The following is a 115,343-nucleotide window of genomic DNA, read 5'->3' as shown; positions in this document are numbered from 1 at the left end:
GTTCCGTCGCCCGGTCCACGCAAGGTGCAGGCCGACTGGGTCGCCCCAAGCCGCGCCGATGGGCCAAGATTGCCTTCCCGGTAAAGCCGATCGTTGATTTCGAGCAGGTCGGCCATCAATGCGGCGTCCTGCTCCGGCGTCAGTGCGGTGATGGCTCCTTCCACATGGTAGGCGAGGATGGCGTAAAACATCGAGTCACCTTCTGTCGTGATTGCAAACATCCAGCGCCGGTCGCAAGGCCCGACAGCCTCACTTGCCCAGGAACGCTCCGATCCGCTCCAGTGCCCGCAAGATGTTCTCCTCGGAGTTGGCGTAGGAGAGCCTGATATAGCCTTCGCCGAGAATGCCGAAATCGGGGCCGCCAATCAATGCCACGCCGGCCTCGTCGAGCAGGGCCGAAGCAAGCTTCTTTGCTTTCCAGCCGGTCTTCGAGACGTTGGGGAAGGCGTAGAACGCTCCCTTGGGCGTGATGCAGGATATGTCAGGCAGGGCGTTCAATCCCTCGACCACGATCTTCCTGCGGCGGTCGAAGGCGCGCATCATCTTGTCGACGTCGTCCTGCGGGCCGTCGATGGCCGCGATGCCGGCAAACTGGCTCGGCGCGTTGACGCAGGACCAGCAATTGACCGCGAGCTTGCGCACCTTGTCGTAGAGGTGAGCGCCCTTGTCGCCATTCGGCCAGATCGACCAGCCCATGCGCCAGCCGGTCATAGCCCAGGTCTTCGACCAGCCATTGAGCACGATCAGCCGGTCGCGGATCTCGGGAAAGCCAAGCAGAGAGCAATGCGTCTCGCCGTCATAGGTCATGACGTCGTAGATCTCGTCGGAGAGGATGGCGACCTGGGGATGCGCCTCCAGACCCTTGACCAGTTTCTCGATCTCGGCCCGCGGCGTGACGCCGCCGGTCGGATTCGCGGGCGAATTGAGGATCAACAACCTGGTCTTGGAGGTGATCAGCGCCAGCGTTTCCTCGGCGGAGAAGGCAAAGCCGTTTTCCTCGCGCATCGGCACTGGAATAGGTGCTGCACCGGTGAACTCGATCATAGAGCGATAGATCGGAAAGCCGGGATCGGGATAGAGGATCTCGGCGCCAGGCTCGCCGAACATCAGGATCGCGGCGAACATGGTCGGCTTGCCGCCGGGCAGGATCATCACCGCTTCGGGCGACACCTCTACGCCGGTGGTGGTCAGCGTGCGCCGCACCACCGCCTCGCGCGTCGCCAAAAGGCCATTGGCCGGCGTGTAGCCGTGATGGCCGTCGCGCAGCGCCTTGATCGCCGCCTCGACGATGTGCTGCGGCGTCTTGAAGTCGGGCTGGCCGATGCCGAGATTGACGATGTCGCGGCCTTGTTGGGCCAGTGCTGTGGCCCTCGCGAGCACGGCAAAGGCGTTTTCCTCGCCGAGACGGTCGAAGGCCGAAATCGTGTGGAGCATTTTTCCCGTCCGTGTGGTTCTTACTGTTGGGTCGCGTTTTTGTGAGCCTCAGGCCGCAAAAGTCAAACGGATTGGAGCTTTCGGTGTCGGAAAATCTCAAAGACTGGCAACCGCGCCCGCGGCCCGAACGCAAGGCCATCGACGGCCGGTATGTCCGGCTTGAACCGCTGAGCGCTGCAAAGCACGGCGACGGTCTCTATGAAGCGTCGTCCGTATCCGATGTCGATGGGCGCTTCGCCTGGCTGCCCGACTATCCGCCGGAGACCCGCGCCGCCTTCCAGCCATGGCTGGACAAGGTGGAGGCCAGCGAGGATCCGCTGTTCTTCACGGTCATCGACAAGGCCAGCGGCAAGGTCGCCGGACGCCAGACGCTGATGCGCATCGATCCGGCCTACGGCGTCATCGAGATCGGCAACATCTATTGGGGGCCACTCATCTCGCGCAAGCCGGGAGCGACCGAAGCGCAGTTCCTGTTCATGAAATACATCTTCGACGAGCTTGGCTATCGCCGCTACGAATGGAAATGCAACAACCGCAACGAGCCATCGAAGCGGGCGGCAGAACGGTTCGGCTTCAAGTTCGAGGGCATTTTCCGCCAGCACCTCATCGTCAAGGGTGAAAACCGCGATACGGCATGGTATTCGATCATCGACAAGGAGTGGCCGGCCTTGCGCAAAGCCTATGAAGCGTGGCTCGATTCGGCCAATTTCGATGGCGACGGTCAGCAGAAGCGACGGCTTGAGGATTTTCGCGCGCAGTTCGGTGCGTGAGATCAGGCGCGTAACGGGAGTTTGCCATTGGCCCACACCCACGATCACAGCGGGCATGATCACACCGGGCGCGATCACACTGGGCACGATCACATTGGGCACGATCATGCGCCCGGTCATGTGCCTGGCTCGACCGACAAGAAACGCGTGCTTACCGCGGCCTGCCTGACTGGCGGCTTCATGGTCGCCGAAGCGCTCGGCGGCATCCTTACCGGCTCACTGGCATTGTTGGCCGATGCCGGCCACATGCTCGCCGATTCGATCGCGCTCGGCCTTGCCTGGTATGCGTTTCATCTTGCGGGGCGTCCGGCGACCGTGCGCCTCACCTATGGCTTCGGCCGGGTCAAGACGCTGGTGGCCTATACCAACGGCATCGCCATCTTCGTCATCGCGCTTTGGATCGTCTACGAGGCTTGGAGGCGGCTGCAGGCGCCGGCACCGGTGCTTGGCGGACCGATGCTGGTGGTGGCGACCCTCGGGCTGCTGGTCAATATCGGGTCCTTCCTGGTGCTGCATGGCGGCGATCACGAGAACCTGAACATGCGCGGCGCCATCCTGCATGTGCTGGGCGACCTGCTCGGCTCAGCCGCCGCCATCGCGGCTGCGTTGGTCATCCTGGCGACCGGCTGGACGCCGATAGACCCGATCCTGTCGGTCCTGGTCTCGCTGCTGATCCTGTATACGGCATGGTCGCTGATGCGCGCAGCCGCCCATGTCCTGCTCGAGGGGGTGCCGCCCAGCCTCGACCGCGATCTCATCGCCATGGACATCGAAGCGACGGTCCCCGGCGTCCGCGAAGTGCATCACATGCATGTCTGGTCGCTCGACGGAACCAGCAACATGGCGACGCTGCATGCCTGCCTCGACGAGGGCGTCGACGCGCACCAGGCGGTCAGCGCCGTCAAGAAGCGGCTTGCCAGCGAGCACGGCATCAGCCATGCCACCGTGGAACCGGAATTCGGACAGTGCGCCGACGATAGCCACGAGCATGGGCACGAAGCGGCTGCGCATCACGACCACCATCACTAGGACGATCGATTGGTCCTGCCTCAGGAGTTCCAAACCTTGAAAACCAGCTTGATGAACGCGCACTGCCCGGACGCGGCATGATGGATCGCGACACCAGGAATGCGGCCATCGCAGCGGTGTGGATCATGCTTCTGTTCGGCGTCGGCGCCTACTATCTGCCGACCATGATGCTGGCGCTCGGCAGCCTTTCGACCGTGCTGGCCGGCGTCTTTGCCATCGTCTTCGTGCTGGCGTTCTTCTCGGTGTTCTGGCTGCGGGCCCGCAACCAGCGCAAAAACCAGGGTAAATAGGCAAGGGATTTTCGACATGCGCATTCTGATCACCGGCGCCGCGGGTATGGTCGGCCGCAAGCTCATCGCCCGGCTGGCCAAGGACGGCACGTTGCGCGGCGGCAAGATCACCGCGCTCGAACTGCACGATATCGTGCCGCCGCAGGCACCTAGCATGGACGGGGCCAGCATCACCCTCCACACCGGCGATCTAGCCGAGGCGGGTGCCACCGAGCGCCTGGTCGCATCGCGCCCCGATGTCGTCTTCCATCTCGCCGGCATCGTCTCCGGCGAGGCGGAGGCAAATTTCGAACTCGGCTACCGCGTCAATCTCGACGGCACGCGCGCGCTGTTCGATGCCATTCGCCTGGCGGGCTTTGCACCGCGAGTCGTCTTCACCTCGTCGATCGCGGTGTTCGGCGCGCCGTTCCCGGATGTCATACCGGACGAATTCCATCCGACGCCGCTGACCTCCTACGGCACCCAGAAGCAGATGAGCGAAGCGCTGCTGGCCGACTATACCAGGCGCGGCTTCTTCGATGGCATCGGCATCCGGCTGCCGACCATCTGCGTGCGACCCGGCAAGCCGAACAAGGCGGCGTCCGGCTTCTTTTCTGGCATCATCCGCGAGCCCTTGAGCGGCCACGAGGCGATCCTGCCGGTGCCGCGCTCTGTCGTGCACACCCACGCCAGCCCGCGTTCGGCGGTCAATTTCCTGATCCATGCTGCGGAGATCGATGGCGCCGCTGTCGGGCCGCGCCGCAACCTGACGATGCCCGGCGTCGCGGTCACCGTTGGCGAGCAGATCGAGGCGCTGGAACGCATCGCCGGGCCGAAGGTGGCAAGCCTTATCCGCGAGGAGCCGGACGAGACGATCTGGGCGATCGTCAAGGGCTGGCCGACAAGGTTCGAAGCGCGGCGGTCGAGGGAGCTCGGCTTTGTCGCCGAAAAGAGTTTCGACGAGATCATCCGCGCCCATATCGAGGATGAACTCGGCGGCAAGATCGCGAGTTAAACCCGCAGCACTACGGTGGGGATATCATCCGCCTGACGCCAGGCTCGCCGACAAAAGCAACAGTCCGAACAGGAACACGAAGGCGGCGCCGCCGATCTCGACGATCGAGTGGATGCGGTTGCCCATGCGGCCGTCGCCGGCGAAATACACCGCCCAGTTCTTTGCCGTCACCGCCAGCGTCGCCAGCGCCGAGACGGTGATCGCAGTGCCCAGCGACATCGCCAGCACCGACAGCAGGCCGCCGAGCCAAAGTCCGTTGAGAAGCGCGAAGCTGAGCACGATCAGCGCGCCGGAGCAGGGGCGGATGCCGACCGCCGCCACCGCCGACCATGCGGTGCGCCAATCGAAGCGATCGCCCGACAGCAACGCCGGATCGGGTGCGTGCGAATGGCCGCAGGTGTCGCAAACCTCGCCCGCCGCGTGATCGTGATGGGCATGATCGTGGGTGGCGTGATCATGGTCATGCGTTCCGTGGTCGTGATGATCGTGGGAATGGTTGTGCACGTGGTCATGATCGTGATGCACCTGCAGCGCATGCGAATGGCCATGCGCCGAATGGCCATGGGCTGCATGCGAATGACCGGCATGCGAATGGCCACCATGAGAATGGCCGGCGTGCGCCGCCGACAGGCTGTAGGCTGGACCTTTGCCAAACAAGCGCAGAACGGCAGGGCCGAGCTTGCGCCACAGCAGCCAGGCGCCAAACAGGGTGACGAAGACAAAGCTCATGATCTCCATGAACCAGGCCGCGTCCGTCATCGTCACGGAGGTGCCGCGCAGGACGAAATAGGCTACCCCCATCACCGCGACCGCCGTGAGGCCCTGCAGCAGCGCCGAGACGAAGGACAACAGGATGCCGCGCCGCAGCGCCACTTCGTTGGCGACCATGTAGGACGAGATCACCGCCTTGCCGTGGCCCGGTCCGGCGGCGTGGAAGATGCCGTAGGCGAAGGACAGGCCGACGAGTATCCAAATCTTGCTGCCGTCCTGGCGCATCGCCTTCATTGCCGTTGCCAGCGCGCGATAGAATTCCTGCTGCCGCAGATTGATCCACATCAGTATGTGGGCGAAGGGGCCGGTGCTGGGCGCGATGCCGTCATTGACGCCGATGCCGAGCGAACTCTGGGCATGGGCGGAGTTGGCGAAATGCATCATGACGACAGTGGCGGCCAACAGGCCGAATGCCAAACGCAGGGACGGTTTCGTCACCGGCTTCATCCTTCTGGCTGACAGGTCAGTTCGAGCTTGGTGGCGAAGATCTTGCTCATGTCGGTGCCTGTCGGATCGTTGAAGAAGGCATCGGTGAGGGTCTTCTGGTTTTCTTTGATGGCCTCGTCCGGGTCCGGACGGATCACCTTACTGGTGCAGTTCGACGGCAGGCCTTCAACCGTGATGTTGGAATCGTCGGTGAAGTCGATCGCGGTGTAGAATGTCGGATCGTAGACGCCGATGTCTATCTTGCCGTTGAGCTTGATCGGCACTTTCGGCTCGGATTCGAACAGGATGATCAACTGGTCGTTGTCGAAATTGGCCATCAGATGCGGCGGCGGCGTCATCGCCACGTCCTTGCCGTCGACGGTGACGAGCTGGAAGTAATTGAATTCAGCCAGCGAGGCATGGACGGTATCGGCGACTTCCTTGAGCTCGTTGTCGTCGAGCTTCAGGTCGGAGTTCTTGTCGAACTCCATCATCACCGTGCTGGAGAAGAGATCGTCGAATCGCCAGAGATGACGCAGCGCTTTCACACTTTGGTGATCCGGGGAGAGGATCACGTCCAGGCGGGCCTCGGCGAAGACGTGCGGGTGCACCTCAGCCGGTCCGGTGGCGGCAAAGGTCGCCGCCAAGGCCGAAGCCAGCATGATTGCGTGCCGTTTCAGGTGCATTCTCAGTCGCGATTCCATGTGCCTCGGAGTGATGTCGAGAGTTATCAGAAAGGGGGCGAAATTGGGACCGGGACTCGACTGAATGGGTCAGGCAGCTTCACGCGTCCTGAACCACTGCACCAGGAAATCGACGAAAACGCGAACCTTGGCGGGCAGGTAACGGCGGTGCGGGTAGACGGCGAATATGCCGCCGCCCGGCAGGATGCGGTCATCCATCACCGACACCAGCCGGCCGCTCTCGAGGTCGGGCGCGGCGATGAAATCCGGCAGCACGGAAAACCCCAATCCGGCCACGGTCGCCGCACGCGCCGTCATCGGGCTGTTGACCTCGATGGGACCCGACACCGAAACGCTCATCGGATCACCATTGTCGCCCTTGAACGGCCAGTTGCTCAATCCGCGGCCATTGGTGTCGACGATACAGGGCATGCGGCTAAGATCCTGCGGCCGCGTCGGCATGCCATGCTTGGCGATCAGTTCGGGAGAGGCACAGAGCTTAATAGAAAATGGCGCCAGCCGCCTCGCGATCAGCGACGAGTTCTCGAGCCGCGAGATGCGTACCGCGAGGTCGAAGCCTTCCTCGACCAAATCGACGAAGCGGTCGTCGAGCTGGACGTCGAGCACGATGTCGGGATGCTGCTTGGCGAAATCGATCAGCGACTGGCCGACCGGCGCGTCGGCGAAGGTGCGCGGCGCCGACAGCTTGATCCGGCCACGCACGTCGCCGGAGGATTCGCGCACGGCGTCGGCCAGGCTGTCGACCTCGCGCACGATCTCCGAGGCGCGCCGGTAATAGGTGTGGCCGGCCTCGGTCATGGAGAACTGGCGCGTGGTGCGGTTGAGCAGCAGCGCGCCGAGTTCGTCCTCCAACTCGCGCACATATTTCGACAAGAGGGCCTTGGAGCGGCCGATCTTGCGTGCCGCCGCCGAAAAGCCCTCGGCCTCGACCACGTCGATGAAGGCTCGCATGCGGGTCAGTGTGTCCATGGTCAGGCCTTTCGTGCCGCGTCGAGAAGTTTCCGGCCGAGCCGTGTCAGGGCAATGTCGCTGCCGGAAGGGCCAAGCAGCGACAGGCCGAACGGGGCGCCGGCGACCGAGCCGATGGGCAGGGTGATCTGTGGAAAACCGGACAGGCCGGCCAGGCACAGAAGTTGAAGCGCTCGTTCGCGATAGGCCTGGAACTGCTCCGGCGTGCTGTCCACGTAGGGAGCTGGGCCCGGCACCGTCGGCAGGATAAGGAAGCCGTCCTTGCCCAGCAGGGCGCTCAGTTCGCCGCGAAAGGTCAGCCGTCGCACTTTCTCCGCCTGGGCTGTTTTGTCGTCGACGGCACGGCCGAAGCCGAAGCGCTCCTCGACGCCCGGACCGAGGTCGCGCTCGCCGCTGGTGATCCATTCGCCATGCACCGCCCAGGCCTCCCTGGCCTGCAGCCGGCGAAAGCACCAGTAGAGTTCATCGGGAGACGAGGTGAAGCGCACTGCCGACATCGCCGGCGCACCGAATACCGTACTCGCCAGTGCCTTCATTCGGGTATATTCGGCAAGCGCCGGGCGGTGGACCATCGCATCCAGCCAGTCCAGCGCCAGCGGCCGGTCGAGTGTGTGCTGGTGCGTGTCGCGGCCGAGCAGCAGCCTGCCAACTGTCTCGTAGGTCTCGATGTCGTCGGCGAACCAGCCGAACGTGTCGAAGCTCGGAGCCAGCTTCATCGTGCCATCGAGCGAAATACGGCCATGCGTGGTGCGCAGCCCGATCAGTCCGCAAAAGCTCGCCGGCGCGCGGATCGAGCCGCCGGTGTCGGAGCCGGTGGTAATATCGGCAAGCCTGCCCGCCACCGCCGCCGCGGATCCCGATGACGAGCCGCCGGTGACGCGGTCGGGCGCGGCCGCGTTCACCGGAAACGAAAAATGCGCATTCTGGCCGAACAGCGCGAAGGCAAGCTCGTCGGTCTGGGTCTTGCCGACGAAGCGCGCCCCGGCATCGAGAATCACTTGCACGGCCGGCGCCGTGCGCGAGGCGGCGGGGCTGTCTGCGAATTTCTGCAAGTTGCCGCAGCCAGTGCGGTAGCCGGCGACGTCGTAGATGTCCTTGACGGCCAGCCGCAGGCCGGCCAGAGGGCCAGTTTCGGCATGCGCCACTGGCATCTGGCAAAGGTCGAGAAAGGCGTTTAGAGGGCCGTGCGTGCCTGTCATCGTTCGCTATCCGGATACGGTTGGCGCAGCATTGTTCGATGCCAGGAATTTTACAACCTGGAATACGATTTTTATTGATTGTGAAATCGTTCAATCTTATATCGCGCTTGCCCAAAGTCGCACGTGCCTGTGGGTGTCCGCCGATCCTCGAATGGTGAGGGAAATCGGTAAGGTAACTGGAGCTAACCCCTCCAGTCGGTCTAGCGGCCAACCGCAAGCCCGAGGACACCTTGAAGCAACGACGGTGCGGGCCTTTCTGGTGTTCTGCCGGTTGTCCAAAGACCGGGGTTACTGAAGAGGCACACCTTCATTGCCGGCAGTGCGGACGGGTCTCCCATCCAAGCCAAGGCAGACAAAGCGAACCGAGGCCGGGCAAGGCCAAGGTTCACCGCCGCGAGACGGCGTTTCATGGTTCCGGGGTCTCCACCGGCTGGTTCCATGGATTTCCGTCCCGCCTTTGTCCACCGCGTGTTCGCGAGGCCAACAGCCCGCTTCCCGCAGCCTTATTGCGCGCCGAAAGGCGCTGATGGAGAGACCCCGATGGCCACCCAGCGCATCCTTGACTTCCTCGCCACCCGACGTCCGACCGGCCCCTGCCTCGTCGTCGACCTCGATGTCGTGCGCGACAATTTCCGAGCCTTCGAGAAGGCGCTGCCCGATTCGAAAATCTACTATGCGGTGAAAGCAAACCCGGCGCCGGAGATCCTGCGCCTGCTTACTGCGATGGGCTCGTCTTTCGACACCGCTTCCGTTGCCGAAGTCGAGATGGCGATGGACGCCGGTGCGCCGGCGGACCGCATCTCCTTCGGCAACACCATCAAGAAAGAACGTGACATCGCACGCGCCTACCAGCTCGGCATCCGCCTGTTCGCGGTCGACTGCGTCGAAGAGGTCGAGAAGATCGCCCGTGTCGCTCCAGGCGCGCGCGTGTTCTGCCGCGTGCTGACCGATGGCGAGGGCGCCGAGTGGCCGCTGTCGCGCAAATTCGGTTGCGTGCCTGCGATGGCCGTCGACGTGCTGCGCCATGCCAAGGGGCTCGGCCTCGATGCCTATGGCGTGTCGTTCCATGTCGGCTCGCAGCAGACCGACCTGACCGCCTGGGACCGCGCGCTGGCCGATGCCAAGGCGGTGTTCGCGACGCTCGCCGAGGAAGGCATCGTCTTGAAGATGGTCAACATGGGCGGTGGTTTCCCGACGCGTTATCTGCGTGACGTGCCGGCAGCGCAGGCCTATGGCCAGGCGATATTCTCGGCGCTGCGCAAGCATTTCGGCAATGCCATCCCGGAAACCATCATCGAGCCGGGCCGCGGCATGGTCGGCAACGCCGGCGTCATCAAGTCGGAAGTCGTCCTGATCTCGAAGAAGGCCGCCAACGACAATGTGCGCTGGGTATTCCTCGACATCGGCAAGTTCGGCGGCCTTGCCGAGACGATGGATGAGGCTATCCGCTATCCCCTCGTCACCCGCCATGACGGCACAGAGACCGCACCTTGCGTGCTCGCCGGCCCGACCTGCGATTCGGCCGACGTGATGTACGAGAAGACGCCGTACCCGCTGCCGCTGTCGCTGACGATCGGCGACGAGGTGCTGATCGAAGGCACCGGTGCCTACACGACCACCTACTCGGCGGTCGCCTTCAACGGCTTCGAGCCTCTCCGATCCTACGTGATCTGACGGTTCGAAAGAACCGGTCAGATCACTCCCGGTGGGCGTCCGTCGCCCGCCCGGGCTCGCCTGTGGAACAATCTCCGCTCGTGAAGGATCGCGGAAATGGACATTGCAAATTTCATTGTTGAAGGCGCTCCGTGCGAAATCTCCCCCTCAAGGAGGGAGAGTGCCATTGCCATCGTTGCCGAAACCGCGGCCGACACTGCCGCGCGTGAAGTGCTGTTGGATGAGGCCATGGGCTCTAAGCGGCGGAAAAAGTCATCGGAGAAGCTGCGGCGTGGCCGGCGGCCATCGGAAGGCCTGGCCTTCGTCGCCCGCGACGCGTCGGGCGACGTGGCCGGCACCGTGCGGCTGTGGGATGTCACGTTGGGCGAGGGCGGCCCGGCAGCGCTGCTGCTAGGCCCGCTCGCCGTCGATCCGTCGCTCAAGAGTGCCGGCATCGGCTCGGCGCTGATGCGCCATGCCGTCGCCGAAGCAACACGTCTTGGCCACGCGGCGATCCTGCTGGTCGGCGATGCGCCCTACTATGAACGCTTCGGCTTCTCGGCCGCCAGGACCGGTTCGCTTGCCATGCCGGGACCCTATGAGCGGCACCGCCTGCTGGCCCTGGAACTGGTGGAAGGCGCGCTCGACGGCGTGCACGGCACGCTGAAGGCGGCCGGCCGCAAGCTGAAGGCGCAGGAACTGACATCGGCGGCCTGAGACACGAAGCGCCAGCAGCTCATGCAAAAACGCCGCCCGAAAAGGCGGCGTTTTTTTCGCGATTGGTGGGCGCCGCCTTGGGCGGCTGCATGTTTTCAGCCGATCAACTGGCTGAGCGCCATGGCGACGGTCATGTCGCCTTCGACCTTTATCTTGCCGGTCATGAAGGCCATGGTCGGGTTCAGGTCGCCAGCGATCAGCGAATCCAGGTCGTCGATCGAAAGCTTGATGGTGCAATCGGCGGGCGCGTCGGTGGTTGAAATTGTCGCGCCGTCGATGACGATGACGCCGTCGCTGCCGGTGTCGAATTTCACGGAACGATCGAACCCGCTGCTTGCCACGCGCGACTTGATCTTCTCGGCAATCTCCTGAACGCTCACGCTGTTCTCCTTGTCTGGTTGCATCTGTCTCGCAACGGCGCTTCGATCCGGCCGAAGCCCATGCCGCGGTTTCGCGATCACGGTCGCTGGCGCATATAGCTTTGGGTTGACGTTTACGTCAACGCGGATTCCGGTGGCTGGTTCCTGCGCTGGCGGCAGGTGGGGCCCGATGTGATCGGAACCCGTGGGCAGGGCAACTCAGTGTTCCTTGAAAGCCTTGGTCATTTCCGCGGCCGTCTCGCTTTTCTTGCGACGCAGCCAGTTGTCACGGATTTCGTCCTTCGACAGGAAATTGACCTGATCGATCAGAACCTCATGCACCAAAGTGGCGCCCACACGCGTATTGACGGTATCGCGGATCGCGGCGCGGAAGGCATCGAGATCGATCGTCGCCTTGTTGGTGAAGTCGATCTGAGGATTGGAATAGAGGTAGGAATAGACCTGGTCGGTGATCAGCGCTTCCGCCGGAATGGACAGCTTCTTTATCTGCTCGGGTTCGACCGTATAGACGAGCTTTGTCAGGAAATAGCCGCCGATCTGCGAATCGCGGATCAATGGCACTGAAATGATATCCGTCTTGACGTAGTCGAGACCGCCCAGCATCGGCTTCGGCGTTTCGCCGACGCCCTTTTCGCCCGCAGCCTGGAACGAATAGAACACCGCGCCGAGCGTCGCGGCGCAGATCCAGACCGCGATCGCGATGACCTTGATCATCGGGCCCCGTCATTGACTTGCGATGGCAACGCGGCGCTGCCCTCCTGCATGAGCAGGGTCGCCGATGCGTTCCTTGTGTCCCGCATCATGCCTTTGCCCAGCCGAATTCGCCGGCCGAATAAGTGCCGTCGGTTTCCGCGCGCTGGATGGCGTGCCGCAGCAGGTTGGCAACCTCGTTGACCGCGCTGAGGTGCGCCAGGATCGCCGCCTCGTTCTTCGCCAGCTTATGGCGCAGCCGGGTCAGGCCCTCGCGGTGCTGTTCGAGAAATTCGGCTTCGCTGCCGCCCTTCATGGCGCGGGTCAGTTCATAGAGGTAGCGGCTCTTGCGGGCGTTCGATGCCTTGAGATCATAATCGGTGGCGTTGCGAATGCCGGCCGTCTCTTCCTCAACCACGTCCTCGATGCGGCCGATGATGGCAGCGAGGTTGCCAGGCCGCGCGAACGGGATCGGCGCTTCCGACACGGTCGTGCGTGCTGGCAGGTTGGCGGTGAATTCCGAAAAGTCGGCCATGAGAAATCCCGGTCTGGTTAGATTGAACTCGGATACGCACTATCTGCTTGGTTCAGCATGACTTTCCAAAACTGGTTCCGCTTCCGGGCATGCCTTAAATCTTGATGTCTGTCCTGATGGTGGTCTCGCCACCGGTGATTGACCGCGCCGCCTTGCGCTGCAATTCGTGGACCAGCGAGGTCGACAGGCTGCTCTGTTGATCGATCTCGGTTTTTTCCGGCCCGCCCGAAACCGGGCCGACCGGCACGATGCGCTTGCCTTCGACATAGTGGTCGGCCAGCATCGACTTGGCGATGCCGATGCCGCCGCGGTCGGCCATGACGTCGGCCACCCGCTCGGCAAGCTGCGATTTCCACATGTCGCCGGCCAGGCCCTTGCCGTAGACGCCTTCGGTGTCTTTGGGCAGCATGTTCTGGATGAAGGTCTGCAGCACCATGGCCTCGAACTTCTTGAACTTCTTGGCGGGGTCGGTTGAAGCGGCGGCCTTGTCGGCGGTGGCGCGCGACAGGATCGAGCCGGCATTCACCGAAGCGGCGTCACCGACCGAAAATGCGCCAGCAGCACCACCGGCTCGCTTTGTAAGCGCGGCGCGGGCGGCTTCAATATCCGTCGGGTCGACGGCTCGGGCCACATCCATAACGATGTCGCTGGGTGGAGAAATCGCCAAGAAAGTCCGCCTTTTGTCGGTTTTCCTTAGCCAGACCATGCCTCAACAAGCTTGTGGCAGGCTTGCGCGGCGTAAGGGAGGAAAGCGAGATGAAGGCGTGTGGGCGTCAACCGGCGGTAACCGGCATTGTCGTACTTGTGCCCTTTGGCTGCTCGCCGAGCGCAAAGACGGAACTGGCCTTGCTGACGATGGAAACATGATCCTTGGCGGCGTTTCCCGCAGTAACTCCGTCACCGCGCATGATCGCGGTGACGATGGCATCGTGCTCCTGCCAGGATTTGGCGAGCCGGCCTGGCAGCATGAACTGGGCTCGGCGGAACGGCGCCAGCCGACTGCGCGTCATCACGGTCATTTCGTAGATATGTGCGTTGTGGGCGCCGCGATAAAGCCTGCTGTGGAACTCCGTGTTGAAGTACTCGTAGTCCTCCTCGGCGCCCAGACGCACCATCCGCGCCGAGGCCTGGTGCTCGACCTCGAGCGCGCGGCGCTCGCTGCTGGTCATGCGCTCGGCCGAGAAGCGCGCGCAGATCGCTTCCAGTTCGGCCATGCTCTCGAACATCGAGGCGAGATGCTCCTGCGTCACCACGGCGACGATGGCGCCGCGGTTGGGCCGCCTTTCGACCAGGCCCATGGCGCTCAGCTGGCCGAGCGCCTCTCGCACCGGGGTGCGTGATACGTCGAAGCGCGCGGCGAGCGAAGTCTCGTCCAGCTTTTCGCCGGGACGCAAGAAGCCGGTGACGATCCGGTCACCGATCGCCCTCACCATCTGATCCACGGTCGTGCCCGACCTGATCAAGCTGCGCTTCCCCGACAAGTTTCCTCCGTTTGGTCTTCTCGTTGGGCGGCCCAGCGGACCGTCGAATCGATATTTCTTGTTTATGCCTCTATTTTAATCTGCCTGTCAAACTGGCTAGTTTCAAGGCAAAAAGTGCATGCAATTGCCTTTGACGTGAGCAGGCGCGTTTCATGTATATACTGATTTTATTCGATAAATTGCGTCGAAAGAATTGGCATGGCGATTGCATGCACTTTCTTGACGGCATGTTAACCGACCCGGAAATGGGTCTTACAGGGGAGCATTCACTATGACCGCGAAATTCACGCTTAACCGCCGCGAGTTGCTCAAGACTTCCGCCGCCGGAGCCGCACTTGGGCTCGCGTCGGCATCCTTTCCCATCGGCCGCGCCTTCGCCGCTTCGGCAACTGTCGGCTTCATCTATGTCGGCCCGAAGGACGACTATGGCTATAACCAGGCGCATGCCGAGGGTGCCGCGTCGCTGAAGGGTATCGAAGGCCTCTCCATTGTCGAGGAGGAGAACGTGCCCGAGACGGTCGATGTCCAGAAGACGATGGAATCGATGATCAACCTCGACGGCGCCTCGCTGATCTTCCCGACCTCCTTCGGCTACTTCGACCCGCATATGCTGGCCATGTGCACGAAATTCCCCGACGTGCAGTTCCGCCATTGCGGCGGCATGTGGAACAAGGACAAGCATCCGAAGAATGCCGGATCCTATTTCGGCTATATCGGCATGGGCCAGTACCTGAACGGTGTCGTCGCCGGCCACACCACGAAGACCAAGAAGCTCGGCTTTGTCGCCGCCAAGCCGATCCCGCAGGTGCTGCTCAACATCAACTCGTTCCTGCTCGGCGCGCGCTCCGTCGACCCGACCATCACCTGCCAGGTGATCTTCACCGGGGAATGGTCCCTGGCGGTCAAGGAGGCGGAGGCCACCAACGCGCTGGTCGACCAAGGCGTCGATGTCGTCACCTGCCATGTCGACAGCCCCAAGGTCGTGGTCGAGACGGCCGCCGGCCGCGGCGCCTTCGTCTGCGGCTACCACGCCAACCAGAGCCCACTGGCGCCCGAGAAATACCTGACTGGTGCCGAATGGAACTGGGCCAAGGTCTACAAGATGTTCGTCGACGATCTCGTCGCCGGCAACCCGCTGCCCAATTTCACCCGCGGCGGACTGGCCGATGGCTTCGTCAAGATGAGCCCGCTCGGCCCGGCCGTCGGCGAGCCGGCGCGCAAACAGTTCGACGCCACGCTGGCCGAAATGATGAAAGGCGGCTTCGCCGTCATCAAGGGTCCTCTGAACAGCAACAAGGGCGCTGTTGTAGCCACTGCGGGCCAGGCCTTCCCCGAGAACGCGATCGAACTCGAAAGCATGGACTATCTGGTCGCCGGGGTCGTCGGCTCGACCGCCTGATCGAAGGGGAGCGGGGCGATGGCCGAGATAGTGACAGAAGTCGGCATGCCGGTGACATTCGGCGCCAGGGGTCATCCGGCAGCGCTGGAATGGATGGCCCGGCGGGCCGAGGCCTTCGTCATTCCGCTGGCCGCGCTGGTCGTTGGCATGGCCCTGTTCAGCCTTTTCATCCTGGCTGTCGGCAAGTCGCCGGTCCAGCTCTATGAAACGATGTGGCGTGGCGGCTTCGGCTCGTGGTTCTCAATGCAGAACTCGTTGTCACGCGCCGCACCCCTGTTGCTGGCGGCGCTCTGCGTGGCGCTGCCGGCGCGGCTCGGCCTCGTCGTTATCGGCGGCGAGGGCGCCATCGTGCTCGGCGGCGTCGCCGCCGCGGCAGCAGGCACGGCGCTCGACGGCGCGCCTTCCTTCATCGTGATACTCGTCATGGGCGTGGCGGGCATGGCCGCCGGCGGCATCTGGATAGGTGCCGTCGGCGCGCTCCGCCATTACCGTGCCGTCAACGAGACCATTTCCAGCCTGCTGATGGCCTATATCGCCATCGCCCTGATGAACCAGCTCGTCGAAGGGCCGCTGCGCGATCCAGCCTCGCTCAACAAGCCCTCCACCCAGCCGCTGGCCGATATCTACCGCATCGGCGACATGCCGGGCATGGAGGTGCATTGGGGCCTTGCCGTTGGCGTCATCGCCTGCGTCGTGTCCTGGGTGCTGATCGAAAAGACCCGCTGGGGCTTCGCCGCCCGCATCGCCGGCGGCAACGTCAGGGCCGCCCAGGTGCAGGGGCTTGCCGTCGGCTCGCTGATCGTCGTTTTCACCGGGTTGGCCGGCGCCTTCGCCGGTCTTGCCGGCATGCTCGAGGTCGCGGCGGTACAGGGCAGCGCCAACGCCTCGCTTGCCGCCGGCTACGGCTATACCGGCATCCTCGTCGCCTTCCTCGCCCGCCACAATCCGCTGGCCATCATCCCGGTCGCCTTCCTGCTCGGCGGGATCGACGCCTCCGGCGGGCTGATCCAGCGCCGCATGGACCTGCCTGATGCCACCGTGCTGGTGCTGCAGGGCATGCTGTTCATCGTCATCCTGTTCAGCGAGACCTTCTACGGCCGCTTCAAGGCCTTCAACCCCGATCTGTGGCAGAGGAGCAGCTGATGGACGCCAGCGGGATCGGCCTCTGGGGCGTGCCGCTCGCCATCCTCGGCGGCGCCATCCGCGTCTCCACGCCCTTCATCTTCGTCTCGCTCGGCGAAGCCATCACCGAGCGTTCGGGCCGGATCAACCTCGGGTTGGAAGGCACGCTGGTGTTCGGCGCCATGGCCGCCTATGCGGTGGCCGTTATAACCGGCTCGCCCTGGCTCGGCCTCGCCGCCGCCGCCTTCGCCGGCCTGTGCTTCGGCCTCTTCCACGGCTGGATCTGCAAATTCCCAGGGGTTAACGACATCGCCATCGGCATCGCCTTGATGCTGTTCGGCTCGGGCCTCGCCTTCTTCTTCGGCAAGCCGTTTATCCAGCCCTCGGCGCCCGACCTGCCGGCTATCCCCCTGGGCGCATGGTCCGACATTCCGCAGGTGCAGGCAGCCCTCGACGTCAACGTGCTGTTCCTGATCGGCGCCGCTCTTGCGGTGTTCCTGTGGTGGGCCTTCCGCAACACCCGCGCCGGCCTCATCGTGCGCGTCGTCGGCGACAGTTCCGACGCCGCGCACGCCATGGGCCTCAACCCCAACACCGTGCGCTTGATCGCCACCGGCGTCGGCGGCGCGCTCGCCGGCATCGGCGGCGCCTATCTGTCGCTCTATTATCCCGGCAGCTGGACTGAGCGCATCTCGTCTGGACAAGGGCTGATGGCGGTGGCGCTGGTCATCTTCGCGCGTTGGAACCCGCTCGGCTGCTTTGCCGCCGCACTTCTGTTCGGCGGTGCCGGGGCGCTCGGGCCGGCGCTGCAGTCGGTCGGCGTCACGCAAGGCTATTACCTCTTCTACGCCGCACCTTACATCCTCACCCTGGTCATCATGATCGCCACCTCGTCGCCGAGCCGCTCGCTCGCCGGCGCTCCGGGCGAACTGTCGATAACCAAATGAGACCGGAGATTTTGCCATGAACGCCAGAGCCGGTATCACCCAGCGCTATATCGACGCCGATCCTTATCCATGGCCCTACAATGGCGAGCTTCGTCCAGACAACACGGCGCTGATGATCATCGACATGCAGACCGATTTCTGCGGGCCGGGCGGCTATGTCGATCATATGGGCTACGATCTGTCGCTAGTGCGTGCGCCGATCGAGCCGATCAAGTCGGTGCTGTCGGCGATGCGGTCCAAGGGCTACACGATCATCCACACCCGTGAGGGCCATCGGCCCGACCTCGCCGACCTGCCGGCCAACAAGCGCTGGCGCTCGCGTCGCATCAATGCCGGCATCGGCGATCCCGGCCCCTGCGGGCGCATCCTGGTGCGCGGCGAGCCGGGCTGGGACATCATCCCGGACCTCTATCCGGCCGAGGGCGAGCCGATCATCGACAAGCCGGGCAAAGGCTCCTTCTGCGCCACCGATCTGGAGCTGATCCTCAACCGGCGCCGCATCGACAACATCGTGCTCACCGGCATCACCACCGACGTCTGCGTCCACACCACCATGCGCGAGGCCAACGACCGCGGCTTCGAATGCGTGATGCTGGAGGATTGCTGCGGCGCCACCGACTACGGCAACCATCTGGCCGCCATCAAGATGATCAAGATGCAGGGCGGCGTCTTCGGCGCGGTGTCGAGCTCGGCCTCATTCGTCGCTCAATTGCCGTGAGGAACCGAGGATGAACAAGATCACCGGCCACAAGGCCGTCGGCGTCGAGACCATCGGCATGACCATGCGCTTCGGCGCCTTCACGGCGCTGGGCGATGTTTCAATCAAGGTGCCGGCGGGATCATTCCATGCGCTGCTCGGGGAAAACGGCGCCGGCAAGTCGACACTGGTCAAATGCATGATGGGTTTCTACCATCCGACCTCCGGCGAGATGCTGGTCGACGGCCGCGAGGTGGCAATCGCCAGCCCCCAGGACGCCTCGGCGCTCGGCCTTGGCATGGTCTACCAGCATTTCACCCTCGTGCCGTCGCTGACCGGCGCGGAAAACCTGGTCATCTCGCGCGAAAAGGTGCCTGCCATCATCGACTGGCGCAAGGAGCGCGACGAACTTGCCGTGTTCATGGACCGGATGCCTTTCAAGCTTCCGCTCGATGTCAAGGTGGCCGAGCTTGCCGCTGGCGAGAAGCAGAAGCTGGAGATCGTCAAGCAGCTCTATCTCGGCCGCTCCTTCATGGTGTTGGACGAGCCGACTTCGGTGCTCACCCCCGCCGAGGCGCAGGAGGTGCTCGGCCTCGTGCGCGCCATGACCAGGGCCGGCGACCTCACCGTGCTGATGATCTCGCACAAGTTCCACGAAGTGACGGCGTTCGCCGACGACGTCAGCGTGCTGCGCAAGGGCAGGCTCACCGGGACCGGCCGCGTCGCCGACCTCGACCACAGGCAGATGGCGGCGATGATGATCGGCGACCAGCCGATCGCAGCGCTCGACAGCCGGACCGAGCCAAAGCCGGACGCCGAGATCGTACTCAAGGTCAAGGCGCTGAAGGCGCCTGATCGCACCGGGCTGAAGTCGATCCGGATCGAGGATCTTGGCGTGCGCTCCGGCGAGATCGTCGGCATCGCCGGTATTTCCGGCAACGGCCAGAAGGAATTCCTCGAAGTACTGGCCGGGCAGCGCCCGCGCGACGCCGGCGAAGTGATGGTGCGCGGCACTGCCTATGCGGCGACGCGCGCCGAAGCGCGTGCGCTCAACGTCCGTCTCATTCCGGAGGAGCCGCTGAAGAACGCCTGCGCGCCGAAGATGACCGTGGCCGAAAACATCTCCTTCCGCACCTTCGATATTGACGGCAATGGCAAGCCGGTGAGTTGGATCAGCGCCGGTGCCATCAAGGCCTTCAGTGCCCACCTGGTCGAGCAGTTCAAGGTCAAGACCGCCTCGCTATCCTCGCCGATCGCCTCGCTGTCGGGCGGCAATGTGCAGCGCGCCGTGCTCGCCCGCGAACTCACCGGCGAAGTCGACCTTCTGATCGTCTCCAATCCGTGCTTCGGCCTCGACTTCTCGGCAGTGGCCGAAATCCGCGCCCGCATCATGAAGGCGCGCAATGCGGGTGCGGCCGTGCTTTTGATGTCAGAAGACCTCGACGAGTTGCTCGAACTCTCCGACCGCATCCTGGTCATGTCGGACGGCGCACTGGTCTACGAGACGCCGATCGCGCAGGCGAGCGTGCAGACGATCGGCGCGCATATGGCTGGACATCATTGATGGCCAAAATCGCAGCGCAGCCGTTTCCGTTCGCCTTCAAGCGTGAGAGCATGGTGCTGGTCGTCATCGACATGCAGCGCGATTTCGCCGAGCCCGGCGGCTTCGGCGCCAGCCTCGGCAACGACGTTAGCCGGGTCGTGGCGATCGTGCCGACGGTGAAGCGGCTGATCGAGGGATTTCGCGCCGCCGGCCTGCCGGTGATCCACACGATGGAGTGCCATCGTCCGGACCTTTCGGATCTGCCGCCAGCCAAGCGAAATCGCGGCAATCCCTCGATCCGCATCGGCGATGTAGGGCCGATGGGCCGCGTGCTGATCGTCGGCGAGCCGGGCACGGCGATCCTCGACCAGCTTGCGCCGCTGCCTGGCGAGATCGTCATCGAGAAGCCCGGCAAGGGGGCATTCTACGCCACTTCCTTCGGCGAAGACCTCAAGAGGCTCGGCGCAGGGCAGCTGGTCTTTGCTGGCGTCACCACCGAGGTCTGCGTGCAGACGACGATGCGCGAGGCCAACGACCGTGGCTATGAGTGCCTGCTCGCCGAGGACGCGACGGAAAGCTATTTCCCCGAGTTCAAGGCAGCGGCGATCGCCATGATCAGGGCGCAGGGCGCCATCGTCGGCTGGACAGCGACCACCGATCAGGTACTCGAGGGAATTGCCAATGCCTAATCTTGCCTTTGCCGGCCTGCTCGACGGCGGCTGGCGCGATCTGGCGTTCGAGCCTTTCCGAGATGGAATCAGTGTGCACTGGCTGCTGAAGGGCGGGCCGGTGGAGCCGTCGGTCGCCGTCCTCAGCTACCGGCCCGGAGCCGGCGTGCCGCGCCACCGCCACGTCGGGCTGGAGACCATCGTCGTGCTGGAGGGAACGCAGAGCGACGAGAATGGCGACTATGCCACCGGCAGCGTGGTGCTCAATCCGGTCGGCACCGAGCATTCGGTGTGGACGAAAGACGGCTGCGTCGTGCTGATCCAGTGGGACTTGCCGGTGATCATTCTGGGGGAGGCCAAATGAGCGACCTGCGATTCGACATAAGCAGCCTGCACGCCGCCTATCGGGCAGGCATCGGCGTAGACGAAGTCATCGAGACGGTGCACGCCCGCCAGAGGGCCGCCGACGATCCCGGCATCTTCATTCATCTGGCCGACAAGGCCGCGCTGCTGGCGGCCGCCGCCGCCCTCTGCCCGTTCGATCCGGTGGCCCAGCCGCTCTGGGGCGTCCCCTTCGCCGTCAAGGACAATATCGACGTCGTCGGCATGCCGACGACGGCGGCCTGCGCCGAATACACCTACTGGCCCGACAGGGACGCCACCGTGGTGGCGCGGCTGAGGGCGGCCGGCGCGCTGGTCGTCGGCAAAACTAATCTCGACCAGTTCGCCACCGGCCTTGTCGGCGTGCGCACGCCATGGCCGATCCCGCGCAACGCCATCGACGCCGAGCTGGTGCCGGGCGGCTCCTCGTCCGGGTCGGCGGTGGCGACGGCGCGCGGCATCGTCTCGTTTGCGCTCGGCACCGACACCGCCGGCTCCGGCCGCATCCCCGCCGGCCTCAACAATATAGTCGGGCTGAAGCCGACGGTCGGCGCGCTGTCGGCCGCCGGCGTCGTGCCGGCCTGCCGCACGCTCGACTGCGTGTCGGTGTTCGCATTGACCGTCGACGACGCCTATCGGGTGTTCTCGGTGGCGGCGGCGCGCGACGCCGCAGATCCATATTCGCGCGACATCGCTGTCCAGCCGCTCGCCGTACGCCCGCCCGTGCTGAGCGTCGGCATCCCGGCAAAGGCCGACCTGAAATTCTTCGGCGATGCGGCAATGCAAGCCGGCTTCGAGGCCTCGCTTGCCACGCTGTCGCGGCTCGGCTGCCGGCTGGTGGAAATCCCCTTCGGCGATTTTTACGCCACCGCCAACCTTCTCTACGAGGGCGCCTGGGTGGCCGAGCGCTATGCGGCGATCCGCGATTTCATGGAGGCCAACGAAGCGGCCCTGCATCCGGTGACGCGCAAGATCATCGGCGGCGCGCGCAAGCTTACGGCGGCGGACGCTTTCCGCGGCCTCTATGCCTTGCAGGCCTACAGGGCAAAGCTTGCTCCCGTCATCGCCTCGGTCGACCTGTTTTGCGTGCCGACCGCGCCGACGCATTACACAACCGCCGCTGTGCTCGCCGATCCGATCGAGACCAACAGCCGCCTCGGCACCTACACCAATTTCGTCAACCTGCTCGATATGTGCGGCATCGCCGTTCCGACGGGCACGCGCGACGATGGGCTGCCGATGAGCGTGACCTTGCTGGCGCCGGCCGGCCGCGATGCGCTGACAGCGGCGCTCGCCCGCGACCTGCATGCGGCGAGCGGCGCCTCGCTCGGTGCAACGGGCTGGCCCCAGCCCGGCCCGCCGTCGGCCGCCGCGCCGCCCTGCGACGGCATGATCGATCTGGTGGTGGTCGGCGCGCATCTGTCGGGCATGCCACTCAACGGCCAACTCAACCAGCTCTGCGCGCAATTCCTGCGCGCCACAAGAACCGCCGCCGCCTACAAGCTCTATGCGCTGGCCGGGCAGTCGGTGCCGAAACCCGGCCTGATCCGCGTTGCGGATGGCGGCATGCGGATCGATGTCGAGGTCTGGCGGCTTGGACCGGAGGCCTTCGGTCATTTCGTCGCCGCCATTCCGGCGCCACTCGGTGTAGGAACGATCGAACTCGAGGATGGCAGCGCGGCCAAGGGATTTCTCGTAGAGACCGCCGGCCTAGCGGACGCGTCCGATATCTCCGCCTATGGTGGTTGGCGAAATTTTATCAGCCGCGACCAAAAATATGGCTGATCGAACTGACCTCTGGTCAAAAAGGCCCGTCACTTCGAATGGACCTAAATTCGGGGGCGGCTTCGCTGGTTTGCGCAAGCGGGTAGCGGATGCCACCTACTTCTCATGTCCCCGCTTCTGCGCGATCAGGTCCAGCCGCTCGCGGTCGGAGCGTTCACGCTCGTCGCGGTTGCGCACCTCCTTGTAGGCGCGTTCGACCATGTTGGTACGCGCGGTTGCGGCGGCGATGAGGCTGGCTTCTTGCTTGGCGCTTGCCAGGTTCGCCTCCTGGCGGACGACGGCTTGGGCGATGCGACGGTGGTAGAGATCGGGAAACAGGCCGGAGAGGGAACCGGCCTGGTCGAAATGCCCGACCAGATCGCGGGCTTCGGCCTCGGCGTTGCTGGCCGCGGCAATGAAGGTGGCGTGACGGGTTTCGTGCAGCGCCTTCAACTGCTCTTGCACCTTGACCAGTTTCCTGAGGCGGTCCTTGCGCGTGGCCATGGTCATCTCGCCAGCGTCAGGTCGACAAAACCGTCGACGAACAGCGACAGCATTGTGCCTATGGCGAAATAGAAGATGATCATACCGCCGGCGATGATGAAGGGCTGGGAGATGAAATAGATCGGGATCTGCGGGGTGAGCTTGTTGACGAAGCCGATCGTCAGATTGACGAGAATGGCATAGGCGACGAACGGGCTGCCGAGGCGGATGACCAGGAAGAACGTGTCCGACACAGTGTCGGTGACATCGACCAATGCGGCCTGGGGGTTGAAGAAGATGTTGACCGGCGCGACTGTGTAGGAAGACACCAGCGCGCGCACGATCTCGTGGTCGAAATCGAAGACGAACAGCATCAGCAGCGCCGAAAAAGAGATGATGGCTGCAAGCGCCGCCTGGGGTTCGGGCTCCTCGATCGCCGGTCCGCCGCTGCCACCATAACCGATCAGCATGGCGATGGCCGACCCCATGAAGCGCAAGGCTTCCATGTAGAGCCTGGTCATCGCGCCGATCAGGCCGCCGACCAACAGTTCCGAGATGATCATCGGCACCAGGATTTGCGGGCGCGGATCGACGAAGGGAAAGATCTTGTCCCAGAGGAAAGCGAGCAGGCCACCAGTGGCGGCGACCGCCACGAACAGCCTCACCTGGACCGGAATGCGGGCGCTGGACAGGCCCGGCATCAGCATGAAGCAGGCGCCGATACGGCAGAAGGCGAGGAACGCCGCGATGACGACGCCTTGCGAGAGCACGGTCACGATATGGTTCCGAGCACCCTGATCTCGACGCCCTTGGCGATTTCGACATGGCTGAGCACCGGCAGAGTGGTGAATAGCCGCTCGATGATCATGCGCACATAGGGACGGGCGTCGGGCGCGGTGACCAGCACGAAACGTTCGCCGGCTTCCAGATATTTCTTGATCGCCTTGGTCGCGTCCTGGCCGAACTCCTCGAGTTGGCGCGGGTCGATGTCGAATTCGCGCACCTCGCCCTTGGCGTCGCGCTTGAGGCTCTGGTGGAAGGCGAGGTCCCAGCGGTTGCCGAGGCGCAGCACCTTCAAAACGCCGCCCTCGGAGAGGTCGCCACAGATCTGCTGGGCCATGCGGATGCGGACATGTTCGACGATCTGCTCGGTGCGGCGCACATGCGGTGCGATCTCGGCGATCGCCTCGATGATCAGATGCAGGTTGCGGATCGAGACCCGCTCGGCGAGCAGCAGCTTCAGCACCGCCTGCAGGCCTGGATAGGAGATGTGCGTGGTGCAGATCTCGTCGGCAAGCTTGCGGTATTCCTGGTCCTGCCGTTCGAGCAGCGCCTTCATGTCCTTGTAGGACAGAAGCTGCGGCAGGTTGTTGCGGATGACCTCCGAGAGATGGGTGAGCAGCACCGACATGTTGTCGGCGAAGGTGTAGTTTTCGCGCTTAAGGTCTTCAGAGAAGGTTTCGAGCACGGAGTAGGCCCGCATGCCGAAGGCCGGCTCGCGAATTTCCTCGCCCGGTATTTCGGGCATGTCGCGGTTGCCGAGCAGCACCATGATCTCGCCGACACGCATCTGGTATTCGGCCACCACGGTGCCGTGCACCTTGATCTGATAGCTCTTCGGCGGGATGGCGAAATCGTCGGCGACGCGCACCTCCGGGACGACAAAGCCGTATTGGGTGGCGAATTTCTTGCGCATCTTGGCCATGCGGAAAACCAGTTCCTGATGCGACGTCAGCAGCCTCGTCGACAGCTGCTTGCCGATCAGCAGCTCGATCTCGGCGGTTGCGAGCGAGGCCTTGACCGAGTTCTTCTCCTCCTCGACTTTGGTCGCCTTCTCCTGGTCCTTGATCGCTTCAGCTTCGGCGAGGGCGCGGTTGTGGCGCATCGGGATGACGTAGCCGAGGCCGGCCATGCCGGCGGCGAGCGCAAAGAACGGGAACACCGGCAGGCCGGGCATCAGACCGAGCAGCACCAGCAGCGATGCGGCGACGTAGAGGGCGCGCGGATGGGCGCCGAGCTGGCCGAACACCGCCTGGTTGGTCGAGCCGCGGGTGCCGCCCTTGGAGACGAGCAGGCCGGCGGCGAGCGAGACGATGAGCGCCGGGATCTGGGTTACGAGGCCGTCGCCGACAGACAGCTTGATGAACACGTCGGCGGCTTCGCCCATGCCCATGCCGTGCCTGATGTAGCCTATGGCAATGCCGCCGACGATATTGATGGCAGTGATGATCAGGCCGGCGATGGCATCGCCGCGGACGAATTTCGAGGCGCCGTCCATCGAGCCGAAGAAGGAGGATTCCTCTTCCAGCTCGCGGCGGCGTAGCTGCGCCGTCTTGTCGTCGATCATGCCGGCGGAGAGATCGGCATCGATCGACATCTGCTTGCCGGGAATGGCATCGAGGGTGAAGCGGGCGCCGACTTCGGCGATACGGGTGGCACCCTTGGTGATGACGATGAAGTTCACCACGATCAGGATCATGAAGACGATGAGGCCGATGACGAAGTCGCTGGCCATCACCAGCTTGGAGAAACCGGCGATGACATAGCCGGCCGCGTGCGTGCCCTCATTGCCGTGCGACAGGATCATGCGCGTGGTGGCGATGTTGAGCGATAGCCTGAGCATGGTGGCGATGAGCAGCACGGTCGGGAATGACGAGAAATCGAGCGGCCGCTGGATCCACAGCGCCACCATCAGGATCAGTACCGAAAGCGCGATCGAGAAAGCGAGGCCGATGTCGATGAGAAAGGCCGGGATCGGCAGGAACAACACGGCCAGGATGATGACGATGCCGATGGCGAAGAAGACGTCGCGGCCGTTCTTGGCTACCGCGCCGGGCTGGATGCTTTCGCTGATCGCCATGTCGTCCCCAAAACCATAGACTGCCGAGCGCGCGACAGCCTGGTGAAGGTAGCCCGCCAAGCTTGCGCGAGGGTGGGAGACTGGCTAGTTCGAACGGTCATGCGCGGGTGGCCGTGCGGGCCGGCTTGGCAAAGAAGGGAAACCCATGCTTCTGATCATCGGCACCATCCGCTTGCCGCCAAACAAATTGGAGGAAGCCAAACCCGCCATGGAGCGCATGGTTTTGGCCAGCCGTGCCGAGGCCGGCTGTGTCCAATATTCCTACGCGCGGGATGTGCTCGATGCCGGGCTCATCCGGGTCACGGAAGTCTGGAGCGGTCGGGCAGCGCTGGACGCGCATTTCGCCTCGCCGCACCTTGCGGACTGGCGTGCGAGCTGGCCGGCACTTGGCATCGGCGAGCGCAACCTCGTGCTCTATGAAGCCGGCGAGCCCATGTCGACCTGATCGGTTTGCCACAATGGCGCCTCGTCTGTCGCCATTGTGGTTGCCATGCCCTGTCGCCGGGCGTATCAGGCGGCCTTTCCACTGCCTTTTGTGATGTCGGCGAGCCGCCCCGGTGCTTTCCAGAAACCACAGCGAAGTCTACGCCCGGCGGCTGCGCGCGGTGCTGATCCGATCGGTGCCGCTGCTCGAGGCGCGCGGCATAGCGGTGGTCATCCTGGCCGGCGCCGTCGGGGTAATGGCGGGCCTACTGGTCACGGCGATGAGCCAGATCGTGCAGGACCTGCACGGGCTGTTGTTCGGCGTCCAGCCCGGTGGTCGGCTTTCAGGCATGTTCTCGCTCACCAGTCCGGTACAGGCGCTGGTACCGGCGATCGGCGGCATCCTGCTCGGGCTAACGGTGACCTGGCTCAGAATCCGGAAATTCCGCACCCCGATCGATCCGATCGAAGCCAACGCGCTCTATGGCGGACGCATGTCGCTGACCGACACCTTCATCATTGCCGGCCAGACGATGATCTCCAGCGGTTTTGGCGCCTCGGTCGGGCTGGAGGCCGGCTACACGCAGGTCGGGTCCGGCCTGGCGTCACGGCTGGCGCGCTTCTTCAGGCTGCGCCGCAACGATGTCCGCATCCTGGTTGGCTGTGGTGCGGCCGGTGCCATAGCGGCCGCCTTCGATGCACCGCTGACCGGCGCCTTCTATGGCTTCGAACTGATCATCGGCATCTATTCGGTCGCCAATGTCGCGCCGGTCATGACGGCCGCGATCTCAGCCTCGCTGACCGCCGAAATGTTCGGCGGAGTGCCGTTTCCGCTCGAGCTTTCGGGCCTGCCGCCGCTCACCGCCAGCCAGTACGTGCCGTTCCTGCTGCTTGGTCTGCTTGGCGGGGCCGCCTCGATCGCCATCATGCATCTGGTGACGCTGATCGAGCGCAGTTTTGCCAGGCTGTCGATCGATGCGTCGCTGCGCCCCGTCATCGGCGGCGTCGTCGTCGGCTTGTTGGGGCTGATCACGCCGCAGGTGCTGTCCAGCGGCCATGGCGCGCTGCATCGCGAATTCTCGATGAATTACGGACTGGCCGTGGTGGCCAGCGTCTTCGTGCTCAAGCTGGCGGCATCGGCGGTCTCGCTGGGATCGGGCTTTCGCGGCGGATTGTTCTTTGCCTCGTTGTTCCTCGGCGCGCTGCTCGGCAAGGCGTTTGCGGATGTGATGGTCGTCGTCTCCCCGGCAACCGGCATCGACCCTGCCGTCGCCGCCGTCGTCGGCATGACGTCGCTCGCCGTCGGCGTCGTCGGCGGACCGCTGACGATGACCTTCCTGGCGCTGGAATCGACCCGCGACCTGACGCTGACCGGTGTCGTGCTGGCGGCCTCGCTCATGTCGGCGATCCTGGTGCGGGAAACCTTCGGCTACTCGTTCTCGACGTGGCGCTTCCACCTGCGCGGCGAGACCATCCGCAGCGCCCACGACGTTGGCTGGATGCGCAGCCTCACCGTCGGCTCGATGATGCGCAAGGATATCAAGACCATCTCTGCCTCGACGACGCTGGCAGCCTTCCGCAGGCAAGTGCCGCTCGGCTCGGCCCAGCGCGTCATCGCCGTCGATGCGGGCGACCACTATGTCGGCGTGCTGATCGTGGCCGAACTGCATAGCGAGCTCTCTGATGGCGAGGTGCCGGTGCGCGATCTTGCCAAGTACAAGGACGCGGTGCTGGTACCCAGCATGAACGTGCAGGCCGCTGCCGAAACCTTCCAGCGCGCTGGCGCCGAAGAACTCGCCGTGGTCGAGGATTTCACCGACCATATCGTGCTGGGGCTGCTGACCGAAGGCCATTTGATGCGGCGCTACGCCGAGGAACTCGACAAGGCGCGCAGGGACCTGTCGGGCGAGGGGTAGCGTAACCCAGGGAATCCAGGAGGCCAAGCGCGGTTGCTAAGCCTAATGCTCGATCGGTCCCTTGGCCATCACGAGAGCCGTGCCGGCGGTCGTCGGGCGCTCGATCATGCGCCGCACGCGCGGCGGCTCGTCGCCGCTGTGCAGCGCCCGTACACGCTCGCCGATGACGGCGTCGGCATGGGTGATGCGTCCATTGTGGCGCACATATTCGATCCAGGTCGGCGTATGATAGTGCTCGATCCAGATCGACGGATTTTCGAGGTCGCGCGCCAGTGTCCAGTTGCGGGCGCCGTCACGGCGGCGGATACGTCGACGTTCGGCCATGATGGCGAGGAACTCGGGTACGTCCTCTTCGCGGATGACGTATTCGATCATGATGGCGATCGGCCCGCTGCGCGGCTTGAGGTCGAGCGCCAGGTGCGGTTCCCTGAAGCGGTTGAGTGGGTCGAGATTAAGCACTTGCTGTTGCGGCAGCGGCAAGAGCAGACCGATGGCGCCGCCGGCCAGCATGGCCATGCTGGCCGCGATCAGCGCGGTTTCGGCGCCATGGGCATCGGCGACGACGCCCCAGATCCAGCTGCCGAGCGCGATGCCGCCGAAGGTCGCGGTCTGATAGACCGACAGCACCCGGCCGACCACCCAGCGCGGCGTGGCCATCTGCACCGTGACATTGAAATGCGACAGCGCGATCACCCAGCAAGCACCACCGACAAGCAGACCGAGTGAGGTCTGCCAGGCATGGTGGCTGAAGGCGGCATTGAAGGCGCAGACGGCGAAGCCGGCGAAAGCACAGCGCACCATCGTCTCGCTGGACAGCAATTGCCGCAGCCTGACGCTGATCAAGGCGCCGCCGACGGCGCCGATGCCGAAAGCGCCAAGCATGATGCCGTAGGTCAGGGCATCGCCCTTGACGACATCGCGCGCCACCAGCGGCAGCAGTGCCAGCACGGCGCCGGCGCTGAAGCCGAAAGCCGCGCCCCTGACCAGCACCTTGCCGATGTTGGGCGACATGGCGACATAGCGCAGGCCGGCGCCCATGGCGGCACCCAGCGACTCGCGCGGCAAGGTCGATACCGGCACGTCCGGCTTCCAGCGCGCCAGAACGACGATCAGGCCGATATAACTCACCGCGTTTGCCGCAAACGCGGCTGCCGCACCGGCAGCGGCGACGATGATGCCGCCGATCGCCGGGCCGACGCTGCGGGTAAGATTGAAGCCCATCGAATTGAGTGCGACGGCGGCCGGCACCTTGTTGCGGGGCACGATGTCGCCGACGGAGGCCTGCCATGACGGGCTGTTGAGCGCGGTGCCGCTGTCGATCAGGAAAGTGAAGGCAAGCAGCGTCCACGGCGTGATCAGGCCGGAATAGGTGAACAGGGTCAGGAGCACCGAGACCACCAGCATGAAGGTCTGGGCGACCAGCATCACTTTGCGCCGGTCGAAACTGTCGGCAATGGCGCCGGCGACGAGCGCAAACAGCATGATCGGCAAGGTGGTCGAAGCCTGGACCAGGGCCACCTGATAGGGGGAGGTGGCAATCGTCGTCATCATCCAGGCGGCGCCGACGCCCTGAATCAGGCCGCCGAAATTGGAGACGAGACTTGCACCCCAGACGGCGCGGAAAATGCCGTGCCGGAAGGGCGCCAGTGCCGAGACGCTCTCGCTGTCCGGCTTTTCGTCAATCATCGGTGGTTCCTGCCATGTCGTGCCGATTCGTCAGACGATCCGTTTGCTCAGGCCGTTTGCCGAAAGTAGGGCATGGCGCCGCAAAGGGCGAATGTCTTTCGAAAAAGCTCATGGTCCAACAATGGGATAGAGGAGGTCCACGCCTTATCTGCCGCCAGACCTGAGGAGATGCATCGGGTCGGCAACCGACCTGCGCGAATGCAAAGGACAATCTAGCCGCAGCCGTCTGCAAGCCTTGGCACTCGTTCCAAGACAGTGGGATAGCTGCCGCTCAGAAGCCGTTCTGGATGCGCTCGAAGATGACGTTGGTGAAGGCTGATATCTGGCTGCCGATGAAAGGGCCGGTCAGCGCCACCACCAGCATGATGGCGACGATCTTCGGCACGAAGGTCAAGGTGATTTCCTGGACCTGCGTCAGCGCCTGGATGAGCGCGATGCCGATGCCGACCACCATGGCGACAAGCACCACCGGGGCGGACGCGGTGAGCACCGTCCACACCGCGTACTGGACGATATCGAGAGCGTCGGCCTCGTTCATGGGACTGGCTCTCTGTCGAAAGCGTCAGCTCGCTGCCTTGACCGAGACTCCCGGGCCGACCGCGACTTCGGTGCCGTTCTGCAGCACGGCGATGAGGCCGCTGCTGGCGAGGCGTACCGACGCCACCGTGCCTGTCGTGTTGCCGTCGGCGGAGGTTATCGATCGCCCGATCAGCGCGTCGGCCTGCGACAGCGCCGAGGACTGCATGATCTGGTCGAGCTTGGTGTTGCTTTGCACCGATTGCTCGACCTGCGAGAACGTGGCGAGCTGGGCGACGTACTGCGTCGAGTCCATCGGCTTGGTCGGATCCTGGTTCTTCATCTCGGCGATCAGAAGCTTCAGGAAGGACTGATAGTCGACCGCTGTCTTCGACGTCGACGCGGTGGCCTGGTTGGCGCCGGTCGGTATCTTCGTCGTCATGTCCACGTTCATCAGTATCGTGCTCCCACAGCCAGCGGGCGCTCGGCACCCGGAACGTCGTCATTGCCGCCCAGCGCGCGGCGTTCAAGCGGATAGAGCGCGCGAATTGCTTTCAGCGCCTCGTAAATATAATCCTCGCCGACCATGCGGTCGATCTGTTTCAACGCGCCGCAGATCTGGGTGTCTTCGAAGCTTACGAGCAGCAACGGCAGCGAGCGGCGGAACATGTCGCGCGCGGCGGCCGCGCCGGCCGGGTTCATCAGCATGACCTGCAAGATGAAATACAGCTGCTTGAGCGGCGTCGAGGCGTCTTCGGCCTGGATCACGTGGCTCTCCAGCAGGAACTGCACGTCGTTCATCAATTCGACGGTGACCTTGCGGTCGACACGGATAACGGCGCCGTTAATGTAGAGCTTTTCATTCGGCTTGAGCGATATCTTCAGCGTGTTGGTCATTGAATGCCGTCCCTGATGATCTGGGACACTTCGATCAGCCCTTCGAAATTATTGGTGCGGCCCTGGCGAATGTCCTCCGCCTCGCGCAGCAGCCACAGACCGATGGAAATGAGGTTGGCGCGCAGTTCCTTGGGCAGGGCGTTGTCGCTGGAGCCGAGATCCTCGACGAAGGCGGTCCAGACACGGTTGGTGAAATTCAGTGCCTCGATCGCCTCCATCGAGCCGTGGCCGGCCGCCGCCGCTGCCGCCAGCATGTCGATCGAGCGGGTCAGCAGTTCCCGCTCGCGGTCCTTCGCATCGGCTACGGAGGTGCTCTGGATGTCGGCGTAGGAGAATTGGTACATCGTTGGGGCTCTACCGTTCCGTTAAGCGTTGTCAGGTCAGGTAATTCAGCAGGCTGAGCTGCTGCAGGCGTGCGGTCAGCGCGAAAGACGTTTCGATATGCTGCGTCAGGTCGGCGACGCGGGTCGCGGCTTCGGCTGGATCGACGCCAACCAGATCGACAATGTGCCGTTCGAATAGATCGGTCTGTGTTTTCATACGGTCATTTGCGTCGGACAGCCGCTTCTGGACGATGCCGGTCTCGGACTGAACCTGGGCAATGCCGCTCAGCGCTTCGCCGACCAGCAACGTGGAGCGGCTGACGACCGTGTTCTTCGCAGCCTGGCTGATGTTGCTTGACATCAGGCTGGCAACCATGGTTGCCGCCATGGCGAGCTTCTGGATGCCGTCGCTGTTGGCACTGGTCGAAGTCGGTGTGGTTTCGTTGAGTGCGATGCGGCTGACGATCTGCTGGTCGGTGGCGTTCGACCAGTTGCCTTGCCAGCCGGGACCCGTGAACTGCGGTGCGACGTCGTTGGTTATGAAATCGTCCATCTGCGCGGCAGTGATGTTGGCTGCTGCCGGGTCATCCGGGGTGAAACCGAAATTGGTGACGAAGGAAGCATCGAATGCCGCCTTTGCCGGCGAGCCGGCGGCGCTGAAGTCGTTGATCGGCTTGACGTCGGTGTTGGTGCCGGCGAACAGGTACTCGCCGTTGACGCTGGTGTTGAGGATCGAGGTCAGCTGCTGGATGGTCGCTTTGCCGGAATCCCGGGTGAGACTGTTGGAAGAATCGCTTGATGAGGCGGTGGTCAGGGCAGACAGGAATGTCTGAGCGGCGCCGGAGAGCTGGCCAAGCGAGGTCTGCGTCGAGGAAAGCCGGGCGCCGACCAGGCCGTTGGAGTCGATGATGACATTGAGCCGGTCGAGATCGCGCTGGAAGGTGACGGACTGGGCGGTGCGCCCTCCGAGAGCTAGACCGACGTCGGCGACCTTGCCACTCGAGGACTCTTTCGTAGCTTTGACGAGATCGGCCTGCATGCGCATCTGCTGGGAGCGCATGGCGTTCGATATGGCGGCTGACGAGACAGAAGTCATGGATTATCCCACCGCGTTGAGCAAGGCCGCCATCATGTCGTCGACGGTTTTCATCATCCGGGCCGACGCCTGATAGGTGTGCTCGAGGTCGAGGAGCAGCGACATTTCCTGGTCGACATTGACGCCGGTTGCGTTGGACAGCGCCTCGGCGCTGCGCGAGGCCAGTGCTTCCTTGGCGTCGGAAGCGGTCGATGCCTGCTGGCGCACGCCCTCGAACCAGCCGATCGAGTTGGCTGCGTAGTCGGAAACGCTGGACATTGCCGAAACCCCGGCGGCGGGATCGAAGGTCATCGGTTGGTCGAGCCGATCGCCATAGGCAATCAGCAGGGTGGAATAGGATGCGCCGCCGGTGTTGGCGACATAGGCCGCACCGTTGGCACCGCCGTCGCGCAGCAGCGTCGGATTGCCGCCGCTGCTCGGGTCCATCGCCGCATTGACGCTGATGGATGCGGCAAGCCCGTTGACCAGCGTGCCCGCTGCCGGCACCGCCGGCGTGCCCGACCATGTGAACAGGCCGGTTTTGTTAGGTAGCGATGGCGCCGTTTCGGCAAAGGCCGTGATCAGGCCGCGCGCGGTCTCGTCGAGCTGGCTCTGCATGGTCGAGGCGACGCCGTCGCGCAGTTGCAGCAGGCCGGCAAGCGTGCCGCTGGCGCTGGTGTTGCCGCCGGCTCCCGCCGAGATCGGCACATTGTCGATATAGACTGCATTGCCGGCGGCGCCCGCGGTATAGCCAGCCGACGCCGCGAAACTGACCGTGCGCGGTATCGTCTCGAACAATGTCGTGCCGTCACCGGTGGTGATGACCATGTCATTGTCGCCTCGCGTGAAAGTCGACACCGGGACATAGTTCGAAATCTTCTTCAAAAGCGCGTCGCGCTGGTCGAGCGCATCGGAAACATCGTTGCCGGAGCGGGTTCCGGTCATGACGGCCGTGTTGGCATCCTGGAACTGGCTGAGCAGCGAGTTCAGGTCGTCGACCGCCGTGGCGATCTGGTCATCGGTCTGGGTGCGGAAATCCTGGACGGCCTTGGAGCCCTCGTTCAGCGAACGCACAACCTGCTTGGCGGCGTCGATGACGCTGGCTCCGAGGTTCTGGTTGGACGGGGAAGTGGCGTAGAGCTGCAGCGCCTGCTGCAGGTTGGCGATCGCGGACGAGGGCGAGGACGCATTGTCGACGCCGTTGACCGCAACTCCCAGCTGATCCATGCCGCTGAAGAGCGCGTTCTGGCCGCTCCAGGCCGACAGTGCGCTGAGATTCTGGCGGAACAAGAGGTCGTTGGTGACGCGTTGAATATCAACCGAACGCGCGCCCGGCGCCGTGCTGGTGACGATGGCCTGGCGGCGCGAATAGTCCGGATTGGAGGCGTCGGCAACGTTGCGCGAGACAACGCTGGTCTGTCGCGCGGTGTTCATAAGCGCGGACTGGGCGATACTCAATGCGGTAGACAGTGACATGCGGTCTTTCGCGGGGCGGTGCCCGTTTTATCTCTTCAGGTTGACAAGGACGTCCATCAGATCGGAGCCGGTCTGGAAGACTTTCGAATTGGCGGTGTAGCTGCGCTGCGCTGCGATCATGTTGGTCAGCTCCTCGGCGATGTCGACGTTGGAGTTCTCGATCGCACCGGAGATGATGGAGCCAAGCTTGCCTTCATTGGCGAAGCCGACACGGACCGCGCCCGACTCGGTGCCCTGCGAGTAGACGTTGCCGGGCAGTGCGGTGAGTTGATCCGGGCTCTGCACGTCGGCCAGCGGGATCTTGTAGAGCGGTTTGGTGGAACCGTCCTTGTACTGGGCGTAGATGGTTCCGTCCTTGCTGATCTGGACCTTGTCGATGGTGCTCGGCGCGTTGCCGTTGACCTCGGCATCGGAAACGGTGAAGCCGGTGCCAAGCTGGGTCAGCGCCGACAGGTCGAGCGAAAAGGCAGAGCCGTTCGGCACGGTGAATGAAACGCTGGTGGGCGTGCCGGTGAGCTTGCCGGTAGTGGTGTCGAAGGTCAGATTGGCCGAACCGAGCGCGCCGCCGGTGTAGGGAAACGAGGTTCCGGCAGTGGCCTTCGACTGATCGAAGACCGCGACCTGCCAGGTGCCGGCGCCGGTGTTGGTGAAATAGACGTCGAGCAGCTTCTTGTTGCCGAGGTTGTCATAGGCGACCATCGAGGATTTCGACGTGTATTGTGCGCCCGCAGCGTTGGCGGCGGGCAGGTTGGCGGTCGCGACCGGTGTCGCGCCTGCCGGCAGGTTGCCGGCATAGCTACCGTCGGTGCTCGGCGTCGCGGTCATTCCCTGGTCGGAAATCACAACCGGGACCAATCCCTCGAAGCCGTTGACCGTCGCTGCCGGCACGCCGTTGTCGTAGCTATAGGCCATCAGCTGGAAACCGGCCGAGTTGACCAGCCTGCCCTGCCCATCGGGCACGAAGGCGCCGGCTCGGGTCAGGTAGGGTGTGCCGCTCGGATCCTGAACGACAAAGAAGCCATCGCCGCTGACAGCGAGATCCGAGACCGAGGTCGTGTATTGAAGCACACCCGGATCGCTGACCGCCTGACGGATCGTCGTGGTAATGCCGCCGGAATTATAAGCGCCGCCAGTAGATGGCATGACCAGCGTCGAGAACTCTGCGGAGGACCGCTTGTAACCGGTGGTATCGGAATTGGCGATGTTGTCGGCGACCGTCGACAGGCGGTTTGCTTGCGCGTTCATGCCGGAAACGCCGGTCCGCATCATTCCGTAGAGGCTCATCGAAACGTCTCCCCAATGTGCATGCCGCTGGCTCCAAAGTGGATGCCACTGGCAACGAGGCTACGCGTGTTTTCTTGCGCGAGGCTGGCGCGAAGCTGCATCAGAAGACCAGCCGGTAGCCAAGAAAGCGCTTGGAATCGATCGGGTCGCTGCCCAGCTTTTCGCGCAGCTTCTTGCGCAGTTTGCTGATGTGGCTTTCGACCACGTTCTCCTCGACCTCTTCGTCGAAGATGCCGTAGATGGCGTTGAAAACCTGGGTCTTGGTGACGCGACGCCCGCGATTGCTAGCCAGATATTCGAGGATGCGGCGCTCACGGCGCGGCAGAGGCAGGGGCTGGCCGTCGATTTCTGGGTCGCGGCCGTCCATGAAGATGCGCATGGCGCCGATCTCGGTGTAGGCGACATCTTCCTGGGCGCGACGGCGGATTGCGGTGATGCGGGCCAGTATTTCCCTGATGTGGACGGGCTTGCGAATGACGTCGTCGACGCCGCTCTCAAACAACCGCAGCGTGTTCTCCAGGGAGTGCTGTTCGCTGAGCGCGATGACCGGAGCGCCGGTGCGATCGCGGATCTGGCGGGGAGAGATGGAGCCATCGCGGCAGTCGCCGATGAGGAAGGCCCTGACCGAGCGAAGATCGGTGTCGGCGGCCGAGTTCACCCACTCGCCAAACTCGCCGGATGCAAAGCCTGCGCAGGCGATGCCCTCACGATCGAAAAGTGAATTGTATCCCTCTGTTACGAGCTCGCGCTCGTCAACGATAACAATCATCGGCCCGCCTCCGAATCAACTCATTTGCCCCGTGAAGAAAGGCGTATCCGCTGGCGAGAATCCTGAACAACCGTCATTTCTTGTAGCTAGTTTCTTGGGAGTCCGGAATCGTATCGGTTGCATTAGCATGCAGCCAAATATGCTTTCGAGGGTAAGAGCCGACTTGGTCCAAGCGACGAGTCAGGGTTGCGGGATCGACTCGCTGAACCGGGAAATACGCTTATGGGTTGCAAAAGCCGCGAGCGTTCGCGGTCCATTTTCCAAAGCCTGTGGCGACCATGTTGGCAATGACGCGGCAGACATAGATCTTCTGTGCCGGATCGTTGTCGGGACCGGCATGATAGCGGGCGACAGCCATCGACCAGGTCTCGTGACGGGCATGGAGGCCGGCCAGGAAGCGCGCCGCGTAATCGACGTTCTGGCGTGGGTCGAGCATGTCCTCGACGCTGCGAAAATGCGAGGCGTGGTAGTGATGGTTGATCTGCATGCAGCCCAGATCGATCAGCGTCTTGCCCTCGCGGCGGGCATTGGCAAAGGCGGCAAGGGCTTCGGCCCGGCTTCGCGGAAAGACCGCTTTTCCCTCTATATTCAAGGCGTTGGGTTGAAGGCTGCCCTTGTTTCCAGTCTCCGTCAGGCCAACGGCATAAAGGATTCCGGCGGGTACGCCATAGCGATCGGCGGCGCGCAGGATCTCCGGCTCGCAAGGGTTGGCCACAGCAGCGGCAGCGCTTACCGCGCTAGATAATGATATCGCCGCCAGCGCGCTCGCGAGAAGGCGAAGTGCCGCGGCCGTAATCCTGCGCATCATCGTTGCGTTTCCCCGAGGGTTGCTGACCCGATTTCTGGCCGCCGGCTCCACCATTGCCGCCGCCCGAATTCCCCGGTTGAAAGGACGACGGATCGCGGCCCGTTGCCGCCGGCAGGGGTGCGGTTGCATCGGAGCGGGTTGTGGCGGGGACTGCTACCGAAGGTTGCAGGATTGTGACCTTGTCGACCTCGAAGCCAAGCCCGCGCAGCGATTTGACGATGGCCTCGCTGTCGGCGGACAGCCGACGATAGGCGTCATGTGTTTCAGGCTTCAGCTCAATCGAAAGTTGTTCTCCGGAGAGGCGAAGATGGGCCGTAACCATACCGAGTTCGGCTGGGTGCAGCTCGATCTTCAACACATGTGTCGGAACGGCAACAGAGCTGGCCAGCAGGGCGGTCGTGGATGAGGCTGAAACTGCCTTTTGCGGGCCGCTATCGGCGGCTATGGCGTTGATCACATTGAGAGCTGCCTGGCTGATGGGACTTTGCGGCGGTGCTGGGTAGCTCTGTTCGGACACCACGTCGATGCGTGTGGCGGACAGGGACTGTTTTCCCGCTTCGGGCCGCATCGCGGACTGGACGTCCTCAATGCTCTTCATCGCCGGCGCGGCGTGCCTCGACCGTACGCCGGGCGCCTCGGCAGCCTGCGCCTCCGGCAGCTTCTGGGTCGCCACCGTGTTGTCGCGTTTCGACGTACTCGATGCAGCACCGGCAGCACTCGGCGGCTTGGCGTCAAGCTCCGTCAGAGACCCCTCGACGATCGAGGCCTGCTCCGGCTTCGATACGGTTTCGAGGGCTTCGCGTCCGGTCGTCAATTTCGAGCGATAGGTCTTCGGCAGTGGAGCTTGCCCGTCGAGCGTCGGGGCCGGCGGGCTCTCGCCAGTGGTTGCGTCGCGCTCGGCTGCTTTGGACGATGTGGAGAAATGGCGCAGGTCATGAAACGCGATCAGCAGCGGCAGGTCGTCTTGAAGCGGCGCGGCATCGGCTTCCGGAGCCGCCTTTTCGGCGTCGGCATCGTTCCTGTGTGACTTTGGTCCCAGGTCGTCCTTGCCGGCCTTCACGGCCGGCCCTTTGGCGGGGGCGATCGGTCCTGGATCGGCCGACGACGGCTCGGCCTTGCCGACATGGCCGGCGAGGCCGGCAGTGAGCTTGCTCCAGCGCGGGTTTCGTGTTCCCGCTTCGGTCGTCGGCTGCCGTTGCGGGTGGGCAGGATCGGTGTCGCCGCGCAGCACCTTGCCGAAGCCATCGTCATCGTTCCTGCCATTCGCTGCCGGTCGCTCCGACGTCGCACGCGTAGAGGCAGATCCTGGCAGGGCCGGGCCGAGTCTGGTGGTCATTTTGGGGCGGCTCCAAGCATCTGGTCGATCACGTCGAGCTGTCGACGTGTTCTGGTCATGGCGGCATCGGTCGGATCGGTGGGCTGGGGACTGGCAGCAGGCGACGGTGCCGACGCCGGCATGACAGCCGCCGCATCGGCAGGCGCGGACGGAACTGCGGGCGTGTCCGGCGCACTGGCTGCTGGTCCGCCGGAGGCCGCGGCGGCGGCAGGTTGCTCCGGGATCGCACCTTCGACCGGTGGCAGTCCGCTGACATCGACGCCTTGCGGTGTGACAGTCTCGGGCACCGGTGGTTGCCCGACCGCAACAGGGGCAGGCTTTTCCTCGGGAAGGGCGGTGGGCGGCGCCACGACTTCGCCCGCAATGGCCTGCGCGGCGTCGAGCAAGGCGCGGTCGCCATCCGACAACCGGCTGCGGTCGATCTTGCCAAGCTTGCCGCGAACATCCTCGATAGTGCCCGAGGTGACGGTGGAAAGGCTGGCATAGAGCAGGGCGCGGGGATCATCCTGGTTGGTGTTGCCGTCGCGGCCCTGCTCGGCCCGCGCCGAGGCGAAGGCCGACAGGTCGTTCAGACCGTCGATCGCGGCGCGGCGGGCGATGCGTAGATAGATCACCTTCTCGCGCTCGGAATCCATCATCGAGGTAATATCGGCCAGCTTGTCCTGGCTGATCGACATATGCAGTGCGATGACGCCGGAGACGAAAGAGTCGGCGAACTGGCTGGCATAGGGTGAATAAAGATAGCGCTCGACATATTGGGTGGAGGCAAGCGCGAAGCGTGCCGCGTCACCTTGCGTGGCTGCAATGCCGACCGAACGGCGCAGTGCCGCTTCCTCGACCAGCGTGCCGGGGCTGAGCAACCTCGCCTCGTCGAGCAGACCAAGTGCGGCCGCCGGCTGGTCGCCGGCAAGCAACGAGCCTTTGACCAGCGCCAGGAAGGCGCCGAGATCTGGAGGCAGCGCCATGGGATCGATCGGCTTCAAGGCTTCGATCGCCTCGCCGGGCCGGCCGGTCAGGTAGTCGATCACGCCTTTGGCTATGGCAAGGTTTTGCGGGTCCGTCGTGGCGCGCGACGCGGCGGCCTCGACGGTCACCGGATTGCCGCCGCTCATGCCGTAGACAAGCAGGGCGCGAAAGTTCTTGGGATCCTTGTAGTCCTCGGCATCCGCCGTGCGCAGGCGCGCATCCGCCATCTCCAGCAGCTTGGCCTGCATCGGCAGCGCGGCATGATCGCCGGTGGCTATGCGATCCTGCACCAGCTGCAGCGAGCGCACCAGCTGATATGGCTGCAGCGCTTCCTGAGCGAAGCCGGCCGACGGGTGTCCGCCGGCCAGCAGCAACAGGCCAATCAATCGGCTGGTGGCGGCCGTTCGCCTCATCCGTCGGTCGCCATCAGGATTTCGATGCGGCGGTTCACGGCCGCCAATGGATTTGCGGGGTCCTTCGGCTGGCGGTCGGCGAAGCCTGCGACCTCGGTGATGCGGCGTTCGTCGACGCCACCGCGCACGAGCATGTAGTAGGCGGAATGCGCGCGCGCCGTCGACAGTCGCCAATTATCATAGCTGTCGCTACGGAACGGTCGTGCGTCGGTGTGGCCGTTGATGCTGATGGTGCCCTTTTGGCTGTTGACGATGCGGCCGATCTTCTCCATCGCCAGCACAAGTTCGCGTCTCGGCAGCGCCGAGCCAACCTCGAACATGCCGAAGTCGAACTGGTCGGTGATCGAGATGACGACACCCTTGTCGGTGGCTTCGACCGAGACGCCGTCGTGCAGCTTGTCGCCGGATTTGAAGGCATCGGCCAACTGCCGCTTGACGTCGGCCGCGGCCTTGACAGCGGCCGCGGTCGGCGCCTTCTCGCTGGTTTCGGGCTTGGCAGCCTTTTGCGCCTCGGCGTCGGCCTTGGCTGGGTCCGCGGCCTTGATGTCGTTCGGTTTGGTCTCGCCTGGTTTGGTCTCGCTTGGTTTGGTTTCGCTTGATTTCGTGTCGCCGACCTTCGCCATTTCCGGATTCGTGGCCTGCTTACCGATCGCATCCTTGGCCAGCGGTTCGAGCGGTGCGGCAGCGACAGGCGGTACGGCTTTGACTTTCGGCACTTGCGTTTCGGCGGCCTTGTCGCCGGGCTTGACCGGATCGCCCTCGATCCTGGTGCGCTCGGCACTGGCCTCCGCGGCGGGCGCCGCCATTTGTTGCGACCAGAAATCCGGCTCGAAGGGATCGCGATAGGAGGCGCCGCCAGAGGCGCCTGTCGCCGGGCCGGCAGCCTGCGCGCCGCCGTCGCCCTTCTGACTGACGTTCTGCATGACGCCGGTGTCGGTGGCGATTTCCGAAAGCACCGCATAAGGATCGGCGAACAGATGCTCGTCGGAGTGCTCCGCCTGTGGGAGTTCCTGCTTCTCCTGCTTGCGGTCCGCGGAGCCATCGCCGTCCTGGCCGGCCTTGTTGGTCGCCTTCTGCGGATTGTCGGCCGTCGTGCCGATCGCGCGCGGACCGTCGCCGAGATCCTCCAGGCCCTTGCGGCTCGAATTGCGGTCGACCAGCTTGACTGGGTTGAAGTAGCTGGCGACGGCCGCCTTGGTCTGCTCGTTGGCGGCGTTGATCAGCCACATGACCAGGAAGAAGCACATCATGGCCGTCATGAAGTCGGCGAAGGCGATCTTCCAGACGCCGCCATGGTGGGCGTCGTCGTGGTCGCCATGCGCATGCCGCACGATGATGATTTCGTGGGGGGCGTGTCCGGCCTCTGCGACGCTCATGCCAGAACCTCTGACAGGGTCGTCGACCATTCGGCCATGCGCGTTTCGAACACCGCCTCGTCGATGGCGACAGTGAGGTCGAAGCCCGGTGTCTCGACGAAGTCGAGATTGGCGGCGCGTGGCCCGAGCGATGCCTTCAGCGTTTCGAATAGTGAGAGCGGCCCGCGGACGGCGATGCGCACCGCTTCAGCATCGCCGACCGCCTCGCGTATCGCACTGGCGAGCACCTCGATCGAGCGTTTCTGCAGATCGTCGCTAATGATGCCGCCAATGATGCGAGCGACCGTGGCGGCGACAAGTCCGGTCACACGCGCCTCCATGGCATCGATACGCTGCGAGACCGCCTTGCCGATATCGTCGCCAAGGCTTTCGAGAAATACCCTTGCTTCTTCTGCATTGGCCTGGCGTTCGGCTTCGAGCGCTGCTTCATGCGCAACCGAAAGGCGCGCCTCAAGCGCAACCTCGGCCTGGACAACCGCTTCCGCGATCAGCGTGCCGATATCGGCTTGCGGGGCAGGGGTCTCCTGATTGTGTTGGGGATCGACCGTGGCCCGGCTGGCACGTTGCGTGCGTGTGCCGAAATCAGGCAGAAGGTCGAAGAGGGCTGCGGAGGGCATGGTCTACACCGCAACTTCCTGGGCTGCCCATTTGCGCAGGATCTGCGCGGTACGCTCCTCGTTGAGGTCGACCATTCGGGCAAGCCGATCCTGCGGCGCCGGCCTGATCTTCTGGCGAAGATCATCGAGCGGTGTCGGACCTGGTCGCGAACCGGGCAAGGCGCCAACCGCGACATTGTCGGCGACCGCCGTGGCTTCCGGCATTGGCAGCGAGCGCTGGACGTCATCGAAGCTGGGGCCCGACAGGGCCGGTGTTGCCTTAGCCGTCAGCGCCGACGCCATTGGCCTCAGGCCGAAGAAGGCGACCAGGAACACCACGACGATGAAGGCGCCGGCGTTGATCAGCGTGCCGGCATGCTGGCCGATGGAATCGAGCATTCCGGCCTGCGGGATCGCCTCGCCCTCCAGCCCGTCGATGAACTCGACAGCCGAGACATCGATGACGTCGCCGCGCTTTTCGTCCAGGCCGGTGGCCGAGGTCACCATCTTCTGGATGTCGGCGACGCGCTTGGCAATCTGCTCCGGCGTGGCGTCCTTGCCGAGTATGGTCATCAGCCGCTGCTGGTTGACGACGACGGCAATCGACATCTTGGTGACGCTGTAGCCGTTGGAGACGGTGGCGATCTTCTTTGAATTGATCTCGTAGTTGGTGATCTCTTCTCTGCGATCGTTCTGCGAAGAGGACTGCGGACCATCGGTGGCGGTTGCCTGGGTCTCGGGCAGGTTCTGTTCGACGCTGGCCGGGGTCGAGGCCTGCTTCTGATTGTTGTTCTCGTTGGCGCGCACCGATTGCACCGAGCGTTCGACGCGGGAGTTCGGATCGAAGATGGTTTCTTCGGTCTGGCGGGTGTCGGTGTTGACCTCGGCCTTGACGCTGGCGCGGAAATTATCGGGGCCGAGATAGGCAGTCAGCGCACGGCGGATGTTGTCGCCGATCTGAGCCTCGACGGTCTGCTCGACGCCGAGCGTGCGGGCGGCGCTGGTGTTGGAAGGGTCATCGCCCGCGGCCAGCAGATTGCCGCTGGAATCGAGCACCGTCACCTTGTCGGCCGACAGGCCGGGGACGGCGGCGGCAACGAGATGGCGGATCGACATGGCGCTCTTCTCGGCGTCGATACCGGCGTAGCGGATGACCACCGAGGCGGAAGGCTGCTGCTCGTCGCGGCGGAAATTGGCGCGTTCGGACATGACGATATGGACGCGCGCCGCCTTGATGCCCGATATCGACTGGATGGTGCGGGCGATCTCGCCTTCCAGCGCACGCACGCGGGTGATCTGCTGCATGAAGGAGGTGAGGCCGAGCGAGCCGACATTGTCGAACAGTTCGTAGCCGGCATTGGCGCTTGTCGGCAGCCCCTTTTCGGCCAGCAGCATGCGCGCCTGCGCGGTGGTGCCGGCCGGCACCAGCACCGAGGTTCCGTCGGCACCGACGTCGAAGCCGATGCCGGCTTCGCCCAGCACCAGGCCGATCTGGTTCACGTCGGCGCGGTCGAGGCCGACATAGAGCGTGTCGTAGGCGGGGCGGTTGAGATAGACCGAGGCGATGCCGATGACACCCATCACCAGAACCGCGATGCCCGCCAGCACGGCGAGGCGCTTCACGCCAAACCCGCGGAGATTCGAGATGATGCTCTGGATCTGTTCCGGCACGGTTCAACGACTCCCAGCATGATTGTCCGCCGGAACAGTAGTCTTCGAAGCTTGTGCGAAAATGAAATCGGGCCGCGCTTGCGACGCGGCCCGTCAATCGGGATGAGTGGGGATCGCGCTAGTGGCGCCTGTGATCAGTTCTTGAACAGCGACAGGATCGACTGCGAGGCGCTGTTGGCGATCGACAGCGCCTGGATGCCGAGCTGCTGCTGCACCTGCAATGCCTGCAAGCGGGTCGATTCCTTGTTCATGTCGGCATCGACGAGCTGGCCGACGCCGCGGTCGATGGAGTCCATCAAGCTCTGGGTGAAGGTCTTCTGTAGGTCGATGCTGCTCTTGGCGGCGCCGAGGATGGTGGCGGAGTCGGTCAGCTGAGCCATGACCTTGTCGATCCTATTCACCATCTGCGTGATGATATCGTCGGTCACCCCGGCCGCCGTGATATCGAGGTTGTAGGCCGAGATGTTGTCAATCTTGGCGGGGGTGCCGGTAACAGCGGCCTGGCCCGCGGTGTTCGCGGCGATATCAGTCCCTCCGCCGGCGATCGCGGCAGCATAGGCTGTGTCATACTCCGTCTGGGCGGCTCCTGTGGAATAGATGGAAGTCTGGCGATCGAGGGTGCCATAGTTCTTCACGTCGCTGGCAAGGCCGTAGTCAAAGAGCTTAGTGCTCTCGACATCGATGTCGATCGTTCCGATCGAGATGGCGCCGGATGAGGAGCGATTGAATGAAGAAACAATCTGGGAGTCGGGCTGGACGCCGTCATTGGCGGCCGCGACCTGCTTGGAGGTCACCGCAAGGAAATTAGATCCCGAGAAGGTGGCTGCATCTGCAAAGGACTTCATCTGCGCCTGAAGGGCCTTGATCTCGGTCTGGGTCTTCGCCTTGGCGGCATCCGTCTGGCCGACGGTCGAGAGCACCTTTGTCTTGATCTGACCGATCGTCGTCAGCACATTGTTCAAGCCGGTGTAGGCGGTATCGACTTTCGAGGCGCCGAGGCCGAGTGCGTCCTGGACCGTCGACAGGGCCTGATTGTCCGAACGCATCGTGGTGGCGATCGACCAATAGGCGGCGTTGTCGGAGGCCTGCGAGACCCGATAGCCCGTCGATATACGAGCCTGCGTCTGTTCGAGCGACTTGCTTGTGGCGCTGAGGCTTTGGAGTGCGGTTAACGCCGAAGCGTTTGTCATGATGCTCGCCAAGAAAGTCGCTCCTTCTCAAAAGCCGACATGCTCAGACACGCCGGATAGGACTGTTCAACGCTGCTATCGTGCCGGTAGGGCCGATTCGCCAACTGTTGTAAGCTATTGGTTAACCATAATGAGCGCGACATGGTTAACAGCCTGTTAAACGCTGGCTTCCAGAGTTAAGGAGCGACGGTTGCGCGGGGCTGGAGAAAAACGCAAATCGGGCCGCGCTTTTGGCGCGGCCCGATTTCTTGGTGCGAAATGTGGTGGAGCGGAGGCGATTAGCCGCGGAAGAGCGACAGGATCGACTGCGAGGAACCGTTGGCGATCGACAGCGCCTGGATGCCAAGCTGCTGCTGGACCTGCAGGGCCTGCAGACGGGTCGATTCCTTGTTCATGTCGGCGTCAACGAGCTGGCCAATACCGCGATCGATGGAGTCCATCAGGTTCGAGGTGAAGGTCTTCTGCAGGTCGATAGAGCTCTTGGCGGCGCCGAGCTTGGTGGCGGCGTTGGTCATGTCCTTGAGCGCCGCGTCGACGACGGTCATCTGCTGCGCGATCTGACTATCGCTGGCAGCAACGCCACCCGAGAAGATGGTCAGCGAGGCGACCGAATAGGTATCGGTGACCAGTGCAGCCGCGCCCAGGGCTGACTGCGAGCCCGAGGCTGCGGCCGCAGCGCCGGTGGTGCCGAGGCGGGCCGTGTCGAGGATGCCCTTGGCGGTCGGCGCGGCGCCGGCGTCATAGAGCTTGATGCTTTCCACTTTGACGTCGATGGTCGAGATCGAAACCGCACCGGTGGAGCTGCGATTGAAGGCCGAAACGATCTTGACGTCTGCCGCCGTGCCCGAAGCCGTGGACACCGACAGCATGTTGGTGCCGGAGAAGGTGGCGCCGTCAGCGTAGGCTTTCAACTGGTTCTGAAGAGCGGCGATTTCGACCTGGGTTTTTTCCTTGGCCGCATCAGTCTGACCGTAGGATGCGGTCAGCTTCTGCTGGATCTGGTTGATCGTGCTGATCGCGCTGTTCATGCCGGTGTAAGCGGTGTCGACCTTCGAAGCGCCGAGGCCGAGCGAGTCCGAAACGGTGGACATTGCCTGGTTGTCGGAACGCATCGTGGTGGCGATCGACCAGTAAGCGGCGTTGTCGGAGGCCTGCGAGACCTTGTAGCCGGTCGAGATGCGGGACTGGGTGGCTTCGAGGTTCTTGTTGGTGGAGTTCAGGCTCTGCAGTGCCGTCAACGCGGCAGTGTTCGTCATGATGCTGGACATGGCTACTCGTACCCTGATTTTACACGTGTTTTTTTGACATACCGGCTCTACCGGTATGACGGTGCGGCATCATGCCAATGATCTCTGGAAATCGATCACCCGCCATCTGCGAGCGAATATGCGGGCAAGTCCCTACCAAAGGGCTAAACCGGACGGTTAATCGAAAATATATTGCGTGAATTCTGCGCCGGAGTAGCGCGCCAGAGCGGCGCTGGAGGATTCAGTCGCCCGGGATCAGTTGAAGGAGCGCACCAGACTGCCGACGAGCAGATTCCAGCCGTCGATCAGGACGAAGAACAAGATCTTGAACGGCAGCGACACCACTGTCGGCGGCAGCATCATCATACCCATCGCCATGGTGATCGTCGCGACGATCATGTCGATGACCAGGAATGGCAGCACGATCAGGAAGCCGATCTCGAAGCCGCGCCGGATCTCCGAGATCATGAAGGCGGGCACGAGAATGCGGAGGTCGACGGTGTCGCGCGAAACTGTCTGGCCGCGCTCGCGGGCGAGATCGGCGAACAGGTCGAAGTCCTTGTCGCGCACGTTGTGCAGCATGAAGGTGCGGAACGGATCCGAAATCCTCTCGAACGCCTCGGTCTGGGTGATCTGGTTGTCCATCAGCGGCTTGACGCCGGTGTTCCAGGCCTGATCGAAGGTCGGCGCCATGACATAGAAGGTCATGAACAGCGACAGCGAGATGAGAATGAGGTTTGCCGGCGTCGACTGCAGGCCGATGCCGGCGCGCAGAATCGAGAAGGCGATTACGAAGCGGGTGAAGCTGGTCACCATGATCATCAGGCCCGGCGCCACCGACAGCACGGTCAGCAGGCCGAACATCTGGATGATGTAGCCGACGGTGGTGCCATCGGCCTTACCGATGCCGCCGAGATCCAGCTGCTGGGCCGCCGCGACGGACGTGGCGGCGGCGATCAACGCCATGGCGAGAAGGAACTTTCTCATTCGAGCAGCAATGTCCTGATGAGAACCTGTTTGGCGTGACCCTGGCTGCGGATCGAGGCGCGTTCCTCGAGATCGGCCTTCAGGTGCTGGTAGCCGCTGGCGCCCTCGATCTGATGCATCTTCAAGGTGCGCACCAAGGCCAGAAGATCCTGGTGGATGTCGTCCGACATTGCCTGTGGCTGCGGCCCATCATAGACGACGGAGACCTCCATCCTGATCCAGGTATCGGCAGGCGAAGCGATGTTGGTGGTGATCGGCGCCAGCACGACGAGCGTTGGCCCCACGCCTGGCTGCTCGGCCGCAGCCTGCTGCTCGGTCTTGCCTTGGTTCTCAGGCGCCGCCGGTACCGTCGGAGGTGCGCCGACGCCCTTCAGGTAGCCGCCGGACATCCAGCCCATGCCGATGGCGGCCGCCGTCACAACCAGCAGCATGCCGCCCTGGACGGCGAGCGAAGGACCCTTGCGGGGCTGAACCTGTTCGATATTTGCCACGGCTCGGTGTTCCCCAATCCTAGAACGGAAGAACCTGGTCGAGCACCTGCTGGCCGTAGGCAGGTTGCTGGATCTCGGTGATGCGGCCGCGTCCGCCATAGGAGATGCGCGCTTCGGCGATGCGTTCGTAGGGGATGGTGTTTTCGGCGCCGATATCGGCCGGCCGCACGATGCCGGCGATGGTGAGCACCCTGAGTTCGGCGTTGACGCGCACTTCCTGCGATCCCTTGATCATCAAATTGCCGTTCGGCAGGACATCGATGACGATGGCAGCGACATTGAGATCCAGGGTTTCCGATCGCTTGATCTCGCCATCAGCCGTCGTGTCCGTGGTGGAGTTCAGAGCGCCAGCACCCTTGCCGGCGGTGCTGCCGATCTTGTCCCATTGCGCGCTGATATCGAAACCGAGCTTGCGGTTGGCAGTGCGGCTCCTGTCGTTCTGGTTCTTGAAGTTGGCGCGGTCATTGATCCTGATCTTGACGGTCAGGATGTCGCCCTGGGACAGCGCCCGCGGATCGGTGAACAACCGGCTCTGGCGGTCATCCCACAGCGAGAATTTCCTGGGCGGCGCAGGCGGCGTTTCCGGATAGCGATAGAGGGAGGAGTCGGTGCTGCCACCGTCGATGCCGGAGCCGACCGGTGACAGAGCCGGTTCCCTGCCGACCTCCTTCAGGTTGGTTCCACAGCCGGACAACATGACGACCGCGCACAGGACGAGCATTTTGCGGATCATGACGGGTCTGCCCTTCGGGCTGCGCTGGCCATGATGCCGGTGAGCGTCGCCGCCGCCTTCTGGTCCATTTCGTTGAGGATGACGCTCGCTTTGCGGGGGTCGAGCTTCATCAATACGGCCGCCGCCAGATCGGCGTTGACGATGGCCAGCCGCTCGGCGGCGGCGTCAGGCTTCATGCCGGCATAGATCTGGACCACGCCATCCTCGGCCCGGGCCAGGAAAACCTCGCGTCGCTTCAGCCACGTCTCGTATTCGGCCTTTTTTTCCTCCAGCGCCTTCATACGCTGGTCGATGCCGGCCTGGAGCTGTTTCAGTTCCTCCGCCTGCAAGACATAGCGGCGGTCGCGGGCGGCGTCTGCGATGTTGGAGCAAAAACGCTCGATCTCGCTTTGGTCGGGTGCCTTCTCTCGCGCCAATAGCTGCGGCGCCGCTGCGACCGGCGCTCCCGGCAGGACCTGACGGACCGCCTCCTCACCGCGTGCGGTATCGCCGGCAAAGGGCAGAGCCGCGAGAACGGCGGTCACGAGCAGGATAGCGACGGGGCGATATCTTTCATGGCGTGGGAAGGAGCGTGTCATCGGCATAGCCTATTGCAGAACCAGGTCGGCCTGCAGGGCTCCGGCCGATTTAATGCCCTGCAGAATGGCAATGATGCCGTCCGGCTTGACGCCGAGCCGGTTGAGACCGGAAACGAGGGTCTGAAGATCGGGACCGTCGAGCACGGCAACGCGGGCGTCGGGCCGGCTGGCTTCGATGGCGGTGAACGGTTCGACGGCGGTCTCGCCCTTGGAGAAGGGCTCGGGCTGCACGATGCGCGGTGCTTCGGTGATGCGCACGGTGAGCGTGCCGTGACTGATGGCGACCCGCGAGATCTTGACGTCGTTGCCGATGACGATGGTGCCGGTGCGCTCGTCGATGACGACACGGGCCGGCGTGTCCGATTCCACAACCAGGTTCTCGATCTCGGCATAGAAGCGAGCCGCCGAAACACCCTTTGGCCTTCTGATCTGCACGGTGCGCGAATCGTGCTCGGCCGCTACGCGCGCACCGAAACGCTGGCTGGTGTAGTCGTTGATGGCATCGGCGATACGGATGGCGGTCGAGAAGTCGGGATTGCGCAGTTGCAGCGTCAGTGTTGCCTGATCGTCGAACTCGGCCTGGACGGCACGCTCGACGATGGCACCGTTGGGCACGCGGCCGGACGTCGGCACGCCTTGCGTCAGCTGCTCGGCCTGTCCCTTGGCGGTAAAGCCGGAAACGATCACCGAGCCCTGGCCGACGGCATAGATCTCGCCGTCCGCCGCCTTAAGCGGCGTCATGATCAGCGTTCCGCCGGCGAGCGAAGTCGCGTCGCCCATCGAGGAGACGTCGATGTCGATGCGAGCGCCCGACTGCACGTAGGGGGGCATGTTAGCGGTGACGATGACGGCGGCGACGTTCTTGGCGCGCGCGCTGCCGCCTTCGGTGGCGATGCCGAGATTTTCGAGCATGGCGCGGATCGACTGTTCGGTGAACGGCGAGTTGCGCAAGCTGTCGCCCGATCCGGCAAGGCCGATGACCAGACCGTAGCCGACCAGCTGGTTGTCGCGCGAGCTCTGCAGTTGGGCGATGTCCTTGATGCGCGAGGCGACCTGGCCCGGCGGCAGCGAACTCGGCCCGGACGAGACCCGAAACATGCGGCTGGTGGTGGCCGGATCATATTCGGGATCGTTATAGACGCCGCCATTCTTGGCGGCGAGATCGCGTTTGGCCTTCGGTGTCAGGCCGTCGGCCAGAGCCGGTTGCAGGCCAAGTAGGGCTGCCAATATCAGGGTAAGTCCGCGCATCATGAAGCGCTGACCTGGATGGTTCCATCCGTCATCACCGTGCCGGACAGGATCTTGCCGCTGTCGACGTTGCGGACCTTGACGAGGTCGCCCGCGGCACCTGGCTGCAGTGTCACCGCGGTTGCCGAGATCGTCAGTCCGCCGGCGATGAAGAAGACCTGCACGGACGCACCCTGTTCGACCAGCCAGGCTTCGCGGATGGCGGTAGAAGGGATGTAGCGGCCGGGCAGCAGGGTGCGCTTGGCGACCTTGCCGTCGAGTTCCTCGGCCCTCGTGACGACTCCGTCCGGCTTGTGCTTGCCGGCGATGAGGGTCACCTGTTTCAACGCCGCAAGTTCGATGGTCTGGCCGGGATAGATGACCCGGTTGGGTATCAGCACGACGTCGCCGACAGGTTGATTGCTGGCGATCTGGGTGGCTGACTGGTCGGCCGACTGGTTTGTCGATTCCTGGGCAAAAGCCGGCATGCCTCCCGCTACCAGCGCAAGGACGAGCGCGGTGCGGCGGAATGCGGACAGGAGGCCGGGCGTCGACATCATGCGTTACCGGATGTTCTTGGAGACGACGGAGGCCATGTCGTCGGCGGCCTGGATAACCTTGGAGTTCATCTCATAGGCGCGCTGTGCCGAGATCAGCTCGGTGATTTCCTTGACCGGATCGACGTTCGAGGCTTCGAGATAGCCCTGCTGGATGGTGGCAAACCCTGGATCGCCCGGGACACCGACATTCGCCGGACCGGAGGCCGTGGTTTCCTGGAACAAATTGTCGCCGAGCGGCGCCAGGCCCGCCTCGTTGGCGAAGTTGGCGATCTGAAGCTGGCCGAGATTCTGGAGGTCGGTCTGGCCGTCGATGCGAGCGAAGACCTGTCCCGTCTTGTTGACGATAACCTCGACGGCATCGACGGGGACGTTGATGGCCGGAATGACGGCAGCGCCGTCGACTGTCACCAATTGGCCTGTCGCGTTGGTGTTGAGGGCGCCGGCGCGGCTGTAGAGCGTGCCGCCGTCGGCGCCTTCGATCTGGAACCAGCCCCTGCCGGTCAGCGCCAGGTCGAAACTGTTGCCGGTGCTGGTCAGTTCGCCCTGGGTGTGAACGTTGCGCACGGCCGTCGTCTTGACGCCGAGGCCGATCGAGACGCCCTCCGGCACCAGCGAGGCATTGGAGCGGTTGGGCACACCCTGCGTGCGATCGACCTGGTAGAGGAGGTCGGAGAATTCGGCACGGGCGCGCTTGTAGCCGGTGGTGTTGATGTTGGCGATGTTGTTGGCGATGACTTCCAGATTTGTCTGCTGGGCATTCATGCCGGTGGCGGCGATGGCGAGTGCTTTCATGGCGGAATTCCTCAGATGCCCATTCGACTGACTTCGAGATAGGCGGAAACCACCTTGTCGCGGATGGCGACGGCGGTCTGCAGCGCCTGCTGCGCGCTCATCACGGCGTCGACCACCTGCCGGGTGTCGGCGTCGCCCTTGAGCGCCTGTATCGACACCTGTTCGGCGTTCTGCATCGTGTTGACCGTCTTGGAGGCGGCCTGGCTCAACGCTTCGGCGAAGGAGGTGCCGACATTGCCACCGGCCGAAGACGTCGCACTGCCCTGGAGCAGGCTTGTCACCGCATCGTCGCCGCCGATCGGCGACTTGAACTGAAGGGCTGCGAGGCCGCTGATCATTACTGGTTCCTCATCAGGTCGATGGTCATCGAAATAAGGTCGCGGGCCTGCTTGACGACCTGAAGATTGGCTTCATAAGAGCGGTTGGCCTCGGTCATGTCAGCCATCTCGATCAGCACGTTGACGTTGGGCATCTTGACGTAGCCCTTCTCATTGGCGGCCTCGTTGCCGGGCTGGAACTCGACCGGAAAGTCACTGGGATCACGATCGATCGAGTTCACTGCAACCGTCGAGCTGCCGGAGGTCCGGTCGAGCTCGGAGACGAAGCTGATGGTCTTGCGGCGATACGGATCGGAGCCGGGAGCAGTTCCCGTCGACTGGGCGTTGGCTAGGTTTTCGGAAACGACGCGCAGCCGCTCCGATTGGGCGCCGAGGCCGGATGCTGCGACTTTGAGGGCTGCGGTCAGCGCGTCCATGGTCAGCTCTTCACCGCCATCATCATCATGGAATGGAACGCCTTGACGATCGCCGTGTTGAGCTCGAAGGAGCGGCGCACCTCGCCGGCCTTCATCAACTGGTCTTCCAACACGACCGAGTTCTTGGACGGCATGATGACGCCGTCATCTTCCTGCGGCTTGATGGTGAAGCCGGCATTGGTCGCTGCGTTACCGAGATGACCGGCCTGTGTGGCCTGAAGCGACACGGCTGTGCGGTCGAGCACCTTTTCGAACGGTTCGACATCGTTTGCCGTGTAGCCCGGCGTGTTGGCGTTGGCGATGTTGCCGGCGACGGCCGACTGGCGCACGGCCAGCCACTGGGCTTGCTTGGCGGCGAGGTCGAAAAGGGAAACGGGCTCCATGGGAATCTCCGGGCGGGTTCCCGAAGACTAGGCCGCCAGTCTTGCGCGGACCTTGCGGATAGCAGCAGGCTTCAGACGGGGCGCCTATCGGGAGAGTTGGATCACCTGGTTGGTGCTGGTGACCATCACCCATTTGCCGTTGCGCTGCTCGATGGATGACACCTGGCTGGTATCCGGCAGTATCGAGCCAGGCTGGACGATCCAGAGGCCGGCGTCGTCCTCAATCATGGCGCGGCCATTGGCGACATGGACCATGCGGAATTTCGCCGCGTCGGCCGGAAAGGGCTGATCGTCGGGTGCCGGTGAGGGATTGGCGTCATCCTGCACGGTTCCCGTGGCGAGCAGATCGAGATTGGTGGCCGGAACGTCTTTGGCCGTCAGCGGCGCGCTGCGTTGGGCGACCACGCCGCCGCCCGCCCGTCCCGAATTGGTGCCGGTGCCGCCGAACTTGATCGCCTGTACGCCGAATTGGTCCTGATTGAAGAATATGTACCACGGAAACAGGGCGCAAATCAGCCCGAGCGTGATGCCGAGCGCGGCAATGACGAAGTCGCTGCGCCGGTCCGATTTCTTTTTCAGCCTGGGAAACTGCGCCTTTGGCGGCTGCGGCCATTCGGTGCGCGGGAACAGCCCGTCGATCAGCGATTCGCGGCTGGCTTGAGTCATCTCGGCGGCCCCGGCCCGGGGAACCCTGGGCAGGGCGGGCTCGGCGACCTTGGTCAGAACGGAATCGGCTTTGGCAACCCGTGGCAGGGCTGGCTTTACGGCTCTGGCCAGAACGGCCTCGGCTTTGGCAGCGATCGCACGGGCAACCTTTGCCTTGGCGGTTCTGGCTTCGTCAGCTCGGGCTTTCTCCGCCGCGTTGGCCTCGGCGATCATGTCGCGCAGGATGCGCTCGGTATATTCGCGTTCAGTCTCCGGCATCGGCATTCAGCTTGCTCTTGAGGTGGCGGGCGAGATCGGAGAACGGATCGGTTGACGGGCGGTCCTTCGGCGTTTGCGTCAGCGCTTCGTAGATCAGCGGCACCTGGCGCACGGCAATATCGAGCTCGGCATCGACGCCGCCCTGGTAAGCACCCAGCAAGCGGATGTCGCGCGTATCCTCGAACCGCGAGATCATCGACTTCAGTCTTGTCACCAGCGCGCGCTGTTCGGTGCTCCACGCCTTGTCGGCCAGCCGCGATATGGACGACAGCGGATTGACCGGCGGGTAGCGGCCCTGTTCGGCAATCGTGCGGTCGAGCACGACGTGACCGTCGAGAATGCCGCGCACGGAATCAGCGACCGGGTCGTTGTGGTCGTCGCCGTCGACCAGCACGGAGATGATGGCGGTGATCGATCCTTTGCCTTCCGTGCCTGGCCCGGCACGTTCGAGCAGCTTGGGCAGTTCGGTGAACACCGAAGCCGGGTAGCCGCGCGCGACCGGTGGCTCGCCGGTTCCCGTCGCCACCTCGCGCAGCGCGTGGGCAAAGCGGGTGATCGAGTCCAGCACCAGGAGCACGCGGTGGCCCTGATCGCGAAAATGTTCGGCGATGCGCATGGCGGTGTCCGGCGCGCGCCGGCGCATCATGGCGCTCTCGTCACTGGTGGCGACGACGGCGACGGTCTTGGCCATGCTGTCGCCGATCGTGTCCTCGAGGAATTCGCGGACTTCGCGGCCGCGTTCGCCGATGAGCGCCACGACGACGGTGTCGAACGCGTCGGCGCCGGCAAGCATGGCGAGCAGCGTCGACTTGCCGACGCCGGAGCCGGCGAAGATGCCAAGGCGCTGGCCGAAGCAGAGCGGCGTGAAGATGTCGATGACCTTGACCCCGGTCATGAAGGCGGTGCCGACACGCTGCCGCGCCATTGCGCCGGGCGTCGTCTGGGCGCCGCTCGACGCGTCGTCACCCCTGACGAGCGGCGCGCCGCCATCGATTGCCCTGGTGAGCGCGTCGATGGTACGGCCGCGCCACGAGGCATGCGGCGCCACCGCGAGCGGACCGCGGCGGAACACGGCATCGCCGATGCCGGCATCTGCACTGCGTTCGAAGGGCGCCACGACGACTTCGTCGCGGCTGATCTTGACGATCTCGCCATGGCGCGTGCCGCCATGGCCGCGCTGCTCGACGATGTCACCGAGCCTGGCGAAATCGGATAGGCCGTGCACCTTGTAATGCGTGGGCGTGACTTCGGTGACGCGGCCTCCGCGCTTGAGTAGCGTCTCGGCGTCGGCGAAACGCTGCCATACCCGTTCCAGCGCGGCAAGCCGGTCTTTCGGGGCTGGCTGGAGCTGCCTTTCGGATGCGCGCAGGGATGGCTGGTCAAGTGACATGGACTATTTCGAGCCGAGCGTCTTGATCGCCTCGTCAGTGGAGGAATCGGTCTGCCGCATAAGGGCAGCGGTGTTCTCGAAGGCGCGCTGGACCATGATCAGCCGGGTGATCTCCAGCACCGGATTGACGTTGGATTCTTCGAGAAACCCCTGGGCGATGCCTATATCGGAGCGATCGGTAACAGGCTCAGGCGTGCGTGCCGGAACGATGCCGGAATTGCCGTAGCGGACAAAATTCTCGCCCGGATCGAAATTGTAGAGACCGATCGAGCCGACAAGCTGACCGTTCTGGCGCAGCGAACCGTCGGCCCCGGCCTTGGGCGGACCGTTGCGCGGATCGAGTTGGATCGGCGAGCCGCCGGCATCGAGCACTGCGTGGCCTTCCATCGACATGAGTTCGCCGTTCTCGTTCATCGAAAAGCGCCCGTCGCGGGTCATGACGGTGCCGACAGGTGTATCGATGGCGAACCAGGCGTCGCCCTGGACGGCGAAATCGAAGGGATTTCCGGTCTCGCTCAAGGCACCGTGAGCGCCGGAAAGATAGGTCTTGCCAGAGGATGCGAAGGACACCGATTTCGACCCGGTGCCGGAGACGACGTCCTCGAACTTCACGCCGGTGGCGCGAAAACCGATCGTCGAGGCGTTGGCGACATTGTCGGCGATCGTATCGAGGCGGCGCTCGAGCGCGATCTGCGAGGAAAGGGCGACGTACAGACTGTCCCGCATGATGCTCTCAGAACCTCAGCTTCTGCATGGCCATCATCAGGTCGGTGGAGATGCCGACCGTGATCGGCTGCGCAAAGAGCACGCCGACCGAGGTGACCGCCGATGACGTCGGGTTGTTGATCTCGTACATGCTGGTGAAGCGTGTCAGAAACTTACCGAGCTTCTCGGGGTCGGAGAAATCCGAGATGTCGAGTTTCTGCTCGAACAGCTGCGCCTGCTTGTCGACATCGGCGGTGGCGAAGGAGTCGGGCAGCCCGAGCACGGTGCGCACGACGCTGGCAAGCGCGGTGTCGGCCAGCACGTCGAACCAGCTGGTGATATCAGGCGCCTTGCGGTCGAAATAAAGCGCCAGCCGCACACCCTGGTTGGTGTTGCCGGCATCCTCTTCGAGGGTCTGGCGCATATATTTGTCGACGGTGGGCTGCTGTGCCGGATTGATGGTGGTGGTGTTCGCACCATAGGCTTCGAAGTTGAAAGCGGAGGCAAGTGCGGCGTAGGTCTTGTCCGTCATCTTGTTGGCGACGCTGTCAGGATCGCGGACGCCACCTTGCAGGACCCGCTTGATGAGGTCCTTGTCCTCCGTCGCCGAATCGAGACCGAAAGAAGCCAGGGCATATGTGTAGAGCCGGTCGTTCGACATCAGATCGTCGATCGACTTCACCTTTGTGATGTTGGCGAGATAGTATGTGGTCTCGCCCTTCACATAGGCCGAAGCCGGATCGAGGCCGGCGATTTCCGCCTGCGTGGCGTAGTTCTTGGTCACCATCTGCTGCGTCTTGTTGTAGATGGTCGCATTGGCGCCGTTGGCGGCGAAATTGAAGGCGCTGACGAATTCGGCATAGCGCTTATCGGTCAGCTTGTTGGCGAAACTGTCGGGATTGGAGATACCTTCCTTCAGGGCCTTGACCATGAAGGCCTTGGCGTAGTCCATGTCCTCGAGCCCGTAGGCCTTCATGGCGTATTTGAAGAGACGGTCATTCTTGACGAAATCGTCGATCGATTTCACCTTGGTTATGTTGGCAAGATAATATTTGGTGTCGCGATCAACCACCGGCTGCTGCTCGATCCTGTCGATCGACTTCGAGATGTCCTTGGTGATGAGCTGGTAGCTGGTAAAGGTATTCAGCAAAAACGTGCCTCCGGCCGAAGCTATGTCAGGACAATATCCCCACTTCCTTGCGCGAAACTGAATCGGATCCGGCGGCTTCGATTCAAGCCTCACACAAGGCACGAGGGCTATTCCTTGCTCCTGATGTGAAATGCGGAAGGACCTTTCGTGGGCATTCTGATTGGACTTGTGGTGACGCTCGGCTGCGTCCTTGGCGGCTTCATGGCCATGGGCGGCCATCTTCATGTGCTGGTACAGCCGTGGGAAGCCGTGGTCATCTGCGGTGCGGCGCTCGGCACCTTCCTCGTTGCCAACCCGATGAAGACGGTCAAGGACACCGGCAAGGCCATCCTCGAAGCGTTCAAGCAGGCTGTGCCGAAGGAGCGGGACTATCTCGAAACGCTGGGCGTGCTGCACTCACTGATGCGCGAGCTGCGCTCGAAGTCGCGCAGTGAGGTCGAAGCCCATATCGACAATGCCGAGGAGTCGGCGATCTTCCAGGCATTCCCGACCGTGCTCAAGAACCATGATCTGACGCATTTCATCTGCGACTACTGTCGCATCATCATAATCGGCAATGCTCGCTCGCATGAGATCGAGGCGCTGATGGACGAGGAAATCCAGACCATCAAATCCGACAAGATGAAGGCCTATCACGCGCTGATCGCGGTTGGCGATGGCTTGCCGGCGCTCGGCATCGTCGCTGCCGTCCTTGGCGTGGTCAAGGCGATGGGCGCGCTCGACCAGTCGCCGGAAATCCTAGGCGGCCTGATCGGCGCGGCCCTGGTCGGCACCTTCCTCGGCATCTTCCTGTCCTACGCGGTGGTCGGGCCTGTCGCCACCAAGATCAAGACTGTGCGCGAGAAGAAGAATCGCCTCTATATCATCGTCAAGCAGACGCTGCTGGCCTACATGAACGGCGCGCTGCCGCAGGTGGCAATCGAGTTCGGCCGCAAGACCATTTCGTCCTACGAACGACCGACGATCGACGCCGTCGAGCAGAGCACGATGAACACCGGCGCCGTCGAAAAGAAGGCCGCCTGAACGATGCGCGACAGATCGGTCCCAGCACCGTCATGACCAGTCCAGGCAGCCCATCGGAAGCGCGCTCGCTGATCATCGAGCGCCTCGTCGGTGACAGCGGCGAGGCCGCGCAGGTCATCGATGCGGGTCGCGCCATGGCCGAGCGCGCTGTGCCGCTGCTGCAGAAAAGCCTGACCGGCGAGCTTGGCGTTCCGGTCATTGTCGATCTCAAAGCGATCGAGATCAGTCGTGTTCCCGAGGCGCGTTCCCGCGCCGGTGAGAATTTCGCGATGACCGTCGTTGCCTCGCCGGCGTCTTCCGATGCCGTGACCCTCGTCATCGATGGCGCCGCGATCGCCATCATGGTCTCGACGCTGTTTGGGGGTGACCCGGACATGCCAGTGTCGCCGATCGAGCGTGACCTGTCGCCGATCGAGACCGACGTTTCGACGATGGTGTTTCAACAGGTCGCGCAGGCGCTGAACGGATCCGGTCGGCGCTCGCTTGAGCTACGGCTTCCGGCGCCGCGGGCGATGTCTGGCATGGAAGCCAAGCGACACGTGCTGCGCGACGGCGCCGCACTGCGCATCGTCCTCGGCGTCTCGACGCCGGCCGACAGCGGCAGCATCACCGTGACGATGCCGCAGCGTATCGTGCTGGCCGGTCGGGACGGCGTTGCCGCGGTCAGCGAGAAGGATCAAAACGCCAACTGGCGCGCGCGCTTTTCGGAAGAGGTGATGCGTTCAGCGGTAGCGCTCGAAGCCACCATGCCGCTGGCCCGGCTAACGCTCGGCGACCTCGCCAACTTCGACATCGGCCAGATCATCGAATTCGAGGAGACGGCGCAATCCCAGGCGCGTCTCAGTGCCCGCGGCCAGACGCTGTTCGTCTGCGAATTCGGCAAACTGGGACAGAATTATACCGTCCGAATCAAGCATCCCTACGATGCCGGGCAGGATTTTATCGACGGGCTGATGCCGGCTGCCGCCGGACGCGCCTGAGCACTGGAGACATTCATGGCCAAGACCAAGGTGGAAGCCGACCTCGACCAGCCGGACGAACAACTCGACCGTGCCATCGAAGAATTGCGCGGGGTTCTGCACGAAGAGGAACAACGCCCGGATGCGGCGTTCAGGGCCGCCTCCGGCGCCAATTCAAGTGTCATCATGAACATCCCCGTCGATGTTCAGATCATTCTCGGCAGCACCGAGATGCCGGTCTCTGACCTGATGGCGCTCCAGAAGGGCTCGACGGTGGCGCTTAATCGTCGTATCGGCGAACCTGTCGACGTTGTGGTCAACGGCCGCAAGATCGCGCGCGGCGAGATCACCGTGCTGGAAAGCGATCCGTCGCGCTTCGGCATCAGGCTGACCGAAATCATCGCTGGCACGAAGGGCGCCTAGACATGGGTTGCGGAGCTTGCCGGTGGCAGCGAAGGCGAGTGGCATGACGACGCCGGCCACCTTGACCCGCGCGCAGAAGGCAGCCGCCATACTGGTGGCGATGGGCAAGCCGTCGGCCAGCCGCCTGTTGAAATTCTTCAAGCAGGAAGAACTGAAGGCGCTGATCGAGGGCGCCCGACTGCTGCGGACGATTCCGCAAAGCGATCTCGAGCGCATCGTCGCCGAGTTCGAGGCCGAGTTCACCGAAGGGGCGGGATTGCTCGATTCCGCCGACAGGATGGACACCATCCTCAACGAGTCGCTGTCGCCCGAAGAGATGAGCGCGATCATGGGCGACAAGAGATTCGAAGTCGCCCCGGAAGGCCCGCCGCCCATCTGGCCCGAGCTCGAAAAGCTCGAGCCGGCGCGGCTTGGCGCCTTCCTGGCGGGCGAGCACCCGCAGACTGCGGCCATGGTGCTGTCGAAGCTGGCGCCGCAGGTTGCGGCGAGCGTGCTGCTGACGTTGACCAAGCCGATGCGTGGCGAAATCATCAAGCGCATGGTGACGATGGCCAATGTTCCGGACGCCGCCAGCAAGATCGTCGAAAACCGGCTGCGCACCAGCGTGTTGGCGGAAACCTCGACCAAAGACACTTCTGCCGGGCAGGCGCGTGTCGCCAGCGTTCTCAACGAACTGGACAAGCCGCTGCTCGAGGAGGTCATGCAGGATCTGGAGGCCGCCGGCACGCCCGACCTCGATGGTGTGCGGGCCCGCCTGTTCGCCTTCGATGACCTGCCGCTGCTCACCCAGAAAGCGCGGGTGCTGCTGTTCGACGGGCTATCGACCGAACTGGTCACACTGGCCTTGCGCGGCGCGCAGGCGGGACTTGCCGAATCCGTGCTGTCGGCGATCGGCGCGCGGTCGCGGCGCATGATCGAAGCCGAACTCGGACAAGGTTCGGAAGGAGTTCTTCTTGCCGATATCACAGCAGCACGCAAGACGATCGTGACGACGACGATCCGGCTGTCGCGCGAAGGCGCCTTCGAACTTCCGTCGACCCAAGACGCCGCCTAAGATCGCGCCATGGCTGACGCGGTCGACAAGGACTCGAAAACCGAAGAGGCGACGGAAAAGAAGATCCGCGACACTGTCGAACAGGGCAAACTGCCCCATTCGCGGGAAACGGCGCTCCTTGCATCGTTCGTTGCCATACTGGTGTTCACCGTCTTCTACGCCAAGGACGCGGTCATCGATCTCGGCATGTTCCTGTCGATGTTCCTGGAGAAGCCGGAAGCGTGGCCGATGGACACCGAGACGGACGTCATCGCGCTCTACAGGACTGTCATTTTCGAGGTGGGCCGGGCCGTCATCAGCCTGTTCGTGCTGCTGACTGTCGCCGGTGTCGGCGCCTCGGTGTTCCAAAACATGCCGCAGTTCGTCGGCGAGCGGGTGCGGCCGCAATTCTCGCGCATCTCGATCCCCAAGGGGTGGAACAGGCTGTTCGGCATTCAGGGTTGGGTCGAGTTCCTGAAGTCACTCGGCAAGGTCGGCTTTGCCATCGTCGTGCTGAGCTTCACTCTGTCGGAAGACCACCGCAAGCTGCTCGCCGGCATGATCACCAATCCGGTCGCTTTCGGACTCGTCATCCGCGGCATTGCCGTCGACATCCTGGTGGCGATCGTCTTCGTCATGGGGTTGATCGCGGCAGTCGACATCGTCTGGTCGCGCTTCCACTGGAAGCAGGATCTGCGCATGAGCAAGCAGGAGGTCAAGGACGAGTTCAAGCAGTCCGAGGGCGATCCGATCGTCAAGTCGCGACTGCGCTCGCTGGCGCGCGACCGGGCGCGCAAGCGGATGATGACGGCGGTGCCGCGCGCGACGCTGATCATCGCCAACCCGACGCACTTTTCGATCGCGCTAAGATACGTGCGCGACGAGGACTCGGCACCAATGGTGTTGGCCAAGGGGCAGGATCTGGTGGCGCTGAAAATCCGCGAGATCGCACGCGAAAACAACATCCCGATCTTCGAGGACGTGGCGCTCGCCCGCTCCATGTACAAGCAAGTTTCGGTCGATAGTGTGATCCCATCGCAATTCTACCAGGCCGTCGCCGAACTGGTGCGGATCGTCTACTCGAAAAAGGCTGAGCGCAGACAGATTTCATGAACCGTCAACCGCATGCAAAATCCCGCGAGATCATCGTCGCCAGTGCCATCGAGCAGGTGGTGGGTGAACTGAGGCTGATCGATGTCGCCGACTATATAGCGTTCATCCGGCTGGAACATTTCGCATGCCTGTCGGATCTCGTCGATTCAGCGGTGGAGCTGTTCTTCATGCCTGGCACACTGCGGCTCGGCCATGGCGGCGAGGCGCATGTCGACTGGACCGGCAGCCCGCGCATCGTGCTTGATCTGGAGTTGAGGCCGCCTGGGGTCACCGTCTATTTCCAGCTGACGCTGAGCGAGAACGGCGCGTCGGTGGTGGTCAACTACGTGTCGTTCGAGAAGCCGGGCGAAGACCCGGAGCACAACACGGCCCTGCTCGAGGTGGTCATCGAACAGGCGCGTATCCGCAAGGTCGAGCCGCGGGCCTTTCGCGGAACATCGATCGCTTCCGACAGAAGCGGGCCAATCCTATAGTTGCCTTATTCGATCAGGCCAAGCCGCAGCGCCTTGGCAACGGCCTGGTTGCGGTTGACGGCGTTGAGTTTCTGGGTCGACTGGGTCAGATACTGGTTGGCTGTGTGCACCGACAGTTTCAGCAGCCGCGCGATCTCCTCGCTGGTGTTGCCATTGGCGGTCAGCTTCAGGCATTCGAGTTCGCGCTTGGAGATAGAGCGCATGCGGCCCGCATCGCCGGGACGGATGCGCGCCACGGCGGCGAACAACGAGAAGCAGCGGGCGTGGATCTCGTAGAGCGCGTCCTGCGGCAAGGCTATCTCAGAGCCCATGAAAACGACGAGTCCGCACTGCCCACGATCGGCGTGGACAGGAAACGCGATGCCACTGGTGCCGGGCGCCAGCGGGGCCATCTGCTCGGTCCAGGCGAGGTTGCCGAACATCGCCGCCATGGCGGCGCCGCCGTCATCCGTCCACCAGCGCGGTTCCGTCGAGATGCGGGTGTGGCGCACGATCTCCTCGCCATTGGCGCCTGAAATGAATTTCGTCGCCACCGAAATGCCGGGGTAGTCGGAATCAAGGCAAGGGACGAGCCGTGCGCGTTCGGGCGAGGGGCTGACAAAGAACAGGCCGAAGGCGGAGGCGTTGATGTCGACTGATATCCAGCGGCAGCGCCGCACGGCATCGGGAATGGTGACGGCGTGATGGGTCTCGGAGCCGAGAGAAAAGGCGCCGAACGGATTGCGCTGTTCGTTGAAAAGGGCCTCGGCAGCTTCTTTGATATCGGCGTGTTTCAAATGATGCCGCTCCTGATCGCCGTGGCGATGGCCATCGCACGGTTGCTGGCCGCGAACTTCTGGATGGCGTGGGTGATGTAGCTGTTGACGGTGTTGGAGGAGACGCCAAGAATGACGGCGACCTCGTCCGTGGTCTTGCCTTCGGAGACCCAGAACAGGCATTCGCGCTCGCGATCCGACAGCGGATCCTGCATCGCGGCGGCGGCAATCAGCTGCGGGATGTGTGACAGGGCATAGCAGCATTTCAGCTGCGCCCGCATCAGCGCCGGCTGGTCGATGTTGCCGGCAGTCGCCGCGGAGAACAGGGCGAACAGACGCTGGCGGCCGACATTGAGGCGCAGCGAATAGATCTCCGCATGGCCAAGCACGTCGAGAAGGCGCGCTTCCTCACCGGTGATCAACCCGTCAGCCTCGGGCGCCTGGGATGCCACCAGAGCGATCGGGCGGATACCCGGCCCCACCGTGAGCGCTCCTTGCGCAAGCCCGGCGATCAGCCGCTTGCCGGTCAGTTCGATGGCGTCGAAAATCCAGTTGGACGAGACGATGCGCGCATCGTTGCGGTCCTGATCGTGGACGATGGCGACCAGCATATAGCTGTCGGCACCGATCTCGGCGGTCAGCTGCATGAAAAAGCTGGTGAGGTCGCCGCGCGACGTCAGGCGCGAGCCCAATGTGTCGGATTGAAGTGGCGCTGCGGGACTGCTCATTCTGTTGCTTTTGGCCGGAATCGTTTCTGCCGCCCGGTTGCTGGAAGCCAGCCGCCGAACCCGAATACGCATCACTTTGACGAAGACACACGCGTGGCGCAGGGCTGCGCCAACCAGTTTCGAATCCATTCAGGGAACGCGAAGCCGTCCGCGTCTGGTGCCGGAAAAGCTCCGGAACAAGAGACTTTGGGTGGTCGCCGCGCCCCCCGAGGACCGGCTGATTCGGGTCTAATCTACCCGCAGTTGAATCCGACATCAAACGCGATTTGACAAAATCGAATCCGGCGGACTCGCGTGCGACTCAGAGGCGGACTCCGACCCCTTTCGCCGCCCTTACGCACCTGAAAAGTCGACACGAAAAGACGAACCGTGTTGCAAAGCTGCCGTATCGAAGACGGATCGGTTCCGATAGGTTCTCGGTGATCGGCAGGGATGGCGTCCTTTGGATCGGACCGGGCGGGATGACTGGCGCTTCTGGGCCATAGGCATTGGGGCGGAGCATAGATTCACGCCAACTGATCGGTTCAATGCGCGGCCAACGGCCGAGCTCAAATTCTGGCATCAATGGTTTCGGGGGAAATAATGAGCGATTCATTTCAGGAAGTTGCGTCGGTCTCGTGGTTCGGGCGGATCAAGCGCGCGGTCGGTGGGGTCATCTTCGGCCTGCTTCTGGTCGTGTTGATGGTGATCGGGCTGTTCTGGAACGAGGGCCGCGCGGTACAGACGGCGCGCTCGCTGGCCGAAGGGGCGGGTGCCGTGGTTTCGACCAGCGCCGACAGCGTCGATGCCGCCAATGACGGAAAGCTGGTGCATGTCAGCGGGCAGGTGACGGCGGACAGTGGTCTCGCCGATCCGGATTTCGGCATTGCGGCGCAAGGGCTGCGGCTGTCGCGCAGCGTCGAGATGTACCAGTGGAAGGAAGAATCCAAATCCGAGACCACCAAGAAGCTGGGTGGCGACGAAGAGACGGTGACCACCTACAGCTATTCGAAGGTGTGGGACGACAGCCAGATCGACTCGTCGGATTTCAAGAAACCGGACGGCCACCAGAATCCGCCGATGGCGATCCACAGCCGCACCTTCCAAATTCCGCAAGGCAAGCTCGTCGCCTTCGATCTCGACACGCCGGTGCTCGATCGCATCGAGGGCGACAAGGACTATCCGCTATCGTCCGACCAGTCTGCCGCGATCAAAGCCGCGTATACCGGCAGCCGGCCGCTCAGCATCGTCGACGGCGAGGTCTATCTCGGCGCAGACACGACAACGCCGGCGCTGGGTGACTACCGCATCAGCTACGACCTGGCGCCGCTCGGCGTGGTCAGCATCGTCGCACGGCAGGCCGGCAGCCGGTTCGAGCCCTACCAGACCGAGGCGGGCGACGCGTTGCTGATGGTCGACACCGGCACTGTCCCCGCCGACAAGATGTTCGCCGAGGCGGTCAGTGCAAACACCCTCATCACCTGGCTGCTGCGCGCTGCCGGCCTTTTGCTGCTGACCATCGGCTTTGCCCTGTTCCTCAGCCCGATCGGCGTGATCCTCGACGTCATCCCGTTCCTCGGCAGCATGGCGCGGATGGGAACCGGCATCATTGCCTTTTTCCTGGCGATCCTGGTCGGCACGACGACAATTGCGATTGCCTGGTTCTGGTATCGGCCGGTCCTGGCGGCGGGTATCCTGGTGACCGGCGTCATCGCGGCGGCGGGGGTCTACTACCTCGGCCGCTCGCGCAAACCGGCCGAGCCAGTTGTCGCGCCTAGCATCGGCGCCGCGACCTGAGCGAAATCCGGGCGGCATCGCCGCCCGTTCCTGGTGGTCTTCTACCTATGCCTGTCGTTGTCCCAGAACCGCTACACACTTTTGGGCGACAGGCATTACCGATCCTCGAAGCTGGTCAGCACGCCGACGGCGTTGATGCCGATCTCCTCCACGGCATAGCCGCCTTCCATGACGAACAGCGTCGGCAGGCCGAGCCTGGCGACGCGGCGGCCGATCTTGGGATAATCTGTCGTCGTCAGCCTGAACTGGCTGATCGGGTCCTTCTCGAACGTGTCGACACCCAGCGAGACGATGACGACATCCGGGGCGTAAGCGGCAAGCTTGGCGCAGGCGTGCTCGAGCGAGGCGTTCCAGGCGTCCCAGTCGGTGCCGAAGGGCATCGGGTAATTGACGTTGAAGCCTTCGCCTTCGCCGGCGCCAATTTCGTCGGCATGGCCGAGGAAGAACGGGTACTCGACCATCGGATCGCCGTGCAGGTTGAGGACCTGCACGTCGGCGCGGTCGTAGAAGATCTCCTGCGTGCCGTTTCCGTGGTGGTAGTCGACGTCGAGGATGGAGACACGGGCAGCGCCCTGGTCGCGGAACCATTGAGCGGCGACAGCGGCGTTGTTGATGTAGCAATAGCCGCCCATGAAGCCTGCACCGGCATGGTGGCCGGGCGGACGGCAGAGCGCGAAGGCGGAAGCGTCGCCATCCTTGACCAGGCCGGCAGCGGTCAGCGCCACGTCATAGGACGACTTGATCGCGGCCCATGTGCCTTCGACGAAGGTGGCGCCGGCATCGAAGGAATAGTAGCCAAGCAGGGCGTCGATGCGCTTCGGCGGCACGTCGCCGCGCAAGCCGCGCGTCGGCCAGGTGAAGGGCATCGCCGTGCCCTTCAGACCGGCTTCCACCCATTGCGGCCAGACCGTCGGCAGGAAGTCGACATAGTCTGATTTGTGGATGCGCTTGGCGGCGGCAAGATCATGCTCGAGCGGCAGGACGATCGGTCCCAGTCTCACGCTTTCGACCCGCGCCTTGATGAATTCGGCCCGCGAGGGCTTCTCGAAACCCGGCACGATCGCACTCGTAACCAGTTCCATCTGGCCGGCATGGCCAGCGTGTAGCGGCGAATAGACAGTCTTCATCAAATTCCTCTCGAAATGCGAAATCATTCAAGGTTGAGATAGGGGGTCACCAGAGCGAGCCACATGGTTTCAACATCGTCCTCGATGAGGTCGTATGTCCTGCGGTCCTTTTTCAGCCCTACAAGCCGGCAGGCATGGCCGACCTCCATCATCAGCACGCCAAGCCGGCTGGCGACCTTGTCTTCAAGAGCCGGGTTCACATGCTGCAGCCATGCGGCATAGAGGGCGATGATCTGCTCGTCATATTCGTTTTGGATCGGCCGGAGATCGGCATTGCCTGAAATAGCCTCGATCACCGGCATCAAGGTGGCATTATCGAGATAGAGCCTCGACGTGTCTTTGAAGAGCTTGCGCACTTCACGCCGGAACTCTTCGCGGTTGGTGGGCGGGGCGACCTTGATGCGCCTCGCGATCACCTCGGGAAAGGATGACAGCCAGCGCCGGGCGAGGTCCAGAAGAATGGCTTCCTTGTTGGGAAAGTACTGGTAGACCGAACCGACCGACAGGCCCGCGCGCTGCGCAATGGCGAGCGTCGTCGGCGTCCTGGTTCCTTGCTCCCGTGTCAAGACCAGCGCGGCGTCGAGGATCCTGTCGACCACCTTGCTCGACCGTTGTTGCCGCGGCTGCTTGCGCGGTTCGAGCGCTATCCTGGTTTTGCGATCAAGACTGCGCTTCACGGCTTGCTGTCCTCGTTGCCCGCCCGGTCTCAACACAGGCGGAGCATGCTGTCCACAATACATTCGATATTCCGCATGTTGACAAACGCGAATAATCAGTCGCATTCTTTTATCCACGCTGTCTCTTGGCATAACAAGGGAAATCTCGAAGACGGCAAGTTGACATCACTTCTGTCCGGTAGCGCCGCTCCAGTGGAGCGGCAGGTTGTGGACGCCGGGGTTGTCGGTCTCAGTCGGTCGTCAAAAACGCGGAGTCGCGATGTCAGTCACGGGTGCGGGTCAAAACGCGGATCTGATCGTCATCAACGGTCGCGTGCTGACCATGGACGATGACAATCCCGCCGCCGAGGCAGTTGCCGTCAAGGACGGCGCCATCGTCGCCATCGGCAGCCGCGCCTCCATCGAACAGCTCAAGGGACCAGCCACCAAGGTCATCGACGCCAAGGGCGGTTCGGTCTTGCCGGGTTTCATCGAGGCCCACATGCATCTGTTCGGCGGCGCTGCCGAACTCGATAATCTGCATCTGGCTGGCGTGCACGGCTTCGACGCCTTGCGCGATGCGATCCAGACCTTTGCGGCGGCACGGCCCAACGCCAGGCTTCTGATCGGCGCCGGCGTCGACTATGCGATCCTTTCCGAGCCGGTTACGCGACATCATCTCGACCGCATGATCCCCGACCGCCCCTTTGCCATGTCGGCTTCCGACCACCATACGATGTGGGCGAACACCATGGCGCTGGAGCAAGCAGGGCTTCTGCACGGCCGCCAATTGGGACCGGGTAACGAAATCGTCATGGGCGCCGACGGGCTCGCCGCAGGCGAATTGCGCGAAGGCGAGGCATTCGGCCCGATCCTGGAATTCTTCGGCCAGAACCGCACGCGGCTTGGCCTGACCGGCGGCGAGCCCGAGCCTTACCCCTTGGCCGAGGAACTGGCGGCCGACCGCGATCTGATGCATCGCGGTCTCGAATGGTGCGCCAGGCACGGCATCACGTCGATCCAGAATATGGACGGAAACCTCTACCAGCTTGAGCTGCTTGCCGGCCTGGAACAGGAGGGGCGATTGCTATGCCGCACAAAAATTCCTTTCCACTTCAAGAACGTCATGGACATAGACATGCTTGAAAAGGCATCGACGATGGCCTCGACCTACAAGTCGGAATGGCTGTCGTCGGGCATGGTCAAGGTTTTTTACGACGGTGTGCTCGATTCATGGACGGCGGTGATGGTCGAGCCATATGCGGATCGTCCGGACTGGGTCGGCGAGCCGCTGTTTACGCCAGAACATTTCGCGCAAGTCGCGGTGGAGGCCGATCGGCGCGGCCTGCAGATCGCGGTGCATTCCATCGGCGACGGAGCGGTACGCGCGGTTCTCGACGGCTACGAGGCGGCGCAAAAGGCCAATGGCAAGCGCGACAGCCGGCATCGGGTCGAGCACATTGAGGTCATTACCGAAGCCGACGTGCCGCGCTTCGCCGAATTGGGCGTCATTGCATCCATGCAGCCGCCACATCCGCCCGGCGCGCTGAACTTCCCGCTGGAACCGACACTCTCGCGCATCGGCCGCGAGAGGTGGCCGCTGAGCTATGCCTGGCGCACGCTCAAGGATGCTGGCGCTCGCGTTGTGTTCGCTTCCGACTGGCCGGTGTCGCCGATCGATCCGATCCTGGGCATACAAGCGGCGGTGATGCGCAAACCTTGGGCAGAAGGCCTGCCGGACCAGAGTTTCTCGCTGCGTGAAGCGGTTGCCGGCTATACGGTCGAGGGCGCCTATGCCGAATTCGCCGAGCACCGCAAAGGCACGCTGAAACCCGGTTACATGGCCGATTTGGTGGTTTTGTCGGCGGATATCGAGAAGACGGCTCCGGCCGATCTGGACAAGGTGCGACCGGTGACGACGATCTGCGGCGGAAAGGTAACCTATCAGGCCTGACAATGGCATGAGGCTTGCTGGTGCATGGCTTGCTAGCCGAGATAATGAACTGAACTGTGATTCAATGCCGGACTTGCCAACCTACCGGCCATGTGGTCACATCGAACAGGGGAAGAGCTCCGCCAGCAAGAGCGGGGTCAACAGTGAGGCGTAATCGTGCCGGACAAACCGGGTCGGAATGCGATTGAAGTAGTAAACGTCAGCAAAATTTTCGGATCAGGTGAGGGGCAGGTCGCTGCCCTCGACACGGTCTCGGTATCCATCCGCGAGAACGAGTTCTTCACGCTGCTTGGCCCATCCGGCTGCGGCAAGACGACGTTGCTCAGGCTGATCGCCGGCTTCGACTTTCCAACGGCCGGTGAAATCCTGCTCTATGGCCAGGACATCGCGCCGTTGCCGCCCTTCAAGCGGCCGGTCAATACCGTTTTCCAGTCCTATGCGCTGTTCCCGCACATGACGGTGGCCGACAATATCGGCTTTGGCCTGGAGATGCTGGGCAAGCCGAAGGCCCGGATCAAGGTGCGCGTGGCCGAGATGCTGAAGCTGGTCAAGATGGAAGCACTCGCCGGTCGTCGCACCAGCCAGATCTCCGGCGGCCAACAGCAGCGCGTGGCGCTGGCCCGGGCGCTCGCGCCCCAACCCAAGGTATTGTTGCTCGACGAGCCCTTGTCGGCGCTCGACTACAAGCTCCGCAAGGAGATGCAGATCGAATTGAAGCGGCTGCAGCACGAGACCGGCATCACTTTCATCTTCGTCACCCACGACCAGGAGGAAGCCCTAACGATGTCGGACCGCATCGCGGTGATGTCATCGGGTAAGATCCTGCAGGTCGGCTCGCCCTGGGATATTTACGACAAGCCGGCGGAACGCTTCGTCGCCGATTTCATCGGCGAAACCAACTTCCTGACTGCCGCAATTGCCGGCGTCAGCGATGGAAAGGCTCAAGCGACACTCAAATCCGGCGCGACGATCAATGCCACGGTCGCGGAAGGCTTCCAGCCGAAAGACAAAGCCACCATAGTGGTGCGGCCTGAGCACGCCAAGCTGACCGCCGCCAAGGGCGACCTTTCCGGGACGGTGGAAAACATCGTCTATTTCGGCACTGATACACACATTCAGGTCCGTCTCGATAGTGGCGAGGCCTTCACCGTTCGCCAGCAGAACACCCGCAGTGCAGGCTGCGGTTTCGAGCAGGGTGACAAGGTCGGCATTGCCATCGGCAACGACGCCGCACAGGTGTTGAGGGACTGATGGTAGCCACCACACTCTCAAAAGCCGCTTTGTTCGAGACAGGGGCTGCCAAGGCCACCGCGCGGCGCAACCGACTGCTCTCCGTTCCGGCGCTGGTCATCATCGGCATTTTCGGAGTGCTGCCGCTAATCATCATCTGCGTCTATTCGTTCCTCGTCGCGGCACCCTATGGCGGCGTACAATGGCAATTCTCGACCGACGCCTATCTGAACTTCTTGTTCCAGCGCGATATTTTCGACGACACGCTGCAGTTCACGCCGGACTTCCTGATCATCTATTTGCGCTCCTTTCTGTTTGCGGTGGTGACGACGGTCATCTGCCTGCTGCTCGGCTTTCCCACCGCTTACTTCATGGCGACGCGGGCGCCAGCGCAGCGCAATTGGTGGGTGCTTTTGATCACCATCCCGTTCTGGTCGAACCTTTTGGTCCGCACGTTGGCGATCATGTTCATCATCCGCGACGAAGGCCTGATCAACAATGCGCTGATGGCATTGGGTGTGATCGATAAACCGATCACGATGCTCTACACCAATTTCGCCATCCAACTCGGATTGCTCTACGCCTTTCTGCCGTTCATGGTGCTGCCGCTCTATTCGAGCCTGGAGAAGCTGGACTTCCGGCTGATAGAGGCCGCGTACGATCTCTACGCGACACGACGGCAAGTCCTATGGCGTGTGATCATCCCGCTGTCGCGGCCTGGCATCATTGCCGGTTGCCTGCTGGTCTTCATTCCCGCCCTTGGCGCCTATGTGACCCCGCTTATCCTCGGCGGTGGCATACATCTGATGATCGGCGATCTCATTGCCCAGCAATTCGGATCCGGGCGCAACTGGCCGTTGGGCTGTGCCCAGGCGTTGATCCTGATGGCTGCCGTGCTGGTGGCCCTTTTCTTCTACGTCCGCAACACGTCGGGGAGGATACAACATGGCTGATCCCCGCAATATCGACATCAAGGACCAGCCGGGCTTCCGCTCTATCGCCATCATCTGCCTATGCGTGCTCTACGTGCCTGTCCTGATCCTGATGATCTTCTCGCTGAATAGTGGTTCGCTGGTCACGCAGTGGGAAGGTCTTACGCTCGGCTGGTACGACAGTGCGCTGCTCAACGAGGAATTCCACAGCGCTGCCAAGAACACGATGATCATTTCGGTGACCGCAACGATCATCTCGACGATCACAGCCACTCTGGCTGCGATCGGCATGACCCGGGTCAAGCCGTGGCGGGGCTTGTCTACAGCCTTTATGATCATCAACCTGCCGCTGATGGTCCCGGAAATCATCACGGCGGTGGCGACGCTGTCCTTCTTTGCCCTGATCGCCGGAATGTTCGGGCTGAACTTCGGCATCGGCAACCTCATCCTCGCCCACACTGTTTTCTGCATTCCTTTTGCCTACATGCCGATTCGGGCGCGGTTGGAGGATATGGACCTGACGCTCGAATACGCGGCCGCGGATCTCTATGCGACGCCTTGGAATGCATTCAAGCGTGTGACGCTGCCCTTACTTGTTCCCGGCATAATGTCGGGTGCCGCACTCGCCTTCATCGTGTCCTTCGACGATTTCACCATCACACAACTCGTCGCGGGGCCAGGGCAGACGACACTGCCGCTCTATATCTGGAACCAGATCAGGCGGCCGATGACGCCGGAGATCAACGCCATCTCCACCATTCTGCTGCTGGTCTCGATCCTCTTCGTCTCGATATCGTTCCTGATCGCGCGCCGACGCGCCAATTGAATTAATGGGAAGGCAAAGGAGAACAAAAATGTCTAGGAAGATGATGGCTGCCGTTTCGACGGCAGCGCTTTTGTGGGCGCTGCCTGCGCTCGCAGATGGCGAATTGCATATCTACAATTGGGGCGACTACACCAATCCCAAGCTGATCGAGAAGTTCGAGAAACAATACAATGTGAAGGTTACGCTGGACGACTACGATTCCAACGAAACCATGTTGTCGAAGGTGCGCGCCGGCAATTCCGGTTACGACATCGTGGTGCCCTCCGACTACACCGTGAAGATCATGGTGGACGAGGGCCTGCTCGAAAAGACCGAGCCCAACGCGATGCCGAACGGCAAGAATATCGATCCGCGTTTTGTCGACATCTATTGGGACAAGGGCCGCCACTACACCGCGCCGTGGCAGTTCGGCACCACGACTTTCGCGGTCAACATGGACAAGTTCAAGGGCGACATCGACACGCTCAGCATCCTCTTCGACCCGCCGGCAGAGCTCAAGGGCCAGATCAACGTGCTCGACGACGTCAACACCGTCATGCATGCGGCCGAGCGTTATGCCGGCGTGCCGCGCTGCGGTGCCGACAAGGCCAATCTGAAAAAGGTCAACGACATCCTGATGGCCGCCAAGCCGTCGTGGAAGACCTTCAGCTACGACACCATCACCAAGATCACCTCCGGCGACGTAATCGTGACGGAACAGTGGAACGGCGCGACCTACCGCTCGAGGCAGAAAATCCCCGCCATCAAGTATGCCTATCCGAAGGAAGGCATCGAAGGCTGGATGGACAATGTGGCGGTGCTGAAAGGCGCCAAGAACCTCGATAATGCCAAGCTGTTCCAGGATTTCGTCATGGCCCCGGAAAACGCGGCGCTGATCTCGGAATTCGCTGGCTATGACAACGGCATTGCCGGCAGCCACAAGTTCCTGCAAGCGGATTTCGCCAATTCGCCGGAACTCAACCCTCCGGCAGGTGCGCCGGCAGCCGAATTCGTTCCACCGTGCCCGCCTGAGGTGGTCGAGATCTACAACAAGATCTGGACCAACCTGCGCAAATAAGGCTCGGTTCAAAATCCTACGGAAGGGGGGCATCGGCCTCCCTTCTTCGCGCTTACGAGAGGCTCAATGTTATCCTACCGCAACAGCGACCCGCGGCCGCCGATCATGCAGGGCTCGCCACCCGCCATGGTGGTTCCCAAGCTCGACTGGGACCGGCCGCCGTGGAACCGCTGGGCGTTCCAGCACATCCGCGAATTCCTGCCGACCGCCGAAGTCTGGCGCGGCAATGGCCATCGCCACCGTTTCGAGCGCGCCGAGGTCGATCTCGACGGGTTGGCGGTCGAAGACAGCACAGGCGCGCCGACGACGCTCGCCGGGCTGCTCGACGAAACCTATACGGATGGCTTCCTGGTGCTCAAGGACGGCAAGGTTGCCTATGAGCGCTATTTCAACGGCATGGGCGAACGCACGCTGCACCTGTCGCAGTCGATGGCGAAGTCCATCACCGGTTCGGTGTTCGGCATACTGGTCGGGCGCGGCCTGATCGATCCGGCCAAGCCGGTGACCGACTACCTGCCGGAACTCAGCGCGACAGGCTGGGCCGGCGCCAGCGTCCAGCATGTGTTGGACATGACCAGCGGGGTGCGTTTCTCCGAGGAATATAGCGACCGCTATTCGGACATCGGCCAGGTCGATGTCGCCACCGGCTGGAAACCCGTGCCGCCTGACAGCGACCCGGATTTCCGCTGGCCCTCGCATATGTTCGAACTGATCCTGGGCTTGAAGGAAACGATCCGCCCGCATGGTGCTGCCTTCGAATACCGCTCGATCGAGACCGACGTGCTTGCCTTCATCATGGAGCGCGTGACGGGCAAGCGGCTGCCGCAGCTGGTTTCGGAAGAACTCTGGCAAAAGCTCGGCGCCGATGAAAGTGCCTGCTTCACGGTCGACGGCGCCGGCTATGCGCTGGCCAATGGCGGCTTCAACGCTACGCTGCGCGACTACGGCCGCTTCGGCCAGTTGATCCTCGACAATGGCGGCGGCATCGTGCCGGCCGATTGGATCGAGGCAACGCGCAACGGCAGACACGGGCCGGACTTCAACGCCAGCCTGTCGGAGGGCAGCTATCGCAACCAATTCTGGATCGAGGACCCGCGCTCGCGCGCGCTGATGTGCCGGGGCGTGTTCGGGCAGATGATCCATATCGACTGGAACACCGGAATGGTCGTGGTGAAGCTTTCGACCTATCCGGATTTCAGCAATGTCGCCTATTCCATAGCGACGCTGAAGGCCGTGCACGCCATCGCTGCTGCACTGAGCTGAGAGCCTGTTTGGAAACTCGCTCCAGCGGCCATCTGACGGCGTTTTCTGCGCTTCCGGTGCTCTCGGGCCTGAATGTCCGCTCCGCTCCGGTTCTCGAAACCACCACCATATGACTCGCCGGACCGACTTTCGAAACAGCCTCCAAAAACACATGGGAAGAAACGCCATGACCGGCAAGACCGCGTTCGAGACTCGATACGGCTTCCGCCGCAACGAGGTAGTGCTCGCCAACTGGCGCGAAAACCCGTTCAATCGATGGTCGTTCCAGAATCTCGGCGAACTGGTGCCTACCGCCTGCGTCGCAGCAGCGCCGGCTGGTGTCGAGATGCCCGTCCGGGACATGAGCGGCCTGCTCGGCGAGAAGGTCACGGTCGCCAGCACACCGGAGACGGTGGCTGAATTTCTCGTACGTTCGAGCACCGATGCACTGACGGTGATGAAAGGCGGCAAGATCGTCGGCGACTGGTTCGCGCCGCATATGGATTTCGGCGCCCGCCACATCATCTTTTCGATCAGCAAGTCGCTGACGGCGATCGTCGCCGGCATACTGGAAGGCGAGGGGGTGTTCGATCCGGATGCGCCGGTGACGCAGTATATTCCTGAGGCCGCCGGCTCCGCCTATGGCGATGCGAGCGTGCGGCATGTGCTCGACATGAGCGTCAGCCTCGATTTCGAGGAAGCCTATCTCGACCCGGAGAGCGCATTCGCCCGCTACCGCCGCGCCACGCTGTGGAATCCTGGCGGCGGCAGGGAGAGCCTGCGGGAATTCATCCTGACCCTGCAGCATCTTGCCGAGCCGCATGGCCAGACCTTCCGCTACCGCTCGCCCAATTCCGACCTGCTGGGTCTGTTGCTCGAGAGCGCGTCCGGCCAGCGTTTTGCCGACCTGATGCGTGAGAAATTATGGCTGCCGCTTGGCACCGTCAGCGACGCTTCGATCAGCGTCGACATGGAAGGCACGGCCCGCACCGCCGGCGGCATTTCGGTGACGCCGCGCGACCTGGCGCGCGTTGGCGAGATGATGCGGCAAGGCGGGGTGGCCAATGGCCGACGCATCGTGCCGGAAGCCTGGGTGCGAGACACGGTTGCTACCGGCGGCAGTGCCGCCGCCTGGCAGCGCGGCACGATGCGGCCATTGTTTCCCAAAGGCCGTTACCGCAACAAATGGTACCAGACTGGACACGAAAACGGCGTCTATTGCGGCATCGGCATTCATGGCCAGTGGCTCTATGTCGATCCGAAGACCGAAGTGGTGATCGCCAAGATGTCGTCGCAGTCGGAACCGGTCGACGATCGGCTCGATGCCGAGATCGTCGCCTTTTTTGGGGCGCTGAGCCGCATGGTCTGAGCGCCGCATTAGCATGCGCATTCCTGTGGACCCGCCGGGCTGATCAAAGCGCGGCGGTTGGCGGACCGAGCATCTGCGCCTATGGTCCCCGCTCTTTCGACGAGAGCAGGAACGACATGGCATCCGACATCAAGCGCATCGCAGCCATCATCGCGGCCGAGATCAGTGCCCGGCCCGAACAGGCGGTCGCTGCGATCGAATTGCTCGACGAGGGCGCGACGGTGCCGTTCGTGGCGCGCTACCGCAAGGAGGTCACCGGCGGGCTGGACGACACGCAATTGCGCGACCTTGCCGAACGGCTTGCCTACCTGCGCGAGCTCGATGCCCGCCGCGACACCATCCTTGGCTCCATCCGCGAGCAGGGCAAGCTGACCGCAGAGCTTGAGGGCAAGATCGTCGCCGCCACCACCAAGGCGGAACTGGAAGATATCTATCTGCCCTACAAGCCCAAGCGCCGCACCAAAGCCGAGATCGCTCGGGAGCGCGGGCTGGGGCCGCTGGCGGAAGCCATTCTCGCCGACCGCTCGCTCGTTCCGGCCGAACTGGCGCTAGCTTATGTCAGCGAAGATGTTGCCGACGCCAAGGCGGCGCTCGACGGCGCGCGCGACATCCTGTCGGAACAGTTCGCCGAGAATGCCGACCTGATCGGCAAGTTGCGCACCCACATGAAGGAACGTGCTTTCATGCGGGCCAGGGTGGTCGACGGCAAACAAGAGGCCGGCGCGAAATTCTCCGATTATTTCGACCATGTCGAGCGCTGGGCGAATGTGCCGAGCCATCGCGCGCTGGCGATGCTGCGCGGCCGCAACGAGGAAGTGCTGTCGCTCGACATCGAGGTCGATGCCGACGACGCTTCGCCGGTGAAGCCGGTCGAGCGGATGATCGCCAATGCCTATGCCATCGGCGGCAGCCTGCCGGGCGACCGCTGGCTGATGGAGGTGGCGGGCTGGACCTGGCGCATAAAACTGTCGCTGCACCTGACGCTCGATTTGATGCGCGATCTGCGCGAACGAGCGGAAGAGGAAGCGATCCACGTCTTTGCCCGCAATCTAAAGGATTTGCTGCTCGCGGCTCCCGCCGGTTCTCGTGCCACGATGGGGCTCGACCCCGGCATCCGCACCGGCGTCAAGGTGGCGGTGGTCGACGGAACCGGCAAGGTGCTGACCACGACGACGGTCTATCCGTTTCCGCCGAGGAACGATGTGCGTGGCACACAGGCGGAACTCGCCAAGCTTATCCGCCTGCACAAGGTCGAACTGATCTCGATCGGCAACGGCACCGGCAGCCGCGAGACGGAAAAGCTGGTGGCGGACATGCTGTCCGACATGCCGGCGGACGGTGGCCCGAAGCCATTGAAGGTGATCGTTAGCGAGGCGGGCGCCTCGGTCTATTCGGCATCGGCGACGGCGGCGGCGGAATTCCCCGGCCTCGACGTATCCTTGCGAGGCGCCGTGTCGATCGCACGGCGGCTGCAGGATCCGCTGGCCGAGCTGGTCAAGATCGAGCCAAAATCGATCGGCGTCGGCCAATATCAGCACGATGTCGACCAGTACCGGCTGGGACGTTCGCTGGAAGCGGTGGTGGAGGATGCCGTCAACGCCGTCGGCGTCGATCTCAACACCGCCTCGGCGCCACTCCTGGCGCGCGTTTCAGGTCTCGGTGCGTCACTCGCGGACGCCATTGTCGCGCATCGCGATGCGACCGGCCCTTTCGCCAGCCGGAAGGATCTGCTGAAGGTCGCCCGCCTTGGACCTCGGGCGTTCGAGCAAAGCGCCGGCTTCCTGCGCATTGCCAATGGCAGCGAGCCGCTCGATGCCTCGTCGGTGCACCCCGAAGCCTATGGCGTGGCGAAGAAGATCGTTGCCGCCTGTGGGCGCGATGTCCGTTCGCTGATGGGGGACAGTGCAACACTGAAGGCGCTCGACCCGCGCGTCTTCGTCGATGAGCGTTTCGGCTTGCCAACGGTGCGCGATATCCTGGCGGAGCTGGAAAAGCCCGGCCGCGACCCGCGCCCCGGTTTCAAGACGGCGACCTTCGCCGACGGCATCGACGACATCAAGGATCTGAAGCCCGGCATGCTGCTGGAAGGCACCGTCACCAATGTCGCTGCCTTCGGCGCCTTCGTCGATATCGGCGTCCACCAGGACGGGCTGGTGCACGTCTCGCAGCTGGCTGACCGGTTCATCAAGGACGCACATGAGGTGGTCAAGGCTGGCGATGTGGTCAAGGTGCGCGTCGTCGATGTCGACATCAAGCGAAAGCGTATCGCGCTTTCGATGCGCAAGGACGGGGGCGAAGGCGGGGCACCGCGCGGTGGGCCGCGCGACAATGGCGGCGGCAGGCCAGCGCCACGTGCACCGGCGCCGCAGCGCCAACCGGAGCGGCCCGCACAGCAAGGCGCGTTCGGCGCGGCGCTGGCCGATGCGCTGAAGCGGAAGTAGCTACCAAGCCAGAACTGCCGGCTCCTTCTCAACCTGACCCAGCAACCAGTCGCGAAAGCTGGCGACGGGGGGATGGCCGCGCTTGTCGTGCGGGACGACGAGATAGTAGGCGCTGCGGCTTTGCATCGGCTGGCCGGGCGCCAGCACGAGCTGGCCGCGATGCAATTCGCCTGCGATGAGGATCAGCGGCAACAGCGCCACGCCGAGGCCAGCCATGCAGGCCTGGGCAGCGGTGCCGAACTGTTCGAACTGCATGCCGGGTCCGCTCGGCGCGCTCAGCCCCTGGTGCTCGAACCATTCGGTCCAGGCGCCGGGCCGCGTCGCCATATGCAGCAGCGGCAAGCGGCCGATATCGGCCGGTGAGGCGATGGCGCGGCCGGCGAGGAATTCTGGCGAGACGACCGGGGCCACCGTTTCGCGAACCAGAAGCGTCGAGTCGGCCTCCGGCCAGTCCGGCAGGCCGTAGTGGATTGCCGCATCCAGCCGCTCGCGTGCGAAGTCGAAGCGGCCGACGCGGGTGACGAAGTTGATGGTGATATCGGGATTGTTTTCGACGAAATCGGGGATCATCGGCATCAGCCAGCGCGTGCCGAAGGTCGGCAATATGGCAAGGTTCAGGATGCCGCTATGGCGATTGCTCATCAATCCAAGGGCTGCGTCACGCAACTGGCCAAGCGCTGAACGCACCGCGTCGGCGTAGATTTCGCCTGATGTCGACAGCCTGACATTGCGGCTGTCGCGCTCGAACAATCGGCGGCCGAACTGATCTTCCAGCAACCTGATTTGCCGGCTGACCGCCCCCTGGGTCAGATCGAGCTCCTGGGCGGCGGCGGTGAAGCTGCCGAGCCGGGCCACAGCCTCGAAGGCGGCAAGGGCGCTGATGTTGGGCAAAAGTCGGCGCTGGACACTCATGATCCATTACTAACGCTCATTGATCGGTGAAGCAATTTCGTTTGATTTTTTCAAGGCGCAGGCCGATAAGCCGGGCCAAGATTTTGCTTCATGCATGTCGTCATCCAAAACTGCTGAACATGTTTGGGCGACATGCATTGGTTTGGGAGAATGCCATGGCTGCCAACAAGAATGCATTCGTCTGGGAAGACCCGTTCCTGATCGAGGACCAGCTTTCGGAAGACGAGCGCATGGTGCGCGATGGTGCGGCAGCCTTTGCCGCCGACAGACTGGCGCCTCGAATCGAGGACGCCTATCTCAACGAGACCTTCGACACCGCGATCTTCCGCGAAATGGGCGAGGCCGGCCTGCTCGGCATCAATATTCCCGAGGAGTTTGGCGGCCTCGGCGCGAACTATGTGACCTACGGGTTGGTCGCGCGCGAAGTCGAACGTGTTGACTCCGGCTATCGCTCGATGATGTCAGTGCAGTCGTCGCTGGTGATGTACCCGATCTATGCCTATGGCTCGGACGAACAGCGCAGAAAATACCTGCCCAAGCTCGCCAGCGGCGAGTGGATCGGCTGTTTCGGCCTGACCGAGCCGGATGCCGGCTCCGACCCCGGCGGCATGAAGACGCGCGCCGACAAGACCGCGAACGGCTACAGGCTGTCCGGCTCCAAGATGTGGATTTCCAACGCGCCGGTCGCCGACGTGTTCGTCGTCTGGGCGAAGTTGAAGGGCGAGAACGGCAAGGACGAGATCCGCGGCTTTGTGCTGGAAAAGGGCATGAAGGGGCTTTCGGCTCCGACGATCGGCGGCAAGCTGTCGCTGCGGGCATCGATCACCGGCGAAGTGGTGATGGAAGGCGTCGAAGTCGGCGAAGACGCGCTGTTGCCCAACGCCAAGGGGCTTGGCGGTCCATTCGGCTGCCTCAACCGGGCCCGCTACGGCATTTCCTGGGGCTCGATGGGGGCTGCGGAAGATTGCTGGCACCGCGCCCGCCAATACGGTCTTGATCGCAAGCAGTTCGGCAAGCCGTTGGCCGGCACGCAGCTTTACCAGAAGAAGCTCGCCGACATGCAGACCGAGATAGCGCTTGGGCTGCAGGCATCGTTGCGCGTCGGACGGTTGCTCGATGAAGGCAAGATGGCGCCGGAAATGATCTCGATCGTCAAGCGCAACAATTGCGGCAAGGCGCTCGATATCGCCCGCCAGGCCCGCGACATGCATGGCGGCAACGGCATCCAGATCGGCTACCACGTCATGCGCCATGCGCAGAACCTGGAGACGGTCAACACCTATGAGGGCACGCATGACGTGCACGCGCTGATCCTGGGACGGGCGCAGACGGGGATACAGGCGTTCTTCTGAGCGTTCGGCAGCTGCTTAAATTAGGTGCACCGCAACATCTCTGCTTGGAGAATGGCCGCCTGATGTGTCAGGGTTCAGCGAAATCGTTTGAAACGCTGAATTCCGGGGCTTCATGGCAATTCTGGCAGCTGTCTATCACCTGACCCATTACAAGTACGACCGGCCGGTGGTTCTCGGTCCCCAGATCATCAGGCTGCAGCCGGCGCCGCATTCCCGCACCAAGGTGCTCAGCCATTCGCTCAAAGTCGAGCCGGCGAACCACTTCGTCAATCTGCAGCAGGATCCCTACGGCAACTTCCTTGCCCGCTTCGTCTTCCCGGAGCCGGTGACGGAGCTGAAGATCGAGGTCGACCTTGTCGCTGACATGACGGTCTACAATCCGTTCGACTTCTTCGTCGAACCATCGGCCGAGACCTTCCCGTTCGAGTACCCGGAAGAGATACGCGACGATCTCGCCATCTACCGGACGCCGGAGCCGGCCGGCCCGTTGCTTTCGGCCTTGCTCGGAACAATCGACCGCAGCGCGCCGAATACTGTCAATTTCCTCGTCGATCTCAATGCGCGGCTGCAGCGCGAAATTGCCTATATCGTTCGCATGGAGACCGGTGTGTTCTCGCCGGAGGAGACGCTTGCGGCGAAAAAGGGTTCGTGCCGGGATTCGAGCTGGCTGCTGGTGCAGATCCTGCGCAATCTCGGCATCGCCGCGCGCTTCGTTTCCGGCTACCTGATCCAGTTGAAGCCGGATCTGGTGGCGCTCGACGGGCCAGCCGGAACCGCCGTCGACTTCACCGACCTGCATGCCTGGTGCGAGGTCTATCTTCCCGGCGCGGGCTGGATCGGCTTCGACCCGACCTCGGGCCTGCTCACCGGCGAAAGTCATGTGCCGCTGGCGGCGACGCCGCATTTCCGCAACGCTGCCCCGATTTCCGGCATGGCGAGCTTCGCCAATGTCGAATTCGGCTTCGACATGCGGGTAGACCGCATCGCAGAGCACCCGCGCATCACCAAGCCGTTTTCGGACGAAAGCTGGCAGGCGCTCGACGCGCTGGGCAACAAGGTCGATGCCGCACTGTCGGCCGGGGACGTGCGGCTGACGATGGGCGGCGAGCCGACTTTCGTGTCGATCGACGATTTCGAGTCGGCCGAATGGAATACCGCCGCCGTCGGCCCGACCAAGCGCGAAAAGGCCGATGAACTGATCCGAAAACTGCGCGAACGTTTCGCGCCGGGTGGTTTCCTCCACTATGGCCAGGGCAAATGGTATCCGGGCGAGAGCCTGCCGCGCTGGACCTTCTCGCTCTACTGGCGGGCCGATGGCGAGCCGGTGTGGAGCGACCCGTCGCTGATCGCGCGCGAAAAGAGCGAGGCCGATGTCGGCCCGAAACAGGCCGAAAGCCTACTGACCGCGATTGCCGGCGAACTCGGCATCGACAAAAGCATGGTCAGCGAAGCCTATGAGGATCCGGCCGAGTGGCTGCTCAAGGAGGGCAAGCTGCCGGACAATGTCGATCCGTCCAACTCCAAGCTTGAGGACCCGGAAGAGCGCAGCCGCATGGCGAAAGTGTTCGAACGCGGGCTGACCAAGCCGTCGGGTTACGTGTTGCCCGTGCAGCGCTGGAACAGCCAGGCGTCAGGGCCGCGCTGGCGCTCGGAAAGATGGCATACGCGGCGCGGCCGGCTGTTCCTGGTGCCGGGCGATTCACCCGTCGGCTACCGCTTGCCGCTCGGCACGTTGCCCTATGTGCCGCCGGCGCAGTTCCCCTACATCGTGCCGGTCGATCCATCGCTGCCGCGCGGACCGTTGCCCGCGCGCGAAGCCATATTGCCCGGGACGGCTCCGGCCGAACAGGAAGGCGCCGACGAGATGGCGCGCCGCCAGCAGGCGGCGTCCTTCACGGCGGCGACCGGCCAGCAGGATCGGGTGGAACAGGAGATCACCGAGATCGGCGGCGCGGTGCGCACCGCACTTTCGGTCGAACCGCGCGACGGCCGGCTCTGCGTGTTCATGCCGCCAGTCGAAGCGCTGGAGGATTATCTCGAACTGGTCGCGGCGGCCGAAAACGCGGCAAAGGCGATCGGCCTTCCCGTGCATATCGAAGGCTATGGCCCGCCGCATGATCCGCGCCTCAACGTCATCCGCGTGGCGCCCGATCCCGGCGTCATCGAGGTCAACATCCATCCGGCTTCGAACTGGCAGGATTGCGTGGCGACGACGACGGCGATCTACGAGGAAGCGCGGCAGACACGACTTGGCGCCGATAAATTCATGATCGACGGCCGCCATACCGGCACCGGCGGCGGCAACCATGTCGTCGTCGGCGGCGCGACGCCCAATGACAGCCCATTCCTGCGCCGGCCGGACCTGTTGAAGAGCCTGGTGCTGCAATGGCAGCGGCGTCCGTCGCTGTCCTATCTGTTCTCCGGTCTGTTCATCGGCCCGACAAGCCAGGCGCCGCGCTTCGACGAGGCGCGTCACGACTCGCTCTACGAGCTCGAAATCGCGATGGCGCAGGTGCCGCATCCAGATCAGGGCGCGGCACCCTTGCCTTGGCTGGTCGACCGACTGTTCCGCAATTTGTTGACCGACGTCACCGGAAATACGCACCGTTCGGAAATCTGCATCGACAAGCTGTTCTCGCCGGACGGGCCGACCGGCCGGCTGGGTCTTGTCGAGTTCCGCGGCTTCGAGATGCCGCCCAATGCGCGCATGAGCCTGGCGCAGCAACTGCTTGTCAGGGCGATCATTGCCCGCGCGTGGAAGAGCCCGCTCGACGGCCGCTTCGTGCGCTGGGGTACGTCGCTGCACGATCGCTTCATGCTGCCGCACTATGTCTGGGCCGATTTTCTCGACGTGCTTGACGACCTCAAGCTCAACGGTTTCGAGTTCAGGCCCGAATGGTTCGACGCCCAGCTCGAGTTCCGCTTCCCGTTCTGCGGCGAGGTTCAGCACGCGGGCGTCAAGCTGGAACTGCGCCAGGCGCTGGAGCCGTGGCATGTCATGGGCGAGCAAGGAGCGATCGGTGGTACCGTGCGCTTCGTCGATTCCTCGGTCGAGCGGCTGCAGGTCAAGACCGAAGGTCTCAATCCGGAGCGGCACGCGATCGTTTGCAACGGCCGCATCGTGCCCATGAAGGTCACGGACAATCGCGAAGTCGCCGTGGCGGGCGTCCGTTTCAAGGCCTGGCAACCGGCCTCCGGTCTGCATCCGGCACTGCCGGTCAACACGCCGCTGGTGTTCGATATCTATGACCGCTGGTCGGGCCGGGCGGTCGGCGGCTGCGTCTACCATGTCGCGCATCCGGGCGGGCGCAACTACGATACATTCCCGGTCAACGGCAATGAGGCGGAGGCACGGCGCCTCGCCCGCTTCGAACCGCGCGGGCATACGCCGTCCGCCTATGTGCTGCGTGAAGAACAACCGGCGGAAGATTTCCCGATGACCCTTGACCTTCGGCGGCCGGCAAGACTCTGATCAGCGATGGCGAAGGGGAATCACAGACGAGTACGCGGCAAGCCGCAGATCCACAGCCTGCTGGAGCACTACCAGCCGATCGACGGCGTCGTCGACGAGATGGTCGATGCGTCAGGAAACCCCCGTCCGACCTGGAAACACTTCATCGAGGCGCTCGACGAGCTGGGGCCTGAAAAGCTTGGCCAGCGCTTTGCCCGCGCCGACCAGTATCTGCGCGATGCCGGTGTTTATTACCGCGTCTACGACAAGGCTGGCGCCAATGAGCGCGAATGGCCGCTGGCGCACGTCCCGGTTCTTATCGAAGAGAGCGAGTGGGCGGCGATCAGCGCCGGCCTCGTGCAGCGCGCCGAACTGTTCGAGGAAACAATCGCCGATATTTACGGGCCGAACCGGCTGGTCGAGAAAGGCATCCTGCCGGCGGGACTGATCGCGGCGAGCCCGGAGTATTTGCGTCCCGTCGTCGGCACCAAGCCGGCCGGTGGCCATTTCCTGCATTTCTGCGCCTTCGAACTCGGCCGTGGGCCTGACGGCCAATGGTGGGTGCTTGGCGACCGCACCCAGGCGCCGTCGGGCGCCGGCTTCGCACTGGAGAACCGTGTCGCCACCACGCGCGCGCTGTCCGATATCTATGGCGAGATGCATGTGCACCGCCTTGCCGGCTTCTTTCGCCGCTTTCGCGATGCACTGATCGGCATGGCCAAGGAGACCGACGGCCGCGTTGCCATCCTGACGCCTGGGCCGCTCAACGAAACCTATTACGAACACGCCTATATCGCTCGCTATCTCGGCATCATGCTGCTCGAAGGCGAGGATTTGACTGTTTCCGGCGGCAGGCTGATGGTGCGCACGGTTTCCGGGCTGATGCCGATCAGCGTGTTGTGGCGGCGGCTCGATGCTGCTTTTGCAGATCCGCTCGAACTGCGCGCGGACTCGCAGATCGGCACGCCGGGCCTGGTCGAGGCGATCCGCCAGGCTGCGGTTGCGACGGTCAATGCGCTGGGCTCCGGCCTGATGGAGACGCGGGCGCTGCTTGCCTTCCTGCCCAAGATCTCGCGCGCCTTGCGGGGCGAGGAATTGCTGCTGCCAAGTGTCGCGACATGGTGGTGCGGGCAAGCAACCGAACGCGCGCATGTGCTGGCCAATATCGACCGCATGGTGATCGGGCCAGCGCTGTCGACGAGACTTGCCTTCGAGGATGACGATCAGACGAAGCTCGGCTCGGCGCTGTCGGCCGGGGAGCGGGCGGAGCTGGTGTCGCGCATCGAGCGCGATGGCGGCAACTTCGTCGGCCAGGAAGCGGTGACGCTTTCGACGACGCCCGTCTATGTCGGGGGCTGGCTGGAGCCCCGGCCGGCGAGCCTGCGGGTCTATCTGGCGCGAACGCCCGCAGGCTGGACGGTGATGCCGGGTGGCTTTGCCCGCGTCGGCCTGTCGCTCGACCCGACGGCGATCGCGATGCAGCGCGGAGGCCAGGCGGCGGACGTCTGGGTGGTCAGCGAGCGACCGGTGGAGCGCGAGACGCTGCTGCCGCAAGAGGGCGACAGTTTCACGCGCACCAAGCCCGGTAGCCTGCCCAGCCGCGCGGCGGAGAACCTGACCTGGCTCGGACGTTACATCGAACGCTCGGAAGACACGGTGCGCATCCTGCGCGCCTATCATGTGCGGCTGGCCGAAACCTCCGACCCGGATATGCCGCTGCTCGCCGACATCAGGGAGTATCTCCAACCTTTCGGCATCGACATCGAGACGGCGATCCCGTCAGGGCTGATCGGTACGCTGGATAGCGCGGTCTACAGCGCCGGTCAGATTCGCGACCGCTTCTCGCCCGATGGCTGGCTGGCGCTGAAGGACCTGTCGAAGACCATCCATCAGTTCGCAACGACGGTAGCGCCAGGCGACGACGCGACCCGGGCGATGACGGTCATCCTGCGCAAGCTCGCTGGCTTTTCCGGCCTGCTGCACGAGAACATGTACCGCTTCGCCGGCTGGCGCTTCCTCGAGATCGGCCGGAGGCTGGAGCGCGGCATCCAGATCGCCCGTACGCTATCGCGGCTGACCAGCGCCAAGGCGCCGGACGGCGCGCTCGACATGATGCTGGAGATCGGCGACAGCGTGATGACCCACCGTCGGCAATATCCGGTGCAGGCCGGCCGGCGCACGGTAGTCGATCTCTTGGCGCTCGACCCGCTCAATCCTCGCTCCATCCTGTTCCAGCTCGAAAGGCTGAAGGCCGAGATCGGCCTGTTGCCATCGCTCGGCCGGCAAGGGCACATGTCGCCGGCGGCGAAGGAAATCCTGCAGCTCAACACTGCCATCGCCATCAAGGAGCCTTCGGACATGACAGCGAAGGCGCTGGATGATCTCGCCCACGAAATCGGCGGCCTCTACAACAGCCTCGCCAAAGCCTATTTCGGCTAAGCCGGTTCCGAAACGAGAAAAGTAGAGCATGCTTTACGACATCAGGCTTCATCTCCATTACGACTATGCCGCGGCGGCCGGTGGCGGCCGCCATCAGATCCGCGTGCTGCCGTCGACGATATCGGACGTTCAGCGCGTCATCGCGGCATCCTTGTCCTTTGCGCCGGCGCCCAATGAGCGTTCGGATTTTCCCGATTTCTTCGGCAACAACGTCACGTCGATCGCCTTTCGCGACGCGCATGACACACTCGACATAAGGATGAGCGCACGCGTATCGGTGTCGCGGCCCGAGCCCGGCCTCGACGTGTCGCCCGATATCGGCAGGCTCAGGCAGGAGCTTGCCGCCGTGCGGTCGCTGGCGCCTGATACACCCCACCATTTCCTGGCGGCCAGCATTCATGCCGGCATCGATGGTGCGATCACCGGCTACGCTCGGGATAGTGTCGCCGGCTCTGCCGCCGGCACGGCGATGAACCTGTGCAATCGCATCCATCGCGATTTCACCTATGACGGCGAGGCGACCACGGTGCGAACCAGGGCCAGCGACGCCTTCAAGTTGAAGCGCGGTGTATGCCAGGATTTTTCGCATATCATGATCGCCGGCCTGCGCGGGCTCGGTATTCCGGCCGGCTACGTCAGCGGCTTCCTGCGCACCATCCCGCCGAAGGGCAAACCCCGGCTTGAAGGCGCCGATGCCATGCATGCCTGGGTCAAGGTCTGGTGCGGGCGCGACGCCGGCTGGCAGGAATTCGATCCGACCAACGGCATGCGGGCCAGCAACGACCACATCACCGTCGGTTACGGCCGCGACTACTCGGACGTGGCACCGATCGTGGGCGTTCTCAAGACCACGGGGGGACAGGTCGGCGAGCAAGCTGTCGACGTCATTCCGGTCGTGCTCGAAAAGGCCTGAGCTTCGGGCCGGCGCTCTCGCCCGCCCCCGGCTTTTCCGACCATACGTGGAACCAGCAATCGGCCAATGGCTTATCTACGGATATTTGCGCGGAGCTGACATGCTGCAGAAATCCGGATTGTCGCACAGCCGATCGGCTGACGGAGACACTGTGCCGAAAAATGGCACGCCGAAGAACGGGTCGCAAAGCTCGGCCGATCATGCGTCGCTTACCTATGTCAGTGATGCCGAGCCGGGTATCCGGCGGCTGAAGACAGGCAAGGGATTTACCTACAAGGGGCCGGATGGACGGCCGGTTTCGGATGCTACCAAGGCGCGTATCGAGGCAATTGTCATTCCGCCAGCCTGGACGGATGTGTGGATTTCGCCCGACGCCGACGGCCATATCCAGGCAACGGGCAGGGACCTGCGCGGACGCAAGCAATACCGCTACCATCCGCAATGGGCCGAAGAACGCGACGGCGCCAAATATTCAAGCCTCGTCGCCTTTGCCGAAAGCCTGCCGACCCTGCGGCGCAGGATCGACAGCGATCTGCGCCGTCCCGGTTTGCCGTTCGAGCGTGTCGTCGCCGCGGTCGTCTGGCTACTCGACAACACGATGATCCGGGTCGGCAATGCCGCTTATGCCCGCGACAACAAGAGTTTCGGGCTGACCACGTTGCGTGACCGCCATGTCGATATCGTCGGTTCAAGCCTGCGCTTTGCCTTCAACGGCAAGTCCGGCAAGGAGTGGAAGCTGAAGCTGGTCGACCGCCGGATCGCCAGGATTGTCCGCGGCGCGCAGGATCTGCCGGGCCAGAAGCTGTTTCAGTACCTCGATGACGGCGGCAACAGGCGGCCGGTCCACTCGGAGGACGTCAACCGCTATATCCGTGAGGCGGCTGGCGATGCCTTCAGCTCGAAGCATTTCCGCACCTGGGGCGGCACCATCCACGCCGCGTCGCTGTTTGCACAGACGGAAATGCCGGAAAGCCAGGCACAGCAAAAGCGGGTGATGAACAGCGTCGTCGACAAGGTCGCCGAGCGGCTGGGCAACACGCGTGCCGTCTGCCGCAAATGCTACATCCACCCGCAGGTCTTCGAGGCGTGGTCAAAGGGGCGATTGCTGGACGAAATGGCACAGGCCAACAAGCATAAGCGCTCGATCGATGGTCTGGACGATGAGGAAGCGCTCGTGCTGCGATGGCTGAAGCTGCACGAAAGCTGACCGGCAGCGACGGAGCGACGCCAAATCCGCCGCCTCGGGATTTTTTTATCGACGCCGTGTCGGGATCGGTCTTACTGTTTCGTCCTTTGACAGAGAAAAGGACCCGCCATGCTCTACGCAATCCTCTGCTATGCTTCCGAAGATGTCGTCTGCTCCTGGAGCAAGGCACAGGACGACGAGGTCATGGCCAATCTCCGCGACGTCCAGGACAAATATGTCAAAGCTGGCAGGCTTGGCCCGGTGGCAAGGCTCTTGCCGACCACGGCCGCGACGACGCTGAGGAGGGTCAAGGGCGAAGCGGTCGTCATCGACGGTCCGTTTGCCGAGACCAAGGAACAATTCCTCGGCTTCTACACGCTCGAATGCGGCGATCTCGACGAGGCCGTGGAGTTCGCCCGCGAACTTTCCGAGGTCAATCCGAGTGGCGGCTCTTACGAGATCCGGCCGGTCTCGGTCTTCAACCGCAACAAGGTCCCGGCATGACCGAACTTGCCTGGATCAGCTCCGCGATCAGCGCCGCCCGTCCGCAGGCGATGGGCGCGCTGCTGCGTTATTTCCGCGATCTCGATACGGCGGAAGAAGCTTTCCAGGACGCGTGCCTCAGGGCCATCAAGAACTGGCCGCAGAACGGTCCGCCGCGTGATCCGGCGGCATGGCTGATCTTTGTCGGCCGCAACAGCGGCATCGACGCGGTGCGCAAGCGGGCCAAACAGGCGCCGATGCCGGAGGAAGACCAGATCTCGGATCTGGAAGACGCCGAAAGCGATATCGCCGAGCGGCTGGACGGGGCGCATTACCGCGACGACATATTGCGGCTGCTGTTCATCTGCTGCCATCCCGACCTGCCGGCAACGCAGCAGATCGCGGTGGCGCTGCGGATTGTCTCGGGCCTCACCGTCAAGCAGATCGCGCGGGCCTTCCTGGTTGGCGAAAGCGCCATGGAGCAGCGCATCACCCGCGCCAAGGCGCGCATTGCGGACGCCGGCGTGCCATTCGAGACGCCGGGCGCAGTCGAGCGGTCGGAACGGCTCGCCGCCGTCGCCGCGATGGTCTACCTGATCTTCAACGAAGGCTATTCGACCAACAGCGGCGAGGCGCCTGCTCGTGCGCCGCTGTGCGAGGAGGCGATCCGGCTGGCACGGCTGTTGCTGCGGCTGTTCCAGACCGAGCCCGAGATCATGGGGCTGACGGCGCTGCTGCTTCTGCAGCATGCGCGCGCACCGGCCCGTTTCGACGAAGACGGCGAGATCGTGCTGCTCGAGGATCAGGATCGCAGCCTGTGGAGCCGCAAGATGATCGATGAGGGGCTGGCACTGGTCGACAAGGCGCTGCGCCATCGCAAGCCCGGCCCCTACCAGGTTCAGGCGGCCATTGCCGCGCTGCATGCGCGGGCTGAAAAGGCCGAGGACACCGACTGGAACGAGATCGACCTGCTCTATCGCGTGCTCGAGCAGATGCAGCCATCACCGGTGATCACGCTCAACCGGGCCGTCGCCGTCTCGAAGGTGCGTGGTCCGGCAGAGGCGCTCGCCATGATCGAGCCGCTGGAAGAACGGCTTTCCGGCTATTTCCACTTCTTCGGCCTCAAGGGTGGGCTTCTGATGCAGCTTGAGCGGGGCGAGGAGGCGCGTGTCGCCTTCGACCGCGCGATTGCGCTGGCGAACACGGCGGCGGAAGCGGCTCATATCCGCATGCATATCGACCGGCTGATGAAGGACGGGGCCACCCGCGCGCCGACGCAAAAGGCAAACTGAGCGCCGTCCGCATGTCTGGCTCAATCGTGTCGCCTGGGCTTGGACCATGCCGGGGTGGCGATTCTTCCCCGAAACGAGTAATGCCACGCCATGACTGTGCCCGAAGTGCTGACCGGCATGCGGGCGACATTGCGCAAGCATTGGTTCAACGCCATCTGATGGCGATGGATCCGAAAGGGACAAAATGACGATAGCGAAGGAAACGACCGAGCTTCTGGCGAAACTGGGTGTGGCGAAGGATGCGCTTGTCGGCGGTGACCTGATGGTGCGCAGCCCGGTGACGGGCGAGCAGATCGCGGCGCTTAAGACGATCTCGCCCGCCGATGCGGCCAAGACCATCGATGCCGCGCACAAGGCCTTCCAGGCATGGCGGCTGGTGCCGGGTCCGAGGCGCGGCGAACTGGTGCGGCTGCTCGGCGAGGAGCTGCGCGCGCACAAGGCCGAGCTTGGCCGGCTGGTCTCGATCGAGGTCGGCAAGATCCCGTCCGAGGGCCTCGGCGAAGTGCAGGAGATGATCGACATCTGCGATTTCGCCGTCGGCCTCTCCAGGCAATTGTACGGCCTGACCATCGCCACCGAGCGTCCGGGCCATCGCATGATGGAAACCTGGCATCCGCTCGGCGTCGTCGGTGTCATCTCCGCCTTCAATTTCCCGGTTGCGGTGTGGTCGTGGAACGCGGCACTGGCGCTGGTCTGCGGCGACGCGGTGGTGTGGAAGCCGTCGGAGAAGACGCCGCTGACGGCGCTTGCCTGCGAAGCTATCTTCAACCGTGCTGTCAAGCGCTTCGGCGCGGATGCACCTGAGGGACTGGCGCCGGTGCTGATCGGTGACCGCGCCGTTGGCGAGATCCTGGTCGATCACCCAAAGGTGCCGCTGGTCTCGGCCACCGGCTCGACCCGCATGGGCCGCGACGTCGGCCCGCGGCTGGCCAGGCGCTTTGCGCGCGCGGTGCTGGAGCTTGGCGGCAACAATGCCGGCATCGTCTGCCCGACAGCCGATCTCGACATGGCGTTGCGCGCGATTGCCTTTGGAGCGATGGGCACGGCAGGCCAGCGCTGCACGACGCTGCGGCGCCTGTTCGTGCATGACAGCGTCTACGACGCCCTGGTTCCACGTCTCAAGAAGGCCTACGAGAGCGTCTCGGTCGGCAATCCGCTGGAGACCACCTCGCTGGTCGGGCCGCTGATCGACAAGGCAGCCTACGAGAACATGCAGAAGGCGTTGAAGGAAGCCGCCGCCCAGGGTGGCAAGATTACCGGCGGCGCGCGCGTCGAGAATGGTCATCCGGATGCCTATTACGTGCATCCGGCGCTGGTCGAAATGTCCAAGCAGGTGGCCCCGGTCACGGAAGAGACCTTCGCGCCGATCCTCTATGTGATGAAATATTCGGATTTCGACGCCGTGCTCGACGAGCACAATGCGGTGGGCGCCGGCCTGTCGTCGTCGATCTTCACCCGCGACCTGCAGGAGTCCGAGCGCTTCCTCGGTGTCGATGGGTCGGACTGCGGCATTGCCAATGTCAACATCGGCACTTCGGGCGCCGAGATCGGAGGTGCCTTTGGCGGCGAAAAGGAAACCGGCGGCGGCCGCGAGAGCGGCTCCGATGCGTGGAAGGCCTATATGCGGCGCGCCACCAACACGGTGAACTACTCAAAGGCACTGCCGCTCGCCCAGGGCGTCTCGTTCGATATCGACTGACGAGGGCCGGGTTGGGCATTGGCAGCTTTTGTGCCGGTAGCTTTTAACGATAGGAATTTTTTCTTGACCTCGTGCCCTCAGCTATGGTACATATTCGCCCATGGTGCTGATTTGCGCCAGTGACCCGCCGTGCAGGCGGGTTTTTCGTTTGATGCTTCGTCAGCCAACGCCGGCGAAGGCTGCGAAGGATAACCCGAGTTCGTTGCCATGGGCGTCTCCCGCAGGGTTGCCCAACCGATCAGCTGCCTGCCGGCTGGCCAAAAGTCGCGACGAAAGCGGCATCGACTATGGCCAGCTTGGCGGCCTGGACGGTCATGTATTCCTGGTAGAAGGTGTTCGACACCCACATCACCGAATGGCCGCGCTGGCCGAGCCAGCCGATGCTGCCGAGGTTCTCGGCGGCGCGCAGTTTGCGGGCAAGGTGGGTACGCGACAGCTTGAGCCATTTGGCGAAATCGCCGATCGAAACCACGCTGGTCGCAATCCGCTCCAGGCCGGCATGATCGGGGTCAATGCCCGACATCAGCCAGTCCATGACGATGCCGCCATTGTTGAGCCAGATGAACAGGGAAAAGGTCTGGTTGGGTTCGCGCACCGGCGCGGAGGCTAGCAGGCCGTCCGCCACCAGAGGCTGCAGCCTGGCAACCATTTCGGGATGCTCCAGGAATCTGGCCAGGCGGTCAGCGCCGTCGAGGTGATCCAGCGTGCGCAAATGGGCAAGGACCCAGCCGGTAAAAGTCTGCACAGTTGCCGCTGTCGGCTGCAAGGGATGGGTACGGCCGTCGCCACCCGACACGTATTCGGCAATGTGGTAGTGCAGCATCTCCTTGATGAAAGCGTCCGCCGTGTTGCGGCTAGCCACCGCGTGCTGGTGCACGAACTCGATGAAACGCGATACCGTCAGCTCCTTGCGACGGTCGTGCGGGTCGCGCCTGAAATGCATGGCAAGGCCGACATGGCCCATCAGCCAACGCTGCTGCGTGGCGAAAATCGAAGCCAGCCGAGGGCTGTCCTGATAAATCTGGATCAGCGCCAGCGACTGCTCCTGAACGCAGCGATGCAACGCCGGATGGCCGGCAATGTCTTCCAGTCTCAGCGCCATCTCCTGGTGTTCCGGCTCGACTCCAAAGCGAGTTGCGCTCCAAATTTTTCAGCCTTCGGCAGCTGTGTCCAGAGGGTATCAAATAGTGAGGTCGGGCCCTGTCCGGGCAGGGTCGCCAAGCTGGCCTGCTTTGTCGCCAGCCGGTTGGCACGGCCGAAGATCAGCCGCAGACGCGGACCTCCTCGATCACCCTGTGGTGGTGGCGCCAGTGCTTGATCAGTTCGATGTGGCAGCGGTGGTGCCGGTGGTGGCGGCGATATTCGCCGTCGTTGTAGTCGCCATATTGTGCGTTCTGGTCGTCATCATATTGGTTGTCGTAAATACGCCGGTCGTGATGGCGGCGAACGATGATTTCGCCATTGTCGAATTGATCATCCGGTGAGTACTGGTCATCCGGTAAATACTGGTCGTCCGGTGAATATTCATCGTCGCCGGACTGGATAATCACGCTTGCGGCTTGCGACGGTGCCACGACTGCGGCCGTTGCGGCAAATGCCAACACGGAAGCTAAAATCAATTTCTTCATTCGGTCCTCCTGCAAGACCTATCAACTCGTGGAAGAACCGGGCGTTCCACGGGACATCTACACGCTTTGCGACGCCCGGGACATCAAACCGTTATCGGCGCCGGCCATGCGCTCCAGTTGGACAAAAGCCGTCAACGGCAGGTGGTCCGATGCAACCCGCGAAAGCGGCGTGTCATGCGCGTCGACGGCGGCAATCATGCCATGCCTGTTGGCCATGATGCGGTCGAGCGCCAGCAGCGGCAGGTTCGAGGGGAAGGTGGGGACCGCCGGCGGCTGCGGGCCGAACGACGCATGCAGCGTATTGAGCGCGGAGCGGTTGCCGAGGCGCCATTCGTTGAGGTCGCCGAGCAGCAAGGTCGGCTTTTCGTCCGGGCTGTTCATCAGGTCGAGTACGACACGTGCCTGCTGGGAGCGCGAGCGGCGCAGCAGGCCGAGATGGGCGGCGATGATGCGCAGCGTCTGGCTTCCATCGAGGTCGATCTCCGCCACCAACGCGCCGCGCGGCTCCAGTCCCGGAAGTCTGATCTGGTGCACGTCACGAACGACGCCCTTCTTGAACAGCAAGACATTGCCATGCCAGCCATGGCCCTTGCCGGTCGCGGAAATCGGCACCGGAACAAGGCCGGTTTCGCGCTCGAGCCGGGCCAGGTCGAGAAGCCCGACACGGTCGCCGAAGCGGTTGTCGACTTCCTGCAACGCAATGACATCCGGATCGATTTCGCGGATGACGCGGACGGTCCGCTCCGGGTCGAATTTCCTGTCGACGCCGATGCATTTGTGGACATTGTAGGAGGCAACCAGCGTGCCGGTGATGGCCGTGGTCTTGAGTGCGGCAACGTTTGCCTTCCGCATCCGGCGGTCACGAATGGATAACAGCATACTTGCCGGGAGGCTGCGTCCGGTCACGCGCATCGTGTGCCTTCCATGGCCGCTGCTTTCACCATGCACCTCAGATATAGTCTTTCAGTCCATATTCCATGATCGGCATCAAACTATCCGCCCAACACGTCGTTTTGGTAAAGATGGGTTCACTCTCATCCAGAGACAGGGTGAACCATCTAGAGATAGGGCGAACCGAGCCAGAGGGCCCGGTCGAACAGTCTGATGAGGAACGGCCGGGCCTTCAATGCTTCCAGCGTGACCGGTACGGCCGTCTCGAGCGCCGACCGGATGCGCGCTTCGATCTCGTTGGCAAAGCCGGCGTCGAGGATTTCGAGGTCGATCTCGAAATTCAGCCGCAGCGACCGGGCGTCAAGATTGGAAGAGCCGACATAGGCCCACACGCCGTCGATCGAAACCAGTTTCGAATGGTCGAAAGGTCCTTCCGTGCGCCAGACGCGGCAATAATGTTTCAGCACCTGGTCGAATTGCGCCGTCATCGCACGGTCGACCAGGAAAAGGTTGTTCACCGCCGGCACGACGATGTCGATTTCGACACCTCGCCTGCCCGCTGTTATCAGCGCACTGATCAGTTCGCGATCCGGCAGAAAATAGGGCGACATCAGGCGGATCGATTTGCGGGCGACGGAGAACGCACCGATCAGCAGCTTGTGGTTGGTCTCGTTGCTGGCGTCCGGGCCGGAAGCGACGGCCCGGACCAGCATCGGCACACCGGGCGACGGTGAGAGCGGGGCAATTCGCCAGTCATCGCCCTTCAGCGCCTCCTTGGTAGCGAAACGCCAGTCCTCGGCGGCGACCGAAAATAGGTCGGCGACGACCGGACCGGTCACCCGGAAATGTGTGTCCCTGGCGCTGTTGGAGCCGGCGAATTCGGCTGAGAAGCCCTTGCGGATGTTCATGCCGCCGGTGAAGGCGACCATGCCGTCGACCACGAGGATCTTCCGGTGGGTCCTGAGATTGGCATAGGGCAGGCGCAGACCCATGACGATGTTGCCGTTGAAGAGATCGGTGGTGATGTTGGCCTCGCGCAAATGACCAAGGATGCTCGGCACGGAGTAGCGGGCGCCGACGGCATCGATCAGCACGCGCACGGCGACGCCGCGCCGGACGGCGCCGGCCAGCGCTTCGACGAAGAGCCGGCCGACGGCGTCATTGTCGAAAATGTAGGTTTCGAGCAGGATGCTGCGTTCGGCGCCGTCGATCGCCGCACACATGGCCGCATAGGCCTGGTCGCCGGTCTCCAGCACCTCTATTGCATTTCCAGGCGTCAGTGCGCGCCGCGCCACCCTGTCGCCCAGTGTTCTCAAGCCGGTGAACCGCTGCCCGTATCGCTCGACGATAAGGGCCTCTTCGGCGGCGACGTCACGCTCAAGCTTGGCGGATACCGCGTTGCCGGCAAGCGGACGCTGTGCGGTGATCGTGGCGCGACGGATGCGGTTGATGCCGGCGACGGCATAGATCAGCACGCCGAGGATCGGCGACAGCACCATCACGCCGACCCAGCCGGTGGCGGCGCGGACATCCTCCTTGGTCATGACGGCGTGAACGATGCCGACGGTCGCCATCCCCACGGAGATGACCGCGAGAATTTGAGGCCAATGAGTCGCCAGCGTCTCCAACATGGCCGAGACTATCCAGCGAGCGATTGCAGAAGGCAATGCGGCCGATCATGTGCTGGAACTGATCTTGCCAGGCATCGTGCGATGGCAAGCGTTCGATGTTGCGAAGAGATACTCAGTGCCGGCGACAGGCTGCCCGGCCGAAGAATTGTAACCTTGGGCAGAGCGGCGAAGCATAGAGACGAGCTGACGCGACGTCATTCTCTGCAGCCACCGGTTGTCGAAGGCTTCCTATGCTTGGCGGCGGACTTGTTGTATGCAAGCGGGAATAAAAAACAAGGACGTACGTTTCGGTCGAGGGCGAGGGGGGCCGCGAATGATGGAGTTCAACTTCGGCGGACCTCCTATGGGTGACGACGACGTCGAATTATCGGCCGAATGCCGGCGCCAGTTGTTGCCGCTCGTGCGCGAAATCGTTCAGGCGGCGGTCGCGGTCGGTTGGAACGAGGAGGATGTTCTTCTCGGCCTTGTCGAACTTGCATGGAATCTGTACGAGGAGCGTCGCGAGGATCAGCAATAGCTGGCGATATTCAGCAGGCCCGCAAGATCTTCGACTGCGTCCAGTATCGGACCTCCCTTATCCCGGACAAAACGCTTTCTTTGCGCATGGAAGTTCTTCCATAGCCTTAGCATGTGCGTTAGTTTGATTCCCGGGTTGGTGGGCTAAAGGGGATTTCGAGCGGCGAGGCGGCTGAGGCGAGGCCCATGAAACATGCGGAGACCTGGGAAGGCGGCGCTTTCCGGGGCGGCGGTCGGGGACGAGTATCCCGACCTGTGTTCGGCGTTATTGCGGAAAGTGCAAGCCCGGGAAGGGCAGCCCAGCGCCGGAGCGCGATGTCTCCGCGCGACTGGATCGCGGAAGCTTCTGGCGACCAGCATTCCTCAGGGATATTGCCGGCTCGCATAACTGTCCGTGTTCGGCAAAGCCGGACCGTGGCCTCTCGATACCGTCCGCCGCTGCCGAGCCGCCCGGGATCGCCGGCGCCGGGACCGATCGTCCGTTCATCGCTTGTCCCGCCGGCATACGATGCGTGAGAGCCGGTATAGGTTCAGTTCGATCAATCACGAATTGTTTTCGAGGGAACGACGTATGCCGCATCAGGTTGAGTTCCATTCGGGAAAGATCCGGAGGCCGAGCCATGCGGCGCCACGATGATCCCCGGGAACCGACTTCCGGGACCGATGCGACGCGACAGCCGACGCTGAACGTGAAAGGCGGGCTTTCGGTGCGCGGTGCGCGCCGCGTGCAGGAATTCCTGAACGAGAACTTTTCGCGCAAGCTGGCACTTTCCGAAATGGCCGCGGTTTGCGGGCTTTCGCCCTATCACTTCATGCGGGCTTTCTCGAAGACGTTCGGGGCGCCGCCGCACCAGTATGTTCTCGATCTGCGGCTGGACTTCGCGGAAAGACTGCTTCTCGACAGGCGCATGACCATCGCGGAGATCGCTCATCTCTGCGGATTTTCAAGCCAGAGCCATTTTACCACGATGATGAAGAAGTATCGCGGTGTCACGCCATTGCAAGCGCGGTCCGGAAAGCTTAGGCGGGAAGCTTAGGCGGACCGGTAGATTGCGCAAGTACTTTGACGCTGGCGGATGATCTCTTATTAAAGCGATTACTAAAGTAACGAGCCGTTAACCTCTACGGTCCTGCGCCGATGTTTTGTCACGAGACAGCAATTTCGTGAAATACCGCAAGCCAGAATCATGGCTTCTTAGCATCAGTTCGTATTGTCAGACATTTTCACGCCGACAGGCGGGCGGAGAGGGACCATGACCGACAATCACATTTCCAATGGCTCGTTTGCGCGGGCGGTGAATTTCGCCGGGCACTGGATCGCGGGCGCCGGTCATGGCTCTCGCTCGACGCGCCGCCGCCTGATGGCGGTGCTGCGCATGGCGCACCGCGTGCTCGGCCTCGGCCGCAAGAATATGGGTCTGGGAACGCTGGGCGTCGGCGGCAGTGTGCGTTCGGCCGGCGCGATCGGCGGCCTTGCCGCGCTCGCCGCGCTCGGCCTCTCCGCGCCGGCCCAGGCGCAATACCAGGCTGGCGGCGGTTCGGCGACAGGCGGCAACGCCGTCGCCATCGGTAACGGTGCCACGACGAATGGCAATAACGCCGTGGCGTTGGGCACCTCCAACAGTGCAACGGGCGACGCTACGATCGCCATCGGCTATTCAATGAGTGTCAATGGCCTCAACTCCATAGGCATAGGTGTCTTCGCAGGCGCAACCGGCGTCAATGCCCTCGCCCTGGGCGGGAATGCCAAGGCCAACGGGGACGCGGCAAGCGCCATTGGCGTCAATTCGGTTGCAGCCGCCGGCGCGGCCGCCTTTGGCCTGAACGCGCGTGCCGACGGAACGAACTCGACGGCGATAGGCTATGTTACCCGGGCGACCGGACTGCGCGCCACCGCGCTCGGGTTTGGTGCAACAGCGTCCGGGCTGGATTCGATTGCTCAAGGTAATAGCGCCGTCGCAAGCAACCAGAATGCCATCGCCATCGGCTTCCAGTCGACCGCGACCGCGGTCAACGCCATCAATCTTGGCAACCGAACTATTGCGGGAGGTGGCGCCCTTCAAGACAGCGCCATCGCCCTCGGCACGGACGTACTGGCGTCTCAGGTCGACGCCACTGCGATCGGACGCCAAAGCAAGGCAACGGGCACGGGCGCCACGGCGATGGGCCGGAACGCCAGCGCCTGGGGTAACCAGTCGATCGCGCTCGGCCTGGGCGCGCAGGCAGGCGTTCAGGCCAACACGGCCTTGCCCAATAGCATCGCCATCGGCACCAATTCGCTATCGTCTGGCGCTTTCGCCACCGCGATGGGCGCCGCCTCGACTGCGAGTGGCGCCAATTCGGCAGCCGTGGGCTTCCAGGCCCAGGCCGCCGGCGCCAATGCCGCAGCCGTTGGTCCCCAGGCAAATGCATCGGCATTAGACTCGGCAGCGTTCGGCAACGTTGCCACCGCTTCGGGCAATTTCGCGCTGGCCCTGGGCAATTCGGCCGTATCGAGCGGAGTGGGCTCGGTCGCGGCGGGCTCTGGAGCCCAGGCCACGGACGTCTCCACCACAGCTTTGGGTAACAACGCCGCGGCGACCGCCGCAAATGCCAGCGCACTGGGCTTGGGCGCCACGGCCAGCGGAACATACGCCACTTCGCTGGGTTCCACCTCCAAGGCCACCGGTGCCCGTGCGTTCGCGGGTGGCCGTTCGACCACTGCCCAAGGCGACGATTCCATCGCCATCGGCACGACATCCATCGCGACAGCGGCGGCCTCGACAGCAATCGGAGCGGGCGCGGTGACACAAGACGTAAATGCGATCGCCATCGGCACCGCCGCCGGCGCGCTCTCCGCCGACTCCGTCGCCATCGGCACGGGAGCGATTACCGACGGCGGCAAGGCGGTCGCCATCGGCTACGGCAACCAAGCCTATGGCGACGGCGCGGTCGCCATCGGCGATCCGAGCTACGCCAGCGGCACCGGCGCCTTCACCGGCGGTGCCAACAACATCGCCAACAGCGACGGTACGGCGACCGCCACCGCGGCCAACCAGGCGGCGGGCGCCGTCGCCATCGGCAACAACAACAAGGCGATCGGGCAAGGCTCCGTGGCACTGGGCAACGGCTCGACCGCCGGTGCCGCTGGCCTCGCCGGCAATGTCGCGCTCGGCGACGGCGCCACGGCGGCGGCGAGCTCCGGCGACGTGGCGCTCGGCTCCGGCTCTGTCACCGCCACGGCCGTCGGCACCGCGAGCGGGGTGGTCAACGGCACGACCTATGCGTTCCAGGGCACCAACCCGCTCTCGACCGTCAGCATCGGCGCTCCTGGCGCCGAGCGTACGCTGACCAACCTGGCGGCGGGGCGCGTCAGCGCGCTGTCGACCGATGCGATCAACGGCTCGCAGCTCTTCGCCACCAACCAGGCGGTCGACGCCATCGGTGCTGCCATCACCAACATCAATATCGGCGGCATCAAGTATTTCCATGCCAACTCGACGGCGGCGGATTCCTTGGCATCGGGTACGGACTCCGTCGCGATTGGACCTGTTGCGACCGCGACAGGGACGAACGCCATCGCGGCCGGTACCAATTCGAGCGCTACCGACGCCAACGCCTCGGCTTTCGGCAGCGGCGCCGTCGCATCGGCCCTCGATGCAACGGCGATGGGGTACATATCCAAGGCCTCGGGCCAATACAGCACCGCCGTTGGCGCAAACGCCAATGCGACAGCCCTGTCAAGCACGGCGGTCGGCCAGAACGCGTTCGCAACCGACGTTCAAGCGACCGCTCTCGGCAAACAAGCCAACGCCAGCGCCGCCGATGCGCTCGCGCTGGGCGCCAACGCCACCGCCAGCAACGCGGGCGCCGTCGCGCTCGGCTCGGGCTCGGTCACGGCCGTGGCGGTCGGCACGCCCAGCACCGTGATCAACGGCACGACCTATGCGTTCCAGGGCACCAACCCAACCTCGACGGTCAGCGTCGGCGCGGTCGGCGCCGAGCGCACCATCACCAACGTCGCGGCAGGGCGGATCAGCGGGTCCTCGACGGATGCGATCAATGGTTCGCAGTTGTTCGCCACCAACCAGGCCGTCGACGCTATCGGCACCACGCTCAGCACCATCGGCGGTTCCGTGACCAATCTCGGCAACACGATCGCCAACATCGCCGGCGACACCTCGACTGCTTATACCGACGCCAATGGCATCGGTATCCGCTATGCCCGCACCAACGAGGCTGGACTGGCGCCAACCGATTCCTTCGCGCAAGGGATCGGCTCCACCGCCGTCGGCTACCAGGCAACCGCTACCGGCGCCAGCGCGCTGGCCCTCGGGCGCGACAGCAATGTCAGCATCGACGGCGGCGTTGCGCTCGGTTCCGGTTCGGTCTCGGATCGCGTGGTAGCGCCCGCATCGGGATCGATCCTCGCCGGCACCGGCCTCATTCCCTACAACACCACCGACCTGACACTGCTCGGCGCCGTTTCGGTGGGCACCTCCACCTCTTATCGCCAGATCACCAATGTAGCCGACGGCACGGAGGACCAGGACGCGGTCTCGCTTCGCCAGTTGAAGGGCGCGCTGAGCTCCTTCGCGGTGACAGGGACCAAGTATTTCCACGCCAATTCGACGGCATCGGACTCGCTTGCGGTCGGCGTCGATTCGGTTGCGGTTGGTCCGCGCACGACCGTCAACGGCGACAACGGCATTGGCATGGGCAACGGGGCCATCGTGCAGCAGACGGCGCCGGGAGGCATCGCGATCGGCCAGAACGCGACGGTCAATCAGGCCGACAGCATTGCTTTCGGCACGAACTCGACCGCCAACGGCGCCCAGGCAATGGCGCTTGGCGCCGGCGCCACGGCCAACGAGCCGGGCAGCGTCGCTCTCGGCGCGGGCTCGACGACGACGGCGGCGGTCGCCACCACCGGCACCACGATCAACGGCGTCAACTACACGTTTGCCGGAACCGCTCCGACGAGCACGGTGAGCGTCGGCAGCGCCGGCAATGAGCGCACCATCACCAATGTGGCGGCGGGCCGGATCAGTTCCACCTCCACCGACGCCATCAACGGCAGCCAGCTCTATGCGACCAACCAGGCAGTCGAGGCAGTGCAGGGGAGTGTCGGCGATCTCGCTGAGTTCTCCGTCCAGTACGACAAGGACGTGGACGGCAACAAATCCAACTCGCTGACGCTTGCTGGCGGCGATCCGAACGCTCCGGTGGTCATCCACAATGTCGGGGCGGGCGTCGCGAACAATGATGCGGTCAACGTCAAGCAACTCAACGACGGGCTGTCGCTCACGCTGGCAGATTCGAAGACCTATACCGATCAGGTAGCAGGCACGACGCTCCAGCAAGCCAACAACTACACCGACCAGAAACTCGGCCAGCTCAATTCGGACATCAGCGGCATCCGGGACGAAGCACGGCAAGCGGCGGCCATCGGCCTTGCCGCAGCCTCGCTGCGCTACGACGACCGTCCCGGAAAGTTGAGCGTGGCGGCCGGCGGCGGCTTCTGGCGGGACGAGAGTGCGTTCGCCTTCGGCGCGGGCTACACCAGCGAAGACGGCCGTATCCGCGGTAATGTCTCGGGCACGGCGGCGGGCGGAGATGTCGGGGTCGGCGCCGGCCTCAGCTTCACCTTGAACTGAGGCGGGGATGAACAGACTGACCAGACATGCCGGCCTCGGGCTTGCCGCACTGACTTGTCTGGTGCTGTCGGGTAGCCTCGTGCAGGCTGCCGGGCAGGCAGGCTCGACATACAGGATCAAGCCCTCGGACGTGGTGGTACCCCCCGAGGCGAAACTCGGGGAATACCAGCGCACCATCCGTCCCTTCGAAAATTGGACGCTGATCTGCGACGAGAACCTCAAGGCCCGCAAGAAGGTCTGCAATGTCTCGCAGGTGATCGAGGACACATCCGGCAAGATGGCCTTCAGCTGGTCGCTTGCGGCCACGCAGGACGGCAAGCCGTACATGATCCTGCGCACCGCGCCGAACGCCAGGAGCGACGGCCTTGTGTCGCTGAAATTCGACGGACAGGCGAAGCCGATCGACGTTCACTTGAACGGCTGCAACGACGTGGTCTGTGTCGGCATGTTGCCGGTCGGGCCCGTGATGCGCCAGCAGATATCGCAGAGCGCGACGCCGGCGATCTCCTATTCGACCGTCGATGGCCAGACGATCACCGTGACCGCAACACTCAAGGGGCTGACGCAAGCCCTTTCGCCAATCAAATGACCGGGGAAGCATCATGAGCCAGCAGGACCAGTTCATGTCCGCAAAACGCAGCCCGACCGTCGAGCCGGATCGGCAGAGGCTCGCCGAGCCGCCGCGGCGGCGGTGGCCGCGCGTCCTCGCACTTTCGCTGATGGGGCTGACGATGGCTGGCCTGGGCTTCGCCGCCGCGAACTACGTCGCGATGACCAACCTGATCGGCGGCGCGACGGCCGCACAGGCGCAGGCAGCCGCGCCAGCACTTCCGGACACGCCTTTCCTCGAGCACGTCAAGCAAGCCGGTGTGCAGGCCTGTTCGACGATCTACCCGGTGCTCGGGCAGATCTTGACGACCGGCGCCAAATACAGCGTCAAATCGCTGTGGAACGACCAGGCCGCCGACAAACATGCCGTTCAGGCCTTTGTCGGCATGGACTATTCGACCGAGCGCTATAGCGGACCGGCCGCCGGCGTCGTTTTCGCATCGCCCACCGCTTCGGGTTGCGAGGGAGCGATGGTACGGGTGGCGCCGTTCGCCAGTCCGTGTTCCGAGATTCCCTCCGTTCTTCCGCAGGGCAGCAAGATCACCGACCATCTTGGCAAGGTCGAGGTGTACGAGCTTGGCGGGAACGCGGGTGAAGCCCTTCTCCTGCCGACAGGCAACAGCTGTGTGGTGATCTCCGTCGCTTCGGCGTCGAAGTGAGGACGCGAAGCTGATGGCGACGGCTCCTGCAGAGGATTGCTGACTATGAGATACGGACCTTTGGCTGCTGTTCTTGGCTTTGCCTTGCTCTGGGCCGGGCAAGTCATCTCGGCCGATCTGCCGGAAGCGCCACCCGAACCGCCGGCGCCACCACCGCAGGAGGAAAAAGGCATCTGGGCGGCGATCGCCTACTCCAGCACCGACGTCAAATACGGCTTCTTCTGGGGCGCCGACAAGCGGCAGGAGGCGTCGGATATCGCGCTCAAGCATTGCAAGAACGCGGGCGGAGATAATTGCACCGTCGTAACGGTGTTCCGCAATCATCGCCATTGGAACGACGACGACGATACCGGCTTTCCCTACAAGCATTGCGGTGCCCTGGCCCTGGCCGAGAAGGCGAATGACCGGCAGTTCACGCCCTGGGGCGTGGATTCCGCCGAAACGCGTCGTGAAGCGGAAGACCTCGCTTTGCAGGCCTGCGAGGCGGCGGGAAGCAAATGCAAGATCCGCGAGTGGGTTTGTACATGAAGCGTGGCCTCAAGGCCGTCTCCGCGTTTGGGGCAATCGTATTCTCATTGATGTCGCCGGCCTTGGCCCAGCAACAGGTGGCGGCGGTCCTCGACGGACCGTCGTCGCTGCGCGAAGTCTATCAGGACTGGAGCGTGGCCTGTTCCGTCCGCGAGAAGGCAAGGGTGTGTTCACTTTCGCAGGACCAGGTCCAGCAGAACGGCCAGAGGCTTCTTGCGGTGGAAATCGCGGGACGCGCGGACGGTTCGACGACGGCTACCCTGCTTCTACCCTTCGGCATACTGCTCGATTCAGGCGTGACGCTCCAGATCGACGATCGGCCGCCATTGTCCCAGCAGCGCTTCAGGACCTGCCTGCCAACGGGTTGCCTCGCGGTCTTTGCCATCGAACGGTCGGTGCTTGCAAAACTGCGGGAAGGCTCGGTGCTGAAGCTCAATGTCACGACAGATGCCGAGACCCCGCTGACATTCCCGGTGTCGCTGCACGGGCTGACCGCGGCGCTCGACCGCATGGCTGCGTTAAGCGCACGTTGAGGGGAACGGCGTCAGCCTGCACCTCGTGGAACTGTCCGAAATAGCGATCCAGCCCCGGCTTCGGCCGCTAATAGCCGGTATGATTCTGGCTGCATCGGCCAGCGAGCTTTCGTTTTCTTGTGCTTTCCCACACGTGGCGGCGTCCGGATACAACCCCAGCGGGCCGATATCTATGTGCCATTTTTGTTACATCCCGCCGCTCTTCTGATCTGAATCGCCGTTTTAGTGGCGGCTAAACCAATAATCGCTCACAAATTTCATGAATCTGTGAATAATCCCCCGACAGGTAGGCCTTGGCTTGGCCATAGCGCTCAAGTAATAGGGGCGCTGGGGAAACGAGGGTGGGTTTCATATGAATACGACAAGCATGTCGACCGTGGGCAAGCGCCTTGGTCTTTTGATGGCGGCCACCATGCTGACCTGCGGGGGCGCTCATGCGCTCACGCTCAAGGAGGCGATGGCCGTTGCGGTGGAATCCAATCCCGAGATTGGACAGGCAATCGAAAACCGCGAAGCCATCGAATTCGAGCTGCGGCAGGCCAAGGGGCTTTATCTTCCCAGCGTCGACGTCGAGGCATCGGCTGGCGCTCGCCGGCTCGACAATCCGTCCCGGCGGTCGCTTTCCATCGAAGACGACGCGCTCTATCCGGCTGAAACCGATCTTACGGTTTCGCAGACGCTTTATGACAGCGGCGCAAGGCGGGCCGAGTTGAACCGCCAGGCATCGCGCGTCGATGGCGCTTCGTTCCGGGTGCTGGAACGCTCCGAATTCATCGGGCTGTCCGTTGTCCAGGACTACCTGGAGTACATGCTGCAGGCTTCGATCGTTGCCGAAGCGAAGAAGAATCTCGGCTTCCACCAGGCGATTCTCGGCGACATCCGGCAAGGCATTTCGGGCGGCGCGCTGAACGAGGCCGACCGGCAGCAGGCCGAGGAACGGCTGTTCGCAGCCAAGGCGCGCATGCAGGAGGCGACCGAGGAACTGGAAGCGGCCAAGATCCGCTTCTTCAAGACCGTCGGAAAGCCACTGACCAGCCCTTCGAGGCCGGGCGATGTCTCGGCCGCGCTCCCACGCTCGCTTGACGAGGCAATAGGGTTGGCGCGGGAAAGCAATCCGCGCGTGCACATGGCCAACAGCGACATCGATGCCGCGGCCTCCCTCGTGGATGCTGCACGGGCAAAATTTGGCCCTTCCATCATCGCTGAAGGTCGTGCCCGGGCAGGAACCGACATTGACGGCGACGATGGCGACACCAGCGACCTGCAGGCGCGCGTGGTCCTGCGCTGGAACCTCTACCGCGGCGGTATCGACAAGGCCAACGAGCAGGAGCAGATCCGCCGCACCAGCGAACAGCGTCTGGCGCTGCATCAGGTCCAGCGCGAAATCGAGGAAGCCGTTCGCACCTCATGGGATCGCCGTTTCCGGCAAGCCGATCTGGCAAAGACCCTGAGGCAACAAGCCGCCTCCAGTGAGAAGCTGGTCGCTTCCTATCGCGAGCAGTTCAAAGTCGGACAGCGTTCGCTGCTCGACGTGCTCGATGCACAGAATACGCGGTTCAACACCGCAACGCTGGCTGATACCTCGTCCTATGCATCGCTGTTTGCCGAGTACCGGCTGCTGGCCGCGACCGGACAGTTGCTGAAAACGATGAACCTCAAGCCGGCGAAACAAGCGACGGCCTATGCGCGAACCGAGTTTGCGGCACCGGAAACCGCAGACACCGAGACCTATGCGCGGACGCCGTCGGAGCAGAAGAACGACCTGCCTTTCGACATTCTCGCCCCGGTGAGGAAGAAGTAAGACGGCGCAAAGTCCAGCGAGAGTTCCGACGGGCAGATCGTGAACCAGCAACCCCATATCCTGTCTCCCAAGGAGGCGTTCAAGGCCTGCTTCTCAGCCGTTGCCGGATATCTCGGCCGGCCGAGCGCGGAGACGGTGCTGTTCGCCGGCGTACCGCTGTCGGACACCCGAATTGAAGTCGACGACATCAGGCACCTTGCCGAGCGCATCGGCATGGAAGTCACCGAGTTCAGCCACCGCGATTTTCTCAGGGGCCGCATCGACCTGCCCGCCATCGTCTTTCGCGTCAGCCAGTTGCCCATCGCCCTGCTCGCGCAAACCGAAGACGGTGCGTATATCACCGCGCCCCAGGAGGACGGCCGCACCGCGATCGGCAGGTCGGAACTCGCCGCCAGCTACATCAGCGGTGGAGCGTCCTTCTCGATCACCTATGCCAACGCGGCAGAGGGGATGACGATCGGCTCGGCAGCCAAGATCGAGCGAAGACATTGGCTTACCGGAACGATGGGGGCTTTCTGGCGCACCTATTCGAAGGTCGTCCTGGCGGCGGTGTTCATCAACATGCTGGCCATAGCCTCGCCCATCTTCACGATGAACGTCTACGACAGGATCCTGCCGAACAAGGCCATATCGACACTGTGGGTTCTGGCAATCGGCATTGGCGCCGTCATCCTGTTCGACCTGCTTTTGAAGACGGCCAGGGCTTCCCTCATCGACTATGCAGGGCGCAAAGCCGATCTTCGGATATCGTATCTTCTGTTCGAGAAAGTGCTGAACTCGTCGCTGTCGGCGCGTCCCGGTTCGACCGGTGAATACGCGAACAGGGTCACGCAATACGAGTTCGTCAGGGAGTTCTTCACCTCGAACACCATCAGCGTATTCATCGACACGGCATTCGTCTTCGTCTTTCTGCTTGTCATCTATGCGATCGGCGGCTGGCTGGTGATCATACCGGCGCTGGCCTTCGTGATGTCGGTTGTCGTCGGCCTGATCACGCAGCGTCGCATCGGCAAGCGCGTCGCCGCCTCGATGAACGAAGCTTCGCAACGCCAGTCCCTGCTGGTCGAATCCATCTCCACGCTGGAGACGATCAAGTCGCTGCGCGCCGAGGCGTATCTGCTGCGCAAATGGGGGGAGCACTCCAAGAACGCCGCCAACACCTCCGAGAAGATCAAGCAGCTTTCGGCGGCCGCGGGCAACATCACCCAGTCCATACAACAGCTGGTGACCGTCGCTCTGGTCGTGGCCGGTGCTTATGCCTTCTCTGAAGGGCATGTTTCGACAGGAGCGATCATAGGAACGGTGATGCTGGCGAGCCGGGCCGTGGCTCCGCTCGGCCAGATCGCCATCACGCTGTCCCGGTTCCGCCAGGCCATGCTCTCGTTGAGGATGGTGAACTCGATCATGGCTCAGCCGGAAGACCGACCAGACACTGTGGGTTTCGTCAACCGCCCCATTCGCAGCGGGGCGATGGTGTTCAGAAACGTCGGGTTCGTCTATCCCGGCACGGAAAACGAGGTTTTGAGCGGCCTGAATTTCTCGGTGAAGCCGGGTGAGCGGGTCGGCATCATCGGCCGCATAGGATCGGGCAAGACGACGATGGGTCGTCTTATCGGCCGGCTTTTCCTGCCGACTTCCGGCGAGCTGCTGCTGGATGGGATCGACATTCGCCAGTATCACCCGTCCGAGGTTCGCGCCGCGGTCGGCATCGTTGCGCAGGCTGGCGACCTGTTCTCGGGCACCATCAAGGAAAACCTCCTGATGGCATGCCCCGAGGCTACCGACGAGCAGATCATCGAAGCGGCGAAGGCCGCCGGCGTCGACGATTTCGTCTCACGCCACCCGCGCGGCTACGACATGAATGTCGGCGAGCGCGGCACCAATCTTTCCGGCGGTCAGAGGCAGACGGTGGCGATCGCACGCCTGCTTTTGACCAAACCGAAAATCGTCTTTCTGGATGAACCATCGGGCTCGATGGACCTCGCATCGGAACGCCAGTTGATAAAGCAGCTGAAAGTCGCCTTTGACCGCGACACGACGCTGATCGTCTCCACACACCGGTTCAGCATGCTTGAACTGGCCGACCGCCTGATCGTCATCGAGCGGGGCAAGATCGTTGCCGACGGTCCGAAAGACCAAGTCATACAGGCGTTGCAGAAAACAAGCGCCTGATAGAACAAATAGTAATGCATCCAATGCGTTGGGGCGTGGGAAATGCTTGCCAGGGAAGATCGACCGCCGCTTTTCGCGTCGGCCTCCATATTCATCATAGGAGCGCTCTTCGTCGCTTTTGTCGCCTGGGCGTCCTTTGCCGAAGTCGATGAGATCGCACGCGGCGACGGCAAGGTCATACCCGCTTCCAAGACCCAGGTCATTCAGGCGAGTGAAGCCGGTGTCGTTCAGGAGATCGCCGTGACGATCGGCCAGATCGTCAAGAAGAACGATCTCATCATCCGCCTGGACAACACGCTCAACACGTCCAGCCTCGGCGAGCAGCAGGCCAAGGCGCGCGCGCTGGAAGTGCGCATAGCAAGGCTGAAATACGAACAGGCCGGCAATCTGTCGGGTGCATTTCCGTGCCCGCAAGACATTCAGTCCATCGCTCCGCAAATCTGCGACAATGAACAGAAGCTGCTCATCGCCCGACGCGAGAATTTCGACAACAAGCTATCCGTGCTCAAGTCGCGCCTCGACCAGCGCGAAAAGGAACTGGCCGAGGCGATCGCCAATTCCGACCGTCTGACCAAGAACCTGGCCGTCAGCGACCAGGAGGCAACGCTGGTCGACGCGATGGTCAAGAAAGGCCTGATGGCAAGGACCGAGCAGCTCCGGGTGGAACGCGAGCAGACCGAACTCAACGGTCAGCTGAACCTGGCGGGCGAGACCATCAAGAAGGGCAAGGCGGCGATCACGGAAGCACAGCTTCAGGTCGAGGAACTCGGCCTGCAACTGCAGCAGGAGGCGTTGGACGACCTCACCCAGGCGCTGGCGGACCTCTCGGTGGTGGATGAAACCATAAGGGGGGCGACCGACAAGGTGGCCCGCACCGATATCCGGTCTCCGGTGGACGGCATCGTCAACACGCTGGAGCTGAACACGGTCGGCGCCTTCGTCCAGCCTGGCGCCGTGGTGGCCGGCATCGTGCCGACCTCCGAGACCTTGCTGGTGGAGGCACGGGTTTCGCCACGAGATGTCGCGTTCATCCGCCCCGACCAGGAAGCGCTTATCAAAGTCACCGCCTATGATTTCTCGATCTTCGGCGGCATCGAGGGCAAGGTCTCGAACATCACGGCAGACAGCCTGGTCGATCAGAAGACAGGGGAACCCTACTATCAGGTGCGCGTGTCGACGGACAAATCGACACTTCTGAGAGACGGCAAAGCCTATTCGATCATCCCCGGCATGATCTGTTCAGTCGACATCAAGACCGGGCGCAAGACGATCCTGCACTACCTCCTGAAGCCGATCAACAAGGCGCGTGAGGAGGCGATGAGTGAGCGGTAGCGCCAGCCTCCATCAGCCTGATCGCGAGCGGCTGCTGCCGTCGGTCACAGCCGAGGATTTTGGGCTGGAATTTCGGGTGGTGGCGCGCGGCGGCATACGACGCGGCATCCGTCTGGAGCGGGCATTCTGGATGGCGCTGAAGCACATGGCCGAAGTCCGCAAATGCACGATCGGCATGCTCATCGACGAGATCGCCGAAAGCCAGGCGCAGACAGGCAACCTGACATCCGCGATCCGGGTGGCCTGCATGCGTGGATTGGGGGACGAGAACCTGACGTTGCGAAGGCTTGCGTCGATCAACACCATCAACGCCATACTGGTCGCTTGTCCATCGCCGGCCTTTGCGCTGGCATCGTCGAAGAAGATCCTGACGTTCAACGCGCCGTTCCAGCAACTGGTCAAGCGTCAACTGCCGATCGCCCCAAGCGATGATGCGCGCAACGACCTCAAGCTGGCGCTGGACCTCAATGTGGCTGATATCTTCGCGCGGCTCGATGCCAATGGCGAAACGCCGGTGGCCACCGGCTTTGTCATAGGCGCCGGCGAACGTCGATACCGTGGGCAGTTGAATGCGGTGCGCGCGCCGGTGGTCGAGCCGGAGTTGCTGATGGCGTTCGTCTTCGCCGGCTAGACCGGTCCGCTCACCCGACGTGTACTGCCAATCCCGGCGTAGACCTACGGCTGAAAACCTTCGCCCGGCGCGACGGTCGCGAAGCCGCCCTTGATGTCGGCCATCTGGGCTTCGCCCGGTCTAGAGCCATGGATCCAGGCGCGGTCCGTGCTGAACGAATAGAGCGGAACGTAGTCCGGCAGATCGCTGTCGCGCATAACGGTGTTGCTCAGGCTGTCGAGAATGAAGGTGCCGCTACCCGTGCTCACCGACAGCACTGCGTGAAAGAAGCCTCTCTTGCGGTCCTGGAGAACGACCAGCGCCATGCTTTGCGTTGGGATGCCGGCCCGCAGCAGAGCCGTCATCTTGAGGATGGCGAAATCCTCGCAGTCGCCGGCCCGCCGTTCGAGGATTTCCGACGGCTTCGCCCAATAGTCGAGCTTGCCGTAGACGACGCTGTCTTTCCTGTAGGCGATCAGGTGATTTACCGCGCTGTTGACGAAGGACAGTTTCTCGCTGAACCCCTTGCCTTGAGCGGCGGCGACCATGCCGGCGAAAGCCGCGCTCTTGCGCTCGCAGTCGCTGCCAGCCGAACAGGCGATGATTGCCCGGTAGACGGGCGCCCAGCGAGCCGAGACGGGAAAATTGCGCATCGACAACGCAACCGACCCGAACACGCCCGGAATGATCGACGCGGTCTGCACCGGGTCTATCCCGGCTCGCGTCATTGACGGGCTGTCGCCGCGATCGGCAATCGCCGGGCCATAGCTGCCGAACACCATGCCGATGCGATAGGGGGCAGCAGGCTGCCAGGGCTGAGGCCTCGCCAGCGACACACCGCCGAGCCAGGGCGGCGTCTGAACCCTTTCCAGAGGCGCGCCCTGTGCGGCTGCATCGCTGGAAATTGCGTTCGCGAATGATGGCCCTGCCAGGCCGACAAGCCCGATTGCCAGCAGGAGCACCTTGAGCCCGGTTTTCCCCAGAGCTGAGTTTTCTTTTTTCATGACGCCCACCTTTGACTGTGGACGCTACCAATCTTGTCTCAAATTATTGGAAAGGAAGGTAGGTAACTTTCCCCCAAATCACTTCGACTATTTTGCGTAAAATTTTATACAAATTTATACTTCCATTTACCAAAGAATCGCGGCTCACCTCCGGCTCACCTCCATCCTTTCGGCTTCCATGGGCGTCAATGTATATCATGTTATATTGTTGTAGTTTACCACGTGTAAAAAATGCCGAACCATGCATATCGGAGTATATGAAATAGATTGCAGGACGGTTGCAAAGCAGAGGTCGCCACTGTCTCTTTCCGGGAAATGACGGAGGGGTTTCAGCAATGACCACCAATATCGATTTGGACAGCTTTTCGGGTTCCATGGACGACCATTCGGCGTCCGGCGAACACAACAGTCAGATTTCGCCGGCAGAGATGCAGGTCGCACAGGCAACGGCGGCACAGCAGCCCGCCCCGGCAGCGTCCGAACCGGTGCCGGTCGATGTCGGCGCAGCGCCGGCCAAGCCGGAGGCACCGGTTACGGCAAACGCACCCGCGGCGACGGCACCGCACGAATATGTGGCTGACGCTGGCAACATCGTAAAACTTCCGTCCAACGTTTCCATCGACAACATCAAGGTCGACGGCAACAACCTTGTGCTCGAACAGGCCGACGGCTCGGTGATCGTGATCAAGGACGGCGCCTTGCACGTGCCGACCTTCATCATCGGCGACGTCGAGGTGCCGCGCGTTGCCTTGCTGGCAGCGCTGGAAGCCAGCCATGTCGATGTTGCATTCGGCGCCGACGGTTCCATATCGGCCGGCCCGGGCGGTTCGAATTCCAGTGCAGGCGGAGACTTCTCGGTCCCCCCCGGCGGCATCGGCGACGGGTTCGACCTGTCGGCCTTGCTGCCGCCGACAGCCTTGCAGTTTGGTCAATTGGACCGGCGCGAACTGTTCCCCTCGATCGTCGACAGGCAGGTTACAGTGACGGCCACGTCATTGCTTGCTCCCAGCGAAGCGGCCAGCGAAACCGGCCTTGATGGCGGCCCGACACAATCGCCGGGTAGCGATGCACCGAGCCATTCGGAAACGTCCAGCAAGGGAACCATCAGCATCGATGCGCCGGATGGAATCGGGTCGATCGTCATCAATGGCGTCACCGTCACCGGTGTCGGCCAGCACATCCCGGGGGATTTCGGTTTCCTGACGATCGTCTCCTTCAATCCGAGCACCGGTGCCATCGAATACAATTACACGGTGACCGAATCGGTCACGCATCCCTTGCAGGGGGATGGATTCAATCCCAACGACACGGTCCCGGACAATTTCAGCATCACCGTCACGGATGTCGATGGCGATACCGCCAGCACCACCTTTGCCGTCGCCATCGTCGACGACGTACCGACGGCGGTTGCCGATATCGACAGCATCGCCGCCGGCCAGTTCGGCCCCGCCACGGGCAATGTGCTTGTCGGCGGTACGGATGCGGGTGATGGCAATACCACGGACGGCGTTGCCGACACCCAGGGCGCCGACGGGGCGACGGTGGTGGGCGTTGCGGCCGGCAACACCAATACAGATGTCAATGACGCGGCTACGCTCGACGTGCCGTTCCAGGGCGCCTACGGCAAGCTGACGCTGCACAGTGACGGCTCCTATACCTATGTTCGCGACGCCGGCACGCCCGGCGGCGTCAACGACGTCTTCACCTACACGATCAAGGACGGCGACGGCGATACCTCGCACACCACGCTGACGATCTCGATCGGCAACTCGACGCCTGTCATCACCGACCTGACGCCGGAGGCCAATGGCGGCGATGTCGTCGTCAACGAGGCTGCATTGAATGTCGGCACGCCGGGCGGGCCTGGGTCGGATCCGGCCAGCACGGCCGAGACCGGCGCCGGCACTTTCACCATCTCCTCGCCCGACGGCATCCATTCGCTGGCGATCGACGGCAATGCCTTCATCACCAATGGCGCGTTCACCGCAGGCTCCTTCACCACCGCGCTCGGCAACACACTCAATGTGACGGCTTACAATGCCGCCACCGGCCAGGTGAGCTACACCTACACGCTGGTCGACAACGAGGCGCATGACCCCATCCAGGGCACGAACAACCTGTTTGAGAACTTCACCGTCACGCTGACGGACCAGGATCTGCAGAGCACCGACGCCACGCTCTCGGTTAAGATCGTCGACGATGTGCCGACGGCGCATGATGAAGCCTCGCAGTCAATTGCGGAAGGTGCTCCGGCGCTGACCGGGACACTGGACTTCGTCGCGGGCGCAGATGGCGCGACGGTGACGCATGTCAACGGCACGCTGCTGATCTTCGATGCCGGTACGGGCTACTCGCAGTCGGTCGACATCGGCGCGGGCACCATCCAGGTGAAGGCGGACGGGTCATACTCGTTCACGCCGGATGCCTCGGTCGATAACAACTCCGGTCCGGTGGCGGTCAACGCGACCTACACGGTGACGGACGGCGACCTCGACACTTCGACGGCCAACATTGCCTTCACGATCACGGACGGCGCAGGCCCGGCTGCGGGCGCTCCGATCACGCTGGCGCTTGACGACCAGAACCTGAGCGACGGCTCGACGCCGGCCGGCCCGGACTTCGCCGCGAACTCGATCACCTTCACGCCGGGTTCGGACGCGATTGCCTCGATCGCCTTCGGCACCGATTTGAGCGGGCTGAACACCGCCAACCTGACCTGGACCAGGGTGTCGGACACCCAGGTCGTCGGCAAGGACGGCGCCGTGACGGTGGTGACGCTGGATCTGTCGGTTGCCAACAATGTGGCGACGGTGACGGCGACGCTGAACAACAATTACGACGCCCATCCTGGCATCAACGCCGACGATCTGGTCAATCTGGGCCATCTCGGCGTGGTTGCCACCGATATCGACGGCACCCAGGCGACCGGCACGGTCAACGTGACGGTGTCCGACGACGTGCCGACGGCGCATGATGAAGCCTCGCAGAACGTCGCCGAAGGTGCGACGATCACCGGCACGCTGGACTTCGTCGCCGGCGCCGACGGCGCCACGGTGACGCATATCGGCGCCACCGCGCTGGTCTTCGGCGGCGACGGCTACTCGCAGTCGATCAACATCGGCGACGGTTCGATCAAGGTCATGGCTGACGGCCATTACTCTTTCACCGCCGACAATTCGGTTGTCGGCACCGGCGCGGCTTCTGCAATTTACACGGCGACGGACGGCGACGGTGACACATCAACGGCCGGCATCAGCTTTGCGGTGACGGACGCCAATGTTCCGACCGGCGGCACAGCTGCGGCCTCGGTTGACGATGACGGCCTCGCCGGCGGCAATCCAGCGAGCACGATAGGGGACATCGACGCCAATGCGGGCGAGTCCCCAGCGAGCCTCAGCGAAGCAGTCTACAACGGCACACTGGGTGGTAGCGTCGGCGGTGATGGAGCCGGCTCCAACGGCTTCTCGTTCGCGACGCTGGACGGTACCGGGGGCACTGTCGGCCAGGAGAGCGTGACCTATAGTTGGGACGCCGCCACCGACACGCTGACAGCGACGGGTCCGCGCGGCGAACTGTTCACGGTGCATGTGACCGACCCGGCAACTGGCGCCTATACCGTGACGCTGCTCGACAACGTGCTGCAGGCCCAGGGCCCGAACGACGAGGACAATGCGACGGTCGACCTGGGCTATGTGATCACCGATGCCGACGGCTCGACGGCACCGGGCACGCTGACCATCACCTTTAACGATGATGCGCCGACGGTGGCGTTGGCTGATGTGAAGCTGCCGACGCTGAACGTGGATGAGAGCTATCTGACGGCGGCGACCAATGGCGGCATCAACGGCTCGGGCCAGGCGCCTGCCGGCTCGACGCATGCGGAAGCAACCTTCAGTGACGCCTTCACGGTGGCGACGGGCGCCGATGGCGGCACGACCAGCTATGCGCTGAGCGTGGCGGGCGGGTCCTCCGGCCTGGTCGACACGGCGAGCGGACTGGCGGTGATCCTGTCGGTCAACGCCAGCGGCGTGGTCGAAGGCCATGCCGGCGCCGGCGGCGCGCTGGTGTTCACGGTGAGCGTGGACGCCAACGGCAAGGTGTCGTTCGATCTCGACCGGGCGGTGCATGAGGACGGCGCCAGCAACACGCCGAACGACGGCACCAGCCTGTCGAACCTGATCACGCTGACGGCGACGGTGACGGACGGCGACGGCGACAAGGCCTCGCAGGCGCTCAACCTCGGCAGCCTGCTGACCATCAACGACGACGGCCCGACGATCGGGCTGAGCGGGACGACGCACGCGCTGACGGTTGACGAGAGCTATCTGACGGCGGCGACCAATGGCGGCATCAACGGCTCGGGCCAGGCGCCTGCCGGCTCGACGCATGCGGAAGCAACCT

At 63.4% G+C, this 115,343-nt stretch carries 106 protein-coding genes (1 of these 106 running past the window's edge); 51 read left to right on the top strand and 55 right to left on the bottom strand.

The genetic code is table 11. From position 1 onward, the window contains the following. Positions 1 to 191, bottom strand: partial view of a YciI family protein gene (locus tag NKI20_RS06275; protein WP_352829165.1) — the 5' portion only. It extends 184 nt beyond the left edge of the window; the window shows 191 of its 375 coding nt (coding positions 1-191); it begins with the start codon at positions 189 to 191; its stop codon lies beyond the left edge, outside the window. Between the two features lie 58 nt (positions 192 to 249). Further along, the gene (locus NKI20_RS06270; protein ID WP_352829163.1) at positions 250 to 1,434 is read right to left on the bottom strand and encodes a pyridoxal phosphate-dependent aminotransferase; all 1,185 of its coding nucleotides are present in this window, start codon (positions 1,432 to 1,434) and stop codon (positions 250 to 252) included. An 83-nt stretch (positions 1,435 to 1,517) separates the two neighbouring features. Here NKI20_RS06270 and NKI20_RS06265 point away from each other — a divergent pair, with 83 nt between their 5' ends. From NKI20_RS06265 to denD, 4 genes are all read left to right on the top strand, one after another. Then, positions 1,518 to 2,204: a GNAT family N-acetyltransferase gene (locus NKI20_RS06265; RefSeq protein WP_352829161.1), complete on the top strand. Its 687-nt coding sequence runs from the start codon at positions 1,518 to 1,520 to the stop codon at positions 2,202 to 2,204. 27 nt (positions 2,205 to 2,231) lie between these two features. Further along, positions 2,232 to 3,233 carry a cation diffusion facilitator family transporter gene (locus tag NKI20_RS06260; RefSeq protein WP_352829159.1) on the top strand — a complete coding sequence of 334 codons (1,002 nt, stop codon included), beginning with the start codon at positions 2,232 to 2,234 and terminating at the stop codon, positions 3,231 to 3,233. A gap of 77 nt (positions 3,234 to 3,310) precedes the next feature. After that, positions 3,311 to 3,523 carry a hypothetical protein gene (locus NKI20_RS06255; RefSeq protein WP_352829157.1) on the top strand — a complete coding sequence of 71 codons (213 nt, stop codon included), beginning with the start codon at positions 3,311 to 3,313 and terminating at the stop codon, positions 3,521 to 3,523. Positions 3,524 to 3,539: 16 nt separating this feature from the next. Continuing rightward, a complete protein-coding gene (gene denD / locus NKI20_RS06250) occupies positions 3,540 to 4,517 on the top strand; it encodes a D-erythronate dehydrogenase (RefSeq protein WP_352829155.1) in 978 nt (325 codons plus the stop codon). 24 nt (positions 4,518 to 4,541) lie between these two features. Here the strand turns inward: denD and NKI20_RS06245 are convergent, their stop codons facing one another. The 4 genes from NKI20_RS06245 to NKI20_RS06230 all read right to left on the bottom strand — a co-directional run bounded on the left by NKI20_RS06245 (position 4,542) and on the right by NKI20_RS06230 (position 8,586). After that, positions 4,542 to 5,735, bottom strand: a complete 1,194-nt coding sequence (locus NKI20_RS06245; protein WP_352829153.1) for a nickel/cobalt transporter — start codon at positions 5,733 to 5,735, stop codon at positions 4,542 to 4,544. Beyond that, positions 5,732 to 6,400, bottom strand: a complete 669-nt coding sequence (locus tag NKI20_RS06240; protein ID WP_023759767.1) for a DUF1007 family protein — start codon at positions 6,398 to 6,400, stop codon at positions 5,732 to 5,734. Before NKI20_RS06240 ends, NKI20_RS06245 begins: the two co-directional genes overlap by 4 nt. 87 nt (positions 6,401 to 6,487) lie before the next feature. Then, positions 6,488 to 7,387 (bottom strand): LysR family transcriptional regulator, encoded by a 900-nt coding sequence (locus NKI20_RS06235; protein WP_023759768.1) that lies wholly within the window; start codon positions 7,385 to 7,387, stop codon positions 6,488 to 6,490. 2 nt (positions 7,388 to 7,389) lie between these two features. Next, complete coding sequence (locus NKI20_RS06230) at positions 7,390 to 8,586, bottom strand: amidase (RefSeq protein ID WP_352829150.1); 1,197 nt, start codon at positions 8,584 to 8,586, stop codon at positions 7,390 to 7,392. Between the two features lie 540 nt (positions 8,587 to 9,126). Between NKI20_RS06230 and odc2 the strand changes: the two genes are divergently transcribed. Both odc2 and NKI20_RS06220 read left to right on the top strand, forming a co-directional pair. Further along, a complete protein-coding gene (gene odc2, locus NKI20_RS06225; protein WP_352829148.1) occupies positions 9,127 to 10,260 on the top strand; it encodes an ornithine/lysine decarboxylase in 1,134 nt (377 codons plus the stop codon). A 96-nt stretch (positions 10,261 to 10,356) separates the two neighbouring features. Beyond that, positions 10,357 to 10,956 (top strand): GNAT family N-acetyltransferase, encoded by a 600-nt coding sequence (locus NKI20_RS06220; RefSeq protein ID WP_352829146.1) that lies wholly within the window; start codon positions 10,357 to 10,359, stop codon positions 10,954 to 10,956. A 95-nt stretch (positions 10,957 to 11,051) separates the two neighbouring features. Here the strand turns inward: NKI20_RS06220 and NKI20_RS06215 are convergent, their stop codons facing one another. The 5 genes from NKI20_RS06215 to NKI20_RS06195 all read right to left on the bottom strand — a co-directional run bounded on the left by NKI20_RS06215 (position 11,052) and on the right by NKI20_RS06195 (position 14,024). Next, a complete protein-coding gene (locus NKI20_RS06215; RefSeq protein WP_023759773.1) occupies positions 11,052 to 11,336 on the bottom strand; it encodes an SCP2 sterol-binding domain-containing protein in 285 nt (94 codons plus the stop codon). A 198-nt stretch (positions 11,337 to 11,534) separates the two neighbouring features. Next, the gene (locus tag NKI20_RS06210; RefSeq protein WP_023759774.1) at positions 11,535 to 12,050 is read right to left on the bottom strand and encodes a hypothetical protein; all 516 of its coding nucleotides are present in this window, start codon (positions 12,048 to 12,050) and stop codon (positions 11,535 to 11,537) included. Positions 12,051 to 12,135: 85 nt separating this feature from the next. Further along, positions 12,136 to 12,561 (bottom strand): hypothetical protein, encoded by a 426-nt coding sequence (locus NKI20_RS06205; RefSeq protein WP_023759775.1) that lies wholly within the window; start codon positions 12,559 to 12,561, stop codon positions 12,136 to 12,138. A gap of 94 nt (positions 12,562 to 12,655) precedes the next feature. Next, complete coding sequence (locus tag NKI20_RS06200) at positions 12,656 to 13,267, bottom strand: rod-binding protein (RefSeq protein WP_031260324.1); 612 nt, start codon at positions 13,265 to 13,267, stop codon at positions 12,656 to 12,658. Between the two features lie 67 nt (positions 13,268 to 13,334). After that, complete coding sequence (locus NKI20_RS06195; RefSeq protein ID WP_352599689.1) at positions 13,335 to 14,024, bottom strand: GntR family transcriptional regulator; 690 nt, start codon at positions 14,022 to 14,024, stop codon at positions 13,335 to 13,337. Between the two features lie 289 nt (positions 14,025 to 14,313). Here NKI20_RS06195 and NKI20_RS06190 point away from each other — a divergent pair, with 289 nt between their 5' ends. The 8 genes from NKI20_RS06190 to atzF are packed head-to-tail and all read left to right on the top strand — an operon-like array spanning position 14,314 to position 22,584. Beyond that, positions 14,314 to 15,441 carry a BMP family ABC transporter substrate-binding protein gene (locus NKI20_RS06190; RefSeq protein WP_352829142.1) on the top strand — a complete coding sequence of 376 codons (1,128 nt, stop codon included), beginning with the start codon at positions 14,314 to 14,316 and terminating at the stop codon, positions 15,439 to 15,441. 45 nt (positions 15,442 to 15,486) lie between these two features. After that, the gene (locus tag NKI20_RS06185) at positions 15,487 to 16,584 is read left to right on the top strand and encodes an ABC transporter permease (protein WP_352725493.1); all 1,098 of its coding nucleotides are present in this window, start codon (positions 15,487 to 15,489) and stop codon (positions 16,582 to 16,584) included. Then, the gene (locus NKI20_RS06180; RefSeq protein ID WP_352829140.1) at positions 16,584 to 17,510 is read left to right on the top strand and encodes an ABC transporter permease; all 927 of its coding nucleotides are present in this window, start codon (positions 16,584 to 16,586) and stop codon (positions 17,508 to 17,510) included. Before NKI20_RS06185 ends, NKI20_RS06180 begins: the two co-directional genes overlap by 1 nt. Positions 17,511 to 17,526: 16 nt before the next feature. Further along, entirely contained in the window at positions 17,527 to 18,228 is a 702-nt protein-coding gene (biuH, locus tag NKI20_RS06175) for a biuret amidohydrolase (RefSeq protein WP_352829138.1), read from the top strand. A 10-nt stretch (positions 18,229 to 18,238) separates the two neighbouring features. Continuing rightward, the gene (locus NKI20_RS06170; protein ID WP_352829137.1) at positions 18,239 to 19,771 is read left to right on the top strand and encodes an ABC transporter ATP-binding protein; all 1,533 of its coding nucleotides are present in this window, start codon (positions 18,239 to 18,241) and stop codon (positions 19,769 to 19,771) included. Next, positions 19,771 to 20,439: a cysteine hydrolase family protein gene (locus NKI20_RS06165; protein WP_352829135.1), complete on the top strand. Its 669-nt coding sequence runs from the start codon at positions 19,771 to 19,773 to the stop codon at positions 20,437 to 20,439. Before NKI20_RS06170 ends, NKI20_RS06165 begins: the two co-directional genes overlap by 1 nt. Further along, positions 20,432 to 20,782: a cupin domain-containing protein gene (locus tag NKI20_RS06160; protein ID WP_023759784.1), complete on the top strand. Its 351-nt coding sequence runs from the start codon at positions 20,432 to 20,434 to the stop codon at positions 20,780 to 20,782. Before NKI20_RS06165 ends, NKI20_RS06160 begins: the two co-directional genes overlap by 8 nt. Next, on the top strand, positions 20,779 to 22,584 hold the full coding sequence (atzF, locus tag NKI20_RS06155) for an allophanate hydrolase (RefSeq protein WP_352829134.1): 1,806 nt from the start codon (positions 20,779 to 20,781) through the stop codon (positions 22,582 to 22,584). The genes NKI20_RS06160 and atzF overlap by 4 nt, the downstream gene beginning before the upstream one ends. A 96-nt stretch (positions 22,585 to 22,680) precedes the next feature. On the opposite strand, the gene NKI20_RS06150 is transcribed toward atzF, so the two are convergent. Genes NKI20_RS06150 through flhA form a run of 3 tightly spaced genes read right to left on the bottom strand, consistent with a single transcriptional unit; the run spans position 22,681 to position 25,906 of the window. Then, positions 22,681 to 23,067 carry a hypothetical protein gene (locus tag NKI20_RS06150; protein WP_352829132.1) on the bottom strand — a complete coding sequence of 129 codons (387 nt, stop codon included), beginning with the start codon at positions 23,065 to 23,067 and terminating at the stop codon, positions 22,681 to 22,683. 2 nt (positions 23,068 to 23,069) lie between these two features. Continuing rightward, a complete protein-coding gene (fliR, locus tag NKI20_RS06145) occupies positions 23,070 to 23,822 on the bottom strand; it encodes a flagellar biosynthetic protein FliR (RefSeq protein WP_352829130.1) in 753 nt (250 codons plus the stop codon). Beyond that, complete coding sequence (gene flhA, locus NKI20_RS06140) at positions 23,819 to 25,906, bottom strand: flagellar biosynthesis protein FlhA (RefSeq protein WP_031260872.1); 2,088 nt, start codon at positions 25,904 to 25,906, stop codon at positions 23,819 to 23,821. The genes fliR and flhA overlap by 4 nt, the downstream gene beginning before the upstream one ends. 145 nt (positions 25,907 to 26,051) lie before the next feature. Here flhA and NKI20_RS06135 point away from each other — a divergent pair, with 145 nt between their 5' ends. Together NKI20_RS06135 and NKI20_RS06130 are read left to right on the top strand one after the other, a co-directional pair. Continuing rightward, complete coding sequence (locus tag NKI20_RS06135; RefSeq protein ID WP_352829127.1) at positions 26,052 to 26,351, top strand: putative quinol monooxygenase; 300 nt, start codon at positions 26,052 to 26,054, stop codon at positions 26,349 to 26,351. 112 nt (positions 26,352 to 26,463) lie between these two features. Beyond that, the gene (locus NKI20_RS06130) at positions 26,464 to 28,245 is read left to right on the top strand and encodes a chloride channel protein (RefSeq protein ID WP_352829125.1); all 1,782 of its coding nucleotides are present in this window, start codon (positions 26,464 to 26,466) and stop codon (positions 28,243 to 28,245) included. Positions 28,246 to 28,287: 42 nt separating this feature from the next. Here NKI20_RS06130 and NKI20_RS06125 read toward each other — a convergent pair whose 3' ends face one another. The 31 genes from NKI20_RS06125 to NKI20_RS05975 form a co-directional block, all read right to left on the bottom strand. Beyond that, positions 28,288 to 29,931, bottom strand: a complete 1,644-nt coding sequence (locus NKI20_RS06125; RefSeq protein ID WP_352829123.1) for an MFS transporter — start codon at positions 29,929 to 29,931, stop codon at positions 28,288 to 28,290. Between the two features lie 271 nt (positions 29,932 to 30,202). Beyond that, the gene (fliQ, locus tag NKI20_RS06120; RefSeq protein WP_023761707.1) at positions 30,203 to 30,469 is read right to left on the bottom strand and encodes a flagellar biosynthesis protein FliQ; all 267 of its coding nucleotides are present in this window, start codon (positions 30,467 to 30,469) and stop codon (positions 30,203 to 30,205) included. 24 nt (positions 30,470 to 30,493) lie between these two features. Continuing rightward, positions 30,494 to 30,901, bottom strand: coding sequence for a flagellar hook assembly protein FlgD (flgD, locus tag NKI20_RS06115; protein WP_352725359.1), 408 nt, complete (start codon positions 30,899 to 30,901; stop codon positions 30,494 to 30,496). Next, entirely contained in the window at positions 30,901 to 31,344 is a 444-nt protein-coding gene (gene flbT, locus NKI20_RS06110; protein ID WP_352829121.1) for a flagellar biosynthesis repressor FlbT, read from the bottom strand. The genes flgD and flbT overlap by 1 nt, the downstream gene beginning before the upstream one ends. Further along, complete coding sequence (gene flaF / locus NKI20_RS06105; RefSeq protein ID WP_352829119.1) at positions 31,341 to 31,688, bottom strand: flagellar biosynthesis regulator FlaF; 348 nt, start codon at positions 31,686 to 31,688, stop codon at positions 31,341 to 31,343. Before flaF ends, flbT begins: the two co-directional genes overlap by 4 nt. A gap of 31 nt (positions 31,689 to 31,719) precedes the next feature. Further along, positions 31,720 to 32,763: a flagellar hook-associated family protein gene (locus tag NKI20_RS06100; protein ID WP_352829117.1), complete on the bottom strand. Its 1,044-nt coding sequence runs from the start codon at positions 32,761 to 32,763 to the stop codon at positions 31,720 to 31,722. 3 nt (positions 32,764 to 32,766) lie between these two features. After that, positions 32,767 to 34,218, bottom strand: a complete 1,452-nt coding sequence (flgK, locus tag NKI20_RS06095; protein WP_352829115.1) for a flagellar hook-associated protein FlgK — start codon at positions 34,216 to 34,218, stop codon at positions 32,767 to 32,769. A 27-nt stretch (positions 34,219 to 34,245) separates the two neighbouring features. Then, positions 34,246 to 35,502, bottom strand: a complete 1,257-nt coding sequence (locus tag NKI20_RS06090) for a flagellar hook protein FlgE (RefSeq protein WP_352829114.1) — start codon at positions 35,500 to 35,502, stop codon at positions 34,246 to 34,248. Between the two features lie 100 nt (positions 35,503 to 35,602). Beyond that, positions 35,603 to 36,271, bottom strand: coding sequence for a response regulator transcription factor (locus NKI20_RS06085; protein ID WP_023761699.1), 669 nt, complete (start codon positions 36,269 to 36,271; stop codon positions 35,603 to 35,605). Positions 36,272 to 36,491: 220 nt separating this feature from the next. Beyond that, positions 36,492 to 37,079 carry a transglycosylase SLT domain-containing protein gene (locus tag NKI20_RS06080; protein WP_352829112.1) on the bottom strand — a complete coding sequence of 196 codons (588 nt, stop codon included), beginning with the start codon at positions 37,077 to 37,079 and terminating at the stop codon, positions 36,492 to 36,494. Then, complete coding sequence (gene fliK, locus NKI20_RS06075; RefSeq protein WP_352829111.1) at positions 37,009 to 38,415, bottom strand: flagellar hook-length control protein FliK; 1,407 nt, start codon at positions 38,413 to 38,415, stop codon at positions 37,009 to 37,011. Before fliK ends, NKI20_RS06080 begins: the two co-directional genes overlap by 71 nt. After that, positions 38,412 to 39,794 carry a MotC family chemotaxis protein gene (locus tag NKI20_RS06070; protein WP_352829109.1) on the bottom strand — a complete coding sequence of 461 codons (1,383 nt, stop codon included), beginning with the start codon at positions 39,792 to 39,794 and terminating at the stop codon, positions 38,412 to 38,414. The genes fliK and NKI20_RS06070 overlap by 4 nt, the downstream gene beginning before the upstream one ends. Continuing rightward, the gene (locus tag NKI20_RS06065; RefSeq protein ID WP_352829107.1) at positions 39,791 to 41,170 is read right to left on the bottom strand and encodes a MotB family protein; all 1,380 of its coding nucleotides are present in this window, start codon (positions 41,168 to 41,170) and stop codon (positions 39,791 to 39,793) included. Before NKI20_RS06065 ends, NKI20_RS06070 begins: the two co-directional genes overlap by 4 nt. Beyond that, positions 41,167 to 41,787, bottom strand: a complete 621-nt coding sequence (locus NKI20_RS06060) for a hypothetical protein (protein ID WP_023761694.1) — start codon at positions 41,785 to 41,787, stop codon at positions 41,167 to 41,169. The genes NKI20_RS06065 and NKI20_RS06060 overlap by 4 nt, the downstream gene beginning before the upstream one ends. Positions 41,788 to 41,790: 3 nt before the next feature. Then, entirely contained in the window at positions 41,791 to 43,437 is a 1,647-nt protein-coding gene (gene fliF / locus NKI20_RS06055; RefSeq protein WP_352829105.1) for a flagellar basal-body MS-ring/collar protein FliF, read from the bottom strand. A 134-nt stretch (positions 43,438 to 43,571) separates the two neighbouring features. Then, positions 43,572 to 44,639, bottom strand: coding sequence for a flagellin N-terminal helical domain-containing protein (locus tag NKI20_RS06050; RefSeq protein WP_031260865.1), 1,068 nt, complete (start codon positions 44,637 to 44,639; stop codon positions 43,572 to 43,574). Positions 44,640 to 44,905: 266 nt separating this feature from the next. After that, positions 44,906 to 45,895, bottom strand: coding sequence for a flagellin N-terminal helical domain-containing protein (locus tag NKI20_RS06045; RefSeq protein ID WP_023761691.1), 990 nt, complete (start codon positions 45,893 to 45,895; stop codon positions 44,906 to 44,908). 234 nt (positions 45,896 to 46,129) lie between these two features. Next, entirely contained in the window at positions 46,130 to 46,861 is a 732-nt protein-coding gene (gene fliP, locus NKI20_RS06040) for a flagellar type III secretion system pore protein FliP (RefSeq protein WP_023761690.1), read from the bottom strand. Further along, positions 46,858 to 47,352 carry a flagellar basal body-associated FliL family protein gene (locus NKI20_RS06035; RefSeq protein WP_023761689.1) on the bottom strand — a complete coding sequence of 165 codons (495 nt, stop codon included), beginning with the start codon at positions 47,350 to 47,352 and terminating at the stop codon, positions 46,858 to 46,860. The genes fliP and NKI20_RS06035 overlap by 4 nt, the downstream gene beginning before the upstream one ends. A 19-nt stretch (positions 47,353 to 47,371) precedes the next feature. Next, the gene (flgH, locus tag NKI20_RS06030) at positions 47,372 to 48,085 is read right to left on the bottom strand and encodes a flagellar basal body L-ring protein FlgH (protein WP_352599727.1); all 714 of its coding nucleotides are present in this window, start codon (positions 48,083 to 48,085) and stop codon (positions 47,372 to 47,374) included. Then, the gene (locus NKI20_RS06025) at positions 48,082 to 48,669 is read right to left on the bottom strand and encodes a MotE family protein (protein ID WP_352599729.1); all 588 of its coding nucleotides are present in this window, start codon (positions 48,667 to 48,669) and stop codon (positions 48,082 to 48,084) included. Before NKI20_RS06025 ends, flgH begins: the two co-directional genes overlap by 4 nt. 3 nt (positions 48,670 to 48,672) lie before the next feature. Further along, a complete protein-coding gene (locus NKI20_RS06020; RefSeq protein WP_352829200.1) occupies positions 48,673 to 49,761 on the bottom strand; it encodes a flagellar basal body P-ring protein FlgI in 1,089 nt (362 codons plus the stop codon). Positions 49,762 to 49,910: 149 nt separating this feature from the next. Then, positions 49,911 to 50,450, bottom strand: a complete 540-nt coding sequence (flgA, locus tag NKI20_RS06015; RefSeq protein WP_352829101.1) for a flagellar basal body P-ring formation chaperone FlgA — start codon at positions 50,448 to 50,450, stop codon at positions 49,911 to 49,913. 3 nt (positions 50,451 to 50,453) lie between these two features. Further along, a complete protein-coding gene (gene flgG / locus NKI20_RS06010) occupies positions 50,454 to 51,242 on the bottom strand; it encodes a flagellar basal-body rod protein FlgG (protein WP_013529795.1) in 789 nt (262 codons plus the stop codon). A gap of 11 nt (positions 51,243 to 51,253) precedes the next feature. Continuing rightward, positions 51,254 to 51,580: a flagellar hook-basal body complex protein FliE gene (fliE, locus tag NKI20_RS06005; protein ID WP_023761684.1), complete on the bottom strand. Its 327-nt coding sequence runs from the start codon at positions 51,578 to 51,580 to the stop codon at positions 51,254 to 51,256. Further along, on the bottom strand, positions 51,580 to 51,996 hold the full coding sequence (gene flgC / locus NKI20_RS06000; RefSeq protein ID WP_023761683.1) for a flagellar basal body rod protein FlgC: 417 nt from the start codon (positions 51,994 to 51,996) through the stop codon (positions 51,580 to 51,582). Before flgC ends, fliE begins: the two co-directional genes overlap by 1 nt. 2 nt (positions 51,997 to 51,998) lie before the next feature. Beyond that, positions 51,999 to 52,379, bottom strand: coding sequence for a flagellar basal body rod protein FlgB (gene flgB, locus NKI20_RS05995; RefSeq protein WP_023761682.1), 381 nt, complete (start codon positions 52,377 to 52,379; stop codon positions 51,999 to 52,001). An 84-nt stretch (positions 52,380 to 52,463) separates the two neighbouring features. Further along, on the bottom strand, positions 52,464 to 53,309 hold the full coding sequence (locus NKI20_RS05990) for a hypothetical protein (protein ID WP_023761681.1): 846 nt from the start codon (positions 53,307 to 53,309) through the stop codon (positions 52,464 to 52,466). After that, positions 53,290 to 54,693 (bottom strand): flagellar protein export ATPase FliI, encoded by a 1,404-nt coding sequence (gene fliI, locus NKI20_RS05985; protein ID WP_352599736.1) that lies wholly within the window; start codon positions 54,691 to 54,693, stop codon positions 53,290 to 53,292. Before fliI ends, NKI20_RS05990 begins: the two co-directional genes overlap by 20 nt. A gap of 3 nt (positions 54,694 to 54,696) precedes the next feature. Continuing rightward, the gene (flgF, locus tag NKI20_RS05980) at positions 54,697 to 55,419 is read right to left on the bottom strand and encodes a flagellar basal-body rod protein FlgF (protein WP_352599738.1); all 723 of its coding nucleotides are present in this window, start codon (positions 55,417 to 55,419) and stop codon (positions 54,697 to 54,699) included. A 7-nt stretch (positions 55,420 to 55,426) separates the two neighbouring features. Then, positions 55,427 to 56,548 (bottom strand): DUF1217 domain-containing protein, encoded by a 1,122-nt coding sequence (locus tag NKI20_RS05975; RefSeq protein WP_352829097.1) that lies wholly within the window; start codon positions 56,546 to 56,548, stop codon positions 55,427 to 55,429. 147 nt (positions 56,549 to 56,695) lie between these two features. On the opposite strand from NKI20_RS05975, the gene motA reads away from it, so the two are divergent. Genes motA through NKI20_RS05945 form a run of 6 tightly spaced genes read left to right on the top strand, consistent with a single transcriptional unit; the run spans position 56,696 to position 61,572 of the window. Further along, the gene (gene motA, locus NKI20_RS05970) at positions 56,696 to 57,571 is read left to right on the top strand and encodes a flagellar motor stator protein MotA (protein WP_023761677.1); all 876 of its coding nucleotides are present in this window, start codon (positions 56,696 to 56,698) and stop codon (positions 57,569 to 57,571) included. 32 nt (positions 57,572 to 57,603) lie between these two features. Then, complete coding sequence (locus tag NKI20_RS05965; RefSeq protein WP_352725392.1) at positions 57,604 to 58,551, top strand: FliM/FliN family flagellar motor switch protein; 948 nt, start codon at positions 57,604 to 57,606, stop codon at positions 58,549 to 58,551. 15 nt (positions 58,552 to 58,566) lie between these two features. Further along, on the top strand, positions 58,567 to 58,953 hold the full coding sequence (gene fliN / locus NKI20_RS05960) for a flagellar motor switch protein FliN (RefSeq protein WP_023761675.1): 387 nt from the start codon (positions 58,567 to 58,569) through the stop codon (positions 58,951 to 58,953). Between the two features lie 43 nt (positions 58,954 to 58,996). After that, entirely contained in the window at positions 58,997 to 60,007 is a 1,011-nt protein-coding gene (locus NKI20_RS05955) for a flagellar motor switch protein FliG (protein ID WP_352829095.1), read from the top strand. A gap of 9 nt (positions 60,008 to 60,016) precedes the next feature. Beyond that, positions 60,017 to 61,099, top strand: coding sequence for a flagellar biosynthesis protein FlhB (gene flhB, locus NKI20_RS05950; RefSeq protein WP_023761673.1), 1,083 nt, complete (start codon positions 60,017 to 60,019; stop codon positions 61,097 to 61,099). After that, positions 61,096 to 61,572 carry a BspJ family T4SS effector nucleomodulin gene (locus tag NKI20_RS05945; protein ID WP_352829093.1) on the top strand — a complete coding sequence of 159 codons (477 nt, stop codon included), beginning with the start codon at positions 61,096 to 61,098 and terminating at the stop codon, positions 61,570 to 61,572. Before flhB ends, NKI20_RS05945 begins: the two co-directional genes overlap by 4 nt. Positions 61,573 to 61,577: 5 nt before the next feature. Here the strand turns inward: NKI20_RS05945 and NKI20_RS05940 are convergent, their stop codons facing one another. Both NKI20_RS05940 and NKI20_RS05935 read right to left on the bottom strand, forming a co-directional pair. Next, a complete protein-coding gene (locus NKI20_RS05940; protein WP_352829091.1) occupies positions 61,578 to 62,348 on the bottom strand; it encodes a helix-turn-helix transcriptional regulator in 771 nt (256 codons plus the stop codon). Next, positions 62,345 to 63,055, bottom strand: coding sequence for a helix-turn-helix transcriptional regulator (locus tag NKI20_RS05935; RefSeq protein ID WP_352599750.1), 711 nt, complete (start codon positions 63,053 to 63,055; stop codon positions 62,345 to 62,347). Before NKI20_RS05935 ends, NKI20_RS05940 begins: the two co-directional genes overlap by 4 nt. A gap of 582 nt (positions 63,056 to 63,637) precedes the next feature. Here NKI20_RS05935 and NKI20_RS05930 point away from each other — a divergent pair. Then, a complete protein-coding gene (locus tag NKI20_RS05930; protein ID WP_352829090.1) occupies positions 63,638 to 64,831 on the top strand; it encodes a TMEM43 family protein in 1,194 nt (397 codons plus the stop codon). A gap of 95 nt (positions 64,832 to 64,926) precedes the next feature. Here the strand turns inward: NKI20_RS05930 and NKI20_RS05925 are convergent, their stop codons facing one another. Together NKI20_RS05925 and NKI20_RS05920 are read right to left on the bottom strand one after the other, a co-directional pair. Continuing rightward, positions 64,927 to 65,958 (bottom strand): histone deacetylase family protein, encoded by a 1,032-nt coding sequence (locus NKI20_RS05925; RefSeq protein WP_352829089.1) that lies wholly within the window; start codon positions 65,956 to 65,958, stop codon positions 64,927 to 64,929. Positions 65,959 to 65,981: 23 nt separating this feature from the next. Continuing rightward, positions 65,982 to 66,635 (bottom strand): TetR/AcrR family transcriptional regulator, encoded by a 654-nt coding sequence (locus NKI20_RS05920; protein ID WP_352829088.1) that lies wholly within the window; start codon positions 66,633 to 66,635, stop codon positions 65,982 to 65,984. A 259-nt stretch (positions 66,636 to 66,894) separates the two neighbouring features. Between NKI20_RS05920 and NKI20_RS05915 the strand changes: the two genes are divergently transcribed. From NKI20_RS05915 to NKI20_RS05880, 8 genes are all read left to right on the top strand, one after another. Then, positions 66,895 to 68,568 carry an amidohydrolase gene (locus tag NKI20_RS05915; protein WP_352829087.1) on the top strand — a complete coding sequence of 558 codons (1,674 nt, stop codon included), beginning with the start codon at positions 66,895 to 66,897 and terminating at the stop codon, positions 68,566 to 68,568. A gap of 156 nt (positions 68,569 to 68,724) precedes the next feature. Then, positions 68,725 to 69,819 (top strand): ABC transporter ATP-binding protein, encoded by a 1,095-nt coding sequence (locus NKI20_RS05910; RefSeq protein WP_352829086.1) that lies wholly within the window; start codon positions 68,725 to 68,727, stop codon positions 69,817 to 69,819. After that, the gene (locus tag NKI20_RS05905) at positions 69,819 to 70,751 is read left to right on the top strand and encodes an ABC transporter permease (protein ID WP_023761661.1); all 933 of its coding nucleotides are present in this window, start codon (positions 69,819 to 69,821) and stop codon (positions 70,749 to 70,751) included. Before NKI20_RS05910 ends, NKI20_RS05905 begins: the two co-directional genes overlap by 1 nt. Continuing rightward, positions 70,744 to 71,556 (top strand): ABC transporter permease, encoded by an 813-nt coding sequence (locus NKI20_RS05900; RefSeq protein ID WP_352829084.1) that lies wholly within the window; start codon positions 70,744 to 70,746, stop codon positions 71,554 to 71,556. The genes NKI20_RS05905 and NKI20_RS05900 overlap by 8 nt, the downstream gene beginning before the upstream one ends. A gap of 28 nt (positions 71,557 to 71,584) precedes the next feature. Beyond that, positions 71,585 to 72,613 (top strand): extracellular solute-binding protein, encoded by a 1,029-nt coding sequence (locus tag NKI20_RS05895; protein ID WP_031260861.1) that lies wholly within the window; start codon positions 71,585 to 71,587, stop codon positions 72,611 to 72,613. Between the two features lie 66 nt (positions 72,614 to 72,679). After that, on the top strand, positions 72,680 to 73,876 hold the full coding sequence (locus tag NKI20_RS05890; protein WP_352829082.1) for a serine hydrolase domain-containing protein: 1,197 nt from the start codon (positions 72,680 to 72,682) through the stop codon (positions 73,874 to 73,876). A 166-nt stretch (positions 73,877 to 74,042) separates the two neighbouring features. After that, entirely contained in the window at positions 74,043 to 75,224 is a 1,182-nt protein-coding gene (locus NKI20_RS05885) for a serine hydrolase domain-containing protein (RefSeq protein ID WP_352829080.1), read from the top strand. Positions 75,225 to 75,340: 116 nt separating this feature from the next. Continuing rightward, positions 75,341 to 77,665, top strand: coding sequence for a Tex family protein (locus NKI20_RS05880; protein WP_352599768.1), 2,325 nt, complete (start codon positions 75,341 to 75,343; stop codon positions 77,663 to 77,665). Here the strand turns inward: NKI20_RS05880 and NKI20_RS05875 are convergent, their stop codons facing one another. Further along, complete coding sequence (locus NKI20_RS05875) at positions 77,666 to 78,577, bottom strand: LysR family transcriptional regulator (protein WP_352829077.1); 912 nt, start codon at positions 78,575 to 78,577, stop codon at positions 77,666 to 77,668. It lies immediately after the preceding gene. A gap of 155 nt (positions 78,578 to 78,732) precedes the next feature. Here NKI20_RS05875 and NKI20_RS05870 point away from each other — a divergent pair, with 155 nt between their 5' ends. The 8 genes from NKI20_RS05870 to amaB all read left to right on the top strand — a co-directional run bounded on the left by NKI20_RS05870 (position 78,733) and on the right by amaB (position 91,392). Continuing rightward, positions 78,733 to 79,929 carry an acyl-CoA dehydrogenase gene (locus tag NKI20_RS05870; RefSeq protein ID WP_352829075.1) on the top strand — a complete coding sequence of 399 codons (1,197 nt, stop codon included), beginning with the start codon at positions 78,733 to 78,735 and terminating at the stop codon, positions 79,927 to 79,929. Between the two features lie 112 nt (positions 79,930 to 80,041). Further along, the gene (locus tag NKI20_RS05865; protein ID WP_352829073.1) at positions 80,042 to 83,401 is read left to right on the top strand and encodes a transglutaminase family protein; all 3,360 of its coding nucleotides are present in this window, start codon (positions 80,042 to 80,044) and stop codon (positions 83,399 to 83,401) included. A gap of 6 nt (positions 83,402 to 83,407) precedes the next feature. Continuing rightward, on the top strand, positions 83,408 to 85,819 hold the full coding sequence (locus tag NKI20_RS05860) for a circularly permuted type 2 ATP-grasp protein (protein ID WP_352829071.1): 2,412 nt from the start codon (positions 83,408 to 83,410) through the stop codon (positions 85,817 to 85,819). Between the two features lie 28 nt (positions 85,820 to 85,847). Beyond that, the gene (locus tag NKI20_RS05855) at positions 85,848 to 86,732 is read left to right on the top strand and encodes a transglutaminase family protein (protein WP_023761648.1); all 885 of its coding nucleotides are present in this window, start codon (positions 85,848 to 85,850) and stop codon (positions 86,730 to 86,732) included. 100 nt (positions 86,733 to 86,832) lie between these two features. Further along, the gene (locus tag NKI20_RS05850; RefSeq protein ID WP_352829069.1) at positions 86,833 to 87,939 is read left to right on the top strand and encodes a DNA topoisomerase IB; all 1,107 of its coding nucleotides are present in this window, start codon (positions 86,833 to 86,835) and stop codon (positions 87,937 to 87,939) included. Between the two features lie 108 nt (positions 87,940 to 88,047). Further along, positions 88,048 to 88,422: a YciI family protein gene (locus NKI20_RS05845; RefSeq protein WP_352599780.1), complete on the top strand. Its 375-nt coding sequence runs from the start codon at positions 88,048 to 88,050 to the stop codon at positions 88,420 to 88,422. Beyond that, positions 88,419 to 89,693, top strand: a complete 1,275-nt coding sequence (locus tag NKI20_RS05840) for an RNA polymerase sigma factor (protein WP_352829068.1) — start codon at positions 88,419 to 88,421, stop codon at positions 89,691 to 89,693. Before NKI20_RS05845 ends, NKI20_RS05840 begins: the two co-directional genes overlap by 4 nt. Positions 89,694 to 89,877: 184 nt before the next feature. After that, on the top strand, positions 89,878 to 91,392 hold the full coding sequence (gene amaB / locus NKI20_RS05835; RefSeq protein WP_352829066.1) for an L-piperidine-6-carboxylate dehydrogenase: 1,515 nt from the start codon (positions 89,878 to 89,880) through the stop codon (positions 91,390 to 91,392). Positions 91,393 to 91,630: 238 nt separating this feature from the next. On the opposite strand, the gene NKI20_RS05830 is transcribed toward amaB, so the two are convergent. The 4 genes from NKI20_RS05830 to NKI20_RS05815 form a co-directional block, all read right to left on the bottom strand. Continuing rightward, a complete protein-coding gene (locus tag NKI20_RS05830) occupies positions 91,631 to 92,494 on the bottom strand; it encodes a hypothetical protein (RefSeq protein WP_352829064.1) in 864 nt (287 codons plus the stop codon). A gap of 160 nt (positions 92,495 to 92,654) precedes the next feature. After that, a complete protein-coding gene (locus tag NKI20_RS05825) occupies positions 92,655 to 93,020 on the bottom strand; it encodes a hypothetical protein (protein WP_352829063.1) in 366 nt (121 codons plus the stop codon). Positions 93,021 to 93,077: 57 nt separating this feature from the next. Continuing rightward, the gene (locus NKI20_RS05820) at positions 93,078 to 93,932 is read right to left on the bottom strand and encodes an endonuclease/exonuclease/phosphatase family protein (protein WP_352829062.1); all 855 of its coding nucleotides are present in this window, start codon (positions 93,930 to 93,932) and stop codon (positions 93,078 to 93,080) included. A gap of 146 nt (positions 93,933 to 94,078) precedes the next feature. Then, positions 94,079 to 95,542 carry a phospholipase D-like domain-containing protein gene (locus tag NKI20_RS05815; protein ID WP_352829060.1) on the bottom strand — a complete coding sequence of 488 codons (1,464 nt, stop codon included), beginning with the start codon at positions 95,540 to 95,542 and terminating at the stop codon, positions 94,079 to 94,081. 313 nt (positions 95,543 to 95,855) lie between these two features. Between NKI20_RS05815 and NKI20_RS05810 the strand changes: the two genes are divergently transcribed. The 11 genes from NKI20_RS05810 to NKI20_RS05760 all read left to right on the top strand — a co-directional run bounded on the left by NKI20_RS05810 (position 95,856) and on the right by NKI20_RS05760 (position 109,959). Next, positions 95,856 to 96,059, top strand: coding sequence for a hypothetical protein (locus NKI20_RS05810; protein ID WP_352599794.1), 204 nt, complete (start codon positions 95,856 to 95,858; stop codon positions 96,057 to 96,059). Positions 96,060 to 96,678: 619 nt separating this feature from the next. After that, on the top strand, positions 96,679 to 97,095 hold the full coding sequence (locus tag NKI20_RS05805) for a helix-turn-helix transcriptional regulator (RefSeq protein ID WP_023761637.1): 417 nt from the start codon (positions 96,679 to 96,681) through the stop codon (positions 97,093 to 97,095). A gap of 216 nt (positions 97,096 to 97,311) precedes the next feature. Next, positions 97,312 to 101,694, top strand: a complete 4,383-nt coding sequence (locus NKI20_RS05800; RefSeq protein ID WP_352829058.1) for a YadA-like family protein — start codon at positions 97,312 to 97,314, stop codon at positions 101,692 to 101,694. 7 nt (positions 101,695 to 101,701) lie between these two features. Then, positions 101,702 to 102,283: an invasion associated locus B family protein gene (locus NKI20_RS05795; RefSeq protein WP_352829056.1), complete on the top strand. Its 582-nt coding sequence runs from the start codon at positions 101,702 to 101,704 to the stop codon at positions 102,281 to 102,283. 13 nt (positions 102,284 to 102,296) lie between these two features. Continuing rightward, positions 102,297 to 102,962: a hypothetical protein gene (locus NKI20_RS05790; protein WP_352829055.1), complete on the top strand. Its 666-nt coding sequence runs from the start codon at positions 102,297 to 102,299 to the stop codon at positions 102,960 to 102,962. A gap of 45 nt (positions 102,963 to 103,007) precedes the next feature. Further along, entirely contained in the window at positions 103,008 to 103,490 is a 483-nt protein-coding gene (locus NKI20_RS05785) for a DUF4189 domain-containing protein (RefSeq protein WP_352599798.1), read from the top strand. Then, the gene (locus tag NKI20_RS05780) at positions 103,487 to 104,023 is read left to right on the top strand and encodes an invasion associated locus B family protein (RefSeq protein WP_352829053.1); all 537 of its coding nucleotides are present in this window, start codon (positions 103,487 to 103,489) and stop codon (positions 104,021 to 104,023) included. Before NKI20_RS05785 ends, NKI20_RS05780 begins: the two co-directional genes overlap by 4 nt. Positions 104,024 to 104,375: 352 nt before the next feature. Continuing rightward, entirely contained in the window at positions 104,376 to 105,824 is a 1,449-nt protein-coding gene (locus NKI20_RS05775) for a TolC family protein (RefSeq protein ID WP_352829051.1), read from the top strand. Positions 105,825 to 105,863: 39 nt separating this feature from the next. Beyond that, positions 105,864 to 107,996, top strand: a complete 2,133-nt coding sequence (locus NKI20_RS05770; RefSeq protein ID WP_352829049.1) for a type I secretion system permease/ATPase — start codon at positions 105,864 to 105,866, stop codon at positions 107,994 to 107,996. Between the two features lie 42 nt (positions 107,997 to 108,038). Further along, positions 108,039 to 109,328: an HlyD family type I secretion periplasmic adaptor subunit gene (locus NKI20_RS05765; protein WP_023760609.1), complete on the top strand. Its 1,290-nt coding sequence runs from the start codon at positions 108,039 to 108,041 to the stop codon at positions 109,326 to 109,328. Then, on the top strand, positions 109,318 to 109,959 hold the full coding sequence (locus NKI20_RS05760) for a ribbon-helix-helix domain-containing protein (protein ID WP_023760610.1): 642 nt from the start codon (positions 109,318 to 109,320) through the stop codon (positions 109,957 to 109,959). Before NKI20_RS05765 ends, NKI20_RS05760 begins: the two co-directional genes overlap by 11 nt. Before the next feature lie 44 nt (positions 109,960 to 110,003). Here the strand turns inward: NKI20_RS05760 and NKI20_RS05755 are convergent, their stop codons facing one another. Continuing rightward, positions 110,004 to 110,942: a transglutaminase-like cysteine peptidase gene (locus NKI20_RS05755; protein WP_352829046.1), complete on the bottom strand. Its 939-nt coding sequence runs from the start codon at positions 110,940 to 110,942 to the stop codon at positions 110,004 to 110,006. A 335-nt stretch (positions 110,943 to 111,277) separates the two neighbouring features. Here NKI20_RS05755 and NKI20_RS05750 point away from each other — a divergent pair. Then, on the top strand, positions 111,278 to 115,343 hold a 4,066-nt coding region (locus NKI20_RS05750), incomplete at its 3' end, for a DUF5801 repeats-in-toxin domain-containing protein (protein ID WP_352829044.1).

The organism is Mesorhizobium sp. M0830, assembly GCF_040319965.1.
Classification (GTDB): domain Bacteria; phylum Pseudomonadota; class Alphaproteobacteria; order Rhizobiales; family Rhizobiaceae; genus Mesorhizobium.
Note: the sequence above shows the minus strand (reverse complement) of the source record. Positions and strands in the feature narration are given on the sequence as shown.

Coding starts and splice junctions, on each gene's coding strand:
- NKI20_RS05765 (WP_023760609.1), top strand. CDS start 108,039: ATGCTTGCCAGGGAAGATCGACCGCCGCTTTTCGCGTCGGCCTCCATA.
- NKI20_RS05860 (WP_352829071.1), top strand. CDS start 83,408: ATGGCGAAGGGGAATCACAGACGAGTACGCGGCAAGCCGCAGATCCAC.
- NKI20_RS06100 (WP_352829117.1), bottom strand. CDS start 32,763: ATGACTTCTGTCTCGTCAGCCGCCATATCGAACGCCATGCGCTCCCAG.
- NKI20_RS06065 (WP_352829107.1), bottom strand. CDS start 41,170: ATGAGCGTCGCAGAGGCCGGACACGCCCCCCACGAAATCATCATCGTG.
- NKI20_RS06085 (WP_023761699.1), bottom strand. CDS start 36,271: ATGATTGTTATCGTTGACGAGCGCGAGCTCGTAACAGAGGGATACAAT.
- NKI20_RS06180 (WP_352829140.1), top strand. CDS start 16,584: ATGGACGCCAGCGGGATCGGCCTCTGGGGCGTGCCGCTCGCCATCCTC.
- NKI20_RS06060 (WP_023761694.1), bottom strand. CDS start 41,787: ATGCCCTCCGCAGCCCTCTTCGACCTTCTGCCTGATTTCGGCACACGC.
- flaF (WP_352829119.1), bottom strand. CDS start 31,688: ATGTACCAATTCTCCTACGCCGACATCCAGAGCACCTCCGTAGCCGAT.
- NKI20_RS06135 (WP_352829127.1), top strand. CDS start 26,052: ATGCTTCTGATCATCGGCACCATCCGCTTGCCGCCAAACAAATTGGAG.
- NKI20_RS05820 (WP_352829062.1), bottom strand. CDS start 93,932: ATGCGCGTGACCGGACGCAGCCTCCCGGCAAGTATGCTGTTATCCATT.
- biuH (WP_352829138.1), top strand. CDS start 17,527: ATGAACGCCAGAGCCGGTATCACCCAGCGCTATATCGACGCCGATCCT.
- flgA (WP_352829101.1), bottom strand. CDS start 50,450: ATGATGTCGACGCCCGGCCTCCTGTCCGCATTCCGCCGCACCGCGCTC.
- flhA (WP_031260872.1), bottom strand. CDS start 25,906: ATGGCGATCAGCGAAAGCATCCAGCCCGGCGCGGTAGCCAAGAACGGC.
- NKI20_RS06185 (WP_352725493.1), top strand. CDS start 15,487: ATGCCGGTGACATTCGGCGCCAGGGGTCATCCGGCAGCGCTGGAATGG.
- NKI20_RS05825 (WP_352829063.1), bottom strand. CDS start 93,020: ATGAAGAAATTGATTTTAGCTTCCGTGTTGGCATTTGCCGCAACGGCC.
- fliP (WP_023761690.1), bottom strand. CDS start 46,861: ATGAGAAAGTTCCTTCTCGCCATGGCGTTGATCGCCGCCGCCACGTCC.
- fliI (WP_352599736.1), bottom strand. CDS start 54,693: ATGTCACTTGACCAGCCATCCCTGCGCGCATCCGAAAGGCAGCTCCAG.
- odc2 (WP_352829148.1), top strand. CDS start 9,127: ATGGCCACCCAGCGCATCCTTGACTTCCTCGCCACCCGACGTCCGACC.
- NKI20_RS05865 (WP_352829073.1), top strand. CDS start 80,042: ATGGCAATTCTGGCAGCTGTCTATCACCTGACCCATTACAAGTACGAC.
- NKI20_RS05915 (WP_352829087.1), top strand. CDS start 66,895: ATGTCAGTCACGGGTGCGGGTCAAAACGCGGATCTGATCGTCATCAAC.
- NKI20_RS06045 (WP_023761691.1), bottom strand. CDS start 45,895: ATGTCCAGCATCATGACGAACACTGCCGCGTTGACGGCACTGCAGAGC.
- flgF (WP_352599738.1), bottom strand. CDS start 55,419: ATGCGGGACAGTCTGTACGTCGCCCTTTCCTCGCAGATCGCGCTCGAG.
- NKI20_RS06020 (WP_352829200.1), bottom strand. CDS start 49,761: ATGTTTCGGGTCTCGTCCGGGCCGAGTTCGCTGCCGCCGGGCCAGGTC.
- NKI20_RS05990 (WP_023761681.1), bottom strand. CDS start 53,309: ATGCCGATGCCGGAGACTGAACGCGAATATACCGAGCGCATCCTGCGC.
- NKI20_RS06255 (WP_352829157.1), top strand. CDS start 3,311: ATGATGGATCGCGACACCAGGAATGCGGCCATCGCAGCGGTGTGGATC.
- flgG (WP_013529795.1), bottom strand. CDS start 51,242: ATGAAAGCACTCGCCATCGCCGCCACCGGCATGAATGCCCAGCAGACA.
- NKI20_RS05850 (WP_352829069.1), top strand. CDS start 86,833: ATGCTGCAGAAATCCGGATTGTCGCACAGCCGATCGGCTGACGGAGAC.
- NKI20_RS05785 (WP_352599798.1), top strand. CDS start 103,008: ATGAGATACGGACCTTTGGCTGCTGTTCTTGGCTTTGCCTTGCTCTGG.
- NKI20_RS05900 (WP_352829084.1), top strand. CDS start 70,744: ATGGCTGATCCCCGCAATATCGACATCAAGGACCAGCCGGGCTTCCGC.
- NKI20_RS05895 (WP_031260861.1), top strand. CDS start 71,585: ATGTCTAGGAAGATGATGGCTGCCGTTTCGACGGCAGCGCTTTTGTGG.
- NKI20_RS05965 (WP_352725392.1), top strand. CDS start 57,604: ATGACCAGTCCAGGCAGCCCATCGGAAGCGCGCTCGCTGATCATCGAG.
- NKI20_RS05775 (WP_352829051.1), top strand. CDS start 104,376: ATGAATACGACAAGCATGTCGACCGTGGGCAAGCGCCTTGGTCTTTTG.
- NKI20_RS05790 (WP_352829055.1), top strand. CDS start 102,297: ATGAGCCAGCAGGACCAGTTCATGTCCGCAAAACGCAGCCCGACCGTC.
- NKI20_RS05870 (WP_352829075.1), top strand. CDS start 78,733: ATGGCTGCCAACAAGAATGCATTCGTCTGGGAAGACCCGTTCCTGATC.
- NKI20_RS06160 (WP_023759784.1), top strand. CDS start 20,432: ATGCCTAATCTTGCCTTTGCCGGCCTGCTCGACGGCGGCTGGCGCGAT.
- NKI20_RS05905 (WP_023761661.1), top strand. CDS start 69,819: ATGGTAGCCACCACACTCTCAAAAGCCGCTTTGTTCGAGACAGGGGCT.
- NKI20_RS05925 (WP_352829089.1), bottom strand. CDS start 65,958: ATGAAGACTGTCTATTCGCCGCTACACGCTGGCCATGCCGGCCAGATG.
- NKI20_RS05930 (WP_352829090.1), top strand. CDS start 63,638: ATGAGCGATTCATTTCAGGAAGTTGCGTCGGTCTCGTGGTTCGGGCGG.
- NKI20_RS06230 (WP_352829150.1), bottom strand. CDS start 8,586: ATGACAGGCACGCACGGCCCTCTAAACGCCTTTCTCGACCTTTGCCAG.
- NKI20_RS06245 (WP_352829153.1), bottom strand. CDS start 5,735: ATGAAGCCGGTGACGAAACCGTCCCTGCGTTTGGCATTCGGCCTGTTG.
- NKI20_RS06070 (WP_352829109.1), bottom strand. CDS start 39,794: ATGAGGCGAACGGCCGCCACCAGCCGATTGATTGGCCTGTTGCTGCTG.
- NKI20_RS05955 (WP_352829095.1), top strand. CDS start 58,997: ATGACGACGCCGGCCACCTTGACCCGCGCGCAGAAGGCAGCCGCCATA.
- NKI20_RS05800 (WP_352829058.1), top strand. CDS start 97,312: ATGACCGACAATCACATTTCCAATGGCTCGTTTGCGCGGGCGGTGAAT.
- denD (WP_352829155.1), top strand. CDS start 3,540: ATGCGCATTCTGATCACCGGCGCCGCGGGTATGGTCGGCCGCAAGCTC.
- NKI20_RS06190 (WP_352829142.1), top strand. CDS start 14,314: ATGACCGCGAAATTCACGCTTAACCGCCGCGAGTTGCTCAAGACTTCC.
- NKI20_RS05945 (WP_352829093.1), top strand. CDS start 61,096: ATGAACCGTCAACCGCATGCAAAATCCCGCGAGATCATCGTCGCCAGT.
- NKI20_RS05840 (WP_352829068.1), top strand. CDS start 88,419: ATGACCGAACTTGCCTGGATCAGCTCCGCGATCAGCGCCGCCCGTCCG.
- NKI20_RS06125 (WP_352829123.1), bottom strand. CDS start 29,931: ATGATTGACGAAAAGCCGGACAGCGAGAGCGTCTCGGCACTGGCGCCC.
- NKI20_RS06205 (WP_023759775.1), bottom strand. CDS start 12,561: ATGGCCGACTTTTCGGAATTCACCGCCAACCTGCCAGCACGCACGACC.
- fliE (WP_023761684.1), bottom strand. CDS start 51,580: ATGATCAGCGGCCTCGCAGCCCTTCAGTTCAAGTCGCCGATCGGCGGC.
- flgH (WP_352599727.1), bottom strand. CDS start 48,085: ATGATCCGCAAAATGCTCGTCCTGTGCGCGGTCGTCATGTTGTCCGGC.
- NKI20_RS06150 (WP_352829132.1), bottom strand. CDS start 23,067: ATGGCCACGCGCAAGGACCGCCTCAGGAAACTGGTCAAGGTGCAAGAG.
- NKI20_RS06210 (WP_023759774.1), bottom strand. CDS start 12,050: ATGATCAAGGTCATCGCGATCGCGGTCTGGATCTGCGCCGCGACGCTC.
- NKI20_RS06270 (WP_352829163.1), bottom strand. CDS start 1,434: ATGCTCCACACGATTTCGGCCTTCGACCGTCTCGGCGAGGAAAACGCC.
- flbT (WP_352829121.1), bottom strand. CDS start 31,344: ATGACCAACACGCTGAAGATATCGCTCAAGCCGAATGAAAAGCTCTAC.
- flgD (WP_352725359.1), bottom strand. CDS start 30,901: ATGAACGTGGACATGACGACGAAGATACCGACCGGCGCCAACCAGGCC.
- NKI20_RS05885 (WP_352829080.1), top strand. CDS start 74,043: ATGACCGGCAAGACCGCGTTCGAGACTCGATACGGCTTCCGCCGCAAC.
- NKI20_RS06240 (WP_023759767.1), bottom strand. CDS start 6,400: ATGCACCTGAAACGGCACGCAATCATGCTGGCTTCGGCCTTGGCGGCG.
- flgB (WP_023761682.1), bottom strand. CDS start 52,379: ATGGAGCCCGTTTCCCTTTTCGACCTCGCCGCCAAGCAAGCCCAGTGG.
- fliN (WP_023761675.1), top strand. CDS start 58,567: ATGGCCAAGACCAAGGTGGAAGCCGACCTCGACCAGCCGGACGAACAA.
- NKI20_RS05815 (WP_352829060.1), bottom strand. CDS start 95,542: ATGTTGGAGACGCTGGCGACTCATTGGCCTCAAATTCTCGCGGTCATC.
- NKI20_RS06200 (WP_031260324.1), bottom strand. CDS start 13,267: ATGGTCTGGCTAAGGAAAACCGACAAAAGGCGGACTTTCTTGGCGATT.
- NKI20_RS06090 (WP_352829114.1), bottom strand. CDS start 35,502: ATGAGCCTCTACGGAATGATGCGGACCGGCGTTTCCGGCATGAACGCG.
- NKI20_RS05810 (WP_352599794.1), top strand. CDS start 95,856: ATGATGGAGTTCAACTTCGGCGGACCTCCTATGGGTGACGACGACGTC.
- NKI20_RS05845 (WP_352599780.1), top strand. CDS start 88,048: ATGCTCTACGCAATCCTCTGCTATGCTTCCGAAGATGTCGTCTGCTCC.
- NKI20_RS05755 (WP_352829046.1), bottom strand. CDS start 110,942: ATGAAAAAAGAAAACTCAGCTCTGGGGAAAACCGGGCTCAAGGTGCTC.
- flgC (WP_023761683.1), bottom strand. CDS start 51,996: ATGGACGCGCTGACCGCAGCCCTCAAAGTCGCAGCATCCGGCCTCGGC.
- flgK (WP_352829115.1), bottom strand. CDS start 34,218: ATGTCACTGTCTACCGCATTGAGTATCGCCCAGTCCGCGCTTATGAAC.
- NKI20_RS06170 (WP_352829137.1), top strand. CDS start 18,239: ATGAACAAGATCACCGGCCACAAGGCCGTCGGCGTCGAGACCATCGGC.
- NKI20_RS05935 (WP_352599750.1), bottom strand. CDS start 63,055: ATGAGCAGTCCCGCAGCGCCACTTCAATCCGACACATTGGGCTCGCGC.
- NKI20_RS06235 (WP_023759768.1), bottom strand. CDS start 7,387: ATGGACACACTGACCCGCATGCGAGCCTTCATCGACGTGGTCGAGGCC.
- fliQ (WP_023761707.1), bottom strand. CDS start 30,469: ATGAACGAGGCCGACGCTCTCGATATCGTCCAGTACGCGGTGTGGACG.
- NKI20_RS06220 (WP_352829146.1), top strand. CDS start 10,357: ATGGACATTGCAAATTTCATTGTTGAAGGCGCTCCGTGCGAAATCTCC.
- NKI20_RS05795 (WP_352829056.1), top strand. CDS start 101,702: ATGAACAGACTGACCAGACATGCCGGCCTCGGGCTTGCCGCACTGACT.
- NKI20_RS06165 (WP_352829135.1), top strand. CDS start 19,771: ATGGCCAAAATCGCAGCGCAGCCGTTTCCGTTCGCCTTCAAGCGTGAG.
- flhB (WP_023761673.1), top strand. CDS start 60,017: ATGGCTGACGCGGTCGACAAGGACTCGAAAACCGAAGAGGCGACGGAA.
- NKI20_RS06080 (WP_352829112.1), bottom strand. CDS start 37,079: ATGATGCGCAGGATTACGGCCGCGGCACTTCGCCTTCTCGCGAGCGCG.
- NKI20_RS05805 (WP_023761637.1), top strand. CDS start 96,679: ATGCGGCGCCACGATGATCCCCGGGAACCGACTTCCGGGACCGATGCG.
- atzF (WP_352829134.1), top strand. CDS start 20,779: ATGAGCGACCTGCGATTCGACATAAGCAGCCTGCACGCCGCCTATCGG.
- NKI20_RS05890 (WP_352829082.1), top strand. CDS start 72,680: ATGTTATCCTACCGCAACAGCGACCCGCGGCCGCCGATCATGCAGGGC.
- amaB (WP_352829066.1), top strand. CDS start 89,878: ATGACGATAGCGAAGGAAACGACCGAGCTTCTGGCGAAACTGGGTGTG.
- NKI20_RS05875 (WP_352829077.1), bottom strand. CDS start 78,577: ATGAGTGTCCAGCGCCGACTTTTGCCCAACATCAGCGCCCTTGCCGCC.
- NKI20_RS05830 (WP_352829064.1), bottom strand. CDS start 92,494: ATGGCGCTGAGACTGGAAGACATTGCCGGCCATCCGGCGTTGCATCGC.
- NKI20_RS05880 (WP_352599768.1), top strand. CDS start 75,341: ATGGCATCCGACATCAAGCGCATCGCAGCCATCATCGCGGCCGAGATC.
- fliK (WP_352829111.1), bottom strand. CDS start 38,415: ATGACCACCAGACTCGGCCCGGCCCTGCCAGGATCTGCCTCTACGCGT.
- NKI20_RS05780 (WP_352829053.1), top strand. CDS start 103,487: ATGAAGCGTGGCCTCAAGGCCGTCTCCGCGTTTGGGGCAATCGTATTC.
- NKI20_RS06025 (WP_352599729.1), bottom strand. CDS start 48,669: ATGCCGATGACACGCTCCTTCCCACGCCATGAAAGATATCGCCCCGTC.
- NKI20_RS05855 (WP_023761648.1), top strand. CDS start 85,848: ATGCTTTACGACATCAGGCTTCATCTCCATTACGACTATGCCGCGGCG.